Here is a 115,343-nt window from a genome sequence, read left to right on the forward strand (position 1 = left end):
CCAGGTGTTGTCGACGCGCATGATCGCCGAAGTCGATTTGACGCCGTTACAGCTTGCCGATACGGAGACAGCGCCACTCGAATTGGCGTGAATGTTGATTTTGAAGGGGGCACCGCTGTTCCAGAACACCTTTACCGGAGGTCGCTCTGACCCTTCACATGAATCTGGCCGATCACAACTTTCTGCAGCGAGTTGACCTTCGTCAGCCGCATTTCTTGTCGGTTCCAGTGGTCCGCTGCGCTGGAGAACAGCCAGTAACCTGGCTCCTTCCACTCGCAGCGAGTCCGTTGCGTGCTCTTGCTCGAAGCTCCAAGTGTCGGTGCCGTCATCTGCAGCGAACCGTCGTCAAGCATCTTGACGACGTCGGGGCATTCGATGAGCGCACGCCAACCGATGAGCTCAAGCGCGATCGGGTTGGTGTCGGAGATTGGAAGCGAGGTAGCGATGGTGAAGTTGCTGATGGGATATTTCACCCAACCCCAGAAACGACAAAGCCCTGAATAATCAGGGCTTTGTCGTATAAAGATGGCGGAGGCGATGGGATTCGAACTCATGGACCTGTTACAGTCGACGGTTTTCAAGACCGTTGCCTTAAACCACTCGGCCACACCTCCGTTTGCGTTGCGGGCGCCATAATACCTGAATGAAACACACTGTCAAACTCTCTGCGTAGCTTGTTACAGAACGTCTGTTATGATCTTTGCGACTGAACGTTTCAAACCAACAGGAGTGTCGCCATGCGCGAACAGGATTACGCAGTTAATAACAGCGTGCAGGCTGAGCAGCTAGAGGTTAGCCGCGTCCTGCGCAACACTTACGGCTTACTCGCTCTCACCCTCGCATTCAGCGGCGTGATGGCGTTTGTCGCTCAGCAGATGCGTGTTGGCTACCCGAACATTTTCGTGGTGCTGATCGGTTTCTACGGCCTTTTCTTCCTCACCAACAAACTCCGCGATTCGGCCTGGGGTCTGGTGTCGGCATTTGCCCTGACCGGTTTCATGGGGTTCTTGCTCGGCCCGATCCTCAACCGCTACCTGGGTATGCAGGGCGGTGCTGAAGTCGTAAGCTCGGCCTTCGCGATGACTGCGCTGGTGTTCGGTGGTCTGTCGGCCTATGTGCTGATCTCCCGCAAGGACATGAGTTTCCTCAGTGGCTTCATCACTGCGGGTTTCTTCGTGTTGCTGGGTGCAGTAGTTGCCAGCTTCTTCTTCCAGATCAGCGGTCTGCAACTGGCGATCAGCGCAGGTTTCGTGCTGTTCTCCTCGGTCTGCATTTTGTTCCAGACCAGCGCCATCATTCACGGCGGCGAGCGCAACTACATCATGGCGACCATCAGCCTGTATGTATCGATCTACAACCTGTTCGTCAGCTTGTTGCAACTGTTTGGCATCATGAGCCGCGATGATTAATCGTCAGCCTTGAGGAAAAAACCCGCTTCGGCGGGTTTTTTCTTGCCTGCGATTTGACTAACGGCTCACGCCATCGGTGGCAGTCGGCGCTTGACCGGGGTTTTCTTGACGATCGCCGTGTTGGTTTCGGCGTGGGTGTTGAGGCGGTCGAGCAGGGTGTCCAGTTGTTCCATCGAGCGTACATGCAGACGGGCGATGAAACAGTCTTCGCCGGTGACCTTGTCGCACTCGGTGAATTCAGCGATGGCCTGGATCTGCCGCTCCACTTCCTGCAACTGGCCCGGCAGCGGGCGAATGCGGACGATGGCTTGAAGCTGATAGCCGAAGCATTTTGGGTCGATCTCGACGGTATAGCCTTTAAGCACGCCACGCTCTTCGAGGCGGCGCAGGCGCTCGGCGACGCTGGGCGAGGACAGGCCGCTGATTTGCGCCAGGGCCTTGAGCGAGCGGCGTGAATCTTCCATCAGTGCCGTGATCAGCACTTGGTCGATATCATCGGTCATGACGAAACCCCTATTAGGCAATTAATTCAAACCACCTTGATAAAAAAGGCAGATGTCGAGTTTAGCCTGCTTTTTGCGCTGGAGAAGCTCCCCGGCGGATTGGCATACTTTGGGCTCAAACACTGGAGTCTGATGATGGACAAAACAATACGTCACGGGTCATTCGAAATGACCGCCGCCATGCTGATTTCCGGGACCATCGGCTGGTTCGTGCTGGTGTCCGGGCAACCGGTGTTGGACGTGGTGTTCTGGCGCTGTGTGTTCGGCGCCGCCACGCTGTTGCTGATCTGCGCGGCGTTCGGCTTTCTCCGTCCTGGCATTCTGACCCGCACTACGTTCTTGCTGGCCGTGCTCAGTGGCGTGGCGATTGTCGGCAACTGGGTGCTGTTGTTTGCTTCTTACTCCCGTGCCTCGATTGCCATCGGCACGGCGGTGTACAACGTTCAGCCGTTCATGTTGGTGGGGCTGGCCGCAGTGTTCCTCAACGAGAAAATTACTCTGCAGAAACTCTTCTGGCTGGGCATCTCGTTTCTCGGAATGCTGGCGATTGTCAGCGCTCATGGCGGGCAGGGCGAGAGCGGCAATGATTATCTGGTGGGCATCGCTCTGGCGCTGGGGGCGGCATTCCTTTACGCGATTGCCGCGTTGATCATCAAACGCCTGACCGGTACACCGCCGCATCTGATCGCGTTGATTCAGGTTCTCACCGGCGTGCTGTTACTCGCGCCATTCGCGCACTTTTCGGCACTGCCGCAAGCGCCGAGTGCGTGGGCCAGTCTCGTGACCTTGGGCATCGTCCACACTGGCGTGATGTACGTGCTGCTCTACGGCGCGATTCAAAAACTACCGACGGCGCTGACCGGTGCGCTGTCATTCATCTACCCGATTGCGGCGATTTTCGTCGACTGGTTCGCTTTCGGCCATCGCCTGGAGCCGCTGCAATGGATCGGTGTCGCCGCGATTCTGTTCGCCGCTGCCGGCATGCAACAAGGCTGGAGCCTGAAGTTTCGTCGAGCGGCAACGCAATAAACCGGCGTCAGATGTTCCATCGCGGCGCGGTCTTGGCCAGTCGCTGGCGCATCTCGCCGATGTTGCTGGCCAATTGTTGGACCAATAACCGGTAACCATCCAGAGGACTGTAAACCGGAGCAGCCAGGCTTGAATCCGACGGCTGTTCGACAGGCCGATTAATCCGCTGGGACGCACCGGATTTCAGCGCCCAGGCCATACCGATCAGTTGCACCCGGATCAACCGATGTTCGGCTTTCAAAGCCGATTGCAAATGGGCCATGGCGTCCGCGTCACTGGCATCCGGTCGGATGTTGCCGAGGATTTCCAGGGTGCTGACACACATTCGCAAGTGGCGCTGAATGGCATCGAGTTCAGTCATGGAGATCCGCACTTCCTTGGACACCGACGGCATCAATGAGCGCAGTTGCACCATCACCGTGTTGAGGCGGCCCACGAGTTTATGGTGTTCGTCATCGGTGACCGACTGGCCATTGATGATGCGCCCGTAGATCGTTGCACAGTCGCGCAAGGCGTCGGCCAGGTTATATCGCCAGGAATAAACCGCGTAGAGCGGCAGGGCGAAAGAAAATGCCAGGGCCAGGGCGATGCCGATCAGGATGTCCACCCCACGCCACAACCCGTCGGTGATCGGATTGTCGCCATGCCCCGCGACGATAAACACGGTAATCGCCGAGAGCAACGCGGTGTAACCGCCCTTGCCAATGGCGTGGTATGAGAAGAACCCACAGACCACCGCCATCGCGAAATAGGTCAGCCACGGCATCCCGAGCCAGGCCTGTTGCGCCACCAGTAGCAAGCCGACGCCGGCTCCGATCAAGGTGCCGATGGCGCGCTCGGCGGCTTTTTTGCCAATGTTGCCGTGGTGCTGCAATCCGCCAATCACCACCAGCATCGTCACCGACGCCCACTCACCGTGGGGCAGGTTGATGCCGGTGGTCAGCAGGATTGTTGCCAGCAACCCCAGCGACACGCGCACCGCGTGGATCACTCTGGCGTGGCGATAGCGCCGATACGGGTCCAGCAACGGACGCAGCTGTCGACGCAACAGCGGTGGCAGTCGATTGGCTTTGAATGTGCTCAGGCTCGGTCTCCTCAGAAGATGTAATCGGTGGTCAGGAAACTCGAACTGCGTCCGCTGATGATCTCGCTGATGAGTTCTTTGTTGGTTTCCTGGAACTTGGTCGCCACCAGTGTGCGGATCGAAAACACCCGCAGCGCATCATGCACCGACAGCGTGCCTTCGGCGGAGTTTTTGCGGCCGTTGAACGGGAAGGTATCCGGGCCGCGCTGGCACTGGGCGTTGAGGTTAATCCGGCCGACCTGGTTGGCGAACGTGTCCACCAGTCGGCCGACCGCCACCGGGTTGGTGCCGAAGATACTCAGCTGCTGGCCGAAGTCCGATTCCAGGACGTAATCGATCACCGTGTCCAAATGCCGGTAAGGCACGATCGGGACGACCGGGCCGAACTGTTCTTCCTGATAGACGCGCATCTGCGGCGTCACCGGGTACAGCACGGCGGGGTAGAAGAACGAAGCGCGGGCTTGACCGCCGTTGGGGTTGACTACGGTGGCGCCTTTGCCGACGGCATCCGCGACCAGCGAGTGCAGGTAATCGACCTTGCTAGCTTCCGGTAACGGCGTCAGCGCCACGCCGCTGTCCCACGGCATACCGGGTTTGAGACTGGCGAGTTTGGCGTTGAATTTCTCGATGAAAGCGTCGACCACGTCTTCATGGACGAAGAGGATTTTCAGCGCGGTGCAGCGCTGACCATTGAACGACAGCGAGCCGGTGAGCGCTTCGCTGACCGCGTTGTCCAGATCCACCTCAGGCAGCACGATGCCGGGGTTTTTCGCATCCAGGCCCAACGCCGCGCGCAAGCGGTGCGGTTTTGGATGAAGTTTTTTCAGGTCGCTGGCCGCCTTGTTGGTGCCAATGAACGCAAAGATATCAATCTTGCCGCTGGCCATCAGCGCGCTGACGGTCTCGCGGCCGCTGCCGTAGATCACGTTGATCACCCCGGCCGGGAAGCTGTCGCGGAATGCTTCCAGCAGAGGACGAATCAACAGCACGCCCAGCTTGGCCGGTTTGAACACCACGGTGTTGCCCATGATCAGTGCCGGGATCAGCGTGGTGAAGGTTTCGTTCAGCGGGTAGTTGTAAGGTCCCATGCACAACGCCACACCCAGCGGTACGCGGCGGATCTGGCCGAGGGTGTCCTGTTCCAGTTCGAAGCGGCTGGAGCGGCGGTCGAGTTCCTTGAGTGCGTTGATGGTGTCGACGATGTAATCGCAGGTGCGGTCGAACTCCTTCTCCGAGTCCTTGAGGTTCTTGCCGATTTCCCACATCAGCAACTTGACCACGGCTTCGCGCTGTTCACGCATGCGCCCCAGGAAAGCTTCGACGTGCTGGATGCGCTCGGCCACGCGCATCGTCGGCCACAGACCCTGGCCCCGGTCATAGGCACGGACGGCGGCGTCGAGGGCGGTCAATGCAGTGTCGGCATCGAGCAGTGGCGTGCTGCCAAGAATCACTTGTTCATCGCCATTTTCACCCGTCAGGTACACCGGGCTGCGGACTTGGGCGAGGGGCCCGGGCCAGGTTTTCAGCTCTCCGTCGACCAGGTATTCACGCTGTTCGGTCTGGCCGTCGAGGCGGTATTTTTCCGGTATATCGGTGGAGTCGGGAAACAAGTTGCCAAGGATGTGTGCTGTGGTCATGTCGCTACCCCGTGTGTGGTGTAAGCCATGCGCTAGCGGCGTGCAGTTCGCAATTCACTTGAAAGGTTATACGCCTTAATGACTCGATTTTTTAACTGCAATCAAGCGCAAATGGGCAGAGCAGAGGAGTGATGGTCTGGATAAATCAGGTCGGACCCAGCAGGTGCTCGATCACCTTTTCAAAATGGAGCACCGCTCGTCCACCATCGGCTCTGACTGGAAACATTTCGACATAAAATATACGACTGACGCCCTCCGTACGTCGCTTGCAAAGGCTCTACCTCGTACCTTTACTGTTACCGAGCGTCAGAGTAATACCTCATCAAATAAGTCTTTCATATCAAGGTTTAAGCACGCCTCTTGAAATTCCGCCTGGATCTTTTTCTGATCTACCACCAGAAAATTCAAAGGATGACGAAGAAATGAAAGAGGATTTGGCGGCCGTTATCCGAAAACTCGTATCTCCTTCAATGCGGTATGAGATCAGAAACGCTTCAAACTGGTTTCGAGACATCCTTGGACGTGCGTGTTTCTGGCGCTGGGAAATTGCCAGGTTCAGACTGCAGAGCGAAAGTCCTTACGAATTCCTCTATATCGGTAGGAAAAAGCAGCGGGAGATGGCGAAGCTTCTCATAGGAGGGAAGTCCCAAGGGAATACCCCTATGGCCGACGGCGAACCGGAACCTGCCGCGTCGAATCATGTGGTAGTGGTCAGTGAAATGCCGACTTCGGGGGCCTTGTATGTACCCTTGTATCTGAGTGCCATCGTACCGCTGGGGCGATCCATAGAGGAGATCACCACAAAATACGATAGCGAGTTGCGTCGGAATATACGCAAGAACCGACCGCGCTACCGAATGAGACAGACGCTGCTGGATGAAGACATTGAAAAGGCAGACAGGGAAATGCTTCGACCGTATGCCACGGCAAGGCAAGGCATCCACGCTGCGCAATTTGCCACGCAGGAGGTTTTCAGGATAGCCAAGACTGTGGGCCGGCTCGACTTGATAATGCTGGAGGACGAAGTTGTTGCCTGCCACCTTGGCTGCGTCATAACTCGGGGTGGAAAGCGCTACTGGAGCACACTACGTTTCGGCTATACCGAGGCGATTTTTTCAGATGCCAAAAGACTGCGCGAGGTCAATTCGATCACCACTTTCATGGCGCTTGAATGGGCGATCGATCATGGCTTCGATTATTACGACATCGGTCTTTGCGTGGCACGGCCGGATGACGGTCTTCTGAAATGGAAAAGAAGGCGCGGCGGTGATATTGATTCCTTGGGAAACCACGCTTATATGTTTGTCCGGCTGCCCAAGACCGGTACAGCCAAATTCCTCTGGGACACACCGCTATTCGCCGTCGAAGGGAAGGAATTGACCCTGCACCTTGGCTTACCGGACGGGCCAAGCGATGAGGAGGTCGCCAGCCGCTATCATGAAATGGTCTTTGGCGGGCTGCACAAAATTTATCTCTATTGCGCCCAGAGCTCGGGCGAACAGTTCCTCGAAACCTTGCGCAGTCGCTATGCCAGTCTGCAGACCCCACCCATCCTGCAAAGGATTGCATCCAGCTGAGTCATTTCCAGAACTAAAATTACAGCGCTTCGCGCCTGACTATTGACCCTGTCCCGCAGGGAGGACTTTTCATGGAAAGCGATGTCTCGGAAATAAGCACTGCGACCGCTGGCAATCGAAAAAAATGGACCCTTGCCGCCTACAGGTATATGGCGAGAAAAAGGCTGGCACGCAAGGCGGAGATCAACTTGAAAAGCCGGGCGGTGAAAAGCTGGGATATTGCGCCGGGTGGGATATCGCATTCGCCGCCGGCTATCTTCCTGCCCGGTCAAATGGAACGTGTGACTGGATGGGAGGCGAAGCGCTTTTATCCTTTCGAGCATCCCGCTCGCACCATGGAAGGGCTGGGTGACGTGGTACAGGGCCCGACCCGTGGCTACTTGATCAAGGATGTCTGGCTGATTGATGGCGCGCTTTACAAGGACAATGCAAGTCTGTGGTTGTCTCTCAAACCGGGAATGTTTCCGCGAATTCTTGTGGAAAACGAGATCGAGCGCGGTGCCGCTTACTGCACGCAAAATGGAAATACATGGTTTGGCACATGGTTGATGGAAGACTGCCCGACCTATTCGTTGGCCTGCGACGAAGGCGTCCCGGTGACCACCGCGCCATCCGCCAGGTTTCCCCTATTTACCCAGGCCCCCGCGTATGAGGACTGGTTTGGCATGAAACCGGTTCGCTTGAACGGTGCGTTTTTTCGTGAGCTCGTGCTATTCGACGATGTGAGCAACAATCGAAGCCGGCATTTACGTTTCCGTGCCATGGGTGAAAAGCTACTGTCGCACGTGAGCTACGAGTCTCACCCTGGCGTGTTCATTCTCCGGGGTGGCGACGGTGACTTGCGCTTTTTGCGCAATGAAATTGAGCTCGCTGAACATCTGCGCACGTGTAGGGGGTTTCGCATCATCGATCCTTTGAAAACCGATGTCCCGACCATAGTGGCGACGTGTGCCGGAGCGCGGACCGTGGTGGGGGTCGAAGGGAGCCAGCTCGTACATGGTGTCAATGTACTGCAGCCGGGTGGTTCGTTGCTGGCACTGCAACCACCGAACCGTTTCGTCAGCTACTTCAAGTACCTGACGGATCGCGACCACCAGAACTTTGGCTTTGTGGTCGGAACGCCTGAGGGCGATGGCTTCAAAATCGACATTCAAGAGGTTGAGCGCACACTGGACCTGTTCCCATCATGACCGCCGCCTAGAAAAGTCGGCCCAGGGGCGTGAATAACCGGGCGTGGGGTTCACCCCCGTTGCTCCGCCACCAACAGCAACGACTGCGGCACAGGACTTTGCGGGTGCTGCGGCTCCTGCAGGCTGGCCAGCCGAAAACCGGCCATGTCCAGCGCATTAAGCCAACTGGACAAGGTGCGCAGGTACCACGGCATGGGTTGCCACTGCCCTTTGAACCCAGCGAAGGTCTCTTCCCGCCAACCATCCTGATAGTCGCCCGCCGCCGCGGTCCACGGATGCAGCGTCTGGATCACCAACGCACCGCCAGGGGCGAGCAGGGCGTTCATGGCGGTGAGCAGCGGGATAATGTCCTGGTGCAGCAGGGCGAAGTTGGCGCAGATCAGGTCGTAGTCGCTGCCGATGCCCACCTTCGCCTCCACCAACGCTTCATAGCTCGCCAAGTGCACCTGCGAAGAACCCGCCGCCCGAGCCGCCTCGACTAGCGTCGCATCGCCATCCACACCGACCGCCTCGATGCCCCGTTTAGCCAGCGCACGCAACAGCCAGCCCTCGCCGCAACCCAGGTCGAGCACGCACTCGGGCTGGCGGCTTAGCACCGCCAGCAGAATTGCCTGGTCTGTGACTTTGAGGCGGCTTTCAATGGTGCCGGTGCGAATGGCTTCGATCCAGGATTGGGCGTTGTGGTGCCAACTTTGGAGGAGGGTAGATTCGGAGGCGGGCATTTCGATCTCCGGAGTTGTTGGTTGGATAGAAGGATAGGACAAATGCTGGTGGATCGGACCTTATCTGGGACGCTTTACCTGCGTCATAATCACCGAAATTGGCCTTCTGCAAGGTCACGCCGGCGCGTCACTCGGGAAATCCGGCTTTGCGTTGCAAACATTCCGACCGCTTGATTTTAGAGGAGACGCAGCATGGACCGATTCACAGGCGGTTGCCTGTGCGGCAATGTCCGAATTGAGGCTACGGGACGCCCATACCGGGTCGGCCTTTGTCACTGTCTCGACTGCCGCAAGCATCATGGAGCCCTTTTTCACGCTTCTGCGGTGTTCCCTCAGAATGCGGTGACGATCAATGGCGAGACACGCGACTACGCCGGTCGCTGTTTCTGTCCCCGCTGCGGCTCGCCCGTTTTTGCACGCACCGCCGACGAAATCGAAGTGAACCTGGGATCCCTGGATACCCCTGACCAGCTGATGCCCACCTACGAAAGCTGGATCGTCCGTCGCGAGTCCTGGTTGCCGCCGTTTCCGCTCACGCGACGATACGAGCGCGATCGTGACGCGACGGGTCGCTTTGAGGAGTAGGCCGCACGAACGGTGCGAAGGTGCCTTTACGAGTGAGCGAGATATCGTCCGAACGCGGCCCGAGCCTTCGACAGCATTTACGGTCACCAGCTGCCATAGGGGATTCCGTACGTTTCGACGTAGCGTTTGGATGCCTCGGATTGCTGATAGTACTTGCTACCTGATTTGCCAAGGTAAGGCCCTAACGGCTCCACTTCGGCTTGGGTACGGGCGACTTTGATAGCGTTGTTGCAGCTATCGCGTACCCAAACCTGGACGACACCACCTGGAGCAAGACCCAAGATGATCGAAGCTGTAAAACGAGCGACCTTTTCGGGGGCTTGCGGGCATCGTTGGTTGGTTGAGGTGTGCATGATCTCGCGTGCATTTTCCGGAATATCAACCCAGGCTCGATAGGTCTTTGGTTCCACAGCGGATTGCCAGCGTACGAAAATTCGCTCGGGCAGATCGGCTCCAACCACTGGTTTCACGTTCCCGCTGATCTTGTACCAACCTTTTGCTACTTCTGTTGCATCGTCGGGCGAACCGGTACCGATTTCACCTCCACCGCGCCGCTCAAATGTTTTCCCTTGGAGGTCCACTACGGAGCTGTGTTCGACCAGCCCAGACATATAGCTTGGAGCCATGAAATCGAGGCTCCACCAGTGGTCTTTAGGATCATTCTTTCCTGACAAGGGAGCTGCGGCCTGGCAGCCTACGATCAGAAGTGTGCTGAACAGAGCAACGAATAAGCGCATCAAAACAATGTCCAGTCAGGTACATGAGGATGTTGCACTCTTATCGCATCATTAGTGGGGGCGTTGATATAGACCGCTTTAAGGCCACTACCGTCTCTTTTACCCAGGGGATGATTCCAGTTGGCGGAGGTGTGGATGTAATGCAGCCTGAGTAACCGCTCTTCATCCGACGTGACGGTGTAATTACCTTTTATGAATCTATCGGACATTGATTTGAGCTCCTGCGGCACAGCGAAGTCTGGACCGTACCCTTCAATGTCGTTGAAACGTACGCCTTTCTCCTTGGCTAATTCGTACATCAGACGCAGATAAACCCTCGATAACTTGCCACTTACGGGCCGCTTGAGTTGCAGTCCCGCATAGACGCGCTTTTGACCTGGGGTGAATCGTTCATCGTTCTTTTGAGGCAGTGTGAATGCTGTCGGTGTAACAATCTCAAGAAGCTCTGCCGGCCAGCCTTTGATGATCCATTGGCTTTTTACTTGCGCAGCGTCTCGGTAGATCGGCGTGGTAGTCACATCGCTGTTGATTGGCACATCAAGCGCTTGCATCGGACTGATCAGGACACATTCAATAGCGTCTTCAAGATAACCGCCACCGATATTCGAATGGACGCCCGGGAGGGTGATTTCCGGGTGAGCGGGCTTGACTCGACTCAATGCAAAGTTTGCTCGACACTCATCACGAGCAACCAACTGGACGACATCAGTGAAGTATTTGCGGTCCAGGTAGAGCTTGAGGCCGGGAGCGATGGCACTTTTGATGTTGCCCATGTTAGCCAGTCCCGCAATAGACGGAACGGTGTCGAACAACCCTATGAAACCCATGATAATTCCGCTGCTGAATTGATCACTGAAGCTTGGGCTGAAGGCTTTGGCGTTCCTGCGCAGAAGGTCTCCTAACGGGCCTTGTTTACAGCGAAGGATCTCATTCGAGAAATGTCGAGCGGCCGCAGCCCCTCGGCTGAAACCGAAGGTGTCGAAGGTCAATGATGAAATTTTGCTGTCAGGATTCTCTTTTAGGAAATCGTCAAAAAGTACATTGATACGACTAAAGGCCGTTTCCACGCAACCGGCTATACCTGTTTCACCGCGGCCGGCACTCAATCCAATGAAGCTGTCTTTTTCACCCGACTCAGTGCCGATACCTTCAATGTAGGCCATGCGAAAAGCAATTTTTTGTTGCCCGTCACCTTCCGCTTCAGGAGGGGCGTAATACAGATCGCTCAGCTTCTTCACATTGCTGACGTCATTGCCGTAACTGCTATCCGGGTCGGACATGAACGGCTGACAGCTGGCATCGATATCTTCTGGCGCAATCGGGTGTCGAGCTCCGCAGAGCAAGCCAGCCGATGTGTTGTTAGCGTTGTTGCCGGTGCCATCGAAGAAGACGCCAATTCTCAGAGCAACCGTCAAATTGGCCAGTAGTGGCGCGGGTTCTTTGCCGTGTTTTTCATACTCCGCCCAACGTTGAGCATGAATATCGACGGGTTTCGCCTCGTCGTAACGATAGTTTTTTGGCGGGTTGGGTACGTAGCCACTCATTCCTTGATACCTGAATCGTTATTCATCCGTAAAAATCCCAGCGCATTGGTTGGGGTATGGCGACGCTGCAACTATCTGACGGTTGCGCCTATTGCGTTCCTGAGCCCGGATGATAACCGCTGCCAGCGAGGAGTCGATTGGTGGCGCGTGGCCATATTGTTTTTAAGATCAAAAGAACGCAGGCTTCGCCAGCGCCTACATGTTCGGGGCTGATCCGTATTTCCCTTCGCTATCTGCATCTGTAACGCACGCAGCCGCCAGCTCACAATGACCGCACGCTCCACAGTCGCGGCATCCGCTGCACTGCACACTTATACCGTAGGAGGCCCAATGGGCAAGATGGCAATTTTCCTGGGTGGATTTCTGGTGTTGACCATTTTGATCGGTGCCCTTTCCACGATTTCTCCCGTTTAATCACTACCTTCAATCAGCAAAAAGCACAACGCCTCCACACTGGGAGGCGTTGCAGTTTCAGCACTACCGCTCGCGTTACTTAAGATCGAAGCGATCCAGGTTCATCACCTTGGTCCAGGCAGCCACGAAGTCTTTAACAAACTTTTCCTTCGCATCTGCGGTTGCATAGACTTCAGCCAACGCTCGCAACTGCGCATGTGAGCCGAAGACGAGATCGAGACGGGTGGCTGTCCACTTCACTTCGCCGGTTTTGCGATCGCGCCCTTCAAACTCCTCGTTAGCCTCCGAGACCGGTTTCCATTCCACGCCCATATCCAGCAGGTTCTTGAAGAAGTCGTTGGTCAACGCCTCCGGCTGCTGCGTGAACATACCGTGTTTGGTTTGTCCGACGTTGGTGTTCAGCACGCGCATACCGCCAATAAGCGCGGTCATTTCTGGCGCGGTGAGTGTCAGCAGTTGCGCCTTGTCGATCAACAGCTGCTCGGCCGATACGCGGTATCTGCTTTTGAGATAGTTACGGAAACCATCGGCGATGGGTTCGAGGAAGCCGAAAGACTCCACATCCGTCTGTTCCTGGGAGGCGTCCATCCGCCCCGGTGTGAATGCAACCGTGACGCTGTGACCAGCGTTTTTCGCCGCCTGTTCGACGCCAGCGCAACCGGCCAGCACGATCAGGTCTGCCAGCGAGATCTTCTTGCCGCTGTTGTTGAACTCGCTCTGAATACTCTCGAGTTTCGCCAGCACGTTCGCCAGTTGCTCAGGCTGGTTGGCTTGCCAGAATTTCTGCGGAGCCAGACGCAGACGCGCACCGTTGGCGCCGCCGCGTTTGTCGGAGCCACGAAAGGTCGAGGCCGCCGCCCAGGCAGTTGATACAAGCTGCGAGATTGTCAGGCCCGAGGCCAGGAGTTTGCTCTTGAGTGCGGCGACGTCACTGTCGTTGACCAGGGCATGGTTTACCGCTGGAATCGGGTCTTGCCACAGCAGTTCTTCGCTTGGCATTTCCGGGCCGAGGTAGCGGGAGAGGGGGCCCATGTCGCGGTGGATCAGCTTGAACCAGGCGCGGGCGAACGCGTCGGCCAATTGGTCCGGATTTTCCAGGAAGCGCCGCGAAATCGGTTCATAGATTGGGTCGAATCGCAGCGCCAGGTCGGTGGTCAGCATGGTCGGATTACGACGCTTGGACGGGTCGTGAGCATCCGGAATGATGCCGGCACCGGCGCCGTTTTTTGCGATCCACTGGTTCGCACCGGCCGGGCTTTTGCTCAGTTCCCATTCGAAGCCGAAGAGGTTCTCCAGATAGTTGTTGCTCCACCGGGTGGGCGTTGTGGTCCAGGTGACTTCCAGGCCGCTGGTGATGGTGTCCGGCCCTTTGCCCGTGCCGAAGCTGTTCTTCCAGCCAAAGCCTTGCGCTTCGAGGCCGGCGGCTTCGGGCTCGGCGCCGACGTTGTCGGCAGGTCCAGCGCCGTGGGTCTTGCCGAAGGCGTGGCCGCCGGCAATCAGTGCCACGGTTTCTTCGTCATTCATGGCCATGCGGCCGAAGGTCTCGCGGATGTCCTTCCCGGCAGCGACGGGATCCGGGTTGCCTTCCGGTCCTTCAGGGTTCACGTAAATCAGGCCCATCTGCACGGCCGCGAGCGGGTTCTCCAGGTTGCGCCCCTGTTCGGTACGGCTCTCCTCATTTTCCCCCGGCTCGGCAACGAGTGGGCCTTCGCCGGGTTCTTGCATGGGCTCATTTTCTTTCCCATAGCGCGTGTCGCCGCCCAGCCATTTGTTTTCAGAGCCCCAGTAAACGTCTTCATCCGGTTCCCAGACGTCCGGACGACCACCGGAATAGCCAAAGGTCTTGAAACCCATGGACTCCAGCGCGACGTTGCCGGTGAGGACGATCAGGTCAGCCCAGGAGATGTTGCGGCCATATTTTTGCTTGATCGGCCAGAGCAGCCGGCGCGCCTTGTCGAGGCTGACGTTGTCTGGCCAACTGTTGAGCGGCGCAAAGCGCTGCTGGCCGGAACCGGCGCCACCACGGCCATCGCCGGTGCGGTAGGTACCGGCGGAGTGCCAGGCCATGCGAATGAAGAGCGGCCCGTAGTGACCGAAGTCCGCCGGCCACCAGTCTTGCGAATCGGTCATCAACGCCGTCAGGTCTCTTTTGACCGCTTCAAAGTCCAGGGTTTTGAAAGCTTCGGTGTAGTTGAAATCCTCGTCCATGGGGTCGGACAGGGACGAGTGCTGGTGCAGGATCTTCAGATTCAGTTGGTTCGGCCACCAATCGCGGTTCGTCGTGCCACCGCCAGCGGCGTGATTGAACGGGCATTTCGATTCATTTGCCATGTGTGAGCTACCTTTGGTCGTGTTCATCCGGCTATCCGGCCCAGCGTGGGCGTTTAAATAGCAACGAGCGAAACCAATGACACAGGCTGCAGGGCCAGCAGTTTGATCAACTGATTGTTTTGATCACGGGAATTCTGAACAGTGGCAATCGAGTTGCCTGCACGGTGGCCTACGGCAGGTTTAGTCAGGTTTCTGACCCATTCCTATCTCCTTATCAGCTCTTGACCGGCCGGCTAGGGTGCCAGCACTCGAGTAAGGTTAGACCCCGGTTGGGAAGTCAGCTAATAGGTGGAGTATTGGGTCGCGATAGGCAGAGTCTTTTACCGGCATTCAGCGGTGGGCCCGCGTCTATTTGCAGCATAGACGCGGGGAAGCCGTTACTTTCGCACGTTCTGGTACAGCATCAACCTTGAGGTTTCATGCATGGCGCGAGTCAACTGTGACAGGCGTTTGAACTCTTCCGGATTTTTCTCGGCGACGTTGTCCAGTGGCGTCGGTGAGGCCAGGTCATGGAGACTTGGCGAGCTGCCGTCGTGCTCCATCTGCACCATGTAGTGTTGAGTCACGCCGGCAATCAGCGGGAATGTGCCTTCACGTAATACCAGTGGCACCACACGCTCACCCTCGGGCGCTGGCTGCTGGATATCACGGCCCATGCCGCTGTTGCGAAACTCAAGACCGGCCATGCCCGCCACGGTGGGCAGCAAGTCCACCAGGCCGACCGCTTCTTTGACCTTGCGCGTCCCGAGCAAGCCCGGCGCGTGGATGATCATCGGCACCGCGTTGCTTTCCAGGCCTAGTTGCTCGTAGGCGGGTGCCAGGAAAGGGATCTGGGCGATTCGGGTGTTATGGTCGCCAAACAACACGAAAATGGTGTTTTCGTAGTAGCCGCCTGCTTTGGCTATTTCCATCAAGCGTCCGATGTTGAAGTCCAGCAAACGCACGGCGTTGTACTGCTCGACACTGCGCGATCCTGCGGCCTGGACTTCCGCCAGGGTAGGGTGCTTGACTTCGAATCCATCGTTGCTCTTGGGAATCGTGAAGGGACGGTGATTGCCCGCCGTCTGTACATACGCAAAGAACGGTTTGTCCTTGGGCAGCGCTTGCAAGATCTGGTCGGTTTCCTTGAACAGATCCAGGTCTGAAATCCCCCAGACATCCACCACCGGGGATTTCCAGTCCCGCTCTTCAAACAAGCGAACGCCGTCGATGCTTTGCCGAATCAAGGCATTCATGTTGGCCCAACCGGAGTTGCCGCCGATGGTGTAGATCTTCTCGTAATCGGTGAAGGCGTTGATCAGTGTGTTTTGCTTGGTGATCAGCGGATTACGCGTCGCGGTTTCCTGGCGGGTGACGTCAGGCACCCCGCTAATGCTCGCCCAGACGGTTTTTGCGGTCCCCGTCACCGGCACATAAAAGTGCTCGAAGAACCAGCTCTGAGTGGCCAGGCGATCAATATTGGGCGTCGGATTGATCGGGTTGCCATAAGCCCCGACGGCGCTGGTGCCCAGCGATTCAAGCATGACGAACATTACGTTCGGCGGCCGGGAACCCGGTACTTTGTAAGGTTGTGGCGCCTGTTGACGTACGAAATCAAGGGTTTGCGGGTCGGGCTTGTCCACCCCCAGGTAGTTGGCCATCACCGGGTAGTGTTCGCGCACCTGCGCTTCGTCATAGCGCGACTGGCCGACTTTGACCGTGTCGTAGAGGAACAACACCGGGTTCAGGCCCAACGCGGCCACCTGGTTATTGCCCGAGAAGAACGCATCGCTCCAGCGTAACGGGACCGGATTTTCAAGGTTCATGTTTTCGACACGACCTAAAATGCCCAGCAGCACCAACACCACCATCAGCGCGCCGCCCCATGTCGCAGAGAGCGGGTGAATGGCTTTGCGCGGGCGGTCCAGCGTTACGCGTTCCAGACGCACCAAGGCCAGTATCGCCAGCGTGACCGTTACCAGCCAACCCAGTGAAATCCAGATAACCGGGTAAGTTTGCCAGACCATGTCACGGGATATTTGCGCATCCTCGATGAAGCGCAGCACGGTGGCGTTGATTCGCACGCCCAGGTAGGCGTAATGGCCGAAGTCGATGATGTAAATCAGCAGCAGGACGCTCAGGGCTGCAACCAGATAAACGCGTGCGATCCGGCGAAGCAGATGGCTGCCGACCAGATTCCAACGAGGAATCCAGGCGAGCAACGCCAACGGCAACACGACCAGGATGGCCAGGCGTAGATCAAAGCGAAAGCCGATGCCGAGGGTTTCCACGACAGCATTTTGGTCGATCAGGGCGCTGGCGTCGAAACCGGAAAAGCCGAAGAAAAACACGACCCTGAGCAGTGCAAACAGCGTAAACGTAATCGCCGTCGCGCCCAACCAGTAATGCAAACGTCTCGATTGCAGCCAACCCATCCATGTTCCCCTGTTATTAAAGTCGTTGAATCTCAAACGGATTTGGGCATGTCGCCCACGGCACCGCGCCGATTGCGTACCCTGCGAAACGTCCAGCGCATGGCAAGCATCAGCAGTGCCACGCAGCAATACAGACCCAGCAGCGGATCAATCAGGTAATCCCAATAGTTTTGCGAAGGTTTCACCCCGGCGATGAACGCCAGGGTCGCGCTGGCCAGCATTACGACGGCCAGGCCATTGCGCAGGTAAAACAGACCCAGTGTGAGCACTGCGAGGAAAATCAACATGGGGCGCGGGCTGTAGCCAAACCGATAGGGGTCCAGATCACTCATGCCCAGGGTTGCCGGGTACAGCACCAGGGCCATTGCGGCGAAGAGGATCAATACGCTGGTTTTACCCCGCGCAGGTGGCAGGACGTCCAGCCGACGCAAGCAGCCCCACGCCATGAACACCAGGGTGGTGATCGCCAGGTCATCAATGTAGCTACGCAAGTAGGCGGCCAACGACAACCCGTCCAGCGGTATGAAACTGGCGGCCAACAACGCGGCCAACAGGGCGATCCGCCAGGTCCTGGCCAGGCCGAAAGCAGGCAGCACCAGGAAAAGGATCATTGCGAAGCTGGCATGGGCTTGCCACAGGCTGATCATTTGAGACGCTCGTTGAGCCACGCATCGTTAAAGGTGACGTGCTTGATGAAGGTGTTGTTCCAGGAATAAACCAAGTGATACATACCGTCGGGACTGCGGATGAAGTACGGGTATTCATATTCGAATTCACACCCTTGGCTTTTACAGACACGGTTGTCGAGGTTGTCCAGGAACTGCGCCTCCAGCGGTTGACGCAGAGCGCCACTGGAACCGCGGAACTCTCTGCCGATGATTTCCTTGTAGGCCTCGGGTGAAAACGGCGCGCCCGCTGGATCGGGTGACTTATCGAGGTCGCGCAACGAGCGCCAATCGTCCATTTTTGCATCGGTCCCGTAAAGACTCAGCTTGAAGCGCCCCTCCTGCAGGTCGTTGAGCGCCACCAGCAACCCGTGTTCGGGCGTCGCGACGGCCGCCAGCGAGGAATTCGGATTTGAGGGATCGAGCGGATAAGGCTCACTCCAGGTTTGTCCGGCGTCTTCGGTGCGGGTCGCCAGAACACGGTGGTGGGTGTTGCCGGCATAGCGCAGCAAGGCGATGCCGCGCTGCCCGTCCAGCGGAACCACCGTGGGTTGCAATGAGTTCTTGCCGTGGCTGATGCGGAATTTGTCGATCACATCGCCGTCTGCGCCCAGGTAGAGGTACTCGGCAAACTTGCCCAGAAATTCGTGGTAGACCGGTAAACCGATGGAGCCGTCGGCATGAAACACCGGTGCCGACCGGACCAGGGTGCTGATGTTCAGAAAGGGTGAAGTGATCAGCTGGCGCGGCGCGGACCAATGCACACCGAAGTCGTCTGAAACCATCACATTGACCGCGCTACCGGCCCAGCCACCCATGGACACAGACACGTAGAACAACCACAGGCGATTATCCGGCGCGAGGGCAACCACAGGGTTGCCCAGTTTGCGAATGTATTTTCGAGTGCCCTGTTGGGTCGAATTCCGAGTCGCCAATACCTGTTCAGCCCCCCATTCGCCGGTTTTCGAGTCGAAACGGGCGGAGCGCACCTGCACATCGGCCGCGCCTTCGCGCGAGCCAGCGAACCAGACCGTCATCAGGCTACCGTCGGGCAACGCGGTGACCGCCGAGGAATGCACGAAGTCAACCAGCCCTGAGGAGGCGAAACGGCTGGTATAAATGGGCTTGGCCACTTGGCCGGCCACTGCCATCACGGGACTTATCAGGGCAAAGGAAGAGTGCGTATTGGCAGGGTTGACGAACCACGCGGCTGCAAACAGGCAAGAAAGTGCAAGGTATGCACCGAAGGCAGGAAGGCTGGGAAATTTGATGCGCATAATTAAGACTTTGGCATCTCATGGGCCTGATCAGGCGCTCAAATTAACACTCGATAGTACAAGATCGGATTTTATGAATTTTTGTTTTGTAAGAAATTGTTTGTAGTGCGCTGCCATGTCGATCAGCAACACTCAATTGACAGGCTGAAACTGGCGGATTAGAGGGATGCCGATTCGAGCCAGCGGAATTGACGGGCCCGTCTCGCCGTTGGTCGTAATAGCCTGACATGAACTGTGACGAGACTGAAAAGGAAGCTGATTTCACGCTTCTCTCCATCATCCGCAAAAAGTAATCTGCCACACCGACCCTTGGAGTGGATCCAAACCATGCACCTGACCCACCGCCCCGTCAGCGCTGAAGATATTCCGACACTTTGCGCCTTTCCTCTCAAAATCCCCAAGAGCTGTTCTTTATGTTCCCGAAGGCGCAATACCCGCTGACGGAAGATCAACTGCAGGCATCGATTGCTCAACGTTCTGACTCAACGGTGGTTGAGAGCGACGATTCTGTTATGGGCTTTGCGAACTTTTATACGTTTGATCGCGATGGCGTCTGCGCGATCGGCAATAAAGCTTGCCCCGTCGTGCTGCGAAACGAGAGTTGCGAGCGCTTCTGGAAAAGCCTGGTGGAGGATCGTGAATTAGACTCAACACCGAACATCCGACGGTGGGAGTGACAACTGTGGCGGGATTCATATGGATTCTCTGATTACAGCCGCAGCACAGGCGCTGGCAGCGGGTGATCCGCTTGGCGCGCTGAACCGGGTCGCGTTGCGCGACGATGCGCCAGCGCTGGCGTTGCGCGGTATTGCGATGGCGCAACTCGGCGATCTGGTGCGGGCCAAGGCGCTGGTGCAGGAAGCAGCGCGGGCCTTCGGTCCGAAGGAGGCCTTGGCTCGGGCGCGGTGTGTGGTCGCTGAAGCCGAGATCGCCTTGGCCTCCCGGGAATTGGGCTGGCCGGTGAAGGTACTCGACTCGGCGCGGGTGACGCTTGAGGCGCACGGTGATCGAGTGAACGCCGCTCATGCGCGGTACCTGCAGATTCGGCGTTTGCTGCTGATCGGGCATCTCGATGAGGCCGACGTGCTGCTCGCCCAGCTTGACCCCGCACCCTTACCGCCGGCATTGCGCGCCGCCCACGAACTGGTCGTGGCGGGGATCGCGATGCGGCGAATCGAGACGCAGAAGGCGCGATCAGCACTCACCAGGGCCGAACACGCCGCACGCGATGCCGGTATTCCTGCGCTGACGGCGGAGGTGGAAAACGCTGTCCTTGCCCTGAACACGCCTGTCGCACGGCTGATTGCCCGTGGCGAAGAACGGCCTCTGTTGCTGGATGAGGTTGAAGCGCTGCTCGGCTCAACGTCGCTGGTCGTGGACGCGTGTCGCTACGTCGTGCGTGGCGCCGGCATGTCGATTTCCCTCGCCACACGCCCGGTCTTGTTCGCTCTCGCACGGGCACTGGCCGAAGCCTGGCCGGCTGACGTGTCGAGGGAAACGCTGATTGCCCAGGCCTTTCGTTTGAAGCTCGCCGATGAGTCCCTGCGCGTACGTTTGAGAGTCGAAGTCGGGCGACTGCGTGCGGCGCTTAAACCCTGGGCCGGCGTCACCGCCACTAAACGTGGTTTTGCGCTGGTGTCGCTGAGTGCCTGCGACGTTGTGGTGCTGGCGCAACCCGTCGAAGAGAAACACGCGGGGGTGTTCGCCTTCCTCGTCGACGGTGAATCGTGGTCGAGCTCGGCGCTGGCACTGGCCCTTGGCGTCAGCCAGCGGACGGTGCAACGGGCACTCGACGAGCTGGCCTGCGCGGGCAAGGTGCAGTCGTTCGGTCGCGGCCGGGCGCGTCGCTGGATGACCCCACCGGTGCCGGGTTTCGCGACGACCTTGTTACTCCCGGTGCCACTGCCGGGTGACTAGGATGAACGCCACCCACCCGTGATGAGGAAACCAACATGAAACAGTCAGAAGCTCAAATCCTTCGTGAATATGGACCCTTTGCCGGTGTCGACACGGTGCATGGCGTCACCTGGAACGGTCGGCACGTCTGGTTTGCAACCGGCGACACACTCAACGCCCTGGACCCAACGAGTGGCAAAACACTGCGCTCAATCGACGTCGCCGCCCATGCCGGCACCGCCTTCGACGGCCAGCACCTGTTCCAGATCGCCGAGGATCGCATCCAGAAAATTGACCCACAGACTGGCCGCGTACTCGCGACTATCCCGGCGCCTGGCGGCAGTGACTCAGGGCTGACGTGGGCGGAAGGGACGTTGTGGGTCGGTGAGTATCAGGATCGCAAGATTCATCAGATCGATCCCGAGACCGGCGCGATTCTTCGCACTATCGAATCCAACCGCTTCGTCACCGGGGTGACCTGGGTCGATGGGCAACTGTGGCATGGCACGTGGGAAGGCGATGAGAGTGAGTTACGCCATGTTGATGCGAAGACCGGCGAGGTGCTGGAGAGCGTGAAGCTGCCGGCCGGCGTTGGGGTGTCGGGGCTTGAATCGGACGGTGGCGATCAGTTTTTCTGCGGCGGCGGTGGCAGTGGAAAGGTGAGGGCGGTGCGGCGCCCCAAATAAGGCGCCGCTCAATCACTCAAGGCGCCCCAAACAACATCGTCCAGTAAACCCCCTCATCGCTGCGTGCGTCCGCTGCATAGGCCGCACCCATCTGGGTAAACATCGGGTTCATCAAGTTGGCGCAATGCCCTGGACTGGCCAGCCAACCCGACATTGCCTTGCCGGGTGAACCCTGACCAGCAGCGATGTTCTCGCCGATCTGCCGGCCACGGAAACCAGCAGCTCGCGCTCGGTCCGCGGGCATCTCACCGTCGGGGTCTTGGTGTGCAAAGTAGTTGCCGTAGGCCATCGCTTTGCTGTGCCCTTGCGCCGCAGCGCCCAAGGCTGCGTTCCAGGCCAATGGCCGTGCGGCGGCGAAGCGTTGACGACCGCAGAGGCGTGGCGTTGAACGTGCCGCATTGACCTGTGCCAGCAACGCCTTGCTGACCGCTCGCGTATCGCCCACCTGATTGTCGAGCACCGGCCGCGCCAGCACGATCTGCCACTCGCTCCGGGCGCGACTGACGCCAATGTCGGCGAACTGGGTATCGAGCAACGCCGCGCAGTGATCGCTCTGAAGCATGTCGAAGGCCTCATCGGCATCCCGCGCACCGACCACACGTAGGGTGCGCACCGTCACCGCCTGATAGCCGGACGCTTTCAATCTATCGCGCAATCCGCCGCCATAGCCGATCGGCAAGGCCAGGTTCGACTTCAACGCCAGCGGCGATAACGCTCGACCCGCGCGCCCCGAGCAGCGATCGGGGTGAGCGCGGTAATCGTTGATGGCTTCCACCAGTTGCCTTTCGGCACCGGCGTGGGCGGGGTTGGCGAACAGGGAAAACAGAGGAATGAAACAGAGCGAGGCAACGCGAAAGGACAGGAGGGTTTGGCGCATGGATGGACAGCTCTGAGCGGGCAAGTGGATTTCACGGCTCGGCTATGACTGGCGCTTCAACACAAGGTTCACTAACGCAAGAGACCTATTTGTCGCGCCCGTTCACTTCGAAAACTTTCGCGCCCCGGCAACGCAAAGGATCACCGCGACGGTAACCCCCAGCATGCCAATGCTGACCTGCTCGTGAAGCAGCGTGGCCGCCAGCGCCAAGCCAAAAAACGGCTGTAGCAGCTGAAGCTGGCCGACGGCAGCAATCCCCCCTTGGGCAAGCCCGCGGTACCAGAAGACGAAACCGATCAGCATGCTGAAGATCGATACGTAAGCCAGGCTAATCCACGCGGGTGTCGTAATTCCCGAGAACGAAGCAGGCGCCATGAACCCGGTCAGCGGAATCATGACGGGCAGCGACAGCACCAAGGCCCAAGAGATCACCTGCCAGCCACCCAGTGTTCTGGAAAGCTTCGCACCTTCGGCATAACCCAGCCCGCAGGCGAGAATGGCCAGCAGCATGAGAATGTCGCCTGTCGCAGAAGCGGTCAGGCCTTGAGAGACCGCAAACCCTACGACCAACGCGCTTCCCAGGACCGAGAAGAACCAGAACACCGGCCGTGGACGCTCCCCTGCGCGCAATACGCCGAACACCGCCGTGGCGAGCGGCAACAGGCCAACGAAGACGATGGAATGCGCCGACGTCACGTACTGAAGCGCCAGCGCCGTCAGCAGCGGAAACCCGACTACAACGCCCATCGCCACGATCACCAGGGGCAGAAGTTGACGCTTGGCGGGACGATTTTCTTTAAACAGCACAAGCATGCAAAGCGCCAGAACCCCGGCAATCGACGCTCGGGCAACCGTCAGGAAAACCGGGTCGAATTCCAGCACGGCCAACCGTGTGGCCGGCAGCGAGCCGCTGAAAATCAGCACGCCGATGAACCCGTTGAGCCATCCGCTCGCGGTCTTTTCCGTCGTTGAGTTTTGCAGGGTCCGTTCCATTTCAGGGCACTCTCAATTTGCAGATATCCATCGTATGATCGACGGTCACTACAATCAAAAAATTGTCATGGATACATCTCGGCATGCCTCGCTCACGGTACAAGTCATTAGTGGATGCTTTTGCGGCTGACATCCGGTCCGGACGATTGTTGCCGGGTACGCGATTGCCGACGCATCGTCAGCTCGCAGCGACAGAAGGGCTGGCGCTGGTGACCGCCTCTCGGGTCTATGCAGAGCTTGAGGCCATGGGCCTGGTCAGTGGCGAGACGGGGCGAGGCACGTTCGTGCGGGAAACTTCGTTGCCGCCTGGCTTGGGTATCGACCAGAAAAACGTGGCAGTCGGAATGACCGACCTCAACTTCAACTACCCCTCGCTGCCAGGGCAGGCGGAACTCTTGCGCAATGCGCTACGCCAGCTCGCATCGGCCGGTGATCTGGAGTCCCTGTTGCGCTACCAGCCACACGCCGGGCGTGCGCATGAGCGCGCCTCTGTGGCGCGCCATTTGCTCGCCCGAGGGCTGACGGTGGATGCCGAGCAGGTGTTAGTGGTCAGTGGTGCCCAGCATGGGCTGGCCGTGACAATGATGGCGCTGCTGCAACCCGGTGATGTGATTGCGGCGGATGCGCTGACCTATTCAGGATTCATCGTGCTGGCCGAAGCCTTGCACCTTGAAATCGTGCCCATTCCCGTGACCGAGCATGGGCCTGATCTGGAGGCGCTGGACAGCCTGTGCCTTCGTCGCCGCGTGCGGGCGGTGTACTCAATGCCGACGCTGCACAATCCGCTGGGATGGGTGATGAGTGCGGATCAGCGTGAGTCGCTGGTGACGATTGCGCGCAGGCATGACTTGCTCATCATCGAGGATGCCGCTTATGCCTTCCTTGCTGAGGACCCGCCTGCACCGTTAGCGCAACTCGCTCCTGAAAGGACCGTTTACGTTTCAGGGCTCTCCAAAAGTGTGGCCACCGGATTGCGCGTAGGTTTCGTCGCCGCCCCGGCTGAAAAAGTGCCTGCGTTGGAGCGAACGATCAGGGCAACCACCTGGAATACCCCAGGCGTACTGACGGCGATCGCGAGCACGTGGCTTGACGATGGCACGGTCATGCAACTGGAAGCTGAAAAACGCCGGGATGCGCAGGCCAGACAAGCCATGGCCCGTGAAGTGTTGGCAGGACTTCCGTGCGTAAGTCACCCTTCGTCCTATTTTCTTTGGCTGCCCTTGTCTGAAGATGCAAGAGCTGACCAGATCGCCATGGCGCTGATGCGTGAAAATGTGGCGGTTTCAACCGCTGAGCCTTTCGCCACTTCTGCTCATGTACCCCATGCGATCCGCTTGGCGCTGGGCTCAGCAGAGAGGGGGGCGCTGCGCGAAGCGCTTGAAAAAGTTAAATGGGTAATTGGAGCTTATTCATAGCCGGAAGAAGGTCGCTTTTGAATCATTGCAGGCGTTCGGCCTATATTCACTGTAAGCACTAATCAGTGGGCGATCGTTTTTAGATCTCTATGTTGTTGAAGAGGCGGATTAATATCGCCGTAGACTCTTCTGAAGTTGTCAGAAATAATACGGATCGAGCGGATGGGTGATTGTTTTTGTGCAAGACATTGCTGCGTCTCTATTAAATTTATATTGAACTATTTGAGATGTCTTATATTGAAGTTTTTCGCGGACGAGTGATGGAATATGGTTGCTATGTTGGTGACGAAGGAGGAGTGTTGAAAAAATAAACTCCAATAAAAGAGGCGTCGGAGCGTCAACATTCCCTGCTGTCATCCAGTAGAGATCAACAGCTCGGCGAACCCATGAATAGTCCTGCGTGTTCAAATTCCAGTGTCCTGCGCCCATTCAAATATGGGCAAATACTTCTGTTAGTCATGTTGTTTTGTGGTTGCTTTGGATTACAAGCGAAGGAATACGGCGGACTGGAGCAGCAGCGGATAGAAAAAATCTTTCCCGGCAGCGATAACCTTTCCGAGCCTACGGGCGAGTTCAAGGTTCGCACCATCAGCACCGGAAAAACGCTGCTCGGTTATGTGTTCCAGAGTCAGGACGTGGTGGATATTCCGGCCTATTCGGGCAAGCCGATTAACATGCAGGTCATCCTCGATACCCAGGGTGTCATCCAGGATGCCTACGTGCTGGAACACCATGAGCCGATTCTGCTGATCGGCATTCCCGTGGAAAAGCTTCATGCCTTCGATGCCAAATACAAAGGGATCAAGGCCGACCGAAGGGTGGTCGTCGGTCACTCCAGTGATCCAGAAACGGTGACAGTCGATGGGATCGCCGGAGCGACGGTCACCGTCATGGTGGTCAATGAGATCATCATGCACGCTGCGCATAAGGTGGCCGTATCGCTGAAGCTGATTGAGGACAAGGGTGGCGCAACACAGAAGCCCGCCACCGTGCGACAGGACTTTTACGAACCCGCCACCTGGGAGCAACTGACCGGCAATGGCGCCATCCGCCGGTTGAATCTGACCCGCGGCCAGGTCGACGCCGCCTTCAAAGGTACGGAGGCCGAGGGTCTCGACAATGCCGCTGCCGACCAAGTTGATGACACCTTTATCGAGCTCTACACCGCCGATTTGAACCCGCCAGCCATCGGTCGCAACGTGCTGGGTGACAATCAGTACCGTTTCCTTATGCAGGATCTCAAACCCGGCGAGCAGGCCATCGCAGTACTGGGGCGTGGCCTGTATTCCTATAAAGGTTCGGGGTATGTGCGCGGTGGGATTTTCGATCGGGTGCAATTGCGCCAGTTCGGCAACGTCATCAGCTTTCGCGACATGGACCATCAACGGCTCTCCGACGTGTTTGCCAAGGGCATGCCGGAATTCACTGAAATGTCGATTTTCATTGTGCGCGAACCCGCCCGGTTTGACCCGGGATCGCCTTGGTCCCTGGAGCTGCTGGTGCGTCGCCAGACCGGTGCGGTCAACGGCGTGTTCAGTAGCTTCGAGCTGTCTTATCAACTGCCCGAGCAATACCTCTTGCGTCCACCGCCCAGTGCCGAAGAACTGGCCGCCATCGAGGTTGCCAACAGACCGACATGGGTCAATATCTGGTACCAGAAAGCGTTTCAGATCGGGATCCTTTGCACGGCCCTTGCTGTGTTGACGGTGATTTTGTTCCTGCAGGACACTTTCACCAAATACCCGCGCTTCCTCCACTGGCTGCGTCGCGTCTATTTGGTCTTTACCGTGGTGTTTATCGGCTGGTATGCCCTGGGACAGATTTCGGTGGTCAATGTCCTGACCTTCGCCCATGCCCTGTTTGAGAACTTCCGCTGGGAACTGTTTCTGACGGACCCGATTGTTTTCATCATCTGGACATTCACTGCCGCCAGCATTCTGCTCTGGGGCCGGGGCGTGTTCTGTGGCTGGTTGTGCCCCTTCGGCGCCTTGCAGGAGCTGATCAACGAAGCCTCGCGCAAACTCAAGATTCCACAATTTGAATTGCCCTTCGCGTTGCATGAACGGTTGTGGGCCGTGAAGTACATCATTCTGCTGGTGTTATTCGGCATCTCCCTGGAGTCGATGACCACCGCCGAGCAATTTGCCGAGGTAGAACCGTTCAAGACCGCTATCACCCTCAAATTCGATCGCCAGTGGTGGTTCGTGGCCTACGCGGTGGCGCTGTTGGTCATCAACATCTTTACGCGCAAAGTCTTTTGCCGCTACGTCTGCCCGTTGGGCGCCGCGCTGGCTATCCCCAGCAAGCTGCGTCTGTTCGACTGGCTCAAGCGCCGCAAGGAATGCGGCACGCCCTGCCAGCTGTGCGCCAAGGAATGCGAGATCCAGGCGATCCACCCGGATGGCCACATCAACGGCAACGAGTGCCACTACTGCCTCGATTGCCAGATGACCTACCACAACGAAAACAAATGCCCGCCACTGGTGCTCAAGAACAAGCGAAAGACGCGGGACAAGCCTGCACCCGTGCCAGAGCACGCCGAGTTAATTCCGGTGGTGCAAGTGTTTGAGCCCTGACCCCTTGCGGCGAGCGAGGGAACAAGAATCGATTAACCGAGCTTACTTATAGCTGCCCGATGGAGCAAAACCCATGAGCGATAAAAAGTCGAAAAACGATGATGAACCAGTGATTGGCGCAGGCCTTAACCGCCGCGGTTTTCTTGGCGTCTCAGCCCTGACGGGTGTCGCGCTGGCGGGTGGCACGGCGTTGGGTAGCGCGGTATTCACTCGTGAGTCCTGGGCCGCGGCGGCGAAGGACGCGCAGTCGAAAATTCAAGTGGGGCCGGGCGAGCTGGACCAGTACTACGGTTTCTGGAGCGGCGGTCATCAGGGTGAAGTGCGGATCATGGGCGTTCCATCCATGCGTGAGTTGTTGCGCATCCCGGTGTTCAACGTCGATTCCGCCACCGGCTGGGGCCTGACCAACGAAAGCAAACGGGTCATGGGCGACAGCGCCCACTTCCAGAATGGCGACTGCCACCACCCGCATTTGTCCATGACCGACGGCAAGTACGACGGCAAGTACCTGTTCATCAATGACAAGGCCAACAGCCGCGTTGCGCGTATCCGTCTGGATATCATGAAGTGCGACAAGATGCTCACCGTGCCCAATGTTCAGGCCGTTCACGGGCTGCGTCTGCAAAAAGTGCCGCACACCCAGTACGTGTTCGCCAATGCCGAATTCGTCATTCCGCACCCCAATGACGGCAGCACCTTCGACCTGCAGGACAAAAACAGCTACACCCTGTTCAACGCCATTGATGCCGAGAAGATGGAGATGGCCTTCCAGGTCATCGTCGACGGTAACCTCGATAACACCGACGCCGACTACACCGGCAAGTACGCAGCTTCGACCTGCTACAACGCGGAGAAGGCCTACGACCTGGGCGGCATGATGCGCAATGAGCGCGACTGGGTGGTGGTGTTCAACATCCAGCGCATCGAAGCGGCGATCAAGGCCGGCAAGTTCATCACGTTGGGTGACGCCAAGTCACCGGTTGTCGATGGTCGCAAAAGCGAGGGCAAGGACAGTGAGTTCACGCGCTATATCCCCGTGCCGAAGAACCCTCACGGGATCAATATGACGCCCGATGGCAAGTACTTCATTGCCGCTGGCAAACTCTCACCGACCTGCACGATCATCGCCACCGCCAAGCTCGATGATCTGTTCGACGACAAATTCAAGGACCCGCGTGACGTGGTGGTCGGCGAGCCTGAACTGGGACTCGGGCCGCTCCACACCACCTACGATGGCCGCGGTAACGCCTACACCACCTTGTTCATCGACAGTCAGGTGGTGAAGTGGAACGTCGATGAAGCCGTTCGCGCCTACACCGGCGAGAAGGTCAACTACATCAAGCAGAAACTTGATGTGCAGTATCAGCCGGGCCACAACCATGCTTCGCTGACCGAAACCCGTGAGGCTGACGGCCAGTGGCTGGTGGTGCTCAGCAAGTTTTCCAAGGACCGTTTCCTGTCGACCGGTCCGCTGCACCCGGAGAACGACCAGTTGTTCGATATTTCCGGTGAGGAAATGAAACTGGTGCACGACGGCCCGGCCTTTGCCGAACCTCACGATTGCGTCATGGCCCGTCGTGACCAGATTCGGACCAAAAAGATCTGGGACCGCGACGATCCGTTTTTCGCCGAGACCGTGGCGATCGCCGCCAAAGACGGGATCAAGCTGGAGACCGACAACAAGGTCATCCACGACGGCAAGAAAGTGCGCGTCTATATGACCTCAATGGCCCCGGTCTACGGTGTCACGGAGTTTACTGTCAAGCAGGGTGATGAGGTCACCGTGACCATCACCAACATCGATAAGGTGGAGGACGTGAGCCACGGGTTCGTCATGACTAACCACGGCGTGAGCATGGAAATCAGCCCGCAGCAGACGTCCTCAATCACCTTTGTCGCCGACAAACCGGGGTTGCACTGGTATTACTGCAGCTGGTTCTGTCATGCGTTGCACATGGAAATGGTCGGCCGAATGCTCGTCGAGAAGGCTTGAGCGGCTGGGCGTATCAGGGCCGCGAAAAGGTGAACGCAGTGTTCAGACCCCTGGCAAATGACTCACTACACGGCACGGCACTTTTGGTATTGGTGTTTCTATCGGCATTCGCCCAGGCGTCGCCACGGCCCATCACCGAGCTGCCCCTGCAACCCGATGGCGATCACCACTGGAAGCTGCCGGCCGGAGAGTACCAAGGGCAGTTCAGTGTCGATCAGCCGATGCAGATCGATTGCGAGAAAGGTGCGGTCATCAATGCGCAGGGGCAGGGCAACGCTCTGTTCATCAGCGCCCCCGACGTGCGGATCGAGGGCTGCACATTGCTCGACTGGGGGCGGGACATGACGGCCATGAACGCAGCGATTTTCATCGGTCCCAAAGCCCAGGGGGCGGTGATACGCGACAACCGCATGAAAGGGCCAGGCTTTGGCATCTGGGTGGACAGCACCCACGACGTCAGCCTGATTGACAATGACATCGAAGGCGACCCGAGCATTCGCTCCCAGGATCGCGGCAATGGGATTCATCTGTTTGCCGTGCACGGTGCTCAGGTGATCGGTAATCACGTGCGACAGACCCGCGACGGGATCTACATCGACACCTCGAACGGCAACTTGCTGCAGGGCAATACCCTGGAAGACCTGCGCTACGGCGTGCATTACATGTACGCCAACGACAACCAGTTGCTCGGCAACATCACCCGCCGTACACGCACCGGCTATGCCTTGATGCAGAGCCGCAAGCTGACGGTGATTGGCAACCGTTCCGAGCAGGACGAGAGCTATGGCATCCTGATGAACTACATCACCTATTCCGAGCTTCGCGACAATTTCGTCAGCGACGTGCGCAGCGGTTCCGCCGATGGCGGTATGGTCAGCGGTGCCGAGGGTAAGGCGCTGTTCATCTACAACTCGCTGTTCAATGTCATTGAACACAATCACTTCGAGCGCAGCGCCGTGGGTATTCACCTTACCGCTGGTTCCGAGGACAACCGGATCGCCGACAACGCCTTCGTCGACAATCAGCAGCAAGTCAAATATGTCGCCACCCGCTTGCAGGAATGGTCAGCCGAGGGGCGGGGCAATTACTGGAGCGATTACTTGGGCTGGGATCGCAATAACGATGCGGTGGGCGACGTGATTTACGAACCCAACGACAACGTCGACCGTCTGCTGTGGCTGTATCCACAGGTCCGTCTGTTGATGAATAGCCCGAGCATTCAATTACTGCGTTGGGTGCAGAGCAGTTTCCCCGTGACGAAATCGCCGGGGGTCAAAGACAGTTACCCGTTGATGAACCTTCCGACGATGCCTCAGACACAGCGGCCGACCTTATGAACGCCGTCGAGATCGAAGGGGTAAGCCAGCGTTACGGCAGCATGACCGTGTTGCACGATCTGACCCTGAGTCTGGGAGAAGGCGAGGTGTTGGGACTGTTTGGCCACAATGGTGCGGGCAAGACCACGGTGATGAAACTGATCCTTGGCCTGCTCAAGGCCAGCGCTGGTCAGGTGCGCGTACTCGGTTGCCGACCCGCACAAGCCGACGTGCGTCGACAACTCGGTTACCTGCCGGAAAACGTGACGTTTTACCCACAACTCAGTGGCCGCGAAACCCTGCGGTACTTCGCCCGACTCAAGGGAGCCGCACTGACGCAAGTCGACCAATTGCTCGACCAGGTCGGGCTTATGGGCGCTGCGGACCGTCGGGTGAAAACCTATTCCAAGGGCATGCGCCAGCGTCTGGGCCTGGCTCAGGCGGTGCTCGGCGAGCCGCGTCTGCTGCTGTTGGACGAACCCACTGTCGGGCTGGACCCGATCGCTACCCAGGATCTTTACCAGTTGATCGACCGTCTGCGCCAACAGGGCGCGAGTATCATCCTTTGCTCCCATGTGCTGGCAGGCGTCGAAGCGCATATCAACCGTGCGGCAATCCTGGCCAATGGCTGCTTACAGGCGATCGGGAGTCTGTCCAAACTGCGTGAAGAGGCCGACTTGCCGGCGCGGATCCGTGCCAGTGGTCTTCGCCGACGCGAGCAGTGGCTGCAGCGCTGGAACGCCGCCGGGCACACCGCCACGGCCATGGGCGGCAACGGGGTCGAGGTGATGGCCGTCAATGGCCACAAAGTTGATCTGCTACGCCAGTTGTTCCACGAGGATCAACCGCAGGATATCGAGATACTGCAACCGTCCCTCGAAGACCTCTACGGCTATTACATGAGTCGTGCGACCACCGGCACAGAAGGTACTTATCCATGATGCAAATCTGGAATATCGCCGGTAAGGAATTCAGTGACGGGCTGCGCAATCGCTGGCTGCTGGCAATCAGCCTGTTGTTCGCCATGCTGGCGGTGGGTATCGCCTGGCTCGGCGCGGCGGCGTCCGGGCAAGTGGGCTTCACTTCCATTCCGGCAACCATCGCCAGCCTGGCCAGCCTGGCGACGTTTCTGATGCCGCTGATTGCGTTGCTGCTGGCCTACGATGCCATCGTTGGCGAGGACGAGGGAGGCACGCTGATGCTATTGCTGACCTATCCGCTGGGCCGCGGACAAATCCTGCTGGGCAAGTTTGTCGGTCACGGTCTGATCCTGGCCCTGGCCACACTGATCGGGTTTGGCTGTGCCGCCGCGGCCATTGCCTTGCTGGTCGATGATGTCGATGTGGGAATGCTGCTCTGGGCGTTCGGCCGCTTCATGGTGTCTTCCACGCTGCTGGGCTGGGTGTTCCTGGCCCTGGCCTACGTGCTGAGCAGCAAGGCCAGCGAAAAATCCAGCGCAGCCGGTATGGCCTTGGGCGTGTGGTTTCTCTTCGTGCTGGTATTCGATCTGGCGCTGCTGGCGTTGCTTGTGCTCAGTAAAGGCACGTTCAACCCGGATCTATTGCCGTGGTTGCTGCTGCTCAACCCGACCGACATTTATCGCTTGATCAACCTCTCCGGTTTCGAAGGCAGCGGTAATGCCGTCGGCCTTATGGCATTGAGCAGCGATTTACCGGTGCCGGCTTCGTTGCTATGGCTCTGTCTGCTGCTCTGGGTAGGGGTTTCGCTGCTGTTGGCTTATTGGGTGTTTCGCCGTCGGCTGACTTGATTTTTTTACGCTCGGGACAATTGATATGAACACTCTGTATCTGGCCGGGGCCCGTGTCCTGGTCGTCATCATTACTTGTTTGGGGTTAGCGGCGTGCAACGATCGCGCAGAGGAAAAGCCAACCCTTGGTCCCGTGGCCTTCCATCAAAGTGACGAATGTCATGTCTGCGGGATGGTCATCGCCGACTTTCCGGGCCCCAAAGGTCAGGTCGTGGAAAAAGGCACGGTCAAGAAATTCTGCTCCACCGCGGAAATGCTCGGATGGTGGCTTCAGCCAGAGAATCACCGCACCGATGCGAAGTTGTATGTGCACGACATGGGGAAAAGTGCCTGGGAGAAACCCGACGACCATTATCTGATTGACGCAACCAAAGCCTACTATGTCGTCGGCACTCGGCTTAAAGGTTCCATGGGTGTTGTTCTGGCGTCATTTTCCGAGGAGGCCACCGCACGCAAATTGGCCAGTGAGCAGGGCGGCAGGGTGTTGCGTTTTGAGGAAATCGATCTGACGCTTTTACAGCAAACCCAAACGATGTAGCCGAGCGACCCATTTCGCAGAAGAGAGCGGGCTCGCTTCTGCGGTGTGGGTGTTTTTTATTTGGGCAATCTTACTTCAGCGTCAGGATCCAGTCGGCCAAGGTCTTCGCTTCTTCGTCGGTCACCTGGTTGGCCGGCATTGCTATTGGCCCCCATTTGCCTGTACTGCCTTCTTTGATGCTCTTGGTCAGCGTGGCGGATGCATCGGGTTGGCCGGCGTACTTGGCGGCAACTTCCTTGTAGCTTGGACCGACCATTTTGGCGTCGATCATATGGCAGCCCACGCAGGGTTTGCTCTTGAAGAGCGCCTCGCCATCAACGGCTTGAGCTGACTGCAAAGTCAGCGCGGCACCCAAGGCCAGCAGTGGAACAAGAATACTTTTCATCAGTGTCTCCTCAGACAAAGAAGCAGATTCGAATGACCCGCCCCGGTTTATCCAACAGGAATCGTGTTGAATATTATGAAGTTTGAATTTGTCGTTCACGCAAACTCATCACTGCACAGTTGATTATTATTAGTCGGTGATCGGTTTTGTTGAAAAACAGGTGTGCTGCTTTTGTTGGAGGATTGATTTTCAGTAAACGTTCACTTTATTAGCATGTAGCGGGAGGCCCGAGGCTAATGATCGAGCGTTAAACGTTATTGGCTCTTTATTGATTGGGTCGCATTCAGGGAGTTTGTCGCTATCGTCATCAGTGTCTGTCAGCTTTTCGCGCTGGACTACTGTCTGAATTGATCAGATATTAAAAATATAAAAGCGGCCACTTACAAACCATCACCCAAGACCTTGAGATACTCGGGGCTCTCGGATATTGAGTTGTGCCCCGTTCCCGGTATGACCTTCAGTGACGCCACCCCGTTGGCGAAATGCGTGAAGAGCCGCTCCGTGCTGGAGCGTGGTATCACTTCGTCGTGCTCAGCGGCGATCAAGAGCGTCGGCACCGTGATGTGGGCGGCGTATTTCCAGGATTCAAAGGTGTCCTTGAGCAACCACTTCACCGGGAAGATGGGAAACTGCCGGGCGGCGAGTTCTTCAAGACTGTTGTAGGGCGTAATCAGCACCAGACGCGCCGCCGGGCGTTGGCTGGCGAGGCGCACGGCGACGCCCGAGCCCAGGCTGCGACCGACCACCGTAATGTGCGGATGGGCGGCGTAGACCTGGTCAAACAAGGTCAGGGTGTCGCGCGAAATCATCTCCTCGGAAGGCGATCCGGAACTGCCACCGTAACCTCTGTAGTGCAGCAAGTAGAGGGCGTGATCGGCAAAGGCTTCGGAAAACGAAGGCAGGCTCCGGGAGACGTCCTCGGCATTTCCACCGAAGTAGATCAACGCATTGGGCCCCTCGTGCGGTCTGATGGACACCAGCACCTGCGCGTCGTCGACTGACAGTGTGAGCAACGTTGCCGATGTGCCGACCGCGCGAGGTTGCGGGTAGTAGATGAGGGCGCGTTGGAAGATGAACAGCGCAGCGCACAGCACCAGATACGCGACGGCAACGATGACGACGAGAGACACCAGGGTGCGTGACATTCGGCTAACTTTAGTGGGCGGCATTGACGGCTCTGGCCGGAACACGGCTATCGCTTGATCGCTGTCAGAGTGTAGTAGACCGATTGCGCGACGCACCGGGAGGGCACCCATGCCCATCGTTGTTAAATGGCTCAACGTTCTGCCCGCCGAACGAGCGGCGCTGAGGCTGGGCTTCGCCTTCCATTTCTGCGTGCTGGCCAGCTATTACCTGGTACGACCGCTGCGCGATGCCTTGGGCCTTGAAGGCGGAGCCGACAAGTTGCAGTGGCTGTTCACGGCCACCTTCGTGGTGATGCTGCTGACGGTGCCATTGTTTGGTGCGCTGGTTTCGCGGCTGCCGGCCACCCGATTCGTGCCGTTGATCTATCGCTTGATCGCCTTGTCGATGCTGGTGTTTGGTGTATTGATCGCCAATCACGTTGCGCCGATAGCGGTAGGTCGCGTGTTTTTCGTCTGGATCAGTATCTACAACCTGTTCATCGTCTCCATCTTCTGGAGCGTGCTGGTGGACCGCTTTTCCAGCGAACAAGGGCGGCGGCTGTTCGGCTTCATCGCAGCCGGTGGAACCCTGGGCACGTTCATCGGGCCGTTGCTGGCCGCGACCATGGCCACCCGGTTTGGCCCGGTGGCGTTGACTGTCGCGGCGGCGCTGCTGCTGGAAGGCGCGGTGCGCTGCTATCGGGCACTGTTGTCTCGTACTGCGTCGCAGTCTGGCAGCCGGTCGCTGGATGATCGGCGCATGGGCGGTAGCCCGCTCGCCGGCATCACGCTGATCCTGCGCTCGCCTTATCTGCTGGGGCTGGTGTTGTTCATGGTGTTGCACACCAGCGCGGCGACCTTGTTGTATTTTGAGCAGGGGCGAATTGTCGCCGGTAGCTATGCTGATGTGGCCAGCCGGACGCAATTCTTCGCCGTCGTCGATTTGATCGTGTCGGCACTGACCTTGATATTTCAGCTAGTGCTGACGGCGCCGTTGATCCGTCTGATGGGTATCGGCGGAGCGCTTGCAGCCTTGCCGTTGGTGACGATCGTGGCGTTCGCCGCCATGGCTCTGGCGCCCGTGCCTGCAACCGTGGCGCTGGCCCAGGGGCTGCGCCGTGCGGTCGAGTTCGCCATCGTGCGTCCGGCGCGAGAAGTGCTGTGGACGGTGGTCAGCCGCGAAGAAAAATACAAGGCCAAGAATGTGATCGAGACTTTGGTGTATCGCGGCGCAGATGCCGCCAGTGGCTGGCTGTCCGCCGGGTTGACGGCGCTGGGAGCGGGTTTCGGTCTGGTGGCACTGGTGATCGTGCCGTTTGCCGGGCTGTGGGGCGGGTTATGCCTGTGGCTGGCCAGGCAGCATGAGCAAAGGGCTGACAGCAAAAATGTGGAAGGGCAATTCCATGAGCCACACTGATGGCTACACGCGTCGAAAAATACTTACGTTGGCTGCCGGTGTTTCGGCGGTTTTCACCTTCGATCCGGCCTTTGCAGCATCCACGCCGTCGACGGAAACAGGAGGCAAGAACATGCTGACCCGGGCCATTCCATCCAGCGCCGAGCCATTGCCGATCGTCGGGCTGGGCACGTATCGCGGCTTTGATGTCGCGCCTTCAAGTCCCGCCTACAAGCAGCTGCCCGCCGTTCTCCATGCGTTGTTCGAGAAGGGCGGGACAGTGATCGACAGTTCGCCCATGTACGGTCGCGCCGAACAGGCGACCGGTGAACTGCTGTCGATTCACGAGCCGCGTTCGCCGGCCTTCCTGGCCACCAAAGTGTGGACCCGTGGCCGCGAAGAAGGCATCGCGCAGATGGAACAGTCTTTCAAACTGCTGCAGACCGACCGGATCGACCTGATGCAGATTCACAACCTGCTGGACTGGAAAACCCATTTGCCGACTTTGCGCAAATGGAAGGAAGAAGGGCGCATTCGCTACATCGGCATCACTCATTACACAGCCTCGGCGTATGACGAGGTGGAAGCGGTACTCAAGGCCGAACCGATGGACTTTTTGCAGATCAACTATGCCCTGGACGATCGCGGCGTCGAGAAGCGCATCCTGCCGCTGTGTCGTGAGCGGGGCGTGGCGGTAATCTGCAATCGGCCATTCGGCGGCGGTGATTTGCTCGCCCGATTGAAGGACAAACCGTTACCGCGCTGGGCCGCGGATGTGAGGGTCAATAGCTGGCCGCAACTGGCGTTAAAGTTCCTGCTGTCTCATTCGGCGGTGACCTGCGTCATCCCCGGTACCGGCAACCCGCGTTACATGGCGGAAAATGCCGGTGCCGGTTTTGGTCCGATGTTGACAGGGGCGCAGCGCGAGCAGTTGATTGACGTGGTGGCGTAGGCGCGTTTGCGAAAGCCGTCAGGTGTTGTCCGGTGCCAGAAGGAAGCGCTTCGGGATGGCCTCTGCAAACGGATAAAGCGAAAACCAGGGCCTGGCTTCGTCGATGACCCGTTGGACGGACGGTCTGTTCATCAGCCTGTCGAAATAGGCTTTCAAATGGTCATGGTTGTCGGGGAACGGCTCGAGCGTGCTGGCATAGAAAAGTGCCGGGGCGGCGGCACAATCGGCCAGGCTGAAATCGTCACTGGCCACCCAGGTTCTGCACGCTATCTGACGATCGAACATGCCGTACGCCGTCTGTAGCGTGGAACGTTCTCTGGTCAAATCGCCGTTAGCAGCGCACATGCGATCAAAGACAATCTGTTGGAGTGGCCCCTGCAGATAGTGGTCGCAGATACGGTCCCACAGACGAACCTCCAGTGCGGTGTCCCAATCGTTGGGAACGAGTGGATGTTCACCTGGATAAAATCGGTCCAGGTATTCGATGATGATTGTGGTTTCCGCCACGTTGCGCTGGCGAGCGTGGTCGCGGAGGACCGGGAATTTTCCGATCGGCCATAGCGCTTGCAGCTCTGCTCTGTCTGCATCGTTCGCGAGATCGATGATGCGCTTTTCGAATTCGACAGCATTTTCGTAGAGCGCGATGAGCACTTTGTGGCAGAACGATGACAGCGGATGGTAGTAAAGAGTCAGCGACATCTTCAGCTCCTCGAAAGGCAGGTGACCCCATCATCATAGTCGCCGTCCAGGACAGTTAAGCGCGCGCCCCATCATTGGCCATTACGAAGGGAGCCAAAGGCTCCCAGCATCGTGGTTCGCTTAGCGCCGATCCAGCCACACCGTCTGGGCATTGCAGAATTCGCGCACACCGAAATGCGACAGCTCACGGCCAAAACCGCTTTTCTTCACGCCGCCGAAGGTGACACGCGGGTCGGATGCGCAATAACCATTGATGAACACGCCACCGGTTTCCAGTTCACCGGCCATCTGTTGGGCAAGCTCGACGTTGCGTGTGTAAAGGGTTGAGGCGAGGCCGAATTCACTGTCATTCGCCAGTTCCAGTGCATGCGCTGCATCTCGCGCCGTGATGATCGACGCTACCGGGCCAAACAGTTCCTGTTTGAACGAAGTCATCTGGTTGGTGACATCACCGAAGACCGTGGGCTCGTAAAAGTTGCCGGGGCCTTCAGCCTTCTTCCCGCCCATCAACAACGTCGCGCCTTCTTCCAAGGTGTCGCGCACTTGTTGATCGAGTTCATCACGCAGATCGAAGCGGGCCATAGGGCCGATGTAGGTGTCGGCGGACAGTGGATCGCCGACCACCAGTTTGCGCGTGGCATCGACGAACTTGCGCGTGAACGCCTCGACAACGCCTTGCTCGACAATCAGACGTTTGGCGGCCGCGCAGACTTGCCCGGTGTTTTGGTAACGGCCAATCACGGCGGCTTTGACCGCTTCGTCGAGGTCGGCGTCGTTGAGCACAATGAAGGGATCGGAGCCGCCCAGTTCCAGTACGCACTTCTTCAACGCCGCACCGGCTTGAGCGCCGATAGCCATGCCGGCTCGCACGCTGCCGGTGAGGGTCACCGCAGCGATGCGTGGATCAGCAATCGCGGTGGAGACGCCGTCCGGCGTGACATTGATGACCTCGAACACACCGTCGGGAACGTCGGCGCGCTTGAAGGCCTCCTGCAGCAGATAAGCGCTGCCCATCACATTCGGCGCATGTTTGAGCACGTAGGTGTTGCCGGCGATCAACGCTGGAACGGCGCCGCGCAGGACCTGCCAGATCGGAAAGTTCCACGGCATGACGGCGAGTATCGGACCGAGCGGGCGATATTCAATGCGCGCTTTGCCACCTTCAACCAGCGTCGGTTCAGCGCTCAGCATCGCGGGGCCGTGCTGGGCATACCATTCGCAGAGCTGCGCACACTTTTCGATTTCGCCGCGCGCCTGAGTGATCGGCTTGCCCATTTCCAGGGTGATCATATTCGCCATTGCTGCGGCGTTGTCGCGCAATGCCTGAGCCAGGGCGATCAACCACTGCGAGCGTTGATCAACGGGTTTGCTGCGCCAGACGCGGAACCCGGCAGCGGCCCGGGAAAGGGCGGCGTCCAGTGCCGATGCGGATTCAAAAGGGTAGTGGCCGATCTGCTCGCCGTTGGCGGGGTTGACCGAAATGGCATGGGTGAGGCTGGAAGCTTGGGTCATGGCACCGTCCTGCGAGGTGGGGATGCGCTCAGGTTACGGTGGCGTTTGTTTTCTGAAAACTGAATAATACTGAGCATATTGTTCACGTTTGGAGAATGACTTGGATTTGGTTCAGCTGGAAATTTTCAAAGCCGTCGCCGAGCACGGCAGCATCAGCGCGGCCGCTCAGCACATCCACCGGGTGCCCTCGAACCTGACGACGCGGATAAAGCAGCTGGAGCTGGATCTGGGCGTGGACCTGTTTATCCGCGAGAAAAGCCGCCTGCGCCTGTCGCCGGCCGGTTGGAGTTTCCTGGACTACGCCCGGCGCATCCTCGACCTGGTTCAGGAGGCCCGAGCCACTGTAGCGGGCGAAGAACCGCAGGGATCGTTTCCTTTGGGATCACTGGAGAGCACCGCTGCGGTGCGTATCCCTGAGCTGCTGGCCGCGTATAACCAGAAGCACGCCAAGGTCGAGCTGGATCTGTCCACCGGCCCCTCGGGGACCATGATCGACGGAGTGTTGTCTGGCCGGCTGGCGGCAGCGTTTGTCGATGGACCGGTTCTGCACCCGGCACTGGAAGGCGTGCCGGCGTTTGAGGAAGAGATGGTGTTGATTGCACCGCTCAATCATTCCCCGATCCATCGCGCGCGGGATGTTAACGGTGAAAACATTTATGCCTTCCGCTCCAATTGCTCCTACCGCCATCACTTCGAAAGCTGGTTTGCCAAGGATGCCGCGGTGCCGGGCAAGATTTTCGAAATGGAGTCCTATCACGGCATGCTGGCGTGCGTCAGCGCCGGTGCAGGTCTGGCACTGATGCCCCGCAGCATGCTCGACAGCATGCCCGGATGCACCACGGTGAGCGTCTGGCCGTTGTCGGAATCGTTCCGTTATTTGCACACCTGGCTGGTGTGGCGTCGGGGGACGGTGTCACAAAGTCTGACCATGTTTGTTCGCTTGCTCGAGGAGCGCGGGGTGGTGCGGGATGAGGCGTTGCGCTAGTTCGCGCATGCGAATGTCCAGATCGGCTTGCTGGCTTGCGACCGGTTCGACGGCAACGTCGAACCGGTCGTGCGGTGCATCATGCCGTCAGAGCCTTGATTTCCACGTCGATATTGCCTCGCGTGTAGCTGCTCTGCGGGCAGCTATTCCCTGGAGGGCAGCGTGCGGGTGGAACCGTTGCGTGTCCGGACCTCGGTACGCTTGATTGATGTCGCTCAGGGGCGAATCCGTTGGTCAGCGCAGTTTGATCGCAACCGACCCTACGGCATTGCCACTCAGAAAGATCTGGCCGAGTTAGTCTTCGGTCCCCACCGGCTTCACTGTAGGCAGGAGGTAGAGGGCGGCAAAGTGTCTTGCGTTACAGTCGGGGGAGGCGCGGATACTGTAGTGGTCAGGAAGGTAACAACCTGCGTAACGGCGTTGTATCACTGAGTCAGCGGTATCAACGTTCGGGAAGGTTCCAGCGCTCGCGAAGGTGCTCGTATTCCACCTCAGGCATTTGAACCAGCAGAGGGGACTGGCGAGGATCCAGCCAATTAAACAAGCGAGAAATATCGGCTTGATCCATGGCTGTGCAGCCAAGCGTCGGGGAAGTGGCACCACGCCAGATGTGGAAGAAAATGCACGAGCCCGAGGCGGCGGACGCAGGCGTGTTGTTCTCGATGAAAATGCCTTTTCGATACATGTCGTCATCGCGACGCATACGTTCGGAGCTGTTCCAGTCTTTCGATACAGTCGCTCCGTCAACAAGCTCGTTATAGCGAGCGGAGTCGCTGTCATCCACGCACTCGATGGTCGATGTCAGTGCAAGGTAAGGCAGTTGGGTGTCGGCCGTGCTGTCGTAGCCAAAAGCCGTTCCCAGTTTGAATAACCCGGCAGGTGCTTTGCCATCGCCTTCACGTTTGACCGGACCTTCGCGTTGTTCAACGCTGCCAAGACCCTTGCCCCACGCCAGCCCGCTCTTGCCGACCACCACCGGAAACGGCGCTTTGTATTTTCGAAAGGTGTTTCCCTGCCGTTCATAGCGCTGGGCAGTGCCCTGGATGTCAGTCCAGTTTTTTGTGGTGACCACAATCAGCTGATGGCTGGTGTCGAGAGCATCGCTTGCACCCAGCGGCGTAATGGGGAAGTCCATGACGTTCTTCGACGAACCTTCTCCACTGTATGTGAAGTGCCACCATTCCTTCGAGTACCCGGAAAACCCTTCTTTCTCCATGGCCCTGCTGAGCGTCTGGCGGTTGTCCCTGGCGCCTGCGTTGATCATCGTGTTGTCGGTATGCGCTCGCTCATCGAAGCAATCGAAACCCGTACCCATATCGAGTGCGCCATCGCGCCAACGCTGGCTATAGGGGGCCGTGCAATCGACTTGCTCGGCTGACGGCGCCCATTTATCGGCGGGCAGGGCATCCGGACCGGTCAGTGTCAAATCCACGGTTGAGCCTTTGGAGTGGTTCGACACCCGTGCCACGTAACCCAGACGCCAGAAGTCCTGCTTGTCCACGCGCGGATAGAACTCGGCCTTGCGTGGGTCACCCGGCTCCGTCGCGAAACGCCCCATATCGGCAACGGCACGGCTGGGTCGATAACAGTCAAACACTTTCAAACCGTAGCCCTGCGCCTGCAATGCCATTTGTACCCGAGCGAGGGCCTTGGCAGCGTCCAGCGATAACAGGCACTCCCCAGCGATGTAACCGTCGAGTGAGTGCCCGGTGAAATTGTGCGCGCTGGCATAGCGAATGTCTTGCGCAATGCCCGGATCAATCGTGCGCAAATAAACCATGTTCTCGGGTCGTGGCTCTGCACCGGCCATGCAGGGCACGACAATGCTCAGGCACAGGGCCAATTGCAACCAGGGCCGCACGAGCAGTCTGAACGAACGAAGCGAAAGCAGTGATGAGGAGGGCAGGAAGTTGCAGAGAGGGCGCATGCGATGCTCCAAAGTGGCCGGTTCTCAAGCCAGATCAGGCAATGGGTCGAGTCGGTGACAGTAGCAACGCACGACCCGTTGCACCAGCCGCGCCTATTTAGCGCCGTATTGGCTGAATGGGCCGTTAGGAATCAAGCGACCACCCGTTGGGGCAGTGTGACGACCGCGCGCCGCGCCAGCTCCACGGCCGAGGTCAACCCGGGCAACGGCCTGGTGACATTTAATTAACTTTACGACGTTGGTGACAGTTGGCATCACAGTATCAAGGTCGAAAAAATGCTACCCGCTATTGCCTGTCCTCAGGTGCCGTACTGTATCGAGGGCGCCAATGCTTGCCCCCCGGAAGACGTGGGTGGCGGGCCTTGTTACGAGGACTTTCTGGCGGCGATGGCCAACCCCGATCATCCAGAGCATGACGCAATGGTTGAATGGCATGGAGATGCTTTTGGTCCAGCGGTATTTGAGTGCGAGCGCGTGAATCAGTGGAAACGGATTAAGGTTTGAGTTGCAAGGCGGTGTAGCTCGGGCGCTTACTTTAAGTCCGTGCTTGTCCAGGCACCTAGGTGGTACCTGTTGGAGGTCGCTTCATTCATTCCATTTTCAGGGCGAGGATGAATCATGCAGGCATGGATAGGGGCGGCGGCTCGGTCCATCAGCCGATTGCTGATTGCCGCTGGTATTAGCCTTATCGCATTCGTAACCAATGCGCAGGCTCAAGCCACACCTCAAGTCACTCAAGAGATAAAGGACTTGCTGGATTTTGTCGAGCACAGTGAGTGTCAGTTTGTGCGTAACGGGAGCGAATTCCCAGGTCCCCGGGCTCGGGTGCATCTGGAGAAGAAGCTGAATTATCTCGAAGGCAAAAACAGGGTGAGCAGCGCAGAAGATTTCATCGATCTTGCTGCCACTAAAAGCAGTATGAGTGGCCGCGCCTATGAAGTGCGATGTCCAGAAGGCGTACAACCGGCAAGCACTTGGCTGAAGAAGGAACTACAGAGGCAACGGCAGCTTCATTGAGTTTGTCTCAAGTCGAACAACGCTCTGGATGGCGTTGGGCTTTTTCAGTCTCTCCTTGATGCCGATGAGTTCAGGATGAAAATATGAGTAGCGAAAGTTCAAACACCAAAGCTGAGCCTTTTCGTATCCCGCGCACGATTTGGGCTCTTGGCTTTGTCAGCCTATTCATGGATCTATCGTCCGAGCTAGTACACAGCTTACTGCCTGTGTTTTTGGTCACTACATTGGGGGCGAGTGCATTGGCCGTCGGAGTGATCGAGGGTATTGCCGAGTCGACCGCCATGCTCGTCAAGGTTTTTTCTGGCGCTATCAGCGACTTTATTGGTCGGCGCAAAGGATTGCTGTTGCTTGGGTATGGTTTAGCCGCGCTGAGCAAACCACTTTTTCCTTTAGCTCATTCGGTGGAAGTGGTCTTTACAGCACGATTGCTGGATCGCATTGGCAAAGGCATTCGTGGGGCGCCACGAGACGCTCTGGTCGCAGATGTGTCGCCACCAGAAATCCGTGGCGCCTGCTTTGGACTGCGGCAGTCGATGGATACCGTAGGAGCAGTTCTTGGCCCTGCTCTGGCCATCTTGCTTATGTTATGGCTTGCAGATATACAGCTTGTCCTGTGGTTTGCAGTGATTCCGGCAGCAGTGGCGGTGGCGCTCATTGTCACAGGAGTAAAAGAGCCCATACACCTCGCCAGCGAACACAAATTTAGATCTCCAATTCATTGGAGAGTCCTTCACGACTTCTCCTCTGAGTATTGGCGGGTCGTCATAATTGGGGGGGTGTTTACGCTTGCTCGTTTCAGCGAGGCGTTTCTGGTATTACGAGCGCAACAGCTAGGCCTGTCGATCACCTGGATTCCACTGGTGATGGTGGTAATGGCACTTTTTTATACGCTGTCTGCTTATCCTGCCGGCTGGCTATCTGATCGCATCCCTCGCACGAAATTACTCTGCGTAGGGATGGGGATACTCGTTCTGGCGGATCTGGTGCTCGCTCAATCCAGTTCTGTCATCACGATGATGCTGGGCGTTGCCCTGTGGGGGCTTCATATGGGATTTAGCCAAGGCATTCTTGCCTCGCTGGTAGCTGATAAAGCTCCCATAGAACTCAAGGGCACGGCCTTCGGCATTTTCAATCTTGTCAGTGGTATATGCATGCTGATCGCCAGCGTTCTTGCGGGCTGGCTTTGGCAAAGCTTTGGGTCAGATAGCACTTTCCTCGCGGGTGCACTGCTTGCCACAACAGCTCTGTTGTTACTGTTATTCAAGAAGCAGTAAGCGCAACCAAAAGCAAAATAAATGGTTCTGAACGAACAGTTCACCGCTTTAGGCGCCACTCGTTGTTCCGGATCTATGCGCTTTAGACCTTAGCAGTGAAAGGCCGCTTTTGGCCGTTTTCTGTCTAATGCAACAGGTAACTATGGGTCGATTTCAGTCGGCCGTAACAGACGGTCATAAGGGCACGCAGGAAGCCGTGGCCGAAATCACTTATGAGTGCCGCGACAAAGCTAACGCCGCCGGCCAGACTGAACGGTTTGTTGGCGGGCCCAAAGCGGAACTCAATGATCGCAGCAGCAAACAGGTCGGCACCTACTTGCCTATATACCAATTCATAAGATCAAGCCCCGAATCAGTTGGGGCTTGATGTGGCTCACAAGGCGTCAGGATTTGCGTCCGCCGCCGGGGCTTTGAGCACCTCCTTTACGGTCAGCCTCAGAGGTTTTTTCCATGTCCTCGGCATTGTTACCGCCGCGACTGCTTCCTTGCCCACCGCCGGTCGATTGATCAGCGTCGTGAGACTGGCGTCCGCCCGAAGCTTGGCCTCCTTTTTGGCCTGCCTCAGAAGCTTTTTCTTTGTCATCAGCAAAGTTGCCTGCGCGACCAGCTCCTTGTCCACCGCCAGTTGAACGATTCGCATCATTCGACTGCTGCCCGCCCGAAGCCTGGCCGCCTTTCTTACCAGCTTCTGAAGCACGTTGTGGGTCGTTGGCAAAATTGCCACCTGAGGTCTCTCCGCCTTTCTTGCCGGCTTCTGAGGCCTTGTCCCGGTCATTGGAAAAATTGCCGGGGTTATCTTTTCCGGTATTAGCCATCTCTAGCCACCTCTTCTCAGTTACGAGCCCAGTGGCTCGTCTAATTCGGAGGTCTCAAAAAGTCAAAAGTTTGAACAGATATGCGCCTCTCACGACAAGCGGAATCAGGCTATTAGTTCCGCGATAATACATTCGAATCGACTGGCGGCAGAGGCGACGCAGGGTGTCATACCGCTTGGATTTTCCCTAAAAGAGGTCAATTCTTTACTAAGGTTAAAAGGTGCTCTTGCCGTCCCGTTAAAAAGGGTAAGCCGATGACCGAACACATCGTCCACTTTCATTGCCAAATCGATCAGGGAACGACTGAGCGCTTCCGGGACTGTTGCCTCGAAGCCATCGATCAAGGCGCCACCTCCTTGCTCCTCAATCTTTCTACAAGCGGGGGTAGCACTAACTTTGGCTTCACTCTTTACACGTTCCTGAAGTCATTGCCGGTACCGCTATGCGCAATCAACGCGGGCAACATCGAATCAATGGGCATCATTATGTTTTTGGCGGCAGGCCGACGCATCACCTCGCCCCACTCACGCTTCCTAATTCACCCGATGAATTGGTACTTCAGCCAAAAATCAGTCGACCATCAGCGCCTGCGTGAATACCTGTTGAGCCTCGACAACGACCTCGCGCGTTACGTGAAAATTTTCACACTCGAAACTGCTGACGCAGAGACCAAGCTCGATATTTTTCATTGCCTTTCAGCGGAAGAAAAAGTCATCGCAGCGCACGAATCCCTGGCCTACGGCATTGCTCATGAGATGCAACAGATGGTATTCGCCGATGATGTCAAACACTGGAAAGTAAGTGGTGGATGAGGTCGGAGCGGTCCTCATGAGTAGGCAGCTTAAAAATGCCGAAACGCATCAGCATACTGTACCCCGCTGGCATTTCCGAGGAGCTGCGGTACGAGGGAATGTCTTCTCTTCTAGTCCCGACCTCTTTATGTATTATGAGCGACGCTGTTTTGCCCTGGAGCAACTCGCTAGCCAGCGCGGTGATTTTTGCCTTAGTAGAGGCGGGTGGGAAGACGACAAAGGCGCCAATCCCCCCCATGCCACGGACGTCGGAATGTTTGTCGTGGCAGGCCTTTCCGCGAGTTTCTGCCGATAACAGAGAGAGGGACGCTGGTTCGGTTCGAGCCGAGTCGCTTTTTTCAGTAGTTGCTACTTCCCTAGGTCAGCCTTAAGGCGTTCGCCGGCATACGTCTGTGATTCTTGGGCCTTCTGCACTACAGCGGCAGTGCCAAAGAACTCGTGGGTCACCCCAGGATAGAGTCGACGCTCGACGCTCACACCCGCGCTTCGCAGTGCCTGTTCCAGTTGGGCACCGTCATCTCGCAAAGGATCAATCTCTGCGTTGATTAAAGTGACCGGAGGCAGTCCTTGCAAATTAGCGTGTACCAAGTCGATACGCGGATCCTTGCTGTCCGCAGCGCTGGTAGTGACTTGTGAAATGAACCACAGCATTGTCGGACGGTTGAGCGGAATCGCATCTGCGTACTTCAGGTACGACTCGGTGCCTATGCTCGACTGGGCTACGGGATAAACAGACAGCACGTGCTTCGGAGCAGTCAGTCCAGCCTTAAGAGCTGCTATTGCCGTCGCCACGGCAAGGTTACCGCCCGCGCTCTCGCCTGCCAGCGCCAGACGCTTCGGATCACCATTAATCGAAGACGCTTTCGTTGTCAGCCAACGGTAAGCTGCAAGGGCATCGTCATGTGCAGCGGGGAATTTGTTTTCCGGGGCGAGTCGATAGTCCACAGAAACAACGACAGCATTAGCCTGCTTTGCTAGGCCTCGCGCGCCGCCGTCATAGACCTTGCGGTCGGCGAAGACCCAGCCTCCACCGTGAAAATACAAGACCACTGGAAACGGCCCTGCGCCTTCCGGTGTATAAACGGTCGCGGGCATTGAGCCTACGGCACCAGGTACTTGTATCTCACGGGTGGTGACGCCTGGTACAAGTGCTGTGGGCGCACTGTCGCGTTTCTGGTCTGCCAGTACCCCTTTGACGGCGTCGGCCATTGTCGGTTGCTTGCGAGCTTCGGCAGGCGTGATTTTCTCAATTGCTTTGCCATCGAAGCTGGCAAATTTATTCAGGACTTTCTGCATGTCCGAATCAGTGCGCAGCATGCTTTTGGTACCACTGGCAGCAACCTGAGAAACTGAAGGTTTGTCAGGGTCGCGAGCACACCCGCTTAGCAAAGTGATGACGCCAATGGCGGACAGTGCAATGGCCAGTTTGCGATGGTTCGTAGTCATTGTATTTCCCCTCACACCGACAGCCCGACTTAGACGCACGCAACGCCATAAGTCGGGTTTTTCGGTTGCTTAGCTTTCACGATAGAGAGTACCGGCGATCTTACTGAGCCGGCAAAAGCATCAATGCTCAGCGACTTAAGCAGCCGGTTTGAGCACAACCTTTGTCCAGCCATTGTCACGCGCATCGAAGTGCTTATAGGCGTCAGGCCCTTCAGCGAGTTTCAGCCGATGAGAAATGATTTGAGCCGGGTTGGCACGACCATGATGAATGAGCTCAGCCAGGCGACGGTTGTATACTTTGACGTTGGCTTGACCTGTTCGGATCTGCTGCCCCTTGAACCAGAAAGCACCGAAGTCGAAGGCCATCTTGCCTTCCTTCGCGAGCTCATTATTGGCACCTGGGTCTTGCGGGACAAACACGCCGACGACACCGATCCCGCCGGTAGCCTTCGTCGAAGCGACGAGGTTGTTCATGGTGAGGTGATTGGCTTCTTGCCCATGACGGTCGCAGCATTGGTAACCCACACACTCGCAACCGCGATCAGTACCTTTGCCAACGGTCAGATTGAGAATCTGATCCACGGCTTCCTTCTCAAGCGAATTGATTGGAGTAGCGCCCATCTGAGCAGCCAGCTTCAAACGGTCGGGTTGATTGTCGACCACGAACACTTGGGAGGCACCTTTGATCATGGCTGAGTGAGCGGCCATCAGACCGACCGGGCCGGCGCCATAAATGGCGATGCTTTCGCCAGGTAACAGGCCTGCCAACTCAGTGGCGTGCCATCCCGTTGGAAAGATGTCAGACAGCATGACGTAGTCGTCTTCACGCTCTTGCGCATCCTCCGGCAGCACCAAACAATTGAAGTCCGCGTAAGGCACGCGGAGCAGCTCAGCCTGCCCTCCTTGATAAGGCCCCATTTCTGCGAATCCATAAGCGGCGCCGGCATTACCTGGGTTGGCAGTCAGACAAAAACCGGTCAGGCCTTTCTCACAGTTTTCGCAGAACCCGCAGCCGATGTTGAAAGGCAGGCAAACGCGGTCACCGACCTTTACCCGGTCAACGCCGGCTCCCACCTCAATTACCTCACCAAGATTCTCGTGTCCAAATACTCGGCCTGTCTCCATCGATGTACGGCCTTCGTACATGTGCAGATCTGAGCCACAGATGTTGGTCGTGGTAATTCGAACCAGAACATCTGTAGGTTTTTCGATTTTGGCGTCCGGAACATTTTGCACGCTCACGTCGCGTGGGCCGTTGTAAACGATTGCTTTCATGTTGCTCTCCCATTAGCGAAACGAAGGGAAATTTCGTCTGCTCATCATTTATCTGTCAGGGGAAAATCAACTGATGTTCAAATAATTCATTCGAGAGGCTGACGAGCGGTAAATCGATTGACTTTGCGTCGACAAATATGAATTTTTTGCTCTCGCTGGCATCTATTTTCGAGCGCAGACGAGGAACAAACTGTCCATTTGAAATGAGGGATGGAGTTTGAAAAGAATTGCCAGTACGAGCTAACCAATTTTGTATGCATCATCTTGTTTGCATCGACTGAATTCTCAATTGTCACGACTACCGGCGAGGCGAATTTTTAGAGTAAGCCAAAGAACCGCTTGGTTTTAAACTACCTGTGCGCCAGGGCCGTTGGGGCACGAACCGCCGATGCGACCAGGGCTTCGCCTAGAAGCCAGATCGAGATGCCAAGCAGTCCCGCGTCCTTGAGAAGAAATTGCCCAATATGGACTGAGATCGCGGGGAATCCCATCGGCGCGGCAACGCCTGGCGTCGTAAGGAAAAAAGTCAGCGTGATCAAGAAGGTGACTACCGCCATGGCGCCGCCCAATACGGACGCGCGCGGCGTGATCTGGTAGAGCGTCAACAGAATGCCGGTGGTGATTTCGATTATCCCGAGCATATAGCTGGTGCCTTGAATACCGAGCAGCGAATGCCACCAATTGACTAGCGGGCTGTTCATGATGAACGGCGCAATTCCCGTTGCCTCATAGCTTGTGAACTTCATGCCGCCAAACCACAGGAAGATCAACGCTAATCCGTAGCGGATCACGATTACCCCGAACCGGAGGATTTGTGCGCCAGTTTCGCTCCGTCGGTCGATAGATGCATCGATACTCGCAACGCCGCTCACCGCGCCGGATCGCATCCTCAAAAGCGACTCGCCAACGATAAACAGCGAAATGCCAAGCAGGCCCACATCCTTTAACAAAAACTGACCCGGAGCCGCCGACAATGCCGGAAAGCCGCCGGCCAGCGGTTCCGCCACCCCGGGGGTCGAGAAGAGGAACGAAAGCGTGATGAGAAAGGTGATAACACCCATCGCACCACCGATCACCGACAGGAGGGGTTTGACAAAGCCGGCCAACAGTAACGCGCCCGCGACTACTTCGAATACGCCTAGGATATGAGAGGTGCCTTGTATGCCGAACACCCCATGCCACCAGCCGACCAACAGGCTGTTCATCACGAAGGGTGAGATGCTTGTTGCTTCATAGCTAGTGAACTTCATTGCGCCGAACCAAAGGAAGATCACGCCAAGGGCACAGCGCATGAGGATCGAGCCAAAGGCTTTAGCACGCTCGCCATTGCGCGTGAGTGGGGCAACGGAATAAGCGGGGTAAAGTTTCGCGTCAGTCATGAAAAGTTACTCCGTTGGAAAAGTGCACTCGACTTCACGTTTTTGGCTGAACGGGCTTGGCCGGCATCAACACCTTGTCGATCACCTGGATGACGCCATTGTCGGTCGGAATGTCGGGTTGAATGATCTTGGCGTCATTCACCATCACCGCGCCATTCTTCTTTTCCAGAATTACAGGTTGCCCGTTCGTTGTCGAAGCGGCAGATTTCTCGTCCTTGAGATCCTTGGTCGTCAAACGACCGAACAGGGTGTGATAACCCAGCACCTGTTTCAGCAAATCCTTATTCTCCGGCTGCATCAGCCTCTCGAGCGCTCCCGGCGGCAGAGCATTAAAGGCGGCATCCGTCGGCGCAAATACGGTATAGGGGCCAGGCTCTGCTAGCGTCTTGTCCAAGCCAGCTGCAGTCGCGGCTTTGAGTAGGATTGAGAACTGACCAGCCGACCTGGCCGTCTCGACTATATCTTTCGCCGACACAATGCTGCTAACGATGAGCAGCATCGCCAATGCGAGGGGCGACCATAGTTTCACTGTCAAACTCCTTGTTTGTTGGCTGGATCAATTCTCAGCGATGCATTTTTTCACACGTTAGACATCCTTTCTCCCTCAGCCTAGCCCAATGCAGGGACTCTGCGCGCTACGCTCAGAATCCCTGCTACAACGGTCGTTCAGAAGTTGATGTGACCCGCCCCTCATTAACTGCCGCAGATTTCGGGCAGGTCGCCAAAATACGGTGTTCGATTCCATCGTCCAGCAGTCCTAACGTCGCATCGGTGAGTCGCTTGCCATCCAGACTGAGTGTGTGTGTTGCGTCTTCGTTTTGGCGCACCTCGATGTGGTAGAGGGTTGCACCGAACCAATAGTGGAGGGTGAAACCCGGCCAATCGGCTGGCAGCACCGGTTCAATGCGCAGCGAGTTGGCGCAGCGTGTCAATCCCAGCAGTGATTCGACGATCAGGCGATACATCCAGCCCGCCGATCCGGTGTACCAGGTCCATCCACCGCGTCCTGTGTGGGGCGCAACCCCGTAGACGTCGGCGGCCATCACGTAAGGCTCAACCTTGTACGTTTCGATTTGTGCAGCGCTGCGACGGCTGACGGGATTGATCATGCGCAGCAGCTCCCACGCCTTGTCGCTGTCGCCGAGACGGGCGAAGGCCATACTTGCCCAGATAGCAGCGTGCGTGTACTGGCCACCGTTTTCGCGTACGCCGGGTACGTAGCCTTTGATGTAACCGGGATCCAGTGCACCTTTGTCGAACGGCGGGTCCAGTAATAACACCACGCCGGTATCGCGCCGGACCAAGTGCAGATCCAGTGAATCCATGGCCGTTCGGCGCCGTACCTGCGATGCAGCCCCGCTGAGCACCGACCAGCTTTGCGCTATGGAGTCGATACGACATTCCTCGTTACTCGCAGAGCCCAATACCTGGCCGTCGTCGAAGTAAGCGCGGCGGTACCAAGCGCCATCCCAACCGTGATTTTCCAGGCTCACACGCAAGGTTGCCGCCTGGTCGTTACAACGCTGGGCGAAGACCCTATCGCCTTCCAGCTGCGCAGTACTGGAGAATTGCAGCAGCACCTCGTAGCCGAAGAAGCCAAGCCAGATGCTCTCACCAAGGCCTTGCTCGCCCACTCGATTCATTCCGTCATTCCAGTCTCCGCCCCCCATCAACGGCAGCCCATGGGATCCGCGCTTGAGGCCATGCTCAATGGCGCGCACGCAATGTTGGTAGAGGCTTTCCTGGAGTTGCGAAGTGCCGGGCAGATCGTAGTAGGAGTCTTCGCCAGCATTCAGTGCGCGTCCCTCGATATAACCCACCACTTCGCTCAGTACACTACGATCACCGGTGATGGACACGTAGCGGCTGGTTGCCAGGGGCAGCCAGAGGAAGTCGTCGGAACAGCCCGTTCGCACACCCCGACTTTGCGGTGGATGCCACCAGTGTTGTACGTCGCCTTCGGGGTACTGATGCGCGGCGCAGAGCAGCAGGTGTCGGCGCGCGGCAGCCGGGTCGGCATGGATCATTGCCATGCTGTCCTGCAATTGATCACGAAAGCCAATGGCTCCGCCGGATTGGTAATAGCCGCTACGCGCCCAGAAGCGGCACGCGATGACCTGATACATCAGCCAGCCGTTGACGAGCACATCGATGGCTGGATCGGGCGTCTGAATTTGTATGGCCCCCAAGGTCGTGCGCCAATGCAGACGCACAGCGTCCAGTTCACCCTCCGTGGCCTTGGTGCCGCGGTATTTTTGCACCAGGTGGGTGGCTGATTTGGCGTCCTGCCCGGCGCCGAGACGGAACACCACGTCCTGACTTTCGCCGTCCGCCAGTTCCAGTGCGACCTGCATCGCTGCGCACGGGTCGAAACCCCCACCACACCGTCCGGACAGTCGGGCACGAGACAGTGCTGCAGGCGTTTGCAGGGTTCCGTTGCGACCCATAAATTCGGCACGATCACCGCTAAAACTGCGCCCCGTCGAGTCCGTGTCGAGAAAGGCGACGCGCCCGGAGAACTCGATCGAAAAGGCGTTGCGCGCGAATAGCGCGCCACTGAATGGGTCCACCTCCGTGACCACATGCATGGCCGACTTGCTGCGCAAATCCCCCAGTACCCACTCCACATAGCACGTTGTCGACAAACGCCGCGGCCGGCCGCTGGTATTGCGAATTTTCAGGCGCGAGAATTTGATCGGTGCATCCAGCGCCACATAGACCCACAACTCGGTATGGATGCCGTCCTCTTCATACTCGAATACGCTGTAGCCGAAACCATGGCGAGTACGGTAAAGGCCACTACCTGGGCAGGGTTGCGGGGTCGGCGACCAGAAGTGGCCGGTATCTTCGTCGCGCAGGTACAACGCCTCACCGCTGGGGTCAGAGATCGGGTCGTTATGCCAAGGGGTGAGACGATATTCGTGAGCATTCTCGCTCCAGGTGTAAGCGGCGCCGCTTTCGGAAATCACCGTGCCGAAGTGCGCATTGGCCAGCACATTGGCCCAAGGCGCGGGTGTGGGTTGGCCTGGTTGCAGGGTCACGACGTATTCGTTACCGTCCGGGCTGAAGCCACCGTAGGGATTGCTCAATATCAAGGCAGGGTCGGTTTGTGCGGCAAAAACCACAGGGGGTTGCTCCACTCGCACAAGACTCGGTTCGAGCCTGGGGAGCAAAGGATCCGCGCGGCGCCGATGGACCTGATCGGCCAGGCTGCCGTGGCCGTCATTGAGTACCAGGCGGGCCACCGATAGCATCAGTGTCCGGTCCTCGCCCGACAACTGTTGTGCCTGGCGCACAAAAATCCCGCCAGGACGGTCGACCAGGCTCGCTTCACTGCCCGAGGTCACCAGTCCCATAATCAGGTCTTGCAGTTGCTGGCGATAGCCGGCCTGATCCTCGTTCCAGATCACCAGATCGACCGACAGGCCCTTCTGACGCCAATAGGCATGAGCTTTGACCACCTGCTGCACAAACTCGATGTTAGCCAGATCGCTGATTTGCAGCAGCACGATGGGTAAGTCGCCCGATATCGCCTGTCCCCAGAGGTTGGACTGGTTACGCCGGTTGGCCACTAGCACGCTGCTCTCGGCCCGTAATGCAGCACTGGCGTAGATGATCGACGCGGCCATCTGCTCGAACAGACGTGCGTCGCTCAATGAAGCGTTGAGCTGGCGCAGCAGCACCTGGCTATGGGTCCAGGCCAAGTCAAAGACGCGATCGGCCAGATGACGGTCGCGGTACTTGTCGATCAGGTGCAGGCAGTTGTCACGGCTGTCGGCAAGGCCGGTCACCAGGTCGATGGTCGCGGTCTGACCGGGGTCCAGGGTGATGCGACAACGTATCGCTACAATCGGATCAAGTACCGGGCCGGCGGTTCCTGATAAATGTTCGACCTCATCGTCCAGTGCCGCCGGGGTCACGACACTGCGCCCGCGACCGATAAAGCGCGCACGGTCGGTCTCGTAGGAGAGCGCATCGACATCTACACCATGCGCTGCCAGCAAATGACACATCCAGGGCACTGTTTCCTGGCTGGAACGTGGCCGACGCGTGCAGATGATTGCCTGCAGCGGGTGCAACAGCTCGGTCTGCACGAACAGATTGCTAAAGGCTGGGTGCATCGCATCGCTGATGGCCGAAGCCAGCACTACCTCGGCGTAGCTGGTGAGTTCAATACTGCGGCGCGCTTGCGCGCGGTTGGTGATGTGCAAGCGGCGCAACTCGATGTCGTCCTCCGGTGATACGACGATTTCGGTATGCGTGTCGAAGTCTTGCTCACGTACACGGAATTCGGCACGGGCATCAGTGAAGATGGCTTCGTAGCTTTCCGGATGGCGCAACGTCGGTTGGTGCGCAGCGGACCAGAACGTGCCGCTTGCAACATCGCGCAGGTAACAAAACATACCCCAGTTGTCGCAGGTGAAATCTTCATGCCAACGGGTGACAGCAATCTCGTTGCTGCGGCTGTAACCTGCGCCGGCACTGCTGACCATCACATGGTAGCGGCCATTGGAGAGCAACTGCACCGCAGGGCGTTTGCGGTCAGGATCGGAAAAGACTCGCAGCTTGGTTTCATGTATTCGTGATGCCCGGTCCGCAGCCGGCGCGCTTGCGGCATGCAGGTACTGTGCGGCGGTCTTCGGCACACGCTCCTGCAACAGCAGGGTGGTCGCCTGGAATTGCGGGTCGGATTCGAAACGTCGCTGCATCGGACGGTCAAGTAGCAGGAACGTCAGCGCGAGCAGGCTCATGCCCTGGTGATGCGCCATGAAGGAATAGACGACTGCGCAACGCTGCCCGCGTTGCAAGCGCGCCTCGGTGAAATCCACGGCTTCATACAGACCGTAGCGCCCGGCCAGGCCCAGCGCGGCAAGTCGCTGCAGGTTCCGGCACGAGGCCTCGGGGGCCACCATCAGCGCCAGGGCGCTGGCATAGGGGGCGACAACGGTGTCTTCGCCAAGGCCTCGCTTGAGACCCAGGCCTGGTACACCGAATGCGCGATACTGGTAGCTGGAGTGAGCATCCTGAACGTTGTAACCCGACTCGGAAACCCCCCAGGGAATGCCCAACTGATTGCCGTACTCTATCTGCAAGGCGACCGCTGCGCGGCAGGTCTGGTCGAGCAGGGTACCTTCGTAGTTGGGCATTACCAGCATGGGCATCAGGTACTCGAACATCGAGCCTGTCCATGACAGCAGCACGGGTATGCCGCCGCTGCTGGTGAGCAGCCTTCCAAGGCTAAACCAGCCTTCTTGTGGTAACTGGCCTTGAGCGATAACCACATAGTTGGTCAGTCGCGCCTCCGAGGCCAGCAAGTCGTAATAACCCGTATCCAGCTTATGGTCGCTGGCGTTATAGCCAATAGCGAAAAGATTGCGCCGGGCATCATAGAGAAAGGAGAAGTCCATGTTCGCCAGGGTGTCGGCCAGATTGGCCAGGCGGGTGACCGAGGCAATGCGCTGCACAGCCAGGCGCTGCACGGACGTCACTTGAGCCTGCTGAGCCGGCAACCAGCGAGCGACATCGAGTTGCGCCAATTGGCGCCAGCTGAGTGCCAACGGCTCTGCCCTGTCGATGGCGGGCGGCAGTCTAAAGCGCAGCAACTCGGCCTGCAGATCCTGACATTGCGCGCACAATGCCTTGAGCCAGAAAGCGGCCTCACCGACCGTCGCCAAGTCGCTGAGGGCAGTGGGTGCATTCATGCGCTCCAGCAAGGTCAGGAGCGTCTCGGGGGCGTCGTCAGGGTTCGAAACAATCCGCGCCTGCGCCACGAGCGCTTCGTCTTGCAGGGTTCGTACCTCGGCGTCGTCCAGGCCCGCGGTGAGCAGCGTGTCTTGCAGCACATTCAGGGTGTCGATCAGCCCATTGACCACCCGCAGATCCAACAGTGGCGCATCAATAAGGTCCAACAGCCCTGGGCGCAAGGTCAATAGCAGCCCTGCCAGATTCCCGCTATCTACCGTCGATACGTAGAGCGGTGGCAAGGGCTTGAGCGTCAAGGTGTCATACCAGTTGTAGAAGTGCCGGCGGTAGCTCTCAAGGCCAGCCATGCTGGACAAGGACTGATCGAGACGCTCCAGCAGCCGCTCGCCACTCAGATAGCCAAAATCGTGCGCGGCCAGATGGGACAGCAGCGCCATGCCCATATTGGTCGGCGATGTACGGTGTGCAATGGCAAGGTGGGGCTGCTCCTGGATGTTGTCAGGGGGTAACCAGTTGTCGGCCGGACCAACGTATTGATCGAAGAACGCCCAGGTTTTGCGCGCCAGGGAGCGCAGGAAGCGCAGCTCCTGCACTGAAGGATTGAACTTCGCCCGGGGGGAAGGCCGGCTGAGCCACCAAGCGACAGCCGGGCTCGTCAGCCACAGCACCAAAAAGGGTCCGGCCAAGGCGAGCACGTTCGGAGTGGGTAGTAACAGGACAAAAAGGGCCGTCGTCAGCAATGGGGCTATCCACATTGTGCGGTACAGCTCAGATAGCGTGTTGCTGTCGCTGCGTTCCACTTCCCGTGAAGGGTTCCACTGCAACAGACGACGCTTGCTGATCAGCATGCGCCACAGCGTACGGCCGATTGCATCCAGGCTGTATAACGCTTCGAACGGCAGCCAGACCAGAGGAAGGACCGCCCGCATAAAGTGTTGGCTGGAGGTGCCCAGGGCAGCGGTCAAATGCTGTTCGATCGGAACGTCGACGGTTTTGTGCATTAGCTCGTGCAAGGCGCTCGACAGCGGTGGGATCAGTACCAGGATAAGCACCGCGAATGTCCACGAACCAGGCTCCATTGCTCCAAGCCAGCCCCACAGCAACATTATCAGGAAAGCGCTCGGCTCCAGACTGCGCCGAAGATTGTCAAAAATTTTCCAGCGCGCCACGGCGCAAAGACGATTGCGCTCTAGCCCTCCACCTGCCTTGGGCGTCCAGGGCATGACCCAAGGCAGCAACTGCCAGTCCCCGCGAATCCAGCGATGCCGGCGCTTGACGTCGGAGCTGTAACGGGTGGGGTATTCTTCGAACAGTTGCACGTCGCTGAGTAACCCCGAGCGGGCATAACACCCCTCGATCAGGTCGTGGCTCAGGATGCGGTTCTCCGGGAAACAGCCTTCCAGGGCGTGCTCGAAAGCATCCACGGCATAGATTCCTTTGCCAATGAATGAACCCTGCTGGAAAAGATCCTGATAAACGTCTGAAACAGCGCGGGTGTAAGGATCGACGCCTGCATCGTTTCCGAACAGTCGGGCATAGGAAGAGCGCGCAGTGCTCGGCAGGCTGATGCCCACTCGCGGTTGCAAAATCGCATAACCGCTGCTGATATGGCCCTGATGCGGATCGAACACGGGGTGGTTGAGCGGGTGCTCCATCGCGCCGATGCATCGCTGTGCAACATCACGCGGTAATTGAGTATCAGTGTCGAGGGAGATCACGTAACGAACGGCAGTCAGCGCCTGGATATTGCCCACAATCAGTGAAAAGTACTCCTGGCCCCGGCCTCGCAGCAGGGCATTGAGCTCGGCGAGTTTGCCGCGTTTGCGCTCATAGCCCATCCAGGTGTGCTCGGCCTCGTTCCAGCGTCTTGGTCGGTGAAACAGGAAAAAGCGGTCGTTGTGTGGGTCGGGGTATTTCTGATTTAACCCTTCAATCAACCGCCGTGCCAGCAACATCAGGCTCGCATCCTGCTCCAGCTCCTGGGTGGGGGCATCCATGAAATCGGTGAGCAGGGCGAAGTGCAGATTGGCATCCCGATTGGCCAGGAAGCGTACTTCCAGGCCTTCGACCAACTCTTCGACATCCACGCAATGGGCTATCAGGGTGGGAATGACCACCAACGTGCGCGCTTGCTGCGGGATACCCTGGCTGTAGTCCAGTCGGGGAACAGTGCAGGGGGGCATGGTGATAGTGATCAGCCAATTGACCAGCCCGATGGCCAAGCGGCTGGACATCAGCAGCGTGGGTATCGCGAGCAATATCAGCAGGTATCCAGGCCTTGCGTCAAGATAAACGGCCTCAAGGAAAGGCCAGGCGAACAGCATTGACAAGATCAACACCAGACCCAAGTAGAAGGTCAGCGGTGCGCGAAGCAGCAGGCGTGGCCATTGCTCGCCCAAGGGCACTCGAGCGGCGATTTGATGCTCGAGTTCATTGAGTCCAGGGCCCACCAGGTAGTAACCCACATGTGCAGCCACATCACCCTCGGGCGGGGGCCTCACCCGGGCATCGGCCAGGGCGATGGCCGCTTGTGCGACGCTTTTTTCAGCCTGGTCACAGTTCCTGGCCAAGCGTTCGACCACATGCCGATAGTGATCACGGGTCGCGAAATCCATACGCGCGTAGACCCCTGCCGGGTCTGTGCGCAACACATGCTCGACGTGGCTCAGCTGTTCGACGAACTCCTGCCAGTCGATGGCCGACAGCAGACGCAAGCTGGCGATGCTGTTGCTGATGGACACCTGATCGGCGGCTTGCTGCTGGGCATCCACCTGTACCAGGCGCTCAATGTTGAGTCCTGACTCGCTGAGCATCTGCTCGATCCAAGCCAATGGCAGTATCAGCGCGGCACTTTGCCCTTGTAACCGTCGCGCCAGTTCAGCGACGAATGATGAGGTCATCGGCGGCTCCGAGCGCGCCATGTCAGCTACCGTCAGAACCACGCTTTTGGCATCGCGCTCGGCGGTTTCGATCAAGTGATCGGCCCAGTCATTGGCCAGGTTGCGGTCATCCCAGTTAGCCATGACTCGCGAAGCTACTCGCCGCAGATTCTCGATCAGAGCCAGGCGTAACATGATCGGAATCGCCCACAATTCGCCGAGTGTGAGTGGTGTTATCGTCTGATAGAACACTACAAAACGGCTCAGACTCTCCTCATCGACCCTGCCGTCGCCATGTGAAATGGTCTCCAGAGCGATGTCGTAGACCCGTGGCAATCCTGCCGACGGGCCATCGGCCAATTGCGGCAACTCACGGCTGTAGCCTCGGGGCAGGTGAGACTTGGTGGTGCGGATTTGTTCTTCGACCAGATAATAGTTGTCCAACAACCATTCCGCTGCCGGTGTTGCACGCCGGGCGGACAACGGTGCCGCAGTGAGCGCCTTGCAGCTACTGGCTAGCGTCGTCTCGTTGTCGGCCAGGCGCGCCAGCAGCGAGTCTTTCGCCGTGCGGCCGCTTATACGGTGCTGTTGAGCCAGTAGTGTTCCATGGCTGGCCATCTGTTCGGCGCTGAACAACTCCGAGCGCAGCAGTGATTCGTACTTGAATTTACGACGTGATTCGCTCCACTGGCGATAGTAAATGGCAGGCAGACGCCAGAACCGGAAGAAGACGTGGGTCCAATGACTGTCCATGTTTCCTTGCATGACATGCCCTCGACGAATGGAGTGATGAGGGTGGGAGTTGCTCCCGACGCAGCTCATGACCTGATGGCTGCATCACGAGCACCTTGCAGCACACAACTACGGCAGGCTTGGAGCCTGCCAAAGGCGCTGCTCGATGTTTGTATGCCTAGCGAGCATAGCCGCGTCAGCGGCTGTATGCCTGGCAGCAGAGTGCCTACCCGATGGTCATGGCCGACTGGAATCTACCGGATGCCAGCGGAGTAAGCCTGTTGCAAACGATTCGTGCACAGGAACTGAAAATACCGCTGGTTATGATCACCGGACGTTCCGATCGTGAAAGTGTCTTGGCAGTCAAGGCTTTGGGGGGCAGCGCTCTTTTTACAAGCCGTTTCAAGTGTCGCGTGTCGTTGAATGCCTCAAAGCGCTCCTTCCTGCCGATACGTTTGTGCCTCCATCGAAAGACTTCAACGATTGGCGGGCCTGGTCTGAGCGCATTCGGGGACACCGACAGGGCATCTCACCGCAGAAAAGCCGGACGAGGATTTTTTGTTATTAAATACAAGGGATTTGCGAGGGCCAAAGGAATGTGCGACAAGACGTTTATCTATATTTGCGTTCTGTTCCCTTTGCTCAAATCTGCACATTTTTATCCACGGGGTTCATGGTTAATGTGATGCATGCAAACTAAGTTACAGACGCTCTCAACAGGGTTCTAACTTTAATATTGAAGGCTTGAAGGTCTTCTGCAATGGGACAATGCGGGTGAGAAAACATAAGTTTTTTGCATTGAGTTGGGGCGTAGCTATCACTCTGGTGGTGGGGTTAGGGGCAAGCATTCTGGGTGGATGGATCCTCGATCGCATCAACGAGCAGCAGGCTCAAGAGGCGATCGCCGCGGCTACCGAGGAAGCGGCAGAGTTGGTTTTAACTCGCCTCGATCTTTACCAATACGGATTGCGTGGCGCTCGTGGAGCGGTGCTGACAGCGGGTGAGCATGGCATCAGTCGCGAAGTTTTTGGCCAATATCACCAAACGCGCGACCTCGCCGCCGAGTTCCCCGGCGCAAGTGCTTTGGGCTTTATCAGGCGAGTACCGGAGCGCGATGAACGCGAGTTTCTCAAATACGCTCGGGCCGATGGCAAAGCCGATTTCTCCATTCGTCAATTCTCACCCCATTCAGGCGAGCGTTACGTTGTCCAGTATGTCGAACCGGCTGAGGGCAACCAGCCTGCAATTGGCTTGGACATAGCGTCGGAAACAGCGCGGCGAGAGGCTGCCCAATCCTCGATACAAAGCGGTATGGCACGGATTACCGGCCCCATCACTCTGCTGCAGAGCACCGCGAAACCGCAGCAGTCTTTCCTGGTGTTGATGCCCATCTTTCGCGGCGGAGTGACTCCGATGACCGTTGCTGAACGAGAGGCCGCCGCCTTTGGGTGGAGCTATGTCGTGTTGCGGACAGAGGAGGTACTCAGAGGCCTGCGCATAGAAAATGAGACGGTGCATCTGCGATTAAGGGATATCACTGTCCCTGGGCATGAGAAGCTGTTTTATGAAAGTACCAACGACTCGACTAGCCATGAAACGCTAATGACACACCAGGTGGAGCGCGAGGTATACGGGAGGCGATGGCAAGTTGAACTCAGCGCGCACCCGTTGTTCATCCAGCGCCTGCATCAGGTTTCACCAAAGGTCGTCCTGTTGGTGGGTGGTTTGCTTACTCTACTTCTGGCTACGCTGGCGGGTGTAGCGAGTGTCAGCCGGCAACGCCGGCGGCAGATATTCGCCGGACAGGCAAGGCTGGCCGCCATCGTCGAAAGCTCGGCCGATGGCATTATTGGAAAAACACTCGATGGCATCGTCACCAACTGGAACAAGGGGGCCGAACACCTTTTTGGCTATACCGCCGAGGAGGCTGTGGGGCAGACGCTGGTCAGTCTGGTTGTTCCTGAGGAGTTTGTAGCTGAAGAAGCCCATATCCTTGCGCGCATAAGGGCCGGGGAGAGTATCACTGGCTTTGAAACCCAGCGCCGCCGTAAAGATGGCCGGCTGATCGATATCTCCGCCAGCATCTCACCCATTAATGGCGAGGGTGGTCGCGTGGTTGGAGTCTCCAAGACGTTAAGGGATATCTCGGCGAAAAAAGTAGCTGAAGCCCGCATTCTTGAACTCAATTCAAACCTGGAAGAGCAAGTTGCTCAGCGAACTTCCGAGTTGCGGCATCTCAATCTATTGTTAGGCACCGTGCTGCGCTCGGCCACTGAGGTCTCGATCATTGCGACGGATCTCGACGGCGTTATCCGTGTGTTCAACAAAGGCGCCGAGCAGTTGTTGGGCTATCACGCCGATGAGTTGCTGGGGCAGCGCACACCTGAATCGATACATGTGCCAGAGGAAATCGCTGTTCGTAGCGTTGAACTGAGCGAGGAGTACGCTCAGGCAATCGATGGTTTCCGTGTGTTTACCCATAAACCTGAGCTTGAAGGTGCAGAAACCCGAGAGTGGACTTACATACGTAAGGACGGCTCGCGGTTTCCTGTCACGCTGGTGGTCACCTCCATGCGTGATGACGACGGGAAATTGAGCGGCTACCTGGGCATCGCGGTGGACATCACCGAACGTAAAGCGGCGGAAAGGGAGCTGGCTGCGAGCCTGCAGACAACACAGCAACAACGTAGTGAACTGATGGCGATTCATGATCAGTTGCTGATGGCTGCTGAAGTAGCCGAACTGGGCATCTGGTCATGGACGTTGGCGGACAATGCCTTGCAGTGGAATGACCGCATGTTCGAGTTCTATGGTCAGCCACTGACGTTGCGCAATAATGGTCTGGATTATGAGCACTGGTATTCGCGAGTTCACCCCGACGATGCGGTGGCAGCGGCTGAAAAGTTGAGTGTCGCAGTCGAGGGGAGTGGTGTGTACGACACCACTTTTCGTGTCGTTCGCCCGGACGGCCAGATCCGTTTCATACAGGCAGGCGCGCAGGTCGAACGCAGTCCGAACGGTGCGGCTTTGCGTGTGACGGGTATCAATCGGGATATAACCTCCCAGCGCGAGCTGGAGTCAAATCTGCTGTATGCCAAGGAACAGGCCGACACCGCGAGTGCAGCCAAATCGTCGTTCCTGGCCAACATGAGCCACGAAATACGCACGCCGATGAACGCCGTGCTGGGCATGTTGCAGTTGGTGCAGAACACTGACCTCAATGGTCGTCAACTCGACTATGTGACCAAAGCACAGTCCGCTGCGAAATCACTGCTGGGCTTGCTCAATGACATCCTTGATTACTCCAAGATTGAGGCTGGCAAGCTGCAACTCGACGTGCACCCATTCGAACTCGAGTCGCTCATGCGTGACCTCTCCGTTGTGCTGGCCGGCAACCAGGGCGAAAAAGAAGTCGAGGTCATGTTCGACCTGGACTCCAATCTACCCAACGACCTGATAGGCGATAGCCTGCGGCTGCAACAGGTGCTGATCAACCTGGCGGGTAACGCCCTCAAGTTCACGTTGGAAGGCCAGATCGTGGTCAGCGTCGAGCAACTGAAGCGCACAGAAAACACTGTGAGCTTGCGCATCGCCATTTCTGATACAGGTATCGGTATCAGCCCGGAGCAACTTCAGCGCATTTTTGAAGGATTCACTCAGGCCGAGGCTTCAACCACCCGTCGCTTTGGCGGCACCGGTCTGGGCTTGGTGATCTGTAAGCGGTTGGTCAGCTTGATGGGCGGTGAACTTCAGGTGGAGAGCCAGCAGGGGATGGGAAGTCGCTTCTGGTTCGATATCACTCTGGATGTAGCGCCGAAATCGCTGCTGAGTTCTGACTGTCCTGGAGTCGATGTGTCCATACGGATACTGGTCGTCGACGACAACGCCATGGCGGGTGAATTGCTGTTGCGAACCGTTCATGCATTAGGGTGGGAGGCCGACCACGTGAGTGGTGGCACGCAAGCAGTGGAATGGGTGAAAACCGCCCAGGCGAGAGGCGAAGCCTACGACGTGGTACTGATGGACTGGCGGATGTCCGATATGGATGGGCTGAGCGCTGCGCAACTGATCCATCAGCAGGGCAACGGCGTACCGCCTCCAATGATCATTATGATTACCGCTTACGGCCGTGAAGTGTTGGCCGACGCAAGCGAGATGGGAGACGCTCCCTTCGTGGGGTTTCTCACCAAGCCTGTCACGCCCAAGCAGTTAGCCGACGCTGTTCAGCGAGCACTCAACAGTAATGGCCTTGCGCAGTCACTCCCGTCCAAGTCAACTGTTGACAGGCCGCAGCGTCTGGCCGGGCTGCGGCTATTGGTGGTGGAAGACAACGTGCTTAATCGGCAGGTTGCCGATGAGTTACTGACAGGAGAAGGTGCTCAAGTGACGCTGGCTGAAGGTGGTCTGGAAGGGGTGAGCAGGGTGATGGCTGAGAAGGTGCCCTTCGACGCCGTGTTGATGGATATCCAGATGCCGGATATTGATGGCTTGGAGGCGACCCGTCGCATTCGATCGACTCCACGTTTTGCAGCGCTGCCGATCGTGGCGATGACCGCAAATGCCTCCAATACCGACCGTGAGGCCTGTCTTGCTGCGGGGATGAATGAGCATGTCGGCAAGCCCATAGATCTGGAACAACTCGTCGCAACATTGCTTTTTCAAGTGAGTCTTGAGAATCGCCAGGCATCTCCAGGCTCGGGCCAAGCCAATACAGGAGAAGGCGTGATCGAGTCGCGTGCATCGATCATTAGCCGCTTTGGTGGCGACCTCGATTTGATCCGCAACGTGCTGCGTAACTTTGGCCCCGAGCTAGAAAAACTGCTTGGCCGGTTGCACGATCAGATCCAGCGGCGAGACGCATCGGGGGCAGCTTTCGTGCTCCATTCCATTAAAGGCAGTAGCGGGACCATGGGGGCCAAGGCGGTGTCGCTACTGGCCGGCGACCTGGAGCACAAACTGAAGTGCGCAGATGCAGAGTCTGTAGCGCGCATCTTTGCTGACGCAACATGGTTTGATGAATTGAGCAGGGTACTGCAACAAAGTCTGGAGCAGATGAATGTCGACTTTGGTCAGAGCCCGAGCTTACAGGTCTGTGTTGACTCCGAATTGATGGCGCTCGCGCAATGGCGAGAATCCCTTGAGGAGATTTTGCTGTTGCTGGAAGCGGGCAACCTTCAAGCCATAGAGCTGGCAGACGCATTGGCGTCAAAAACGCCGCAATCCCTGCGCCCACAGTTCGACGAACTGGTTGTCATGGTGCAGTCGCTAGACTTTTCTGCTGCGATGCCGATTGGTCGTGAACTGTTGAGATCTGCCTGATGGAAAAATCGATGGAAACCTGGTTACCACATCCCCATAACCGTCCAAAGCTCCTCATTGTCGACGACCAACCGATTAATATCCGGGTACTCCATGAGTTGTTTCGTGAGGACTGTGATGTGTTCATGGCCACCAGCGGTGAGCAGGCGATCACGGTATGCCAAACCCAACTACCCGATCTGATTCTGCTGGACGTGGTTATGGAGGGAGTGGACGGGCATGAAGTATGCCGTCGACTCAAGGCTGACCCTGCGACCCAGGACATCCCCATCATCTTCATTACCGCACAGCAGCAGGAGTCGGATGAGGTACTAGGTCTGGAACTTGGCGCGGTCGACTTCATCAGCAAACCCATCAATCCAATCATTGTTAGAGCCCGTGTGCGAACACACCTGACCCTGAAACTACAGAACGATCTGCTGCGTTCCATGGCATTAATGGATGGCCTTACTGGAGTGGCTAATCGACGCAAATTCGATGAGGATATTTTGGCGGATTGGCGCCAGTGCTTTCGAGAGCAAAAGCCGCTGTCGCTCATCATGGTGGATGTTGACTTTTTCAAGCGCTACAACGACCAATATGGGCACCAGGCTGGAGATGGGTGCTTGAAATCTGTTGCCCAAGCGTTATCTGAAACGGTTAGACGCCCCTACGACCTGGTCGCTCGGTATGGTGGCGAAGAGTTTGCCTGCATCCTGCCCAATACAGATCTTTGCGGAGCGGTCCAACTTGCAGAAAAAATGCAAGAGCATATCCGGGCGCTAGGTATCGAGCATTCTGCTTCTGATGTAGCTCGTGTGGTGACTCTTTCTATAGGCGTCGCAACATTGACGCCCACTGACGACTTTGAATTCCAGGCGTTGATAGAAGCTGCGGACAAGCAACTCTATGAAGCGAAGAACGCTGGTAGGGCTCGGGTATGTTCATCTGCAATGTCGTCCAGTTAAGGGTTTTTCCCTTTGCAGACTGCATTTTCGAATGGATCTCATGGGCAAGCATTGAATCAAGAACTTGCGCCAATCGAAAACGCCAGTAACTATCCGCCGTTTGCCGAAAGCCCCCTAGGGACACGCGACTGCCTAGCTCCGTGCTGACTTTCCCTCCTCGGGGGGCTAGCGATTTAAATGTGAGTTTTTGCCCGACGGGGGACCGGATGGTTACTGTCCAGTGACCGCTTTTGGCTTCGGCTCGTCATGACTGATGGAAATCCACGACCCATAGCGGTCAAGCGTTTGCTGTCGATTGCTAGATTACACGCAGCCACGTCCCGGGTTTTATATGCTAGCTCAAGCTTCACTCGAATCGCCCAGGTATCCCTGAGTCGGAGTGGCGCTTTTTACCCCACGAGCTTTCCTTTGTTCCAGGGCGCCCGGCTCGAATCTTGGTTACGGTCATGGTTCGTCCTCTGTCTGAATGAAGGACTAGAGTGCATGTCCAACGGAACTGACCGCTGATCGCCCTAAGTGAGCATCACCGGGATCTGGCCCAATATTTAAGCCAATATCATTCAAGAACTTACAAGCCGAGTAGAAAAATATGAATCGTCGTAAAAAAATAAATCAGTTATTAAAGGCTCACGCCAAAAAGGCTAGTGCCAAATTGGCACCGCCAAGCAAGTCTAAATACATTAGTAAAGCTGACCGATTGAAGCTGGCTGCTGAATCCAGTCACGACTCAATCATTTCCTCTGAGAGCTGATCTATGTAGCTTAAGCACCACCGGAATTTAAGATTTGATTGGGCTATTCATTCCGATGGCACGTACCGCGAGGACGCGGCCTAACAATTCATTCAAGCCGAAACCCATTCGCGGCTCTGAATCGAACCAGATTCCCTCGGTACATTCGACTGCCTGCTTTTGGCCGATTACTGCGTGTCGGGAAGGGCTGCAAACGACCCATAGCTGCCGGTCGGACTCGCTATTTCGGAGCGTGCAGGCATTTATCAGGCGCTATTGGTATCTGTTGTTGACGTCTATTCGGCGAATTGACGCGTGCATAGATATGCACATATAGTCATCCGCATGACGAACCGAACCTCTACACGTTCCCGGGCAATTGATGCCGCAATCGACTCTCTCGATGGAGCCTTCTTCAAAGCTCTTTGCGAGCCGTCGCGGGTAGCTGTGCTCAAGCGAGTCATGCAACTGGGGCGTGCGGATATCGCCGAGATTGCCGAAGGGGTGCCTCAAGAGCGTTCTGTGGTGTCTCGTCATCTGCAAGTGCTATCAGAGGCGGGCATCGTCCGAGCTACCAAGGTCAGCCGGCAGATGTTCTACGAAGTGGATGGGGCGGCGGTGATGACACGGCTCGAAGCCATTCTCCAACACATGAAGAGTCTGGCCCCGTTTTGCTGCCCTGGTGTGCCAGAGTAGTTTTTTTATTATCTCTATATATGCATGAGTGCGCATACATGAATGTAATTAATGAGCCCATGGATGCCATCGTTATTGGTGCGGGCCAAGCTGGGCTCGCGTGCGGTTGGCATCTGCGGCAGCAGAACCTCAGGTTTCTCATCCTGGATGCCGAGAGCCAGCCAGGTGGAAACTGGCGCAATTACTACGACAGCCTGAGACTTTTTTCCCCTGCTGCTTACTCATCGTTACCTGGGATGCCCTTTCCAGCTGAAGCCAAGCATTATCCGCTACGCGATGAAGTCGTACGTTATTTGGAGCAGTACGCGGACGCTTTCCAGCTACCCATTCGGCAGAACATACGAGTCCAGAAAGTGCGTAGGGAGGATGGACTATTTTTGCTTCAGGCATCTGATGGTCAGCGTTTCTGCTCAAAAGCATTGATCGTTTGCACTGGCGGATTCAATCAGCCGTTCATCCCTGACATTCAGGGGCTGGAGAGTTTTCGCGGGCAACGTTTACACAGTGCTGATTACCGAAATGTCGACGGCTTCAGTGATCAACGAGTAGTGGTCATAGGTGCGGCCAACTCAGCTGTACAAATTGCCCATGAGTTGGCCCAAGTCAGCAGCGTCGTATTGGCGACAAGGGAATCGATTCGATTTTTTCCGCAAAAGATCCTCGGTGTGGATTTTCATGCTTGGCTCAAGTGGACAGGGGTGGAGAAGACTCGTTGGCTGAATGATCAAAGTACCCCCGTATTGGATGATGGCACCTATCGTCGAGCCATGAAGCAGGGACTTTTTGAGCGTAAGCCGATGTTCACGGAGGTAGCGTCAACGGGCGTAATCTGGGCCGATGGGCAGCACACCGAAGTGGACAGTTTGGTTTTCGCGACCGGATTTCGTCCGAACCTTGGTTTTTTGGCAGGTCTACACATGGGGGCCATTGGAAGCCTGGCTCAGCGCAATGGGCAGGCGGAGCGCGTACCGGGTTTGTATTTTGTGGGATTGCCGAAACAGCGCAACTTTGCTTCGGCCACCCTCAGAGGCGTTGGGCCAGATGCTTCTCACATCATCCCCAGCTTGATGCGCTTCATTCACGATGCATCGCATCCAGTGTTCGCTTAATACCGGGTATCGACGATTTTTCAAATCGCCGCTGCGTCTACCGGAACATATGGCGCACGAAAGGGACGGCTCGCAAGGCCCGTTCTTATCGCCCAAGCCTGCGGCCCCATCGCCGCAGCTTCGTTTTGGAAAGCTTCGAAGCATCGGTACTACTTGGCGTCATGTGTGGGTTTCTGTTGCTGTGCTTCATCGCCACTTGGCGTCCTGCCGATTACGCAAAAAGGCAAATAACAGCCCACCGCCCGGCTACCGGCCCGAGGCTAAGTTGTAGGGGCAACTCCCACGCATTAGTGCGGGCATTATCCATGGAGTCGGTAAGCTCAATGCAACTGTCCGTGTAAGACGGTGATCTTTCTGATTGGCGCGTTACAGATGCCATTCCAGATTCAGAAACGGCGTGTTGGCTTCGGTGCCAGGTGTGTTGGCAGAGTTGTTACCGAACTTGTTCTTCCAGTATTCGTAACCCACCCCGGCAAAGAAGGTGTCTTTCTTGCCGACAGTGAGCTCGCCCACGTCCACCAGCAAGGTGAGGTGCACGAGCGTTTCACTGACGCTGTCGTTGCCGAAGCCGTCCTTGCCCTTGGGCGGGACGAAGTTGGCAAAACCCTTGAACTTGAGCGGTACCGAATCGAGCTGGAATGGAATCTCCCAGGCGGTTTCCAGGTAGTACGTGTCGTTGAAGCGGATATCGTGCTCCTGGGCGAACGGCAAGCCATTGTGGTTGCGCTCGGAGCGGTACATCACACTGAAGTCCCAAAAACCTGTCACGTTGAAATTGATCGTCGGGCCGATGACGAGCATGCGTTTTGCCGGCGCGAAGGCCGTGTTTTTGGTGTTCCAGTCGACGCCACCCGACAGTGACCAGTCCCGAACGGGTCCCCACTTGAAATCCTGGCCGGATATTTTATTCAGTGAAAGTTGATGGCGATATATCGCATACACCTCGGTAGCACCGTTGTCGCCGCCGTTGGCTGGATCGTCTTTATCGGAAAACAACACCTGCACGTCGAGGAAGTTGCTGCCGTATTTGTATCCGTCAACGTGAGTGAACTCAACGATGTGCTTGGCGATCGGGCCATCGATGCCCGGCTCGGCGAAGTGGGTGCCATACCAGTAACTGATTGAGTTATCGCTCCAGTCGGCAGCTTGCAATGAAGTGGCCGTCGTCAATAACACAGTACTGATGGCAAAGGTCTGCCGAACGAGAAACGTGCGGTTTTGCATCTTTCATTTCCTTGAGTAGTCGTCCACTTCGGCTTGAGGGACTTTTTTATAGGTGCCGAAAAACTGTCGCCGTTTGAAGCCCGCTCACTCGACCGCTGCCACTGCCTCCAACTTTTCACAGACCAGCAAATCCACGTAATGGATCGGTTTGCTCCGATGCTTGAGCATCCCGCCGTTACGCAGATTCAACGCCGCCGTCATCTCCGCCAGAATCGAGAGCGCGACGCTCTCGGGCGCGTCGCCGCCAAGGTCCAGGCCCATTGGGTAGTGCAGCTGTAGCAATGCATTCAGGGCAGGATTATGTTGGCGAATGTCGGTCAACAAGCGCTCGGTCCGTTCGCGGGGGCCGAGTTGGCCGATGTAGGCCGGTGCGCCTTGCAGCAATTGGCCGAGCCAGTGTCGGTCCTGGCGGTAGCTGTGTGTCATGACGGCCACCGCGGCCCCCTCGATCAACGGTCCGAGGACGATGGGGGCGTCGAGGTTCGCGACGATGACCGCATCGGCCTGCGGAAAGCGTTCAGGGCGGGCAAAGTGGCTGCGGCTGTCGATCACGCTGACGTGCCAGCCCAGCAATTTGCTCATGCGCACCAGTGGCTGGGCGTCGTGGCCGGCGCCGAAGATCACCAGGCGCGGGGGCGGAGCCACGTACTCGAAGAACACTTCGACTTCTCCACGGGCATCGGTGTAGAGCCGCAGAGAGGTTTTTTTCTCGGTGAGTGTTTTGCGCAGGTCTTTGCGGATGCTGCTGTCGAGTGCGCGATTGCGCAGCGCGGGGCTTGCGTGCGACACCCGATCACCGACCCGCACCGACGTGTGGCGAGACGTGGCAATGATGGTCGCCATGGCCGCGGGTTGCAGGCTGTCACGCACCTGTCGCAACAGTTCGATGGCCAATGACGGGGTTTTCGCGCGCAGGCGTTCGAGCATGACGAAAACCGTGCCGTTGCAGCCGAGGCCGAAGGTCAGGGCGCTTTGGTCGTCGTCTTCATCTTCGGTGGCGCCGGTGCTGTAGCGGCGCACCACCGGCTCGCCGGAATCGGTCAGCCACCAGGCTTTTTTGGCCAGGTCCTGTTCCAGGCATCCGCCGCTGACGGTGCCGATGGTTCGGCCGTGGAGGGGGATGAGCATGCGTGCGCCAGGGCGGCGGTAGGCGGAACCTTCGACCTTGACCACGGTGGCGAGGACGGTTTCTTCGCCTTGCCGGGCGCAGGTTTCAATGGCTTGGAGGAGGTCGTTGAGGCCGGACATGGTGTGTTATTCCAAAGGTTAGTGCGCAACCTGTTGGAGCCGGCCTGGTGAGGCGCCTGTGAACCTGGCACTGACCTTCAGGCCGTCATCGCTGGCAAGCCAGCTCCAACAGGGGGTTGTGTTGGCGGTTGGATCAGTCGACGACATGCATCAGCTGCTCCACCCCCTCCCACGCTTCAGCACGCATGCGCTCCAGGTCCAGACCTGGAATCACGCCGTCGTCGACCACCAGTCGCCCCCCGACCATGCTGTACCGCACGGCAATCGGCTCACCCGCGACCACCGGCGCCAGCGCGATATCGTGGAAGCCGAAGAACCGTGGATGATCGAGGCCATAGATCACCAGATCCGCAGCCTGTCCGACTTCCAATGTTCCCACCGCACCGAGCCCTAACACCTGAGCGCCACCGGCCGTACCCCAATGGATCACGTCTTCGGCGGTAGTGGCCGATGCGCCTTGCTCGGCGCGATGGATCAGCCATGCGGTGTGCGCTTCACCCACCATGCTCCCGGACTCGTTGGACGCCACGCCGTCCACCCCGAGGGAAATTGGCACGCCAGCCTCATACATTTGCGGCACCGGAGCGATACCACTGCCCAGACGCGCATTGCTCACCGGGCAGTGCGAAATCCCGGTGCCGGTCTGCGCAAGCATGCGGATTTCCCCCGGTTGCAGGTGCACGGCATGGGCGAACCAGACGTCGGGTCCGAGCCATTCGTGTTCGGCAACGAACTCCACCGGGAGGCAGTTGTATTTCTCGCGACAAAAGTTGACGTAGTTCTGCGTCTCCGAAAGGTGCGTGTGCAAACGCAATCCGAGGCCGCGAGCGGTATGCGCAAGCTCGCGCAGCAAGGTGGGCGGCAGCGAGAACGTCGGCGTCGTCGGCGCCACCACCACTCGACGCATCGCGTCCGGCGTGTCCTGGTGGTACCGCGATTTGAGCCGTTCAATGTCACCGACCATCTGCTCCAGCGTCTCCGGTTGCAGCGCTGTTTTCGAGAATCCCGGATGGGCGCTGGCGGACTCCAGGGCGCCGCCCCGGCACAGCACAAAACGCATCCCGAACGCGTCAGCCGTGTCGAACAGCAGGTCGCCGGTCTCGGTTGTGCCGTTGGCGTGATAGAGGTAATGGTGATCGGCGCAGGTCGTTACCCCCGACAACAGCAACTCGGCCATGCCTAATCGCGCGGCGATTTGCGCCAGTTGTGGGGTAAAACGGTTGAGGCGCGGGTAGGGCACGCTGGCCAGCCAGCCTTGTAGGTCTTGATTCAAACCTTCGGGCACGGCTTTGAGCAGGTTCTGAAACAGGTGATGGTGCGTGTTGATCCAGCCTGGGTAGACCACCGAGTTGCGGGCATCGATCACTCGTTCGCCAGGTTGCGCAACCAGGCCCGCAGCCATTTCGGCAATGCGCCCGTTCACCACTCGAATGTCTACAGCACTGGCCCGGGCTCGCGGGCCACGTAGGCCGGTCATCACCGCCACCGGGTTTTTGATCAGGATGTTTTGAAGTTGAGTCATGTGCTTCTCCAGTCAGAGGCTGTGGGGCGCAGGCTTGGTGGCTGCGCTGTCGGGAACGCTGACGCCGTTGAGCGCCGCGTTGAGCAGCACCGACACCAGGCAGGCAATCACCACGCTGCTGTGCAGGAACGGCTGGGACCACTCGGGCATTTGCTTGAACAGGGCAGGCGTCAGCACTGGCACCAGGGCGGCGGCGATGGTGAAACCGACGATCAACACGTTAAAGCGGTTGCGCTCGTAATCGACTTTGGCCAGGGTCTGAATGCCCGCTGCGGCGACCACCCCGAACATGGCAATCCCGGCACCCCCGAGGGCGGCGGTCGGCATCGACGCGATGATCGCCCCGGCCTTTGGCACCAGCGCCACGGAACACATCAGCAAACCGCTGATCGCCACTACCCAGCGACTGCGCACGCCGGTCAAAATCACCAGCCCGACGTTCTCCATGAAGGCAATGAACGGAAACGCGGCGAACATCCCGGCGATGGTGCTCGCCAGGCCATTGGCGCGCAGGCCATTGATCACCTGTTTTTCTTCTACCGGTTTGTCGACGATGTCGCCGATGGCCACGAACAGCCCCATGGACTCGACCATCTGCACGATCATCACCACCACGATGGTCGCAATCGGGATCAGGCTGAAGGTCGGCAGGCCGAAGTAGAACGGGTAGGGCACGGTGAGCCAGGGCGCTTCCTGCACGCTGTGAAAACTGCCCATGCCCAGGCCGTAAGCCAGTCCCGCACCCACCAGCATCCCGATCAGCACCGCCATGTTGCGCATCATCGGCCCACCATAGCGGTTGACCAACAAAATGCTCGAGAGCACCACGGCGGCGACGGCAAGGTACGCCGGCGCCCCGAAATCACTGGCGTTGCGGCCACCACCGATCCACTCATAGGCAATCGGGAACAGCTGCAAACCGATCACCGTGACAATGCAACCGGTGACCACCGGCGGAAAGTACCGACGCAATCGGCCCACGAACGGCGCGACGAGCATCGTAAAGATCCCCGCGCCGATCACCGCCCCGCAGACCCCGGCGAACCCCACCTCCGGGTTGGTGCCGATGGCGATGACCGGGCCGACACTGCTGAACGCCACGCCCTGCAAGATCGGCAAACGCACACCGAATTTCCAGAAGCCGACGGTTTGTAAAAGCGTGGCGATGCCGGAGCAGAACAGCGTGGTGCTGATCAGCACCACGGTGTCGGCCTGGGACATTTTCAGGGCGCTGGCGACAATCAACGGCACGGCGATGGCGCCGATGTACGAGACGGCCATGTGTTGCAGGCCAAGGGTGAGCATTTGGCGGACCGGCAGAATCTGGTCGACCGGGTGGACGGTGGAAGGGGTTTTCGATGGGGATGTGGCTGACGACATGGGGAATCACCTCTTGCTGTTTTTATGCTGTAGAGAGGGGTATTCGTTCTGTGTGCCCGGAGCCGCCATCCACCGGCTCCGATGCCGTTTTTTCAGCTTGCCAGGCAGGCGGCAAAGCCCTGGTTCAACGCCGCGCGGTCCAGGTCGCGGCCGATGAATACAATCTTGCTGGAGCGTGGTTCCGTGCCCCATGAGGTGGAGGCACGGAACTCGACCAGGCTGTGAACGCCCTGCAGCACGTAACGCTGATCCTGATCCGCGACGGCCAGCACGCCTTTCATTCGGTAGAGGTTGTCGGCCTGCTCATCGCGCAACTTGCTGATCCATTGGTGGAAGGCGAGCAGATTCACGGCGCCGTCCACGGCGATGCCGACTGACGACACGCTCGAATCGTGGTCATGATCCAAATCATGGTGGTGCTCGTCGGCGTGGTGGTCGTGCTCAGAGCCGATTTCCATCAGCTTTTGCGTTGACTCGAACGCACCGATGCCGAGAATCTTCGACAGGTCGATCTCGGCGTAGCTGGAGGTCACCAGGTCCGCCGTGGCGTTTAATCCACGAATCTTGCCGCGCAGCGCTGCCACGTCGTCCTCGCTCACCAGATCGACCTTATTGATCACAATGCGGTCCGCGCAGACGATCTGATCTACCGCCTGGTTGTCCAAGCCATCTAGCTGCAAATCCTCCAGATGCTGGACGATGTGCTTGGCGTCGACCATGGTCACGATGGCGTCCAGTTCGACTTCATCTGCAATCGGGTCGTTGATAAAGAAGCTCTGCGCCACCGGGTACGGATCGGCCAAACCACTGGTCTCGATCAAAATGTGATCCAGCCGCACCGGGCGCGCCACCAGTTCGCGGACGATGCGCACCAGGTCCTCTCGAACCTCGGCGGTGCAGCACACGCAGCCGTTGACCATCTCGTAGATTTCTTCGGTCTCAGAGCTGAGCACCAGGTCGCCGTCGATGCCGACTTCGCCGAATTCGTTTTCGATCACGGCAATCTTGCGGCCGTGGTTTTCCCTGAGGATGTAGTTCAGCAGGGTTGTTTTGCCGGCGCCGAGGAAACCGGTAAGGATGGTCACCGGAATTTTGCGGTTCGGGGTAGGGGCGTTGAATGGGCTGTTCATGCGAGCTCCTTGGTTGTTGCAAAATGGCCGGTGGCCGATGGGCCGGGTTCACCCCAGCGCAGCGCGGTCCCGGCGTCGAGGCCGAACAGGTCGAGGACACGGCCGAGGCTGTGATCGACCATTTGCGAAAGGTTTTGCGGACGGGCGTAGAAGGCCGGCACCGGTGGGGCGATGATCCCGCCCATTTCGGTGACGGCGGTCATGTTGCGCAGGTGGGCGAGGGTCAGCGGCGTTTCCCGGGCCATCAACACCAAGGTCCGGCGTTCTTTCAATGTGACGTCGGCAGCGCGGCCGATCAGCCCCGAGGAAGAGCCGGTAGCAATCTCCGCCAACGTGCGCATGGAGCACGGCGCGACCACCATGCCCAGGCAGCGAAACGAACCGCTGGCGATTCCGGCAGCCACGTCGTCGGCCCGGTGGTAGTAGCTGGCGAGCGCGGTGACGTCCGCCAGTTTGTAGTCGGTTTCATGGGCCATGGTCAGCAGCGCGGCCCGGCTGATGATCAGGTGGCTTTCGATGTTCAGTTCAGCCAGCAACTCCAGCAAGCGCACGCCGTAAATGAAGCCGGACGCGCCGCTGATGCCGACCACCATCCGCTGGCGGTTCACGATTGATAGCTCTTGAGCAGATTGCGCGCGCGTTCGACGACGTCTTGATCCAGCTGCGCCTTGATCCCGTCGAACCCCGAACCGCGAGTAGCATCCAGCCCCATGCGCGAAGTCGTGCCGTTGACCGAGGACGATGGGTCCAGTGGACTGCCGGGCAAACCGTCGATGACAAAGATGTCCTGATGCGGCTGAAAGTGTGTGGCCAATGCCCACAGCACCTGGCTGTCGTCGCTGATGTCAATGTCGCTGTCCACCGCGATCACGGTTTTCAGGTACGGGTCCCAGCCGAGCAGGGCGAGCATGATCTGCCGCGCCTCGCCGTCGCGGCTTTGATCCAGCGCCACGTAGCAATGAAAGTGCGTGCCGGAGTTGGGGTAGTGCACGGCGGTGACGGCGGGGAAGCGTGCCTTGAGTTTCTCGCTCATTTCCGCTTCCCGTGGCAGGCGCGCCAAGGTCAGGTGTTCGGCGTACCGGCCGCCGACCACGTCCACCAGCCAAGCGTCCTTGCGCCGCATGAGGGTGTCGACCCGCAGCACGTTATTGGTTGACCGGTCTGAGGAATAGCCGCTGAACTCGCCGAACGGACCTTCCTCGGCATAGGCCGCCGGATCGATGGCGCCTTCCAGTACAAACTCGGCATAGGCCGGTACGCCGATGCCGTAAAGCGGGGTCTTGACCAGTTCTAACGGGGCACCAAACAGGCCGCCTGCCACTGCGCGTTCATCGCTGCCGAACGGCAAACGTGCTGCTGCGGCAAGCATAAAGAGCGGATGGGCACCGACCACCATGGCCACGCGCAATTCTTCACCGCGCTCGCGAGCGGTTTGCAGCATGCGCCACAAGTGACCGCGCGAATGCAGGCTGGTGGCGAGGGTCTGCCGGGCATGGCGCATCGAGCGGTGATAGCTCATGTTGGCAATTCCCGTGACCGGGTCTTCGGCGATGATGATCGCGTTGGTAATGTACGGGCCACGGTCACTGTCGAAGTGCTTGAGCATCGGCAACAGCGCCAGGTCCACGGCTTCGCCTTCGAAGATCTCGTCCAGTACCGGACCGGTTTCGACGTAACGGGGCGCGATCGGATGATTGGCGCGGGCCTGGAAGGTTTCGTGGAGTTGCGCCGGGGTGACACCGAAGATCCGTGCGATGCGGGTCCGGGAGGCGAACACGTTGGTGGCCACTGGCACGCCAAGCTGGCCGACTTTTTCGCAGATCAGCAGCGGGTCGCGGCCTTCTGTGGCCAGGGCATCGACCAGGGCGGTGACGTCCTGATCGGCCGAAAGAGATTCGTGGACGGTGAGCACATCGTCCGGGTACTGCCGGCGATAGGCGTCGATGAAATCGTGAAAGTCCTGGGTATCGCCGAGCGTAGAGAGGGTCATGGTTTCACCTCGTAAAAAGCAGGCGTGCAGGGCTGAGGGTGACGTTCGATCGACAAGCCGTTGGCCTGCCGGTCGATCGAACGCCGGGCTCATCTGTACGCCTGGAAAGCCGCTTTGCTCTGGTTTTAAAACGCTTAGAGGTAGGTCGTGGTCAGACGAATGTCCGCCTCGATCAGATCCTTGGGTGGCGGTGTCGGTTCGATGCCGCACAACCGGGCAATGTTGTTGCCCAGGTAATCCTCAAGGTGATCCTCATCAATCCCCAGGCCTTGCGGCGCTGGCGAACACAGGACCTCGAGTTCGCGCAACCACATGCCCGGTTCGTTCGGCGGCGAGTCGGTGCCGAAGACGATCTTGTTGCGCGGCAGCTCCTTGGCGAACTCGACGATCCGCGACTGGAAGCACCAGCCGGATTCGCAGTACACGTTCGGCGTGTCCATGGCCATCCAGAACGCTTCGAACGAGTAGTTGCCGCCGGTCTGGATGCCGAAGTGACCGATGATGAAGTTGACCATCGGGAATTCGCGGATTATCGGGTAGAACATCGTCGGGATGGTGTACGGACCGTCACCCGTGTGGATCAGCACCACGATGTTGTACTTGGCGCAGACTTTCATCGCCGGCCGCAGCCAGTCCAGTGCCCGGTCGGGACGATAGCCGTGCATGTTGGCGTGCAGCTTGAGCATCTTGAAACCGTATTCCTTGATATGAAACTCCAGCTCTGCCGCACCGTTTTCCGGTCCCCAGCGCGGGTTGAAGTTGAAGTTGCCAATGAACCGATCCGGGTACTTCATGCACAGCTCGGCGATGTACGACATGTAGTCGCGCACGCCTTCGCGGCCCCGCCGGTTGCCGTCGCGATAACCGGTGTTGCCCGGTGGCGGCTGGATGAAACCCATGTCGATGCGGCGTGGTTTACCGTTGATCATGTACGGGCCGTCCATCAGCTTGAGCATGCGCTCGCCGGTGAACGGTTCGCCGGTGTGGCGCCAGGCCTCGTCGACCAGGTTGGTGGGGTGCAGATGGGTATCGATAATCATCGGTTCAACTCCTGGCCAGTTGGGTAGTGACAGGGCGCTTCAACTGCGCCTCGGCTTCGGACACGGAACGTGGCGGCGGGGTCGGTTCGAGGCCGATCATCCGCGCGGTGTTGTTGCCGAGGTATTCTTCGAGGGTGTCCTCGTCGAGATTCAGACCTTGCGGCGGCTCATGACAGAGCACTTCCAGCAGGCGCAGCCACATGCCCGGCTCGTTCGGAGGGGTGTCGGTGCCGAAAAGGATTTTGTGGGTCGGCAGGACCTTGGCGAACTCGACGATCCGCGATTGCAGGCACCAGCCCGATTCGCAGTAGACGTTGGGCAGTTCCATCGCCCATTGCATCGGTTCGAACACGTAGACGCCGCCGGTCTGCACCCCGAAGTGCGCCATGATGAAATCGACGTTGGGGAACTCCTTGATCATCGGCACCCATTCCGACGGGATGCTGTACGGCCCGTCGCCGGTGTGCAGTTTGACCGGGATGCCCAGCTCGGCGCATTTCTCGAAGGCCGGACGGACCCAGTCCAGCGCACGGTCCGGGCGATAGGCGTGCATGTTGGCCTGCATCTGGACCATCTTGAAGCCGTGTTCCTTGACGTAACGCTCGATCGCCTCGACACCGTTTTCCACGCCGCAGCGCGGGTTGTAGACGAAGCAGCCAATGAAGCGATCCGGGTAGGTCTGGACCATCTTCAGCGTGTAAGCCATGTAGGCATCGATGGATTCGCGTCCGCTGAGGTCGCCGTCGGTCCAGGTGTAAATGGTGTTGCCTTGTGGCGGCTGGATGAAGGCTTTGTCGATACGGCGAGGTTTGCCGTTGACCATGTACGGGCCATCCATCATCTCCAGCAGACGCTCGCCGGTGAACGGGTCACCGTCATGCCTCCAGGCGAGGTCCACCAGGTCGGTGGGATAGCAACTGATATCGATGATCATTGAAGTCGATCTCCTGATAGCGGGGAAGGGAACCTTGCGGTTCGCAGCAGCCACGTCCCGGGCAATCGGCCATTTCTATGCGCACTGCTGCGCATTCCCTCACCTGGTCGCATCCGGCTCGGGACGCTGGCTGCTTGGGAGGAAGTATTGGAAGGGGGGGAGGGGTTCGTACAATATTAATTGGGCGGGGTGTTGATATGTGTTCGATATGGGGCAGGGTTTTATGGTGGATGTGCCGGCGCCATCGCGAGCAAGCTCGCTCCCACAGGGGTTTTTGTTGCGGCACAGATCGGAGTCACTCCCGAGAACCCTGTGGGAGCGGGCTTGCTCGCGAAGTCGTCAGATCAGCGTTTGCTGAGCCAAAGTCTTGATCACTTCAACCACCGGCGCCACCCGCTCGGCCTGCCCTGATGGCCACACCGCATACAGGTTGTAATGCGCCGGAATCTGCGCGTCGTTCAGCTCCACCAAACGCCCCGCGCGCAACGCATCCGCCGCTAGCAGCCCGCGCACCAACCCCGCGCCAACCCCGGCTTCGGCCGCTGCAATCAGGTTGGCCGCATTGTCGAAAACCACCCGCGCATTCGGCTCGGTCGGCGCCATTGCTGCTGCATCCAGCCAGGGAATCCACGAGCGCCGCGTATACCCCAGCAGTGGCAATTCCAGCACCTGCGCCGGCGTAATTGGCACCTGCAAGCCATGGCGCTCAAGCAGCGCCGGGGAGGCCACCGCAGTCACTCGATCACCGCAGATCTGGGTCATCTCGCAGTCTTCCCAATCGCCATACCCGTAGCGCAACGCCAGGTCCACCCGCTCGAACGAGCTGCGATCCGAGCGCGGCATCGACAGCAATACCACTTGATGGTCAGGCAATAAATCGAGCAGTTCCGGTAGCCGTGGATTGAGCCAGCTTTGGGCCAATTCACTGTCGACATCAAGGGTCAGCCGCTGCGCGACGCTGCGGTTTTTCACCGAGGACAGCGCCCGGTCGATCTGCGCCAGGCCGTCGGACAGCACGCTGGCAAACAATTGCCCGGCATCGGTCAGGTTACTGCCGCCACCTTCGCGTACGAACAGCGGCTGGCCGATGAAGTCTTCCAGGCTGCGGATCTGCTGGCTGATAGCGCTGTGAGTCAGGTCGAGTTTGCGCGCGGCACTGGAGAAGCTTCCGCTGCGCGCGGCCTGGATGAATGCACTCATGGACTGCACCGACGGGTATCGCTTGTACATGCTGTTAGTCCTACTTACACAGGATGGCAGAAATCGTCGCTGGCCCGATTTTCCACAGACTCTCAATAATCGGCGACCAGGCCTGCACAAAGACGGGCCGCTCTCTTGGAGCCTGACAATGATCGAATTCACGATAAACGGCGAACGACACGAGCTGGTAGAGACATCGCCCTCCATGCCCTTGTTATGGGTGTTGCGTGATCACTTGAAACTCACCGGCACCAAGTTCGGTTGCGGCATGGGCCTGTGCGGTGCCTGTACCGTGCACCTGGACGGTGTCGCAGTACGTTCCTGCCAACTGCCGGTCGCCGCCGTGGCGGGGCACAGCATCACCACCATCGAGGGTTTGTCGCCCACCGAACAGCATCCGCTGCAACTGGCCTGGGTTGCCGAAGATGTCCCGCAATGTGGTTACTGTCAATCCGGGCAGATCATGTCCGCGGCCGCGTTGCTCAACACCGGTGCGACAATCACCGATGACTCGATCCGCAACGCCATGTCCGGCAACGTGTGCCGCTGCGGCACTTACGGGCGAATCAATAAAGCCATCAAGCGCGCAGCTGCTGCGCCGAAGGAGGCGTGATGACGTTTATCGACGACACACAGATCGAACTGCCGCGCCGTCTCTTTCTCAAGCAGGCCGGCACTGTTGCCTGCGGCCTGGCAATTGGTTTCTATCTGCCCTCAGGCATCGCCGCGACGGACCTGAAAGGACCTGCGCCTGCAGGTGAATTCGAGCCCAACGCCTGGGTTCGGGTATTGCCCGACGGCACGGTGAAACTGGTGGTGCACAAACACGATTCCGGCACAGGCACCCACACCGCATTGGCCGCTTGCGTGGCCGAGGAACTGGACGTCAACCCGATGACCGTGCAGGTGATATCGCCGGAAAATCCGTTCTTTGAAACCTACATTCACCCGATATGGAAAGTCTTCTCGACGGGTGGTAGCACCAGTGTTTCGCTGGAATACGATCGCCTGCGGATGGCCGGTGCCACGGCGCGCGCACTGCTGATCACTGCGGCGGCCAAGCAATGGAAAGTCAGTCCCGACAGTTGCACAACCGAAGAGGGCCGGGTGGTGCATTCCGCCAGCAAACGCAGCCTGGGTTACGGTGAGCTGGTGAGTGTTGCCGCGAAATTGCCAGCACCGGCCAAGGTCACTCTTAAGGACCCCGCGCAGTTCAAATACATTGGCAAACTGCGGCACAAGCGCGATGCGGCGGCCAAGGTGTGCGGGCGCTTCAAGTACAGCATCGACGTGGAATTGCCAGAGATGCTGGTGGCGGTGATTCAGCGCACACCAGTGGTCGGCGCCAAGGTTGTCTCGGTGGATTCCAGTACGGCGTTGCAAGTACCGGGCGTGCGTAAGGTGATCGCGATTCCCGGCCGGCCTGATGTGCTGGGCGGCAATCAGGAAGGCGTCGCAGTGCTCGCGGACAATTACTGGGCCGCCCAACAGGGTCGTGAGTTGCTCAAGGTGCAATGGAGCGATTCACCCCTGGCCGGTTTCGACAGCGATCAACTGGCGACGGCGCAAGCGGCGGCCATCCACGACAAAAATGCGCAACGGGTGTCCGCCATGGTTGCAGGTGACGTGAGCGCTCAGTGGCCGAAAGCCGCGAAGCTGCTCGAAGCCGATTACCTCATGCCGTACAAGGTGCAGAACCCGCTGGAACCGATCTGCATCACCGCCGAGGTGAAGAATAACGCCATCACCTACTGGGGCGGCGTTCAGGTGCCATCCTCGGCGCTGGAGGCTGCGCAAAAGGTGTGCAAGATCGCCAAGGATAAGGTCACCATCAATGAGTTGGTGTCCGGCGGCAGCTTCGGGGCGCGGGAGGCCAAGTACTGGTTGTTCGAAGTGGCCTACCTGGCGCAGGAGGCCAAGGTGCCAGTCAAGTTGATGAACAGCCGTGAAGACGAAATGCGTTCGCTGTTCATGCACCCGGCGACTCTGCATCGAGTCAAAGGTGCGCTGGACGCTCAGGGCAAACTCACGGCGTTGAAACTTGACGCGGTCTCACCGGCTTCACCGGAACAGTGGGAACCAGGCTATTTCGAACGCCCCGACCACATGGACTACAGCACGACCGAAGCCATCACCGCGTGGGACTTTGCTTATCGTCCTGCGAGTCTGGACCTGGTCTGGGTCAAGCACGAAAGCAACGTGCCCAGCGGTTGGTATCGCTCCGTGAGTTTCATTCCCAATGTGTTTGCCGTCGAAAGTTTCATGGACGAATTGGCACACGGCGCGGGACAGGATCCGTTGGCCTTTCGCCTGGCCCATATGCACGAACGGCCCCGGCACGTCGCGGTGCTGAAGAACGCCGCCGAACGCGCCGGTTGGGGCCAGCCATTGCCGGAAGGGACAGCCTTGGGGATCGCCACCAATCAGGGTTACACCAGCTTCATCGCGGTGGTCGCCAGACTTTCGAAAAAAGACGGTGTGATCAAGGTCGATAAGCTCACCTGCGTGGTCGATTGCGGCCTGGCGGTGTCGCCAGGCGGTGTCGAAGAGCAGATCTATGGCGGCTTGATGTGGGGCCTTGGTCACGCGCTGTTCGACCGCATGGACATCAAACAAGGCAGGGTGGTGCAGAGCAACTTCCATGATTACCGGGTGCCCCGCATGTCGGACATGCCGGCGATAGATATTCTGGTACTGGACGGCGAGCCGAGCAAACCTGGAGGTGTCGGTGAACTGGGCAGCACGTCGGTGGTCCCGGCCATCGCCAATGCGCTGTTCAGCTTGACCGGTGTGCGCCAGCGCTCGACGCCACTGACCCTGGGATAGCCGTCATGGACTTGCGATTGCTGCGGTATTTCATGGCCCTTGCTGAAGAGCTGCACTTTGGCCGGGCTGCCACGCGTTTGCACATTTGCCAACCGCCGCTGAGCCAGCAGATTCGTCTGCTGGAAGAGGAACTGGGTACACCGCTGTTCGAGCGCAGTCATCACCGGGTCGAGCTGACGGCGGCCGGACAGATGCTCAAGGAACAGGCGCCGCTGGTGTTCGAACAACTGAACCGCGCGCTGGACCTGACTCGTCAGACCGGTCGTGGTCAGTTGGGCGAGCTGGAAATCGGCATGATCAGTTCGGTGATGGTTGGCGTGCTGCCGCGGGCCTTACACCTCTTCCGCGAGCGCTATCCTCAGGTGTCCTGGCGGCTGCATGAAATGACGCCGGCGGCACAGGTCATGGCGTTGAAGGAGAAACGCATCGATGCCTGTGTGTTCCGGGTCGGCTATGACGATCCGCAGTTGCGCAATGAACTGCTGATCTACGAGCCGATTCGCGTGGTCATGCCTGTCGATCATCCTTTGGCTCGATGCGAAAGCCTGGCGCCGGCGGACTTGGCACAGGAGCCTTTTGTGGCGCTGGAACTCAAGCAGTCGCGGTTTGCTGATTTTCTCTATCAGTGCTGCATCAAGGCCGGTTTTACCCCACAAATCCGCCAACAGGTGATCGAGGTTCAAACCCTGCTCAGCCTGGTGCAGGCCGGTTTCGGTGTGGCGTTGTTGCCAGCGTCCATCGAGCAGATGGCGCCAGCCGGGCTGGTGTTCCGCCGCCTGACCCCCGCGTTGCCGGAAGTGCCGCTGTACGCCACTTACCGCGCAGACGATGACTCGCCGGTACTCAAACTGTTTCTCGATACGTTGCGCGAACGAGTTCTCGAAGAACGCCAGCAACCCCTCGTCAATTCCATAACGCGGATTTGATTTCACCCTCGAACCGGCGAATTTACGATTCGCCATTCTGGACTTGGACTAGATACTCCATATTAAGACCCAACGCACATCAGTAACGGCCAAACTTCTGTCGATATTCCGCTGGCGTTAAGGCAGTCAATTCTTTGAACATTCGCCGCATGTTGGAATCACTGCTGAAACCAAGCTCTATGCTAATTGTGCTGACGGTTGATGACGTCAAGGTGAGGCGTTCGCTGACCTGGTTTAACTTGATAAGACGGGCATAGGCAGCAACCGCTAGGCCTGTTTCTTTTTTGACCTTGCGCGCGAGAGTGCGCGAGGACATTCCGAGTTTATCCGCTAACTTTTCCACTGTAAGTTGTTCAGCCGGCAGTTGCTCAACTAGGACAATTAGCTTGCGTAGTAACCTTTCGGACTGCTCCATTAGGCTTATTGTCTGAAACGCGGTGTGAACGACAGCAGGGCGTGGTAGCACCATCAATTTGATGAGGTCTCGAAAAATTTCAGAGCTGACGTTCTTTTCGATCAGCGCCTGGGCGATGGGCAGATATCCGTTTACGCCTGAAGCTGTGGCCGTTCTCTGGTTAATGATGCAGATCTGCTCGCTTTGCCAGCGCACCTTTTTGTAGCGCTGAGCCATTGTCTCCACTAGCCACCATGTGATCGTTGCCGCCTGATCATTTAACTGACCACTCGCGGCAAGTAGACAAACGCCCGTGCAATAACTCAAAAGCTTGCATGTTTTGGCACGATTCGATAGGGCTGCCACCAGGGGCGTATGAACGACCAACTCCGTTTCAACCTCCTGCGCCGACTCCGCCCAGAAGCCTGGCACCAAGATAGCGTCCAGCTCGTCGCTATCAAGGGAGGCTGTCGCCTGCAACGTCACGCCATGCGCACACTCAACTGGCCCGATCTGCCCCGCGACATAGACAGTTTCGAAGAGATCATGACCTGTGCGCCGATTCGCTGCGTACAGAAGATCAGCGAATGCGAACAAGCCCGCAGGCATGCAATTGGAGAACAGGAGGAGACCAACTCTTAACGTTTTGGGCATGGCTTAAATTGAATCAATTATGACTAATCTTGCCATTATGGACTCAGTATCGGATTGGCACCATAAGATCTCTTTCCAAAGGATTTTATGATGAAAATTCAACACATTCGAAATGCCACAATCATTATTGAAATCGGCCTCCATCGCATCCTTGTCGATCCAATGATGGCGCGAAAAGATGCGCTCCCGCCCTTACGATTATTCGGCGCCAGGCAGCGCAACCCAATCGTCGAATTGCCGGATTCAACCTCGACTGTTCTCGATGCGGTAACCCACTGTCTGATCACCCACTGCCAAAAGGGGCACTTCGACCATTTGGATCGAGCAGCCAAAAGATGGCTTCGCGAGAGACAAATTCCAGTGATCTGTTCACCGCACGACGCGCCCCATCTTGCAGAGCAAGGTTTAAACATCCAGCCGCTTCCGGAAAATCATGAGCAGCCTAATCTCTTTTTGGGCGGCACGATTCGTACAGTCAAATGCACCCATGGAAAAGGCCTGATTGGCAAGTTGATGGAGCACGGTGTCGGTTACTTAATCGAAATGCCAGGCGAACCCAGCCTCTATCTGGCTGGCGATACAATTCTCACGCCGACCATACGGGATTTCGTGCTACATCACCGGCCACACGTCAGCGTTGTACCTGCTGGGGGCGCACGATTTGATTTTGGTGACGACATTATCATGGGGATTGACGAAGTCGTTGAATTTACTCGGCTGAGTCGCGGAACGGTGGTGGCCAATCACATGGAAGCGGTCAGCCATTGCCCGGTAACTAGATCCGCACTCGCTAAAGCAGGAAAACTAGCCGGTATTGACCAGCGTTTGCGGATCCCAGCAGATGGCGAAAATATGGAATTCACTTTTTAACTAATAGCCATCGAGTCGTGGTGTCCACCAGCATGTATGCCTGCACGAATTTAGAACTTCTTGCGGATACTACGAACACTGGACACTGATAGGGTCGGAGTCAAAATGAAAGGCATCCTCGAACACTTGCGGAGCTGGGCCAAGAATCTCAAGCGCCAAACCGTGGTTACCAATCTGTTTATATTATGAGGAGCATGCACATGCTTTCTGAATACAAAATGACGCTGCCAGCTATTGAACTGGAGGCCTCCGAAGGCCGAGCCAAGGACGTTTTGACCAAAGGCAAAGCACAAGCAGGCGTTCTCCCAAACATGTACTCCCACATGGCGAATTCGCCTGGCCTGCTGGAGACATACCTGGAAGGCTATTCAGCATTCCGTAACGAGTCAGGTTTTACATCGGCGGAGCAGGAGCTGATTTTTTTGGTTATCAGTCGCGAAAACGGATGCGAATACTGTGTCTCGGCTCATAGCGCCATTGCCGATATGAAGTCAGGGCTCGCCCCGCAAGCCACCAATGCGATTCGTGACAACACAGAGATCGAAGATGAAAAACTCTCGGCATTGGCCGCGTTTACACGTGTGATGTTCCATACCCGGGGGTTGCCGTCTAAGTCCGCCGTTCAAGCATTCCAAGGGGGCGGCTATGGCGAACGGGAGATCCTGGAGGTCGTTCTGGCAATTGCGATAAAGACGTTGAGTAATTATGCCAATCACCTCTTTCATACCCCTCTAGATAAGATCTTCGAAGGCAGGGCTTGGCAGCAGGAATAACCGCTTCCGGAAATTTGAGCTCGCTCTGCTTCTTGGCAATCACCCCAAGAGCGATGGATGTAAGCACTTCTAAGCGACCGCAGCGCCACCATCCAGGCTTTCGCCCCAGAGCAGCATGCGCGCCGCGCGTTCAGTTCGGGAGTACTCAATCCTGATAGCCCCCCATTTGGGTTATGGCGTCATTGACCGAATCCCTTAATAGTGAGTCCAACCGGTCATCCAGAACCGGCTTCGCTTGATAAGGTGATTTTGCTATGCGCAAGGCATTCAAGTTGATTTTCAGTACGCTCCTGGTACTCATAGCGGTCGGTGTACAGGCTGGCGAGGAGCATGAGGCCAATACGCTGCGGCTGTACAACTGGGCGGATTACATTGGCGAAAAAACCATCGCCAACTTCGAAAAGGCGTCCGGCATCCACGTGATCTATGACACGTTCGACGCCTATGAAACGGTTCAGGCGAAGCTCATGACCGGTCATTCCGGCTACGATCTGGTCGTGTTGAATGCGTCCCTCGCACCGCCATTGATCCATGCCAAGGTTTTCCAGCCGCTGGATAAGAGTTTATTGCCCCAATGGACCAACCTTGACCCCAAGGTTCTGGAGGGGCAACAGGGATTCGATGCCGGCACGAAGTACTCGGCGCCCTATACCTGGGGCAGTAATGGCATCACCTACAACGTCGACAAGATCAAGGAGCGCATGCCGGACGCGCCGATCGGTTCGTTGGCGATGATCTTCGATCCAAAAATCGTCTCGCGCTTCGCCGACTGCGGAGTAACGCTGGTAGATGCGCCAACGGAAGTGATCCCGTTAGCCCTGGTATATCTGGGACGCGATCCTGAGAGCGCTACGCCGGAAGATTTGAAAGCCGCCCAGGATTTGTTGTTGTCGGTGCGGCCCTATATTCGCAAATTCGATTCGGTCAACTACCTGACCAGCCTGCCCAATGGTGACGTGTGCATGGCCATGACCTGGTCAGGTGATTATGCGACGGCGATGGCGCGTGCCGAAGAAGCGAAACTGGATATCAATCTTGCCTACTTTATTCCCAAGGAAGGCTCGTTGATCTGGTTCGACAATATGTACATTCCGGTGGACGCACCCCATGTCGCGAATGCCCACAAGTTCCTCGACTATCTGATGCAGCCTCAGGTGATGGCTGAGGTGAGTGATTACATTCATTACGCCAATAGCAACGCGGCCGCCACTGCGTTGCTGAGTGCCGATGTACGAAACAATCCCGCTATCTACCCCGATGAGCAGACGCGTCAACGGCTGTTTCCACAGAAGAGCCAAAACGCGAAAGACACGCGTGCCATCACTCGGGTCTGGAGCACCGTAAAGAGCGGAATTTAATTCTTCAATTATTTGGTTTGAGGTTTTTTGTATGGTTACTGCAGCCAATAAACAACTGTCAGCTGTTGTAGATGACACCAGGTTGGTCAGCGCCGATAAAGCTCACTACATGCACGGCTACCACATGTTCGACGATCACAGCGAACAGGGTTCCTTGAACATTGTGGCGGGTGACGGTGCCTATATCATCGACGCCCATGGCAACCGCTTTCTCGATGCCGTTGGTGGAATGTGGTGCACCAATATCGGATTGGGGCGCGAGGAAATGGCGCTGGCGATTGCCGATCAGGTGCGGCAACTGGCGTATTCGAATCCGTTTTCCGACATGTCCAACAATGTCGCGATCCAGCTGTGCGAAAAGCTCGCCAGCCTGGCGCCAGGGGATCTGGATCACGTGTTTCTGACCACGGGTGGCTCTACTGCAGTTGACACCGCGTACCGACTGATTCAGTACTATCAGAACTGCCGTGGCAAACCGGACAAGAAGCATGTCATCGCGCGTTATAACGCCTATCACGGCTCCACGACTCTAACGATGTCAATCGGCAACAAGGCCGCCGACCGGGTGCCTGAATTCGATTACGCCAACGACAGAATTCACCACATCTCCAACCCCAACCCATATCGCGCGCCGAGCGGTATGGACGAGGCGCAGTTCCTTGAGTTTCTGGTCAAGGAATTTGAAGACAAGATCCTGTCTATCGGTGCGGATAAAGTGGCGGGTTTTTTTGCCGAGCCGATCATGGGATCCGGCGGAGTGATCATCCCGCCCAAGGGCTACCTCAAACGCATGTGGGAAGTATGCCAACGCTACGACATTCTTTTTGTCGCTGACGAGGTGGTGACATCGTTTGGCCGGCTGGGCAAGTTCTTCGCTTCTTATGAATTGTTCGATGTGCAACCGGACATTATCACCACCGCCAAAGGTCTGACGTCCGCTTATCTGCCGCTGGGAGCGTGCATTTTTTCCGACCGCATCTGGAAGGTGATTGCCGAACCCGGCAAGGGGCGCTGCTTTACTCACGGTTTTACCTACGGCGGCCATCCTGTGTGCTGTACGGCGGCATTGAAGAACATTGAGATTATCGAAAGAGAAAACCTGCTGGCGCATGTCGACGACGTCGGCGGCTATCTGGAAGAGCGGCTCGCGACACTCTGTAATCTGCCGCTGGTTGGCGAGGTGCGTTGCCAGAAGCTCATGGCATGCGTCGAGTTCGTGGCCGACAAGCGCACTAAAGCGTTGTTTGCCGACGAGATCAACATCGGCGAAATGATTCATTCCCGCGCCCAGGCTCGAGGTTTGCTGGTGCGTCCGATCATGCATCTCAACGTGATGTCACCGCCGCTGATTCTGACGCGCGCTCAGGTCGATGAAATCGTCGAGATCCTGCGGGTGTGCATACTTGAGGTGGCCGCTGAGCTTGAGCAAAGCGGCCAGTATTTCGGCCGATGAATTCAAGTCTGCGATTAACAGGTGCCGGTTCACCCGCTAGACTGCGGGGCATGAACAAACCTGACGAAGAGACGTTGATTGCCTTGCGTTTTGGCGCATTGCATAACTGGCATCGCGACATGCGCGAGGCATTTGCCCATGTCGAGACGCTCGACGCGCTGCAGTATCTGGCGTCGGCGTTCGGGCATCTGGTGTCCGTCGAATCGGTGATGATCAGCCTGGAACACAAGGACCGTGCACCGCAGTTGCTGTATCAGCGCGGCATTCCGGAAAAATATCGGGAGTCGATCATCGACCGCTATTTTTCCGGTGGCTACTTGCTTGATCCGTTTTGCCTGGCAGTGGAGCAGGGCTTGGCTGAAGGTTTTTATCATCTTGAGGAAATTGCCCCTGACAACTTCTTTGAAAGTGAGTATTACAACACTTACTACTTGAAAGCAGGGAGCTCCGAAGACAGTTTTTATATTGTCGACACGGTGAATGAATCGCAAATATCATTGAGCTTGTTTCAAGGCTTCGGTGGTGAGGCGCTCAAGGCGGAACAACTCAATCTGCTGCGGGCGGTCGAGCCGCTAGTACGGGAGTTCATCCATGAGTTTGGCCAACGCGGTTTGCAGAACATTGTAGCAACGCGTGCCGATGGCGAAGCCACTACCGCGCATGACGATTTCAAACAGCGATTGCAGGCCGCTTTTGAGAATTTCGGTCGCGATCTGCTGACGCAGCGCGAGCGCGAGGTCGCGCACATGGTACTCCGCGGGCACTCCGTGAAATCCACGGCCAGGCAGTTCGGTATTTCGCCCGAGACTGTCCGCATGCACCGCAAAGGTCTTTATTTAAAGCTGAACGTCAATTCGCAGTCGGAATTATTTGCACTGTTTTTCGTGTGGTTACGGACGAATTAAGTTATTGCCCATTAGCGAATCCTAATAACAATAAGGTTGCCTTGTTCAGGCAAGCGGCCTCTCTGCGCGAGTGATAAAAAGATGGCAGTTGCCTCCGGCGCCTATAAGAAAGCCCTCGAGGGCGGCCAGTCACCTAAACAGGTGCTGGTCAAAATCGACCGGGTCACGAAGAAGTTCGACGAGACGATTGCCGTGGACGATGTGTCCCTGGAAATCAGGAAAGGCGAGATTTTCGCCCTGCTCGGCGGTTCGGGATCGGGCAAATCCACCTTGCTGCGCATGCTCGCAGGTTTCGAACGGCCCACGGAGGGGCGCATTTTCCTCGATGGTGTCGACATCACGGACATGCCGCCGTACGAGCGGCCGATCAACATGATGTTCCAGTCCTACGCCTTGTTCCCGCACATGACCGTGGCGCAGAACATCGCCTTCGGCCTCAAGCAGGACAAGCTTTCCGGCGCGGAAATCGATGCTCGCGTGGCCGACATGCTCAAACTGGTGCAGATGAGCCAGTACGCCAAGCGCAAGCCGCATCAATTGTCCGGCGGTCAGCGTCAGCGTGTGGCCCTGGCGCGTTCGTTGGCCAAGCGACCGAAGCTGCTGCTGCTCGATGAACCGATGGGTGCGCTGGACAAGAAGCTGCGTTCGCAAATGCAGCTGGAGCTGGTCGAGATCATCGAGCGGGTCGGGGTGACCTGCGTCATGGTGACCCACGACCAGGAAGAGGCCATGACCATGGCCGAGCGCATCGCGATCATGCACCTGGGCTGGATCGCCCAGATCGGCAGCCCGATCGACATCTACGAAACCCCGACCAGCCGTCTGGTCTGCGAGTTCATCGGCAACGTCAATATCTTCGACGGTGAAGTGGTGGACGACGCCGAAGGCCATGCGCTGATCACCTGCAAGGATCTGGACCGCAACATCTACGTCGGTCACGGCATCAGCACCTCGGTGCAGGACAAATCCGTGACCTACGCGATCCGTCCGGAAAAGCTGCTGGTGACCCCGGACATGCCGACTTGCGAGTACAACTGGTCCAGTGGCAAGGTGCATGACATCGCCTACCTCGGCGGTCACTCGGTATTCCACGTCGAGCTGCCGAGCGGCAAGATCGTCCAGTCTTTCGTCGCCAACGCCGAGCGCCGTGGCGCGCGTCCGACCTGGGGTGACCAGGTTTACGTGTGGTGGGAAGACGACAGCGGCGTGGTACTTCGCTCATGAACATGCGCAAATTCAAACGCCGCCTCAACCGACTAATTCCCGGTGGTCGCCAGCTGGTCATCGGCGTTCCGTTCATCTGGCTGTTCCTGTTTTTCATGCTGCCGTTCTTCATCGTCCTGAAGATCAGCTTCGCCGAAGCCGACGTGGCCATTCCGCCGTACACCGAGATCTATACCTTCGCCGAACAGAAACTGCAGTTGCTGCTGAACCTCGGCAACTACGCGATGCTGGCCGGCGACGAACTGTACATTGCCGCTTACCTCGGCTCGTTGAAGATGGCGCTGATCAGCACCATCCTTTGTCTCGCAATCGGTTACCCGATGGCCTACGCCATCGCCAGCGCCCGCAAAGAGATGCAAACGGTGCTGGTGCTGCTGATCATGATGCCGACCTGGACCGCGATCCTGATCCGTGTGTATGCGTGGATGGGCATCCTCAGCAACAACGGCCTGCTCAACGGTTTCCTGATGACCATGGGCTGGATTGACGAGCCGCTGCAGATTCTCAACACCAACCTCGCGGTCTATATCGGCGTGGTGTATTCGTACCTGCCGTTCATGATCCTGCCGCTCTACGCCAACCTGGTGAAGCACGACAACAGCCTGCTGGAAGCTGCATCGGACCTGGGTTCGAGCACCTTCAACAGCTTCTGGAAGATCACCATTCCGCTGTCCAAGAACGGCATCATCGCCGGCTGCATGCTGGTGTTCATCCCGGTGGTGGGCGAGTTTGTGATCCCGGAACTGCTCGGCGGCCCGGAAACCCTGATGATCGGTAAAGTGCTCTGGCAAGAATTCTTCAACAACCGCGACTGGCCGGTGGCGTCTGCCCTGGCAGTGGTTATGTTGCTGATCCTGATTGTGCCAATCATCCTGTTCAACCGTAGCCAGGCCAAAGAAATGGAGGGCAGATAATGAAGCGCTTCCGTTTCTCGAGTTTCATGCTGATAGCGGGCTTGCTGTTCATCTACGCGCCGATGCTGATCCTGGTGATTTACTCGTTCAACGCCTCGAAACTGGTGACGGTGTGGGGTGGTTGGTCGATCAAGTGGTACGTCGGGTTGATGGACAACACGCAACTGATGGGCTCGGTGGTGCGCTCGCTGGAAATCGCCTGCTACACGGCGATTGCGGCGGTGGCGCTGGGTACATTGGCGGCCTTCGTGCTGACGAGGATCACTCACTTCAAGGGTCGCACGCTGTTCGGTGGCCTAGTTACCGCACCGCTGGTGATGCCCGAAGTGATCACCGGTCTGTCGCTGTTGCTGCTGTTCGTGGCGATGGCGCAGATGATCGGTTGGCCACAGGAACGCGGCCTCGTCACCATCTGGATCGCCCACACGACCTTCTGTTCGGCCTATGTGGCGGTGGTGGTGTCGGCGCGCTTGCGTGAGCTGGACCTGTCCATCGAAGAAGCGGCCATGGACCTCGGTGCGCGGCCGTGGAAGGTGTTTTTCCTGATCACCATTCCGATGATCGCGCCCTCGCTGGGTGCCGGCGGCATGATGTCCTTCGCCCTGTCGCTGGACGACCTGGTGTTGGCCAGCTTCGTCTCGGGGCCGGGTTCCACGACCCTGCCGATGGAAGTGTTCTCGGCGGTGCGTCTGGGCGTGAAACCCGAGATCAATGCCGTGGCCAGCCTGATTCTGCTGGCGGTATCGCTGATGACGTTCCTGGTCTGGTTCTTCAGCCGCCGTGCCGAAGAAGCGCGCAAGCGTGCGATTCAGCAGGCGATCGAAGAAGGTGCCGCTGCTTCGGCCAAGCCACAACCTATTGCCCCCCTTAAAAAACGCACCGAGGGCTCCGAAGCTGCTCCAGTCACCTGACCCTCACCGTAGCCGCGGGCGCCGTTAGAACGTTGGCGGGGTAATCACCCAGATCACCACCGCATCCACCTCGCCAGGGTTGCCGTAGCGGTGCGGTTCCTGGCTGGAAAAGCTGAAGCTGTCGCCTTCGTTGAGCTGAAAGTAGCGCTCGCCAACCCACAATTCGAAACTGCCGGACAGCAAGTAACCGGCTTCTTCGCCTTCGTGGCTGTAGCTTTGCTGGCTGTAGGTGCCGGGCGGAAAGCGCGAGTGGAGCATTTCCAGTTGCCGGTTGGGTGGTGGGGTCAGGAGTTGGTCGACGATGCCGTCTTCGTAATGCACGCTCAGACGACTGTTTTTGCGCACCACCACGCCATCGTCCTCGGGGGCGGTGTTGGCTTCGCTGGCGAAGAACCACTGGATGGTCACACCGAGGCTACGGGCAATGTTGAACAGCGCCGGAATTGACGGATAGGCGAGGTTGCGTTCCAGTTGACTGATGTAGCCCGCTGTCAGCTTACTCAATTGCGCCAGTTCCGCCAGGGTCATGCCCCGGCGTTTGCGCAGGCCGCGAATCCGCGTGCCGAGAAAGTGTGGTTCGGCAGTGCCGGTTGCGGGCGGGGTATTGCTGTTGTTGCTCATGGTGAGTTCCGAACCGGGTCGAACGTGAACCCCGTAGGAGCGAGCGTGCTCGCGATGGACTCACAGACGCCGCTTCCAACCAGTAAGCACGCATCAAGGAGCCTCTCGAGCAAGCTCGCTCCAACAGGGTAAAAGCCCGGAGTATAAACGGGCTTAAAGCGCCCAGGCGACTTTCAAACCTTCATAAATCGCTTCTTCGGCGGTGCGCGGCGCCAGGCAATCGCCGATGCGTCGAAATTCCACCAGGCCTTGCAGTTCAGCGCCAAGCGTATCCACGGGTTGATGACCCTGACACAACACAAGCGTGTCGATATTTTCCAGCAACATGGGTTCGCCACTGGCGGTGTGTTGCAAGTAAACGGTGTTGTCGTCACAACCGTACAGCCGCGCGTAAGGGGTGATGGGAATGCCCAGTCTGTGCAGCTCACCGGCCAGTTGGTCACGCACGTACAGCGGCAGGTTTTCCCCGCAATGGGTGCCATTGACCGCCAGTTGCACTTGATGGCCGGCACGGGTCAGACGCTCGGCGATGCCGGGGCCGATCCAGTCGCAACGCCAATCGACCACCACCACCGAACGGCCGATTTGCACTTCGTCGCGCAGCACCTGCCAGGCATCCACCACCTGCAATTCACCCCCGCGTTCGAACGCCGGCCAGTAGGGCTCGGCACCCGTGGCAACAATCACCATCTCCGGTTTTTCCCGTTCCACCAGTGCCCGGTCGACCCGGGTGTTGCGCACTACTCGTACCCCGGCCAATTCCATTTCCCGTTGCAGATTGGTGCTCGCGCCACCGAATTCGCTGCGCCGTGGCAGCAATTGCGCCAACAGCACTTGGCCGCCAAGTTGTGAACTGGCTTCGTACAGCGTCACATCATGCCCGCATTGCGCCGCCACCGCAGCGGCTTTCATCCCGGCCGGACCCCCGCCGGCAATCATGATGCGCTTGCGTGTTGGCGCCGGTTGCCGCGCTCCGAAGATCAACTCGCGACCGGTTTCAGGGTGCTGGATGCAGGAAATTGGCAAACCTTTGTGAAAGTGCCCGATGCACGCCTGATTGCAGGCGATGCAGGCGCGCACGTCTTCGGCGCGGCCGGCATTGGTCTTGTTGGGCATTTGCGGGTCGCAGATCAACGCCCGGGTCATGCCGCACACATCGGCCTGACCCCGGGCCAGAATCAGTTCGGCTTCCTGCGGTTGGTTGATGCGCCCGGTGACGAACAGTGGAATGCTCAATCCGGCCTTGAAGGTGCCAGCCTCTTTGGCCAGGTACGCCGCTTCAATCGCCATCGGCGGCACGATGTGCACCGCGCCACCCAGGGACGCTGAGGTGCCGGCGACGATGTGCACGTAATCCAGTTGTGGTTGCAGCGATTGCACGGCAGCCAGGGATTCGTTTTCGGTCAGGCCTTCAGGGTCGCGCTCGTCGGCGGAGATGCGCAGGCCGATGATGAACTGCTCGTCGGTGCTGGCCCGTATCGCCGCGATGACTTCGCGCAGGAAGCGCAGACGCTGTTCCAGTTCACCGTTGTAGCCGTCGGTTCGGCGGTTGACCCGGGGGTTGATGAATTGCGCTGGCAGGTAGCCGTGACTGGCGACCACTTCGACGCCATCGATCCCGGCCTGATGCAGACGCCGGGCGGCAGCGGCATAACCGGCGACAATCTCGTCGATCATCGCCTGATCCAGTGCGCGCGGCATCACCCTGAAACGTTCATTGGGCACCGCCGAAGCGGAGTAGGCCACGGCCAGCAGGCCATCGCTGGACTCCATGATTTCCCGCCCCGGATGGAACACCTGCGACAGCACCAAGGTGCCGTGAGCGTGGCAGTTTTGCGCGATTTTCCGGTAGCCATCGATGCAGGTATCGTCGGTGGCCATCAGCACGTGAGAGGTGTACCGCGCGCTGTCATGCACACCGGCCACTTGCAGCACGATCAGCCCAACCCCACCTTCGGCACGCACCCGGTGATAGGCGATCAGCTGTTCGTTGACCAGGTTGTCGGTGGGCATCGAGGTGTCATGACCGCTGGACATGATGCGGTTTTTCAGGCGTTTGCCACGGATCTGCAAGGGTTCGAACAGGTGCGCATAAGCTGGGGTCGGGCTCGGCATGGTACGGGTACTCCGGGCAGGCTGAAGCCGAAAGGCCGGGTTTCGGCGTTGTTATTATTGACCTATAGAAATTTACCTTCAGTAAAAAATCAACTTGTTTTTTTACTGTGACGTGCAGTAGTTTCGTTGCGAGCCCGCTCCTGGGTCGAACCTCACCAACAATAAAAAGGGCGAAGCCGACCGATATTCGACTTGCACCTGTACGAGGAACCACTGATGAAATCGAATACGCTCATGCACGGTTTTTATCCCTTGGTGTTGACCCTGGCCATCGGCCTCGGCAGCGCTCAGGCAGCTTCGGACATGGTGGTGGTCGGATACGGCGGGGCCGGACAAAAAGCCCAGGACGTGGCGTTCTTCCAACCGTTTAGCGCAGTGGATCAAAGCAAGGTCATCCAGAGCGAATACAACGGCGAAATGGCCAAGATCAAAGTCATGGTCGACACCGGCAATGTCGATTGGGACGTGGTGCAGATCGAAGGCCCGGACCTGATGCGCGGCTGCGAAGAAGGCATGTATGAACGTCTGGACTGGACCCGCCTGGGCCACGCCGGGCAGTTGATCCCCGAGGCCGCGCAGGAGTGCGGTTCAGCGGCGCTGGTGTGGAGCGTTGCGATTGCCTACGACACCGACAAACTGGCCAAGGCTCCGACCTCATGGGTCGATTTTTGGGACGTGCAGAAAATCCCCGGCAAACGTGGCCTGCGCAAACGCGCGGTGTACAACCTGGAGTTCGCCTTGCTCGCTGACGGGGTGAAGGTCGAGGATGTCTACAAGGTGCTCAATACCCCACAGGGCGTAGACCGAGCGTTTGCCAAACTCAATCAGATCAAGCCGTACATCCAGTGGTGGGAAGCGGGCGCACAACCGGCGCAATGGCTGACCGCCGGCGATGTGGTGATGACTTCAACCTACAGCGGACGCATCGCCGCCGCTGCGCAAAGCGGCAGTCATCTGGGGCTGGTCTGGCCCGGCAGCCTGTACGGCATGGACTACTGGGCGATCATTAAGGGCTCCAAACACGTCGAACAGGCCCAGCGCTTCATCGCCTTTGCCAATCAGCCGGACGCCCAGGTCAAGTACGTGCAGCAGATCCCCTATGGCCCGACCAACACCGAGGCCGTTGCGCGACTGGACGACAAACTCGCGCAATGGGTGCCGACTGCGCCGCAGAACCTCAAGGGCGCGCTGTCGATGGACGTCGGTTTCTGGGTCGACCATGGCGAGGAGCTTGAAGAGCGCTTCAACGCCTGGGCGAGCAAATAGCTGACTGCGGCTGAACGTCCATGCACGTCCAGCCGTACTGTCCGCCCGAGCCGATCAGCCTGGAGAACCACAACAATGAATGAGATCGCGACCCACCTGACTGCGCGCAGCGTTACCGAACAGCGCCTGCGCGAAGAACTGGCGGCCTGTTATCGCTTGATTGCACATTTGCGCATGACCGACCTGATTTTCACCCACATCTCGGTGCGCCTGCCGGGGCGGAACATCACTTTCTGATCAACCGCTATGGGCTGATGTTTGATGAAATCACTGCATCCAGTCTGGTGAAAATCGACCTCGAAGGTCGGGCCGTTGAACGGTCACCGGGACCCTGTGTGAATGGGCTGACGTCATCGCGGGCAAGCCTCGCTCCAGGCTTTGCTTCGTGTCGATAATGGTGGAACAACCCAAATCTGTAGGAGCGAGGCTTGCCCGCGATTGGGGCGCTATGGTCTCCCGGACGCGCAACTGACTGGAGACATGCCACGCTCTTGCTGTACAGTCGTTCAGCTTGCAATGATAGCGCGAGCCCCAGTGATTGAATCCAGGAGCGTGTCGCCCATGAATCAGGAAGCCCGTTTTTCCCGCATGGAACCGGAGTTGCGCAAGGCCAATCTGATCGAGGCGACGCTGGAATGCCTCAGGCGCCACGGCTTTCAGGGTGCGTCGATCCGCAAGATATCCGCCGAGGCGGGTGTTTCGGTAGGCCTGATCAGCCATCACTATTCAGGCAAGGATGAGCTGGTGGCCGAGGCCTATATGGCGATCACCGGGCGGGTCATGAGCCTGCTGCGCGACGCCATGGAGCAGGCCGCACCCACTGCCCGCGAGCGCTTATCGGCGTTTTTTCGCGGCTCGTTCTCCGCCGAATTGCTCGACCCGCAGTTGATCGATGCCTGGCTGGCGTTCTGGGGTGCGGTGAAAACCGCCGAGGCGATCAATAAGGCGCACGATCATTCCTACGGCGAGTATCGCGGCATCTTGCGCAAGGTGCTGCTGGAACTGGCGCAGGAAGAGGGTTGGGAAAACTTCGACGGCGATCTCGCCGCGATTAGTCTGAGTGCTTTGCTCGATGGCCTGTGGCTGGAGTCCGGGCTCAATCCCGGCACCTTTACCCCGGAGCAGGGCATCCAGATTTGCGAAGCCTGGGTCGACGGATTGCAGGCCGGTGGCCGCCAGCGTTTTTGCGTGCAGACGAGCAGCTGTTGATCACCTGTTCAGTAGTGACTACTCTCTACCGCTGATGCAGAAAAACACTCTAATAAGAAATACGCCTTCGGGCCTGTGCAGGACACCAAGCAATGACGCCTCGTGTACTGATTGTCGATGACGATCCGCTGATTCGTGAACTGTTGCACGCCTACTTGTCCCAGGAGGGCTACGACGTTCATTGCGCCGCCACGGCGGAACTGGCCGAAACCTTCCTGGCCAGCCAGACCGTGGACCTGGTCATGCTCGATATCCGCCTGCCGGGCAAGGACGGCCTGACCCTGACCCGAGAGTTGCGGGTGCGTTCGGAAGTCGGGATCATCCTGATCACCGGGCGCAACGATGAAATTGATCGTATCGTCGGCCTTGAATGCGGTGCCGATGACTATGTGATCAAGCCCCTCAATCCACGCGAGCTGGTGTCCCGGGCGAAAAACCTGATTCGCCGGGTTCGTCACGCGCAGATTCCTCAACCGGTGGCCACAGTCCCCAGACCCGTCAAACAGTTCGCCGATTGGGCGCTGGACACCGACCGCCGACGCCTGATCGATCTGGCCGGCAGTGAAACCCTGCTCACCCACGGCGAATACCAGCTGCTCAGCGTGTTCCTGCGCAACAGCGGTCACACCCTGAGCCGCGACCAGTTGATGGACCAGATCCGCAACCGCGAATGGGTGCCCAACGACCGCTCAATCGATGTGCTGGTGGGCCGCTTGCGCCGCAAGCTGCACGACGACCCGGCAGAACCGCAGTTGATCATCACCATCCACGGCGCCGGTTACCTGTTCACTGCCAGCCTCGCTGCGTGAGGGCCGTGGCGCGGCTGTTTTGCCTGCTGTTGGTGCTGGTGACAGGCAACACGCTGGCGGCGGAGAAGGTGCGCTATTGCGACTATCCGGTGTACCCGCCGATTTCCTGGAGCGACGGCAAACAGGTCCGGGGCCTGGCGCCGAGCGTAGTGAAAATCCTGTTCGGTCAATTGGGCTACGAAGTCGAAATCGTGGTGCTGGGCAACTGGAAGCGTTGCCTGCTCGACGCCGCCGAAGGCCGGGTCGACGTGGTGCTGGCCTACACCACCGCGCAACGGGAACAGAGCATGTTGTTTTCCACGGTGCCGGTGCTGCGCGAAGAGGTGGCGGTGTTCGTCAATCGCCAGCACCCGGTGAAATTCGAACGGCTGGAAGACCTGGCCCGCTACCGTGGCGGACTGCTGTTTGGCGAAAGTTATGGTGTGGAATTCGATCGCATGGTCGCGCAAAACAACAACATTGAATGGGTCTCCGACAGCCGCCAGAACTTCGGCAAACTGATTCGCGGGCGCATCGACTTCATCACCCAGGAGCGCCGCACCGGGCAGTTGTACGTGGAAAAAATGCCCGGCGCGCAAGACATCATTGCGTTACCCAATGCCCTCAGCGTGGACTACCTGCGAGTCGCCGTTTCACGCCGCTCGCCACAGGCCGCGCGCATGCCAGACATCAATGCGCAATTGCAGAGCATGGTCGATGGCGGCGATATCGAGCGTCTGCTCAATGAAAGCGAAGTCACCTACCGCGACATGATCAACCTGCCGGCGAACGCGCCATGATCCACGCCCGCCCTGGTGGGCTATTGCGGCGTCTGCTGCTGTTCATTCTGTTGTTCAGTCTGTGCTTCACGGTGCTGGCTAGCAGCGTGCAGCTGTACATCGAGTACCGCCGGGAAATGCGCGAGATCGACTCGCGAATGGAGTTGATCCGCGCCGGTTATCTGGCGAGCCTGGAGCGCAGTCTGTGGGATCTGAACCAGGAGCAGTTGAACGTGCAATTGCGCGGCCTGGTGGGTTTTTCCGACGTGGCGCGGGTGCACCTGACCAGTCCGGACTACGACTTGCTACAAGGCAACCCCAACCCGGTGGGGCCGTTGCGCATCGAGCGTTTTACCCTGCGCTATCTACCGCCATCCGGCCCGTTGCGCCAGCTCGGCGAACTGCAAGTCAGCACTGATCTGGGCGCGGTGTATGAGCGCCTGTACGCCACCGGGTTGACCAGTTTGTTGTGGATGGGCGTATTTCTCTGCGGTTTGGCGGTGGCGCTGTCCGGCTTGTTCTATCGATTGGTCACCCGCCACCTGCGAGTCATGGCCGAATTTGCCCGGCGCATCGCCGCCGGTAAATGGCACGAGCCGTTACGCCTGGACAAGCGGCGCAACGCTCAAGAAGATGAAATCGACACCGTGGCCAACGCCCTGGATGACATGCGCCGGGCGATCCTCATTGATATCGACCGCCGGGAAACCGACCGCCTGGCGTTGCAGGACAATCGCGATGAATTGCTGCGCAGGGTCGAGCGGCGCACCGCCAGCTTGATGCGCGCCAAGGACGAAGCCGAAGCGGCCAACCAGGCCAAGTCGCGCTTTCTGGCGACCATGAGCCACGAGCTGCGCACGCCGCTCAACGGCATCCTCGGCATGGCCGAATTGTTGCGCGGTGCCAGCCTGGACGAGCGCGACAGCCAACGTCTGGATGCACTGCGCAAGGCTGGCGAGGGTTTGCTGACGATCCTCAATGAAGTGCTGTATTTTGCCAAGCTGGAGGAGGGCACAAGCCTGCCCGAACCGGTGGGTTTCTCGATTCGACAACTGCTCGACGACGTGTTGACTCTGCTGGAACCCAAGGCGTTGAGTAACGACACGATCCTGCATTGCCGAGTCGATCAACGGCTGGCTGAACATCACCATGGCGCCGAGCAATTCCTGCGACAGGTGTTGAGTAACCTGTTGGCCAACGCGATCAAGTTCACCGAAGGCGGGGAAGTCAGCGTCGAGGTAGCGTTGCTCACCCAGCCTGAAGGGCACAGCGGGCAACGTATGCGGGTGAGTGTAACGGACGACGGGATCGGCATCGCACCGGCGATGCAGGCGAAAATCTTCGAGCGCTTCACTCAGGCCAGCGAGGAAGTGGCGCAGCGCTTTGGCGGCACCGGGCTGGGGCTGGCAATCTGCAAGCATCTTGTGGAGCACATGGGCGGATGTATCGGCGTTGACAGTGAAGTCGGGCGCGGTAGTTGTTTCTGGTTCGAGCTGATGTTGCAGCCCGCCATCGGTGCAGTAGCCGTTACGCCGGTGGCTGTCATGGAATCATCACTCAAGGTTCTGGTGGTTGAGGACGTGGCCCTGAACCGCGAAGTGGTCCAGGGCCTGCTGCAACGGGACGGTCATCAAGTGTGGTTGGCCGAAGAGGGCGAACAGGCGTTAGTGCAGTGCGCTGTCCAGACTTTCGATTTGATTCTGCTGGACGTGCATCTGCCGGGTATCAGTGGTGTCGAGTTGTGCAATCAGATCCGCCGTAACGACGGACCGAACCGCCAGACCCGCATCTTCGCCCTGACGGCCAGCGTGCAACCTTCGCTGGTGCGCGGGTATCTGGATGCGGGCATGGACGGCGTACTGGCCAAACCGTTGAAACTGGACAACCTGCGTCAGGCCTTGGCCGGGCAGACGCCGGGCCGGGAACCTGCGCCGGATGACAACGTCATGGACTGGCCGTTGCTGCAAACCCATCGCAGCTTGCTCGGTGAGCAAAAGGTGCAGGGTCTGCTATCGATGTTGCGCGACTCGATCCTGCAGCACCGGGAGGCGCTGCGCGAAGCCACCGAGGCCGAGGATTGCACCGAAGTCGCGCACCTGGCGCATCGCTTGGCCGGCAGCGGTGACTCGCTAGGCTTTCGAGCGTTGGCCGCTGTATTGCGGACACTGGAAGAAGTGGCGAAAATCAACGACGAGTCGGCCATTCGTGAGCTGGCGCCACAGGTTAATGAGCAATTGCAACGCTCACTTCAAACCCTGGAACACCTGTTGCAGAGCTGACGTACAAGCCCGCCGTACAATATCGTTACGATTTTCTACAACTTCGATCACTGCGTACAACACGACCTTACATCGCTTTCCAATACTCGACGCAGCCGCCGCAGCGGTCTTCGAAGCTTATTGGAGATAATAATAATGAATGGCCGTAAAGCTGATCCCATCCTGCGCAATGACCTCCTGTCATGCGCTGCGCACCTCACTGACTGCTGAGGTGCCGACATGAGCGAAAACATCGAACGCAGTGGCATCCAATTGACCCGTGCCCTGAAAAGCCGGCACATTTTCATGCTGTCGCTGGGCGGCGTGATCGGCACCGGGCTGTTCATGGGCTCCGGGGTGATCATCAACCAGGGCGGTCCGGTGGGGGCGATTCTGGCGTACCTGGTCGCCGGTTTCCTGATGTACCTGGTGATGGTCTGCCTGGGCGAACTGTCGGTGCACATGCCGGTATCCGGTTCGTTCCAGACCCACGCCACCCAATACATCGGCCCGGCCACCGGGTTCATGATCGGCTGGGTGTACTGGATGAGCTGGGCCACCACGGTCGGCCTGGAATTCACCGCAGCCGGGATGCTGATGACCCGCTGGTTCCCGCAGGTGCCGATCTGGTACTGGTCGGCGCTGTTCGTGGTGGTGCTGTTCGGCCTCAACGCCCTGGCGACCCGCGCTTTCGGTGAGGCGGAATACTGGTTTTCCGGGATCAAGGTCGCGGCGATTCTCGGGTTCATCGTGGTCGGCGTGCTGGTGATCTTCGGCGCGATCCCGCTGAGCAGTGGCGCACCCGCGCCGATGATGAGCAACCTGATCGGCGACTCGTTGTTCCCTCACGGCCTGTCGGCGGTGTTCGCGGTGATGATGACAGTGGTCTACGCCTTCCAGGGCTGCGAGATCATGGGCGTGGCTGCCGGTGAAACCGACCAACCGGAAAAAAGCATCCCGCGTGCCGTGCGCAACGTGGTGTTCCGCGTGCTGATCTTCTACGTGCTGGCGATTGTGGTGCTCTCAGCCATCGTGCCGTGGCAGCAGGCGGGCCTGATGGAAAGCCCCTTCGTACAGGTGTTCGACATGGTCGGCATCCCCTTTGCCGCTGACTTGATGAACTTTGTGATCCTCACGGCGATTCTATCTGTTGGCAACTCCGGCTTGTACGCCTCGACCCGCATCCTGTGGGCAATGTCGAAAACCGGCATGGCGCCGAAAAGTCTTTCGCTGTTGAGCAAACATGGTGTGCCGTTGCGCGCCTTGAGCATCACCTTGTGCTTTGCCCTGGTGTCGCTGCTGACTAGCTTCATCGCCGCCGACACCTTGTTCATGGTGCTGATGGCGGTGAGTGGTATGGCCGGCACTGTGACCTGGATTGTCATCGCGTTGGCGCAGTACAAGTTCCGCAAAGCCTACCTGCGCGACGGCGGAAAACTCAGCGATCTGAAATACCGCGCCCCGTGGTTCCCGGTGCTGCCCTTGATGTGCATCACGCTGTGCTGCTCTTTGTTCGTATTCCTGGCCCTGGATGAAACCCAGCGTCCGTCGTTGTATTGGGGGTTTGGATTCATTGTTCTGTGTTATGGCGCGTATTTCTTGCTCCATCGTAAACGCAAGGCGGTGTTGGCCCCGACGTTGCCGGCGGCGTAATTCCCATCGACTGACAAAAAACGCGGCAGGCGATTGTCGCGTTTTTTTGTGCATTCAGGGGAAATCACCTTTCGCGGGAGTTTGTGCACACGGTGTAGGTTGTTCGAAGTTGTAACAGCGTCATCCATCAAGAATTTCGTATCGATACATAACCTATATAAAACAGTTAGTTATAGAGCTTTTAGGTCTGTTACAGCTTTTATCATCATCAATTGCCGTCTTACTGAACACTCGTTTAGTATGGCCTCAAGTCGCATCACCTCAGACCAAACACAATAATTCGAGGACTCGCATGACTACTCACGATTCACTGCTCAGTCAGGTCGAAGCAGGCGTTGCCTGGATCACCCTCAATCGCACTGCTCAGCGCAACGCGCTGGACATTCCGACTTTGAAGAACCTGCACACCTTGCTCGACGATTTCAACGCCGACCCTGCGGTACGCGTGGTGGTGCTGACCGGCAGCGGTCGCAGTTTCTGCGCGGGTGCCGACCTCGACGAATGGGCCGCCGCAGAAGCCCGTGGCGCATTGGAAAGCTACGGCTGGACCGAAACTGCCCATGCCTTGATGACCCGCCTGTACAGCTTGGAAAAACCGACAATCGCCGCCATCAACGGTACGGCCGTCGGCGCGGGGATGGACCTGACCTTGTGCTGCGACCTGCGCATCGCCGGGCAATCGGCGCGTTTCAAGGCCGGCTACACCAGCATGGCCTACTCGCCGGACGCCGGCGCCAGTTGGCACCTGCCGCGGCTGATCGGCGCCGAGCAGGCCAAGCGCCTGCTGTTCCTTGACGAATTGTGGGGGGCCGACCGCGCCCTCGACGCCGGTCTGGTCAGCGATGTCTGCGCCGACGACCAACTGCAGACCGCCGCCAGCGAACTCGCCGCACGCCTGGCCGCCGGGCCGACCTTTGCCTTCGCCCAGACCAAAAAACTCATGCGCGAAGGTGCCGACCGTAGCTTGCCCGAGCAACTGCAAGCGGAACTGGCCGCCGGCCTTTTGTGCGGTCGCAGCGAAGACGGCAACGAAGCCCTGCACGCGGCCATGGAAAAACGCCCGGCGCGCTTTATCGGTCGTTGAGCCTCGGTACACCTCTATCAGCACACGAACAACAGGTAGCACCATGAATTTCCAACTGACCCAAGAACAAGAAATGTTGGTGGACGCACTACGCAGTTTCGTCGCCAAGGAACTGCTGCCTTACGAGGATGAAGTCGATCGCGCCGATGAAGTCTCCCCGGAGCTGGCGGCGCAGATTCGCGGCAAGGCGATCGCCGCCGGTTTCTACGCCTTCAACATGCCGGAAGAGGTCGGCGGTGGCGGTCTGGATTACCTGTCCCAGGCGCTGATCGAGCGTGAGCTTTCCAAGGTGTCCTGGGCGCTGCACGTCTTCGTTGCGCGGCCGTCGAAAATCCTCATGGCCTGCACCGGCGATCAGATCGACGACTATCTGTTGCCGTGCATCCAGGGCGAGAAGATCGACTGCTTCGCGTTGACCGAACCGGGCGCCGGTTCCGATGCCAATGCGATCCAGACCCGCGCCGTGCGTGACGGTGACGACTTTGTTCTCAACGGCAGCAAACACTTCATCAGCCACGCCGGCCACGCTGACTTCGCCATTGTCTTCGCGGTGACCGACACCTACGAGCACAACGGCCGCAAGCGCAACGCCGTGACTTCGTTCCTGGTGGACCGCAACACCCCCGGCATGACCATTCGCCGTGGCCCGAAATGCGTGAGCAACCGTGGTTACCACACCTTCGAAATGTTCTTCGACGACTGCCGTGTGCCGGTCTCCAAGGTGCTGGGCGAAGTCGGAAAGGGTTGGGACGTGGCCAACGCCTGGCTAACCGCTGGCCGGGTGATGGTCGCGGCCAACTGCGTCGGTCAGGCGCAACGGGCGCTGGACGTGTCGCTGCAATGGGCGGCCGATCGCAAGCAATTTGGCCAGCCGATCGGCAGCTATCAGGGCGTCTCTTTCAAATTGGCGGACATGGCCACGCAAATCCGCGCAGCGGAACTGCTGACCCTGCACACCGCATGGAAAATGGACCAGGGCACCATGACCGACGGCGAGGCCGGCATGGCCAAGCTGTTTGCCAGCGAAGTGCTGGGTCGCGCAGCCGACGAGGCGGTGCAGATTTTTGGTGGCATGGGCCTGATGGATGAAGGGCCGGTGGAACGCATCTGGCGTAACGCGCGTATCGAGCGGATCTGGGAAGGCACCTCGGAAATCCAGCGCCACATCATTTCCCGCGAGCTGCTGCGGCCGCTGCTGCGCTGATTGGCCCGGAGAATTTCAATGTCGCAAACGATTCGTGACAACCTCAAACGCATGCTCGCCCCGCGCCACGTGGCGTTTGTCGGTGGCCGCAGCATGGCCCGTGCGCTCAAGCGCTGTGCCGACGGCGGTTACCTTGGGCATATGTGGCTGGTCAATCCGCAGCACGACAGCCTCGAAGGCGTGCCCTGTGTGCGCAGCATTGCCGAACTGCCGTGCGGCCCGGACGCGGTGTTCATCGCGACCAACCGTGAACTGACCCTGACCTGCGTCGCCGAACTCGCCGCCGTCGGTACCGGCGGCGCGATCTGCTACGCCTCGGGTTTTGCCGAGACCGGCGCCGAAGGCCAGGCCCTGCAACAGCAACTGCTCGAAGCCGCTGGCGACATGGCGTTGCTCGGCCCCAACTGCTACGGCCTGCTCGACTACCTGCACAGCGCAGCGTTGTGGCCAGTGGCCCATGGCGGCAAAGCGGTGGAGAAGGGTGTGGCGGTGCTGACTCAGAGCGGCAACTTCGCCTACAACCTGTCCATGAGCGACCGCTCGCTGCCGGTGGCTTACATGGCCTCGGTCGGCAATCAGGCGCAACTGGGCGTGGCCGAATTGATGGACGTGTTGCTCGATGAGCCACGGGTCACCGCCATCGGCCTGCATCTGGAAGGCCTTAAAAACGTACCGGGTTTCGCCCGCGCCGCGCACAAGGCACTGGAGAAGGGCATTCCGATCATTGCCCTGAAAACCGGCGTGTCGCAGATCGGCGCCGAACTGGCCCTGAGTCACACCAGTTCGTTGTCCGGTTCCGATGCGCTGTATGACGCTTTGTTCGCAAGGCTCGGAGTGATTCGCGTCAGTGGTCCGGTGAGTTTTGTCGAAACTCTGAAAGCCGCGGCCTGCGGCAACTTGCCAGCGGGCAACAGCCTGATCGCGCTGGCCTGCTCGGGTGGCGACGCCGGGCTGATCGCTGATTATGCCGAGCGCAATGACCTTAGTTTGCCGAAGCTCGACGCTTGCCAATCCGGTGAACTGGCACAGGTACTGCCGAGCTACGCCAACCTGGTCAACCCGCTGGACTTCACCACGGCGATCTGGGGCGACGGCGAGGCCTTGAATGCCATGCTCGACAGCGCCCTGCGCACACAGGCCGATGCAGCGATGCTGGTGCTCGACTATCCCGCGGAGTTTACCGGCGAGCGCAAGGAATGTGACCTGCTGCTGGATCTGTACTGCGAGGCGCTGGTGCGTCACGGCAAGACCGGTTTTGTCACCTCGGCCTTCCCCGAGTTGCTGCCAGCTCATGCCCGCGAGCGTTTGCACGGGCAAGGTGTGGCGGCGTTGCAGGGTGTCGAAGACGGTTTGGCGGCCTGGGGCCGTATCGCCGGTTATCAGCGCAATCGTCAGGCGTTGTTGGCGTTGGGCGAATCGGCTCTGGTGCCACTCTGTCCGCAGGCGCTGGAAGGCGAAGGGCAGTTGCTCAATGAATGGGATTCCAAGCAGGCCCTGCGCGAGTTTGGCCTGCCGACGCCCAACGGTGTACTGAGCACGCCAGACAAAGCACTGAAGGACGCCGAAGCGTTGGGCTATCCATTGGTGCTCAAAGCGGTCAGCGCGCAGTTGCCGCACAAGACCGAAGCCGGTGCCGTGGCACTGAACCTCAAGGATGGTGCCGCGTTAAGCGCTGCCCTGGAAAAAATGCGTGCCAGCATCGCTGCTTACGCGCCGGGCGTGCCTTTCGATCAGTTGCTGCTGGAACCGATGGCCAAGCTGCCGCTGGCGGAGCTGATTGTCGGCATCAAACGCGAAAACGATTTCGGCCTGGCTTTGGTGATTGGCGCCGGCGGCATTCTGGTGGAGTTGCTCAAGGACAGTCGCAGCCTGTTGCTGCCGACCACCGACGGGGCGATTCGCCAGGCCTTGCTGAGCCTGCGCAGCGCCGCATTGCTGCAAGGTTTTCGTGGTCGCGAAGCGGCGGATCTGGACGCCTTGGTGGCGGCGATCGGTGCGGTAGCCGAATACGCCTGCGAGAACGCCGGACAATTGCTGGAACTTGATGTGAACCCATTGTTGGTCGGCGCCGATGGCACGACTGCGGTCGATGCGTTGATTCGCATCGCACATGCGTGAGGACCTGAACATGCAAAGCAAAACCTTGACGGGTGGCCAGGCGCTGGTGCGTCTGCTGGCCAACTACGGCGTCGACACTGTGTTCGGCATTCCCGGCGTACACACTCTGGAGCTGTATCGCGGCTTGCCCGGCAGCGGCATTCGCCACGTATTGACCCGCCATGAGCAGGGCGCCAGTTTCATGGCCGACGGCTATGCGCGGGTGAGCGGCAAACCCGGCGTGTGCTTCATCATTACCGGCCCTGGCGTGACCAACGCCGCCACCGGCATCGGCCAGGCCTACGCCGATTCGATTCCGATGCTGGTGATTTCCAGCGTCAACCACAGCGCCAGCCTCGGCAAGGGCTGGGGTTGCCTGCACGAAACCCAGGATCAGCGTGCGATGACCGCGCCAATCACCGCGTTCTCGGCGGTGGCGTTGACCGCCGAAGACTTGCCGGAACTGATCGCCCGCGCTTATGCGGTGTTCGACAGTGAGCGTCCGCGCCCGGTGCACATTTCGGTGCCGCTGGATGTGCTGTCGGCACCGATTGCCCGCGACTGGAGCAACGACGTCGTGCGTCGTCCGGGGCGCGGCACGCCAGCTGCCACTGTGCTGGACGAAGCGGTAGCCAAGCTGCATGGCGCGAAACGGCCGATGATCATCGCGGGCGGCGGCGCATTGGATGCCGCATCGCAGTTGCAAGAACTCAGCACCCGCCTGGCCGCGCCGCTGTTCACCAGTGTCGCCGGTAAAGGCCTGCTGCCACCGGACGCACCGCTCAATGCCGGTTCGTCGCTGTGCGTGGAACCGGGCTGGAACCTGATCGCCGAGGCCGATGTGGTGCTGGCGGTCGGCACCGAAATGGCCGGCACCGATTTCTGGCGCGAACGCCTGCCGCTCAATGCCCAATTGCTGCGGGTGGACATCGATCCGCGCAAGTTCAACGACTTCTATCCGAGCGCCGTGGCGTTGCACGGTGATTCGCAACAGACGCTGGCGGCGCTGCTGGAGCGCCTGTCGCCTGACGTGCGTGATGCCAGCGCGGCGATTGCCTCGGTAGCGGCGCTGCGTGAGGCCGTGAAAAACGGTCACGGTCCGTTGCAGTCGATCCATCAGGCGATTCTGCAGCGCATTGCTGCCGAACTGCCGGCCGACGCTTTCATCAGCACCGACATGACCCAACTGGCCTACACCGGCAACTACGCCTTCGATTCACTGGCACCCCGCAGTTGGTTGCACCCGACCGGTTACGGCACCTTGGGTTACGGCTTGCCCGCCGGCATCGGCGCCAAGTTTGGCGCGCCGCAACGTCCGGGGTTGGTGCTGGTGGGTGACGGCGGTTTCCTCTACACCGCGCAGGAACTGGCGACGGCGGTCGAGGAGCTGGACAGCCCGCTGGTGGTGTTGCTGTGGAATAACGACGCCTTGGGGCAGATCCGCGACGACATGCTCGGCCTGGACATCGAACCGATCGGCGTGCTGCCGCGCAACCCGGACTTCGCCGCCCTCGGTCGCGCTTTCGGTTGCACCGTGAACCAGCCGCAAAGCCTGGCCGAGTTGCAAACTGATCTGCGCCACGGTTTCAAACGCAACGGTGTGACCCTGATCGAACTCAAGCATGCCTGTGCGAACTGATTTTCACCTTTGTTTAGCGGGGCTTTTTTAAAGGGGCTTCTTTTAAGGGACTTCTTTTGAGGAAACAGGACCATGCGCTTTTCCGATCTGACTCAACGTATCGCCGGTGACGGCGCTGCCGCCTGGGATATTCATTACCGCGCATTGGCAATGCGCGAGCAGGGTGAAGACATCTTGCTGCTGTCGGTGGGCGACCCGGACTTCGATACGCCGCTGCCCATCGTGCAGGGTGCCATCGACAGTTTGTTGTCCGGCAATACTCACTACGCCGAGGTGCGCGGCAAGCGCGCCTTGCGTGAAGCCATCGCCAAACGCCACAGGCAACGCAGTGGGCAACGAGTGACGGCGGACGAGGTCACGGTGCTGGCCGGCGCGCAGTGCGCACTGTTTAGCGTGGCCCAGTGCGTGCTCAATCCGGGCGATGAGGTGATCGTCGCCGAGCCGATGTACGTCACCTACGAAGCGGTGTTCGGTGCGTGCGGCGCGGTGGTGGTGCCAGTGCCGGTGCGTTCGGAAAACGGTTTTCGCGTGCTGCCCGAAGACGTTGCCACGCGCATCACCCCGCGCACCCGTGCGCTGGCGCTGAACAGCCCGCACAACCCATCGGGGGCGAGCCTGTCGCGCAGCACCTGGCAGGCCCTGGCCGAATTGTGCATCGCCCACGACCTGTGGCTGATTTCCGATGAGGTTTACAGCGAGCTGCTGTTTGAAGGCGAACACGTCAGCCCGGCGAGTTTGCCGGGCATGGCCGAACGCACCGCGACGCTCAACAGCCTGTCGAAATCCCACGCCATGACCGGCTGGCGCGTCGGCTGGGTGGTGGCGCCATCCTCGTTGTCCGCGCATCTGGAAAACCTGGCGCTGTGCATGCTCTACGGCTCGCCCGATTTCATCCAGGACGCCGCCGTCGTGGCGCTGGAAAGCCAGCTGCCGGAACTGGACGCCATGCGCGAAGCCTATCGCCAACGCCGCGATCTGGTCTGCGAAAGCCTGGGCGATTGCCCCGGCGTGCGCGCCTTGAAACCCGACGGCGGGATGTTCGTAATGGTCGATATCCGCGAAACCGGGCTTAGCGCCCAAGCGTTCGCTGATCGTTTGCTCGATCGCCATGGCGTCTCGGTCCTGGCCGGCGAAGCCTTCGGTCCGAGCGCTGCCGGTCACATCCGAATCGGGTTGGTGGTGGGGGCCGCGCCATTGCGTGATGCCTGCCAGCGCATCGCCCGTTGTGCTCACGAATTGATGGAGGTTCAGGTCCATGCTTAATCACCAATCACTGTTCATTGACGGACGCTGGCAAACCCCGTCCGGGCAAGGCGTCGCCGAGGTGATCAACCCGGCCACCGAGGAAGTCGCCGGCAGCGTGCCGCTCGGTGATGAACGCGATGTCGACCTCGCCGTGGCGGCGGCGCGCAAGGCCTTCGGACCTTGGTCACGGATGCCGTCGAACGTGCGCGCCGGGTACATCCGTGCTCTTGCCGAACAACTGCAAACCCGTGCCGACGAAATGGCGGCGGTGATCACCACCGAACTGGGCATGCCGGTGCAATGGAGCCGTTCGGTACAAGTGGACGGGCCGATCATCGGCCTGGAGCAGTACGTCGAACTCGCCGGTTTGATGGACGAAGTGCGCGAGGTCGGCAACTCGCTGGTGATCCGCGAAGCGGTAGGGGTCTGCGCGTTCATCAACCCATGGAACTATCCGCTGCACCAGCTGATCGGCAAGCTCGGCCCGGCACTGGCCGCCGGTTGCACGGTGGTGGTGAAGCCAAGTCAGGAAACCCCGCTGCATGCGTTCTTGCTGGCGCAGATGATCGAGGATATCGGCTTGCCCGCCGGTGTATTCAACTTGGTCAGCGGGCCAGGCGCGAAGGTCGGCGAAGCGCTGGCCAAACACCCAGACGTGGACATGGTGTCGTTCACCGGTTCCACCGGCGCGGGTGTGCGCGTTGCGCAAGCGGCGGCGCCTTCGGTGAAACGGGTATGCCTGGAACTCGGTGGCAAGTCGGCGCTGCTGATCGCCGAGGATGCGGATCTGGACGCCGCCGTGCGCTACGGCGTGCAGGACGTGATGATCAACTCAGGGCAAACCTGCACCGCGTTGACCCGCATGCTGCTGCCCGCCAGTCGTTATGCCGAAGCGGTTGAAATTGCGTTGGAGGAAACCCTGAGCCTGCGCATGGGCGATCCGCTCGATCCGCAGAGTTTCCTTGGCCCGATGTGTTCGGCGGGGCAACGGCGCACCGTGCTCGATTACATCAAGGTCGGTCAGGAGGAAGGCGCGCGTCTGTTGTGCGGGGGCGATACGACGCAGGCGTTTGAGCGTGGCTATTACGTCAGCCCGACACTGTTCGCCGACGTCGACAACAGCATGCGCATCGCCCAGGAAGAGATCTTCGGCCCGGTGCTGTGCCTGATCCCCTATACCGATGAGGCGCAGGCGATCCAGATCGCCAACGACTCGCCGTTCGGCCTGTCCAGCGGCGTCTGGGCCGGCAGCACCGAGCGTGCCTTGCAACTGGGGCGGCAATTGCGGGCGGGCCAGTGTTTTCTTAATGGTGCGGCGTTCAACTATCAGGCGCCGTTCGGGGGCTACAAACAATCCGGCAATGGACGTGAATGGGGGGAAGAGGGGCTCAACGAATTCGTCGAAGTGAAGGCGATCCAGGTGTGACCGTTGGGGATTCAAACGTTTTTTGCACCGGGCCTTGCGTGGTTTTGAACGGGTGTGCTGCCGAACGCGGTAGCGCCACCGGCGAGTCGGGGGCGGGCAAGTCGATCTTGGCCTGTCGGCCATGGACTACGCCCGCGACGGCTGCCGGATCACCGTACTACTCCGGACTGTTGTTTCCTCGGCACCGCAAATGGACCCCAACTGGCTCGACCGCTTGCTGGCCAGCCGCGCCGCCCCGAATTCAAACCCTACGCTGGAAAAAGTCTAAGGAATCACCATGAAAGTACTGATCGTCCACGCTCATCCCGAGCCTAAATCCTTCACCGCTGCCCTGCGTGACCAGGCGGTGGCCACCCTTGAAGCCCAGGGCCATGAGGTGCAGGTCAGTGACCTGTACAAAATGAACTGGAACCCAGTGGCCAGCGCCGATGACTTTTCCTCGCGGGAGAACTCCGAGTACCTGGTCTATGCGCTGGAGCAACGCCTGGGCGTGAAAAGCCAGTCGCTGGCAGCCGATATCCAGGCGGAACTGGACAAACTGGTGTGGGCCGACCTGTTGATTCTCAACTTCCCGATCTTCTGGTTCTCCGCCCCGGCCATGCTCAAGGGCTGGATCGACCGGGTGCTGGTGTCGGGCATCTGCTACGGCGGCAAGCGCTTCTACGATCAGGGCGGCCTGAGCGGCAAGAAGGCGTTGGTGACGGTGACTCTGGGCGGCCGTGAGCACATGTTCGGTGAAGACGCGATTCATGGCCCGTTGCAGGACATGCTGCGGCCGATCCTGCGCGGTACCCTGGCCTATGTTGGGTTCGAGGTGCTCGAACCTTTCGTCGCCTGGCATGTGCCGTACATCAGCGACGAGGCGCGGCAACGATTCCTGGTTGACTATGACCAGCGTCTGCAACACCTGGCGGACGAGCAACCGTTGGAATTTCCGAGGCTGTCGCAGTTCGATGAGCAGTTGTATCCGCTGAGCCGGCCAGTTGCCGTAGATGCCTATTAACGGCACAAACCCTGAAGAAGCGTGGCTTGCCCGCGATTGCGGTGGGCCAGGCAACATTGATTTTGCCTGAGCCAACGCTTTCGCGGGCAAGCCTCGCTAACGAGCAGAAGGCGCCGCGATGGAGTTTGCGTTCAGCGACGAACAGGAAATGATCCGCGCATCGGCCGAGGGCTTTCTCGCCGATGTCTCGGATTCTACCGCCGTGCGAGCGGCGATGATCAGCGAGCGAGGTTTTGACGAGGCACTCTGGCAGCGCTTGTGCCGCGAAATGTACTGGCCGGCGATTCATATTCCCGAAGCGTACGGCGGGCGAACCGCAGGTGGCCGCCGAGCTGCCACTAGCGGCGGCGCTGGCCAAGGCGCATTGCTCTGAAACCTATTTCCATTGCACGTCCGAGTCGATCCAGTTGCACGGCAGCGTCGGTTTCACTTGGGAATACGAACCGCACCTCTACTTCAAGCGCGCCCGTGCCAGCGAAAGCTTTCTCGGGCTGCCTGCCTGGCACCGCGAGCGGATTGTCGCAGTGATTCTTGGAGAGCAGCCATGAAAATCAGTTTCAGTGAGCAGGTGCCCATAGCTTCGGCCTGGAGTATCAAAAGGTCGATGGCGACACGCCCTTCGATTACGTGACCCGTGGCGCCTGCGCCATGCGGTTCATCGTGGGAATGCGGCGCAAGCGGAGCTGGACGCCAATCAGATTCGCCTAGAGATCGAATATCCGCTGGGTGGTAAATTCTGATCCGGATCGGGATAGCCTTCGTGCACTTTTATAAGGCCGCGGGACACTGCGCTGCACTATGCGAAGGCAAATATCGGACTGTAATGGGCCGCCGTGGTCCATGTTTACCTGCGCAAGTACTGCCAATCGCCGACTGGCACAAAGTCTGCAAGACACTGTTCAGGCCCGCTGTGAATGCAGTCGAGTGGGCAGCCCCCTCGGTCAACGACGATCGATTGGCCGAACAGGTCGTGGGCAACATCGGTGGATCCGGCATAGATGCCTGACTTAGCACCGTAAATGAACAGGCAAAGACGCCTGGAACCGCAAGGTTTCAGGCGTTTTTTTTGCTTTTTGAACAGCTATAGACGGGTGTCTCTTATGAATTCCAATGTTGCCTCTTTGAACAAGCTGCAAACGCTGATCGTGATCGGCAATGGCATGGTCGGACATCATTGCGTCGAACAGCTGATCGAACGCGGTGCCCTCGATCACTATCGCCTGCACGTCTTCAGCGAGGAACCGATGCGTGCCTACGACCGTGTGCACCTTTCCGAATATTTTTCCGGCCGTGATGCCGAGTCGCTGGCCCTCGGTGAAGCCTCGCTGTACCAGACCCCGGGCGTCACCCTGCATCTGGGGGTGCCGGTATTGGAAATCGACCGCGTCCGTCGCCAGGTGATCACCGCGCAAGGCTGCGTCACCTACGACAAATTGGTGCTGGCCACCGGGTCCTATCCATTTGTGCCGCCGATCGAAGGCGCCGAGGGCGATTCGCGGCTGGTGTATCGCACCCTTGAAGACCTCGACGCCATCCGTGCCGCGGCGACCAACGCCCGACGCGGTGTGGTGGTCGGCGGCGGCTTGCTGGGCCTGGAAGCGGCCAATGCCCTGAAAACTCTGGGGCTGGAAGCTCATGTGGTGGAGTTCGCCCCGCGCCTGATGCCGGTGCAGCTGGACGAGTACGGTGGCCTGGCGCTCAAGGCGCAGATCGAACGGCTCGGCGTTGGTGTACACCTGTCGCGCGGAACGCAATCGATCAGCGCAGGCGAGGACTACCGCTACCGGATGA

At 58.5% G+C, this 115,343-nt stretch carries 88 protein-coding genes, 1 tRNA gene and 8 pseudogenes (2 of these 97 running past the window's edge); 57 read left to right on the forward strand and 40 right to left on the reverse strand.

The window, feature by feature from the left end; translation table 11 throughout:
• Positions 1–473, reverse strand: a pseudogene (locus ACYZTR_RS12330) (polysaccharide lyase family 7 protein); it reaches 118 nt to the left of the window's first position.
• A gap of 53 nt (positions 474–526) precedes the next feature.
• Positions 527–614: transfer RNA gene (locus ACYZTR_RS12335), tRNA-Ser, on the reverse strand.
• Positions 615–737: 123 nt separating this feature from the next.
• On the opposite strand from ACYZTR_RS12335, the gene ACYZTR_RS12340 reads away from it, so the two are divergent.
• Positions 738–1,409: a Bax inhibitor-1/YccA family protein gene (locus ACYZTR_RS12340; RefSeq protein WP_042609827.1), complete on the forward strand. Its 672-nt coding sequence runs from the start codon at positions 738–740 to the stop codon at positions 1,407–1,409.
• Between the two features lie 65 nt (positions 1,410–1,474).
• Here ACYZTR_RS12340 and ACYZTR_RS12345 read toward each other — a convergent pair whose 3' ends face one another.
• On the reverse strand, positions 1,475–1,912 hold the full coding sequence (locus ACYZTR_RS12345; RefSeq protein WP_461979141.1) for an Lrp/AsnC family transcriptional regulator: 438 nt from the start codon (positions 1,910–1,912) through the stop codon (positions 1,475–1,477).
• 135 nt (positions 1,913–2,047) lie between these two features.
• Between ACYZTR_RS12345 and ACYZTR_RS12350 the strand changes: the two genes are divergently transcribed.
• Entirely contained in the window at positions 2,048–2,941 is an 894-nt protein-coding gene (locus ACYZTR_RS12350; protein ID WP_461979686.1) for a DMT family transporter, read from the forward strand.
• Between the two features lie 7 nt (positions 2,942–2,948).
• Here ACYZTR_RS12350 and ACYZTR_RS12355 read toward each other — a convergent pair whose 3' ends face one another.
• Positions 2,949–3,968 (reverse strand): FUSC family protein, encoded by a 1,020-nt coding sequence (locus ACYZTR_RS12355; RefSeq protein WP_461979688.1) that lies wholly within the window; start codon positions 3,966–3,968, stop codon positions 2,949–2,951.
• 68 nt (positions 3,969–4,036) lie between these two features.
• Positions 4,037–5,662 (reverse strand): NADP-dependent glyceraldehyde-3-phosphate dehydrogenase, encoded by a 1,626-nt coding sequence (locus tag ACYZTR_RS12360; RefSeq protein ID WP_461979143.1) that lies wholly within the window; start codon positions 5,660–5,662, stop codon positions 4,037–4,039.
• 422 nt (positions 5,663–6,084) lie between these two features.
• On the opposite strand from ACYZTR_RS12360, the gene ACYZTR_RS12365 reads away from it, so the two are divergent.
• Both ACYZTR_RS12365 and ACYZTR_RS12370 read left to right on the forward strand, forming a co-directional pair.
• Positions 6,085–7,239: a hypothetical protein gene (locus tag ACYZTR_RS12365; RefSeq protein WP_461979144.1), complete on the forward strand. Its 1,155-nt coding sequence runs from the start codon at positions 6,085–6,087 to the stop codon at positions 7,237–7,239.
• A gap of 71 nt (positions 7,240–7,310) precedes the next feature.
• Positions 7,311–8,429 (forward strand): glycosyltransferase 61 family protein, encoded by a 1,119-nt coding sequence (locus tag ACYZTR_RS12370; RefSeq protein WP_461979146.1) that lies wholly within the window; start codon positions 7,311–7,313, stop codon positions 8,427–8,429.
• Positions 8,430–8,479: 50 nt separating this feature from the next.
• Here the strand turns inward: ACYZTR_RS12370 and ACYZTR_RS12375 are convergent, their stop codons facing one another.
• The gene (locus ACYZTR_RS12375) at positions 8,480–9,151 is read right to left on the reverse strand and encodes a class I SAM-dependent methyltransferase (RefSeq protein WP_461979148.1); all 672 of its coding nucleotides are present in this window, start codon (positions 9,149–9,151) and stop codon (positions 8,480–8,482) included.
• A gap of 192 nt (positions 9,152–9,343) precedes the next feature.
• Here ACYZTR_RS12375 and ACYZTR_RS12380 point away from each other — a divergent pair, with 192 nt between their 5' ends.
• Positions 9,344–9,736: a GFA family protein gene (locus ACYZTR_RS12380; RefSeq protein ID WP_461979150.1), complete on the forward strand. Its 393-nt coding sequence runs from the start codon at positions 9,344–9,346 to the stop codon at positions 9,734–9,736.
• A gap of 83 nt (positions 9,737–9,819) precedes the next feature.
• Here ACYZTR_RS12380 and ACYZTR_RS12385 read toward each other — a convergent pair whose 3' ends face one another.
• The 6 genes from ACYZTR_RS12385 to ACYZTR_RS12410 all read right to left on the reverse strand — a co-directional run bounded on the left by ACYZTR_RS12385 (position 9,820) and on the right by ACYZTR_RS12410 (position 19,118).
• Positions 9,820–10,473 (reverse strand): DUF2931 family protein, encoded by a 654-nt coding sequence (locus ACYZTR_RS12385; protein WP_461979152.1) that lies wholly within the window; start codon positions 10,471–10,473, stop codon positions 9,820–9,822.
• A complete protein-coding gene (locus ACYZTR_RS12390; RefSeq protein ID WP_461979154.1) occupies positions 10,473–12,017 on the reverse strand; it encodes a T6SS phospholipase effector Tle1-like catalytic domain-containing protein in 1,545 nt (514 codons plus the stop codon). The genes ACYZTR_RS12385 and ACYZTR_RS12390 overlap by 1 nt, the downstream gene beginning before the upstream one ends.
• 489 nt (positions 12,018–12,506) lie before the next feature.
• Positions 12,507–14,762 (reverse strand): catalase/peroxidase HPI, encoded by a 2,256-nt coding sequence (katG, locus tag ACYZTR_RS12395; RefSeq protein ID WP_461979156.1) that lies wholly within the window; start codon positions 14,760–14,762, stop codon positions 12,507–12,509.
• A gap of 377 nt (positions 14,763–15,139) precedes the next feature.
• A complete protein-coding gene (locus tag ACYZTR_RS12400) occupies positions 15,140–17,176 on the reverse strand; it encodes an LTA synthase family protein (protein WP_461979158.1) in 2,037 nt (678 codons plus the stop codon).
• A gap of 32 nt (positions 17,177–17,208) precedes the next feature.
• The gene (locus tag ACYZTR_RS12405) at positions 17,209–17,823 is read right to left on the reverse strand and encodes a hypothetical protein (protein WP_461979160.1); all 615 of its coding nucleotides are present in this window, start codon (positions 17,821–17,823) and stop codon (positions 17,209–17,211) included.
• On the reverse strand, positions 17,820–19,118 hold the full coding sequence (locus ACYZTR_RS12410) for a sialidase family protein (RefSeq protein ID WP_461979162.1): 1,299 nt from the start codon (positions 19,116–19,118) through the stop codon (positions 17,820–17,822). Before ACYZTR_RS12410 ends, ACYZTR_RS12405 begins: the two co-directional genes overlap by 4 nt.
• A gap of 327 nt (positions 19,119–19,445) precedes the next feature.
• On the opposite strand from ACYZTR_RS12410, the pseudogene ACYZTR_RS12415 reads away from it, so the two are divergent.
• The 3 genes and pseudogenes from ACYZTR_RS12415 to ACYZTR_RS12425 form a co-directional block, all read left to right on the forward strand.
• Positions 19,446–19,687: pseudogene (locus ACYZTR_RS12415) on the forward strand (GNAT family protein); the annotation flags it as partial.
• A 127-nt stretch (positions 19,688–19,814) separates the two neighbouring features.
• Positions 19,815–21,035, forward strand: coding sequence for a helix-turn-helix domain-containing protein (locus ACYZTR_RS12420; RefSeq protein ID WP_461979164.1), 1,221 nt, complete (start codon positions 19,815–19,817; stop codon positions 21,033–21,035).
• Positions 21,036–21,070: 35 nt separating this feature from the next.
• Positions 21,071–21,700: a Vgb family protein gene (locus tag ACYZTR_RS12425; RefSeq protein WP_461979166.1), complete on the forward strand. Its 630-nt coding sequence runs from the start codon at positions 21,071–21,073 to the stop codon at positions 21,698–21,700.
• Between the two features lie 16 nt (positions 21,701–21,716).
• Here ACYZTR_RS12425 and ACYZTR_RS12430 read toward each other — a convergent pair whose 3' ends face one another.
• Both ACYZTR_RS12430 and ACYZTR_RS12435 read right to left on the reverse strand, forming a co-directional pair.
• Positions 21,717–22,577, reverse strand: a complete 861-nt coding sequence (locus ACYZTR_RS12430; protein WP_461979167.1) for a CAP domain-containing protein — start codon at positions 22,575–22,577, stop codon at positions 21,717–21,719.
• Positions 22,578–22,679: 102 nt separating this feature from the next.
• Positions 22,680–23,570: a DMT family transporter gene (locus ACYZTR_RS12435; protein ID WP_461979169.1), complete on the reverse strand. Its 891-nt coding sequence runs from the start codon at positions 23,568–23,570 to the stop codon at positions 22,680–22,682.
• A gap of 83 nt (positions 23,571–23,653) precedes the next feature.
• Here ACYZTR_RS12435 and ACYZTR_RS12440 point away from each other — a divergent pair, with 83 nt between their 5' ends.
• From ACYZTR_RS12440 to ACYZTR_RS12470, 7 genes are all read left to right on the forward strand, one after another.
• Positions 23,654–24,985 carry an aminotransferase-like domain-containing protein gene (locus ACYZTR_RS12440; RefSeq protein ID WP_461979690.1) on the forward strand — a complete coding sequence of 444 codons (1,332 nt, stop codon included), beginning with the start codon at positions 23,654–23,656 and terminating at the stop codon, positions 24,983–24,985.
• A gap of 458 nt (positions 24,986–25,443) precedes the next feature.
• Positions 25,444–27,561, forward strand: a complete 2,118-nt coding sequence (nosR, locus tag ACYZTR_RS12445) for a transcriptional regulator NosR (protein ID WP_461979692.1) — start codon at positions 25,444–25,446, stop codon at positions 27,559–27,561.
• Positions 27,562–27,634: 73 nt separating this feature from the next.
• Positions 27,635–29,554 carry a TAT-dependent nitrous-oxide reductase gene (gene nosZ / locus ACYZTR_RS12450; protein ID WP_461979171.1) on the forward strand — a complete coding sequence of 640 codons (1,920 nt, stop codon included), beginning with the start codon at positions 27,635–27,637 and terminating at the stop codon, positions 29,552–29,554.
• A gap of 38 nt (positions 29,555–29,592) precedes the next feature.
• Positions 29,593–30,891: a nitrous oxide reductase family maturation protein NosD gene (locus ACYZTR_RS12455; protein WP_461979173.1), complete on the forward strand. Its 1,299-nt coding sequence runs from the start codon at positions 29,593–29,595 to the stop codon at positions 30,889–30,891.
• Positions 30,888–31,811, forward strand: coding sequence for an ABC transporter ATP-binding protein (locus ACYZTR_RS12460; protein WP_461979175.1), 924 nt, complete (start codon positions 30,888–30,890; stop codon positions 31,809–31,811). The genes ACYZTR_RS12455 and ACYZTR_RS12460 overlap by 4 nt, the downstream gene beginning before the upstream one ends.
• A complete protein-coding gene (locus ACYZTR_RS12465; RefSeq protein ID WP_461979177.1) occupies positions 31,808–32,638 on the forward strand; it encodes an ABC transporter permease in 831 nt (276 codons plus the stop codon). Before ACYZTR_RS12460 ends, ACYZTR_RS12465 begins: the two co-directional genes overlap by 4 nt.
• 25 nt (positions 32,639–32,663) lie before the next feature.
• Complete coding sequence (locus ACYZTR_RS12470) at positions 32,664–33,176, forward strand: nitrous oxide reductase accessory protein NosL (RefSeq protein ID WP_461979179.1); 513 nt, start codon at positions 32,664–32,666, stop codon at positions 33,174–33,176.
• Between the two features lie 70 nt (positions 33,177–33,246).
• Here the strand turns inward: ACYZTR_RS12470 and ACYZTR_RS12475 are convergent, their stop codons facing one another.
• Positions 33,247–33,561 (reverse strand): c-type cytochrome, encoded by a 315-nt coding sequence (locus ACYZTR_RS12475; protein WP_461979181.1) that lies wholly within the window; start codon positions 33,559–33,561, stop codon positions 33,247–33,249.
• Between the two features lie 380 nt (positions 33,562–33,941).
• The gene (locus tag ACYZTR_RS12480) at positions 33,942–34,730 is read right to left on the reverse strand and encodes an alpha/beta hydrolase (protein ID WP_461979183.1); all 789 of its coding nucleotides are present in this window, start codon (positions 34,728–34,730) and stop codon (positions 33,942–33,944) included.
• A gap of 85 nt (positions 34,731–34,815) precedes the next feature.
• Between ACYZTR_RS12480 and ACYZTR_RS12485 the strand changes: the two genes are divergently transcribed.
• Both ACYZTR_RS12485 and ACYZTR_RS12490 read left to right on the forward strand, forming a co-directional pair.
• Positions 34,816–36,102, forward strand: a complete 1,287-nt coding sequence (locus ACYZTR_RS12485; RefSeq protein WP_461979185.1) for an NTP/NDP exchange transporter — start codon at positions 34,816–34,818, stop codon at positions 36,100–36,102.
• The gene (locus ACYZTR_RS12490) at positions 36,089–37,033 is read left to right on the forward strand and encodes an aldo/keto reductase (RefSeq protein ID WP_461979187.1); all 945 of its coding nucleotides are present in this window, start codon (positions 36,089–36,091) and stop codon (positions 37,031–37,033) included. Before ACYZTR_RS12485 ends, ACYZTR_RS12490 begins: the two co-directional genes overlap by 14 nt.
• 18 nt (positions 37,034–37,051) lie before the next feature.
• Here the strand turns inward: ACYZTR_RS12490 and ACYZTR_RS12495 are convergent, their stop codons facing one another.
• Positions 37,052–37,732, reverse strand: coding sequence for a glutathione S-transferase family protein (locus ACYZTR_RS12495; RefSeq protein WP_461979189.1), 681 nt, complete (start codon positions 37,730–37,732; stop codon positions 37,052–37,054).
• A 120-nt stretch (positions 37,733–37,852) separates the two neighbouring features.
• Positions 37,853–39,244 (reverse strand): aldehyde dehydrogenase family protein, encoded by a 1,392-nt coding sequence (locus ACYZTR_RS12500; protein WP_461979191.1) that lies wholly within the window; start codon positions 39,242–39,244, stop codon positions 37,853–37,855.
• Between the two features lie 100 nt (positions 39,245–39,344).
• Here ACYZTR_RS12500 and ptrR point away from each other — a divergent pair, with 100 nt between their 5' ends.
• Positions 39,345–40,229: a putrescine utilization regulator PtrR gene (gene ptrR, locus ACYZTR_RS12505; protein WP_461979193.1), complete on the forward strand. Its 885-nt coding sequence runs from the start codon at positions 39,345–39,347 to the stop codon at positions 40,227–40,229.
• 442 nt (positions 40,230–40,671) lie between these two features.
• On the opposite strand, the gene ACYZTR_RS12510 is transcribed toward ptrR, so the two are convergent.
• Positions 40,672–42,156 (reverse strand): M15 family metallopeptidase, encoded by a 1,485-nt coding sequence (locus tag ACYZTR_RS12510; RefSeq protein WP_461979195.1) that lies wholly within the window; start codon positions 42,154–42,156, stop codon positions 40,672–40,674.
• Positions 42,157–42,384: 228 nt separating this feature from the next.
• Here ACYZTR_RS12510 and ACYZTR_RS12515 point away from each other — a divergent pair.
• The 4 genes and pseudogenes from ACYZTR_RS12515 to ACYZTR_RS12530 form a co-directional block, all read left to right on the forward strand.
• Positions 42,385–42,660: pseudogene (locus tag ACYZTR_RS12515) on the forward strand (plasmid pRiA4b ORF-3 family protein); the annotation flags it as partial.
• A gap of 114 nt (positions 42,661–42,774) precedes the next feature.
• Complete coding sequence (locus ACYZTR_RS12520) at positions 42,775–43,173, forward strand: YfeK family protein (protein WP_461979197.1); 399 nt, start codon at positions 42,775–42,777, stop codon at positions 43,171–43,173.
• 83 nt (positions 43,174–43,256) lie between these two features.
• Positions 43,257–44,447, forward strand: a complete 1,191-nt coding sequence (locus ACYZTR_RS12525) for an MFS transporter (RefSeq protein ID WP_461979199.1) — start codon at positions 43,257–43,259, stop codon at positions 44,445–44,447.
• Positions 44,448–44,574: 127 nt separating this feature from the next.
• Positions 44,575–44,763, forward strand: a pseudogene (locus ACYZTR_RS12530) (hypothetical protein); the annotation flags it as partial.
• A 67-nt stretch (positions 44,764–44,830) separates the two neighbouring features.
• On the opposite strand, the pseudogene ACYZTR_RS12535 reads toward ACYZTR_RS12530, so the two are convergent.
• Positions 44,831–45,037: pseudogene (locus ACYZTR_RS12535) on the reverse strand (KGG domain-containing protein); the annotation flags it as partial.
• A gap of 63 nt (positions 45,038–45,100) precedes the next feature.
• A pseudogene (locus ACYZTR_RS12540) lies at positions 45,101–45,262 on the reverse strand (con-10 family general stress protein); the annotation flags it as partial.
• Positions 45,263–45,516: 254 nt separating this feature from the next.
• Here ACYZTR_RS12540 and ACYZTR_RS12545 point away from each other — a divergent pair.
• Positions 45,517–46,074 carry an ATP-dependent Clp protease proteolytic subunit gene (locus ACYZTR_RS12545; protein ID WP_461979201.1) on the forward strand — a complete coding sequence of 186 codons (558 nt, stop codon included), beginning with the start codon at positions 45,517–45,519 and terminating at the stop codon, positions 46,072–46,074.
• Positions 46,075–46,422: 348 nt separating this feature from the next.
• Here ACYZTR_RS12545 and ACYZTR_RS12550 read toward each other — a convergent pair whose 3' ends face one another.
• The 5 genes from ACYZTR_RS12550 to ACYZTR_RS12570 form a co-directional block, all read right to left on the reverse strand.
• Entirely contained in the window at positions 46,423–47,520 is a 1,098-nt protein-coding gene (locus ACYZTR_RS12550) for an alpha/beta hydrolase (protein WP_461979203.1), read from the reverse strand.
• Positions 47,521–47,655: 135 nt separating this feature from the next.
• A complete protein-coding gene (locus ACYZTR_RS12555; RefSeq protein ID WP_461979205.1) occupies positions 47,656–48,795 on the reverse strand; it encodes a glutathione-independent formaldehyde dehydrogenase in 1,140 nt (379 codons plus the stop codon).
• A 350-nt stretch (positions 48,796–49,145) separates the two neighbouring features.
• Complete coding sequence (locus ACYZTR_RS12560) at positions 49,146–50,174, reverse strand: YkgB family protein (RefSeq protein ID WP_461979207.1); 1,029 nt, start codon at positions 50,172–50,174, stop codon at positions 49,146–49,148.
• Between the two features lie 34 nt (positions 50,175–50,208).
• Positions 50,209–50,703 carry a fasciclin domain-containing protein gene (locus ACYZTR_RS12565; protein ID WP_461979209.1) on the reverse strand — a complete coding sequence of 165 codons (495 nt, stop codon included), beginning with the start codon at positions 50,701–50,703 and terminating at the stop codon, positions 50,209–50,211.
• Positions 50,704–50,827: 124 nt separating this feature from the next.
• Positions 50,828–59,509, reverse strand: a complete 8,682-nt coding sequence (locus ACYZTR_RS12570) for a GH36-type glycosyl hydrolase domain-containing protein (protein ID WP_461979694.1) — start codon at positions 59,507–59,509, stop codon at positions 50,828–50,830.
• Positions 59,510–59,691: 182 nt separating this feature from the next.
• On the opposite strand from ACYZTR_RS12570, the gene ACYZTR_RS12575 reads away from it, so the two are divergent.
• From ACYZTR_RS12575 to ACYZTR_RS12585, 3 genes are all read left to right on the forward strand, one after another.
• Positions 59,692–60,174: a response regulator gene (locus ACYZTR_RS12575; protein ID WP_461979696.1), complete on the forward strand. Its 483-nt coding sequence runs from the start codon at positions 59,692–59,694 to the stop codon at positions 60,172–60,174.
• Between the two features lie 82 nt (positions 60,175–60,256).
• A complete protein-coding gene (locus ACYZTR_RS12580) occupies positions 60,257–64,807 on the forward strand; it encodes a PAS domain S-box protein (RefSeq protein ID WP_461979211.1) in 4,551 nt (1,516 codons plus the stop codon).
• Positions 64,807–65,754, forward strand: coding sequence for a diguanylate cyclase (locus ACYZTR_RS12585; protein ID WP_461979213.1), 948 nt, complete (start codon positions 64,807–64,809; stop codon positions 65,752–65,754). The genes ACYZTR_RS12580 and ACYZTR_RS12585 overlap by 1 nt, the downstream gene beginning before the upstream one ends.
• A 284-nt stretch (positions 65,755–66,038) precedes the next feature.
• Here the strand turns inward: ACYZTR_RS12585 and ACYZTR_RS12590 are convergent.
• Positions 66,039–66,239, reverse strand: a pseudogene (locus ACYZTR_RS12590) (hypothetical protein); the annotation flags it as partial.
• 104 nt (positions 66,240–66,343) lie between these two features.
• On the opposite strand from ACYZTR_RS12590, the gene ACYZTR_RS12595 reads away from it, so the two are divergent.
• The 3 genes from ACYZTR_RS12595 to ACYZTR_RS12605 all read left to right on the forward strand — a co-directional run bounded on the left by ACYZTR_RS12595 (position 66,344) and on the right by ACYZTR_RS12605 (position 68,289).
• A complete protein-coding gene (locus ACYZTR_RS12595; RefSeq protein ID WP_449644761.1) occupies positions 66,344–66,505 on the forward strand; it encodes a DUF2986 domain-containing protein in 162 nt (53 codons plus the stop codon).
• A gap of 324 nt (positions 66,506–66,829) precedes the next feature.
• The gene (locus ACYZTR_RS12600) at positions 66,830–67,180 is read left to right on the forward strand and encodes an ArsR/SmtB family transcription factor (RefSeq protein ID WP_461979215.1); all 351 of its coding nucleotides are present in this window, start codon (positions 66,830–66,832) and stop codon (positions 67,178–67,180) included.
• 38 nt (positions 67,181–67,218) lie between these two features.
• Positions 67,219–68,289 carry a flavin-containing monooxygenase gene (locus tag ACYZTR_RS12605; protein WP_461979217.1) on the forward strand — a complete coding sequence of 357 codons (1,071 nt, stop codon included), beginning with the start codon at positions 67,219–67,221 and terminating at the stop codon, positions 68,287–68,289.
• A gap of 366 nt (positions 68,290–68,655) precedes the next feature.
• Here ACYZTR_RS12605 and ACYZTR_RS12610 read toward each other — a convergent pair whose 3' ends face one another.
• The 10 genes from ACYZTR_RS12610 to ACYZTR_RS12655 all read right to left on the reverse strand — a co-directional run bounded on the left by ACYZTR_RS12610 (position 68,656) and on the right by ACYZTR_RS12655 (position 79,987).
• On the reverse strand, positions 68,656–69,513 hold the full coding sequence (locus tag ACYZTR_RS12610) for a hypothetical protein (RefSeq protein ID WP_461979219.1): 858 nt from the start codon (positions 69,511–69,513) through the stop codon (positions 68,656–68,658).
• Positions 69,514–69,597: 84 nt separating this feature from the next.
• The gene (locus ACYZTR_RS12615; protein ID WP_461979221.1) at positions 69,598–70,761 is read right to left on the reverse strand and encodes an XdhC family protein; all 1,164 of its coding nucleotides are present in this window, start codon (positions 70,759–70,761) and stop codon (positions 69,598–69,600) included.
• Between the two features lie 133 nt (positions 70,762–70,894).
• Positions 70,895–72,283: an amidohydrolase family protein gene (locus ACYZTR_RS12620; RefSeq protein WP_461979223.1), complete on the reverse strand. Its 1,389-nt coding sequence runs from the start codon at positions 72,281–72,283 to the stop codon at positions 70,895–70,897.
• Positions 72,284–72,295: 12 nt separating this feature from the next.
• The gene (locus ACYZTR_RS12625; RefSeq protein WP_461979225.1) at positions 72,296–73,663 is read right to left on the reverse strand and encodes a nucleobase:cation symporter-2 family protein; all 1,368 of its coding nucleotides are present in this window, start codon (positions 73,661–73,663) and stop codon (positions 72,296–72,298) included.
• 92 nt (positions 73,664–73,755) lie between these two features.
• Positions 73,756–74,793, reverse strand: a complete 1,038-nt coding sequence (locus ACYZTR_RS12630) for a CobW family GTP-binding protein (protein ID WP_461979227.1) — start codon at positions 74,791–74,793, stop codon at positions 73,756–73,758.
• Positions 74,790–75,386, reverse strand: coding sequence for a UbiX family flavin prenyltransferase (locus ACYZTR_RS12635; RefSeq protein WP_461979698.1), 597 nt, complete (start codon positions 75,384–75,386; stop codon positions 74,790–74,792). The genes ACYZTR_RS12630 and ACYZTR_RS12635 overlap by 4 nt, the downstream gene beginning before the upstream one ends.
• Before the next feature lie 11 nt (positions 75,387–75,397).
• Positions 75,398–76,783: a UbiD family decarboxylase gene (locus ACYZTR_RS12640; RefSeq protein WP_461979229.1), complete on the reverse strand. Its 1,386-nt coding sequence runs from the start codon at positions 76,781–76,783 to the stop codon at positions 75,398–75,400.
• A gap of 134 nt (positions 76,784–76,917) precedes the next feature.
• Entirely contained in the window at positions 76,918–77,823 is a 906-nt protein-coding gene (locus tag ACYZTR_RS12645) for an amidohydrolase family protein (RefSeq protein WP_134418495.1), read from the reverse strand.
• A 4-nt stretch (positions 77,824–77,827) separates the two neighbouring features.
• On the reverse strand, positions 77,828–78,757 hold the full coding sequence (locus ACYZTR_RS12650; protein WP_150732737.1) for an amidohydrolase family protein: 930 nt from the start codon (positions 78,755–78,757) through the stop codon (positions 77,828–77,830).
• A gap of 339 nt (positions 78,758–79,096) precedes the next feature.
• A complete protein-coding gene (locus ACYZTR_RS12655) occupies positions 79,097–79,987 on the reverse strand; it encodes a LysR substrate-binding domain-containing protein (RefSeq protein ID WP_461979231.1) in 891 nt (296 codons plus the stop codon).
• A gap of 118 nt (positions 79,988–80,105) precedes the next feature.
• Here ACYZTR_RS12655 and ACYZTR_RS12660 point away from each other — a divergent pair, with 118 nt between their 5' ends.
• Genes ACYZTR_RS12660 through ACYZTR_RS12670 form a run of 3 tightly spaced genes read left to right on the forward strand, consistent with a single transcriptional unit; the run spans position 80,106 to position 83,709 of the window.
• Entirely contained in the window at positions 80,106–80,570 is a 465-nt protein-coding gene (locus ACYZTR_RS12660) for a (2Fe-2S)-binding protein (RefSeq protein WP_461979233.1), read from the forward strand.
• A complete protein-coding gene (locus ACYZTR_RS12665) occupies positions 80,570–82,783 on the forward strand; it encodes a xanthine dehydrogenase family protein molybdopterin-binding subunit (RefSeq protein WP_461979235.1) in 2,214 nt (737 codons plus the stop codon). The genes ACYZTR_RS12660 and ACYZTR_RS12665 overlap by 1 nt, the downstream gene beginning before the upstream one ends.
• Positions 82,784–82,788: 5 nt before the next feature.
• Entirely contained in the window at positions 82,789–83,709 is a 921-nt protein-coding gene (locus ACYZTR_RS12670; RefSeq protein ID WP_461979237.1) for a LysR substrate-binding domain-containing protein, read from the forward strand.
• 79 nt (positions 83,710–83,788) lie between these two features.
• On the opposite strand, the gene ACYZTR_RS12675 is transcribed toward ACYZTR_RS12670, so the two are convergent.
• Positions 83,789–84,757: a GlxA family transcriptional regulator gene (locus tag ACYZTR_RS12675; RefSeq protein WP_461979239.1), complete on the reverse strand. Its 969-nt coding sequence runs from the start codon at positions 84,755–84,757 to the stop codon at positions 83,789–83,791.
• A gap of 87 nt (positions 84,758–84,844) precedes the next feature.
• On the opposite strand from ACYZTR_RS12675, the gene ACYZTR_RS12680 reads away from it, so the two are divergent.
• The 8 genes from ACYZTR_RS12680 (at position 84,845) to ACYZTR_RS12715 (ending at position 93,165) form a co-directional block, all read left to right on the forward strand.
• Positions 84,845–85,627: an MBL fold metallo-hydrolase gene (locus ACYZTR_RS12680; RefSeq protein WP_461979241.1), complete on the forward strand. Its 783-nt coding sequence runs from the start codon at positions 84,845–84,847 to the stop codon at positions 85,625–85,627.
• Between the two features lie 200 nt (positions 85,628–85,827).
• A complete protein-coding gene (locus tag ACYZTR_RS12685) occupies positions 85,828–86,400 on the forward strand; it encodes a carboxymuconolactone decarboxylase family protein (protein WP_461979243.1) in 573 nt (190 codons plus the stop codon).
• Positions 86,401–86,654: 254 nt separating this feature from the next.
• Positions 86,655–87,758 carry a polyamine ABC transporter substrate-binding protein gene (locus tag ACYZTR_RS12690; RefSeq protein ID WP_461979245.1) on the forward strand — a complete coding sequence of 368 codons (1,104 nt, stop codon included), beginning with the start codon at positions 86,655–86,657 and terminating at the stop codon, positions 87,756–87,758.
• A 31-nt stretch (positions 87,759–87,789) separates the two neighbouring features.
• Complete coding sequence (locus tag ACYZTR_RS12695; RefSeq protein ID WP_461979246.1) at positions 87,790–89,211, forward strand: aminotransferase; 1,422 nt, start codon at positions 87,790–87,792, stop codon at positions 89,209–89,211.
• On the forward strand, positions 89,208–90,116 hold the full coding sequence (locus ACYZTR_RS12700; protein ID WP_461979248.1) for a helix-turn-helix transcriptional regulator: 909 nt from the start codon (positions 89,208–89,210) through the stop codon (positions 90,114–90,116). The genes ACYZTR_RS12695 and ACYZTR_RS12700 overlap by 4 nt, the downstream gene beginning before the upstream one ends.
• A gap of 81 nt (positions 90,117–90,197) precedes the next feature.
• Complete coding sequence (locus ACYZTR_RS12705) at positions 90,198–91,340, forward strand: ABC transporter ATP-binding protein (protein ID WP_461975238.1); 1,143 nt, start codon at positions 90,198–90,200, stop codon at positions 91,338–91,340.
• On the forward strand, positions 91,337–92,254 hold the full coding sequence (locus ACYZTR_RS12710; RefSeq protein ID WP_461979250.1) for an ABC transporter permease subunit: 918 nt from the start codon (positions 91,337–91,339) through the stop codon (positions 92,252–92,254). The genes ACYZTR_RS12705 and ACYZTR_RS12710 overlap by 4 nt, the downstream gene beginning before the upstream one ends.
• Positions 92,254–93,165, forward strand: a complete 912-nt coding sequence (locus ACYZTR_RS12715; protein ID WP_461979252.1) for an ABC transporter permease subunit — start codon at positions 92,254–92,256, stop codon at positions 93,163–93,165. The genes ACYZTR_RS12710 and ACYZTR_RS12715 overlap by 1 nt, the downstream gene beginning before the upstream one ends.
• Positions 93,166–93,189: 24 nt before the next feature.
• Here the strand turns inward: ACYZTR_RS12715 and ACYZTR_RS12720 are convergent, their stop codons facing one another.
• Positions 93,190–93,786, reverse strand: a complete 597-nt coding sequence (locus ACYZTR_RS12720) for a cupin domain-containing protein (RefSeq protein ID WP_461979254.1) — start codon at positions 93,784–93,786, stop codon at positions 93,190–93,192.
• A gap of 153 nt (positions 93,787–93,939) precedes the next feature.
• Positions 93,940–95,901 (reverse strand): oxidoreductase, encoded by a 1,962-nt coding sequence (locus ACYZTR_RS12725; protein WP_461979256.1) that lies wholly within the window; start codon positions 95,899–95,901, stop codon positions 93,940–93,942.
• A gap of 216 nt (positions 95,902–96,117) precedes the next feature.
• Between ACYZTR_RS12725 and ACYZTR_RS12730 the strand changes: the two genes are divergently transcribed.
• The 17 genes and pseudogenes from ACYZTR_RS12730 to nirB all read left to right on the forward strand — a co-directional run.
• Positions 96,118–97,167: an ABC transporter substrate-binding protein gene (locus ACYZTR_RS12730; protein ID WP_461979258.1), complete on the forward strand. Its 1,050-nt coding sequence runs from the start codon at positions 96,118–96,120 to the stop codon at positions 97,165–97,167.
• Positions 97,168–97,242: 75 nt separating this feature from the next.
• Positions 97,243–97,499, forward strand: a pseudogene (locus ACYZTR_RS12735) (class II aldolase/adducin family protein); the annotation flags it as partial.
• A 229-nt stretch (positions 97,500–97,728) separates the two neighbouring features.
• Positions 97,729–98,376 carry a TetR family transcriptional regulator C-terminal domain-containing protein gene (locus ACYZTR_RS12740; protein ID WP_461979259.1) on the forward strand — a complete coding sequence of 216 codons (648 nt, stop codon included), beginning with the start codon at positions 97,729–97,731 and terminating at the stop codon, positions 98,374–98,376.
• A gap of 92 nt (positions 98,377–98,468) precedes the next feature.
• The gene (locus ACYZTR_RS12745) at positions 98,469–99,185 is read left to right on the forward strand and encodes a response regulator (protein ID WP_415764994.1); all 717 of its coding nucleotides are present in this window, start codon (positions 98,469–98,471) and stop codon (positions 99,183–99,185) included.
• Between the two features lie 5 nt (positions 99,186–99,190).
• Positions 99,191–99,964: a substrate-binding periplasmic protein gene (locus tag ACYZTR_RS12750; RefSeq protein WP_461979261.1), complete on the forward strand. Its 774-nt coding sequence runs from the start codon at positions 99,191–99,193 to the stop codon at positions 99,962–99,964.
• Positions 99,961–102,222 (forward strand): ATP-binding protein, encoded by a 2,262-nt coding sequence (locus ACYZTR_RS12755; RefSeq protein ID WP_461979263.1) that lies wholly within the window; start codon positions 99,961–99,963, stop codon positions 102,220–102,222. The genes ACYZTR_RS12750 and ACYZTR_RS12755 overlap by 4 nt, the downstream gene beginning before the upstream one ends.
• 219 nt (positions 102,223–102,441) lie before the next feature.
• Positions 102,442–103,854 carry an amino acid permease gene (locus tag ACYZTR_RS12760; protein WP_461979265.1) on the forward strand — a complete coding sequence of 471 codons (1,413 nt, stop codon included), beginning with the start codon at positions 102,442–102,444 and terminating at the stop codon, positions 103,852–103,854.
• A gap of 292 nt (positions 103,855–104,146) precedes the next feature.
• Positions 104,147–104,938, forward strand: coding sequence for an enoyl-CoA hydratase/isomerase family protein (locus ACYZTR_RS12765; RefSeq protein WP_461979267.1), 792 nt, complete (start codon positions 104,147–104,149; stop codon positions 104,936–104,938).
• Between the two features lie 43 nt (positions 104,939–104,981).
• Positions 104,982–106,142, forward strand: coding sequence for an acyl-CoA dehydrogenase family protein (locus ACYZTR_RS12770; protein WP_461979269.1), 1,161 nt, complete (start codon positions 104,982–104,984; stop codon positions 106,140–106,142).
• A gap of 18 nt (positions 106,143–106,160) precedes the next feature.
• A complete protein-coding gene (locus ACYZTR_RS12775) occupies positions 106,161–108,260 on the forward strand; it encodes an acetate--CoA ligase family protein (RefSeq protein ID WP_461979271.1) in 2,100 nt (699 codons plus the stop codon).
• 10 nt (positions 108,261–108,270) lie between these two features.
• Complete coding sequence (locus ACYZTR_RS12780; protein ID WP_461979273.1) at positions 108,271–109,878, forward strand: 5-guanidino-2-oxopentanoate decarboxylase; 1,608 nt, start codon at positions 108,271–108,273, stop codon at positions 109,876–109,878.
• Between the two features lie 72 nt (positions 109,879–109,950).
• Positions 109,951–111,141 carry a pyridoxal phosphate-dependent aminotransferase gene (locus ACYZTR_RS12785; RefSeq protein ID WP_461979275.1) on the forward strand — a complete coding sequence of 397 codons (1,191 nt, stop codon included), beginning with the start codon at positions 109,951–109,953 and terminating at the stop codon, positions 111,139–111,141.
• The gene (locus tag ACYZTR_RS12790; protein WP_461979277.1) at positions 111,134–112,549 is read left to right on the forward strand and encodes an aldehyde dehydrogenase family protein; all 1,416 of its coding nucleotides are present in this window, start codon (positions 111,134–111,136) and stop codon (positions 112,547–112,549) included. The genes ACYZTR_RS12785 and ACYZTR_RS12790 overlap by 8 nt, the downstream gene beginning before the upstream one ends.
• A gap of 277 nt (positions 112,550–112,826) precedes the next feature.
• Positions 112,827–113,552 (forward strand): NAD(P)H-dependent oxidoreductase, encoded by a 726-nt coding sequence (locus ACYZTR_RS12795; protein WP_461979279.1) that lies wholly within the window; start codon positions 112,827–112,829, stop codon positions 113,550–113,552.
• A gap of 148 nt (positions 113,553–113,700) precedes the next feature.
• Positions 113,701–113,925, forward strand: a complete 225-nt coding sequence (locus ACYZTR_RS12800) for a hypothetical protein (protein ID WP_461979700.1) — start codon at positions 113,701–113,703, stop codon at positions 113,923–113,925.
• A complete protein-coding gene (locus tag ACYZTR_RS12805; RefSeq protein WP_461979281.1) occupies positions 113,873–114,100 on the forward strand; it encodes an acyl-CoA dehydrogenase family protein in 228 nt (75 codons plus the stop codon). Before ACYZTR_RS12800 ends, ACYZTR_RS12805 begins: the two co-directional genes overlap by 53 nt.
• Positions 114,101–114,652: 552 nt before the next feature.
• On the forward strand, positions 114,653–115,343 hold the beginning of the coding sequence (gene nirB / locus ACYZTR_RS12810) for a nitrite reductase large subunit NirB (protein ID WP_461979283.1). It continues 1,871 nt past the right edge of the window; only the first 691 of its 2,562 coding nucleotides appear in the window; it begins with the start codon at positions 114,653–114,655; its stop codon lies beyond the right edge, outside the window.

This window comes from Pseudomonas sp. Hz4, assembly GCF_054898165.1.

Excerpts from the sequence above, each read along its gene's own strand:
- ACYZTR_RS12620 (WP_461979223.1), bottom strand. The coding sequence starts at position 72,283 with ATGACTCAACTTCAAAACATCCTGATCAAAAACCCGGTGGCGGTGATG.
- ACYZTR_RS12550 (WP_461979203.1), bottom strand. The coding sequence starts at position 47,520 with ATGACTACGAACCATCGCAAACTGGCCATTGCACTGTCCGCCATTGGC.
- ACYZTR_RS12780 (WP_461979273.1), top strand. The coding sequence starts at position 108,271 with ATGCAAAGCAAAACCTTGACGGGTGGCCAGGCGCTGGTGCGTCTGCTG.
- ACYZTR_RS12460 (WP_461979175.1), top strand. The coding sequence starts at position 30,888 with ATGAACGCCGTCGAGATCGAAGGGGTAAGCCAGCGTTACGGCAGCATG.
- ACYZTR_RS12380 (WP_461979150.1), top strand. The coding sequence starts at position 9,344 with ATGGACCGATTCACAGGCGGTTGCCTGTGCGGCAATGTCCGAATTGAG.
- ACYZTR_RS12705 (WP_461975238.1), top strand. The coding sequence starts at position 90,198 with ATGGCAGTTGCCTCCGGCGCCTATAAGAAAGCCCTCGAGGGCGGCCAG.
- ACYZTR_RS12670 (WP_461979237.1), top strand. The coding sequence starts at position 82,789 with ATGGACTTGCGATTGCTGCGGTATTTCATGGCCCTTGCTGAAGAGCTG.
- ACYZTR_RS12410 (WP_461979162.1), bottom strand. The coding sequence starts at position 19,118 with ATGCGCATCAAATTTCCCAGCCTTCCTGCCTTCGGTGCATACCTTGCA.
- ACYZTR_RS12710 (WP_461979250.1), top strand. The coding sequence starts at position 91,337 with ATGAACATGCGCAAATTCAAACGCCGCCTCAACCGACTAATTCCCGGT.
- ACYZTR_RS12770 (WP_461979269.1), top strand. The coding sequence starts at position 104,982 with ATGAATTTCCAACTGACCCAAGAACAAGAAATGTTGGTGGACGCACTA.
- ACYZTR_RS12500 (WP_461979191.1), bottom strand. The coding sequence starts at position 39,244 with ATGACCCAAGCTTCCAGCCTCACCCATGCCATTTCGGTCAACCCCGCC.
- ACYZTR_RS12440 (WP_461979690.1), top strand. The coding sequence starts at position 23,654 with ATGCCTCGCTCACGGTACAAGTCATTAGTGGATGCTTTTGCGGCTGAC.
- ACYZTR_RS12390 (WP_461979154.1), bottom strand. The coding sequence starts at position 12,017 with ATGAGTGGCTACGTACCCAACCCGCCAAAAAACTATCGTTACGACGAG.
- ACYZTR_RS12340 (WP_042609827.1), top strand. The coding sequence starts at position 738 with ATGCGCGAACAGGATTACGCAGTTAATAACAGCGTGCAGGCTGAGCAG.
- ACYZTR_RS12425 (WP_461979166.1), top strand. The coding sequence starts at position 21,071 with ATGAAACAGTCAGAAGCTCAAATCCTTCGTGAATATGGACCCTTTGCC.
- katG (WP_461979156.1), bottom strand. The coding sequence starts at position 14,762 with ATGGCAAATGAATCGAAATGCCCGTTCAATCACGCCGCTGGCGGTGGC.
- ACYZTR_RS12435 (WP_461979169.1), bottom strand. The coding sequence starts at position 23,570 with ATGGAACGGACCCTGCAAAACTCAACGACGGAAAAGACCGCGAGCGGA.
- ACYZTR_RS12745 (WP_415764994.1), top strand. The coding sequence starts at position 98,469 with ATGACGCCTCGTGTACTGATTGTCGATGACGATCCGCTGATTCGTGAA.
- ACYZTR_RS12665 (WP_461979235.1), top strand. The coding sequence starts at position 80,570 with ATGACGTTTATCGACGACACACAGATCGAACTGCCGCGCCGTCTCTTT.
- ACYZTR_RS12560 (WP_461979207.1), bottom strand. The coding sequence starts at position 50,174 with ATGACTGACGCGAAACTTTACCCCGCTTATTCCGTTGCCCCACTCACG.
- ACYZTR_RS12650 (WP_150732737.1), bottom strand. The coding sequence starts at position 78,757 with ATGATCATCGATATCAGTTGCTATCCCACCGACCTGGTGGACCTCGCC.
- ACYZTR_RS12430 (WP_461979167.1), bottom strand. The coding sequence starts at position 22,577 with ATGCGCCAAACCCTCCTGTCCTTTCGCGTTGCCTCGCTCTGTTTCATT.
- ACYZTR_RS12545 (WP_461979201.1), top strand. The coding sequence starts at position 45,517 with ATGACCGAACACATCGTCCACTTTCATTGCCAAATCGATCAGGGAACG.
- ACYZTR_RS12585 (WP_461979213.1), top strand. The coding sequence starts at position 64,807 with ATGGAAAAATCGATGGAAACCTGGTTACCACATCCCCATAACCGTCCA.
- ACYZTR_RS12785 (WP_461979275.1), top strand. The coding sequence starts at position 109,951 with ATGCGCTTTTCCGATCTGACTCAACGTATCGCCGGTGACGGCGCTGCC.
- ACYZTR_RS12775 (WP_461979271.1), top strand. The coding sequence starts at position 106,161 with ATGTCGCAAACGATTCGTGACAACCTCAAACGCATGCTCGCCCCGCGC.
- ACYZTR_RS12695 (WP_461979246.1), top strand. The coding sequence starts at position 87,790 with ATGGTTACTGCAGCCAATAAACAACTGTCAGCTGTTGTAGATGACACC.
- ACYZTR_RS12570 (WP_461979694.1), bottom strand. The coding sequence starts at position 59,509 with ATGGACAGTCATTGGACCCACGTCTTCTTCCGGTTCTGGCGTCTGCCT.
- ACYZTR_RS12635 (WP_461979698.1), bottom strand. The coding sequence starts at position 75,386 with ATGGTGGTCGGCATCAGCGGCGCGTCCGGCTTCATTTACGGCGTGCGC.
- ACYZTR_RS12725 (WP_461979256.1), bottom strand. The coding sequence starts at position 95,901 with ATGCCGAGCCCGACCCCAGCTTATGCGCACCTGTTCGAACCCTTGCAG.
- ACYZTR_RS12700 (WP_461979248.1), top strand. The coding sequence starts at position 89,208 with ATGAATTCAAGTCTGCGATTAACAGGTGCCGGTTCACCCGCTAGACTG.
- ACYZTR_RS12680 (WP_461979241.1), top strand. The coding sequence starts at position 84,845 with ATGATGAAAATTCAACACATTCGAAATGCCACAATCATTATTGAAATC.
- ACYZTR_RS12365 (WP_461979144.1), top strand. The coding sequence starts at position 6,085 with ATGAAAGAGGATTTGGCGGCCGTTATCCGAAAACTCGTATCTCCTTCA.
- nosZ (WP_461979171.1), top strand. The coding sequence starts at position 27,635 with ATGAGCGATAAAAAGTCGAAAAACGATGATGAACCAGTGATTGGCGCA.
- ACYZTR_RS12360 (WP_461979143.1), bottom strand. The coding sequence starts at position 5,662 with ATGACCACAGCACACATCCTTGGCAACTTGTTTCCCGACTCCACCGAT.
- nosR (WP_461979692.1), top strand. The coding sequence starts at position 25,444 with ATGTTGTTTTGTGGTTGCTTTGGATTACAAGCGAAGGAATACGGCGGA.
- ACYZTR_RS12420 (WP_461979164.1), top strand. The coding sequence starts at position 19,815 with ATGGATTCTCTGATTACAGCCGCAGCACAGGCGCTGGCAGCGGGTGAT.
- ACYZTR_RS12715 (WP_461979252.1), top strand. The coding sequence starts at position 92,254 with ATGAAGCGCTTCCGTTTCTCGAGTTTCATGCTGATAGCGGGCTTGCTG.
- ACYZTR_RS12345 (WP_461979141.1), bottom strand. The coding sequence starts at position 1,912 with ATGACCGATGATATCGACCAAGTGCTGATCACGGCACTGATGGAAGAT.
- ACYZTR_RS12630 (WP_461979227.1), bottom strand. The coding sequence starts at position 74,793 with ATGAACAGCCCATTCAACGCCCCTACCCCGAACCGCAAAATTCCGGTG.
- ACYZTR_RS12470 (WP_461979179.1), top strand. The coding sequence starts at position 32,664 with ATGAACACTCTGTATCTGGCCGGGGCCCGTGTCCTGGTCGTCATCATT.
- ACYZTR_RS12475 (WP_461979181.1), bottom strand. The coding sequence starts at position 33,561 with ATGAAAAGTATTCTTGTTCCACTGCTGGCCTTGGGTGCCGCGCTGACT.
- ACYZTR_RS12465 (WP_461979177.1), top strand. The coding sequence starts at position 31,808 with ATGATGCAAATCTGGAATATCGCCGGTAAGGAATTCAGTGACGGGCTG.
- ACYZTR_RS12495 (WP_461979189.1), bottom strand. The coding sequence starts at position 37,732 with ATGTCGCTGACTCTTTACTACCATCCGCTGTCATCGTTCTGCCACAAA.
- ACYZTR_RS12660 (WP_461979233.1), top strand. The coding sequence starts at position 80,106 with ATGATCGAATTCACGATAAACGGCGAACGACACGAGCTGGTAGAGACA.
- ACYZTR_RS12610 (WP_461979219.1), bottom strand. The coding sequence starts at position 69,513 with ATGCAAAACCGCACGTTTCTCGTTCGGCAGACCTTTGCCATCAGTACT.
- ACYZTR_RS12605 (WP_461979217.1), top strand. The coding sequence starts at position 67,219 with ATGAATGTAATTAATGAGCCCATGGATGCCATCGTTATTGGTGCGGGC.
- ACYZTR_RS12510 (WP_461979195.1), bottom strand. The coding sequence starts at position 42,156 with ATGCGCCCTCTCTGCAACTTCCTGCCCTCCTCATCACTGCTTTCGCTT.
- ACYZTR_RS12520 (WP_461979197.1), top strand. The coding sequence starts at position 42,775 with ATGCAGGCATGGATAGGGGCGGCGGCTCGGTCCATCAGCCGATTGCTG.
- ACYZTR_RS12485 (WP_461979185.1), top strand. The coding sequence starts at position 34,816 with ATGCCCATCGTTGTTAAATGGCTCAACGTTCTGCCCGCCGAACGAGCG.
- ACYZTR_RS12625 (WP_461979225.1), bottom strand. The coding sequence starts at position 73,663 with ATGTCGTCAGCCACATCCCCATCGAAAACCCCTTCCACCGTCCACCCG.
- ACYZTR_RS12375 (WP_461979148.1), bottom strand. The coding sequence starts at position 9,151 with ATGCCCGCCTCCGAATCTACCCTCCTCCAAAGTTGGCACCACAACGCC.
- ACYZTR_RS12405 (WP_461979160.1), bottom strand. The coding sequence starts at position 17,823 with ATGATCAGCCTGTGGCAAGCCCATGCCAGCTTCGCAATGATCCTTTTC.
- ACYZTR_RS12730 (WP_461979258.1), top strand. The coding sequence starts at position 96,118 with ATGAAATCGAATACGCTCATGCACGGTTTTTATCCCTTGGTGTTGACC.
- ACYZTR_RS12655 (WP_461979231.1), bottom strand. The coding sequence starts at position 79,987 with ATGTACAAGCGATACCCGTCGGTGCAGTCCATGAGTGCATTCATCCAG.
- ACYZTR_RS12675 (WP_461979239.1), bottom strand. The coding sequence starts at position 84,757 with ATGCCCAAAACGTTAAGAGTTGGTCTCCTCCTGTTCTCCAATTGCATG.
- ACYZTR_RS12720 (WP_461979254.1), bottom strand. The coding sequence starts at position 93,786 with ATGAGCAACAACAGCAATACCCCGCCCGCAACCGGCACTGCCGAACCA.
- ACYZTR_RS12685 (WP_461979243.1), top strand. The coding sequence starts at position 85,828 with ATGCTTTCTGAATACAAAATGACGCTGCCAGCTATTGAACTGGAGGCC.
- ACYZTR_RS12370 (WP_461979146.1), top strand. The coding sequence starts at position 7,311 with ATGGAAAGCGATGTCTCGGAAATAAGCACTGCGACCGCTGGCAATCGA.
- ACYZTR_RS12740 (WP_461979259.1), top strand. The coding sequence starts at position 97,729 with ATGAATCAGGAAGCCCGTTTTTCCCGCATGGAACCGGAGTTGCGCAAG.
- ACYZTR_RS12580 (WP_461979211.1), top strand. The coding sequence starts at position 60,257 with ATGCGGGTGAGAAAACATAAGTTTTTTGCATTGAGTTGGGGCGTAGCT.
- ACYZTR_RS12645 (WP_134418495.1), bottom strand. The coding sequence starts at position 77,823 with ATGATTATCGATACCCATCTGCACCCCACCAACCTGGTCGACGAGGCC.
- ACYZTR_RS12800 (WP_461979700.1), top strand. The coding sequence starts at position 113,701 with ATGATCCGCGCATCGGCCGAGGGCTTTCTCGCCGATGTCTCGGATTCT.
- ACYZTR_RS12795 (WP_461979279.1), top strand. The coding sequence starts at position 112,827 with ATGAAAGTACTGATCGTCCACGCTCATCCCGAGCCTAAATCCTTCACC.
- ACYZTR_RS12350 (WP_461979686.1), top strand. The coding sequence starts at position 2,048 with ATGGACAAAACAATACGTCACGGGTCATTCGAAATGACCGCCGCCATG.
- ACYZTR_RS12525 (WP_461979199.1), top strand. The coding sequence starts at position 43,257 with ATGAGTAGCGAAAGTTCAAACACCAAAGCTGAGCCTTTTCGTATCCCG.
- ACYZTR_RS12615 (WP_461979221.1), bottom strand. The coding sequence starts at position 70,761 with ATGTCCGGCCTCAACGACCTCCTCCAAGCCATTGAAACCTGCGCCCGG.
- ACYZTR_RS12595 (WP_449644761.1), top strand. The coding sequence starts at position 66,344 with ATGAATCGTCGTAAAAAAATAAATCAGTTATTAAAGGCTCACGCCAAA.
- ACYZTR_RS12640 (WP_461979229.1), bottom strand. The coding sequence starts at position 76,783 with ATGACCCTCTCTACGCTCGGCGATACCCAGGACTTTCACGATTTCATC.
- ACYZTR_RS12385 (WP_461979152.1), bottom strand. The coding sequence starts at position 10,473 with ATGCGCTTATTCGTTGCTCTGTTCAGCACACTTCTGATCGTAGGCTGC.
- ACYZTR_RS12555 (WP_461979205.1), bottom strand. The coding sequence starts at position 48,795 with ATGAAAGCAATCGTTTACAACGGCCCACGCGACGTGAGCGTGCAAAAT.
- ACYZTR_RS12600 (WP_461979215.1), top strand. The coding sequence starts at position 66,830 with ATGACGAACCGAACCTCTACACGTTCCCGGGCAATTGATGCCGCAATC.
- ACYZTR_RS12490 (WP_461979187.1), top strand. The coding sequence starts at position 36,089 with ATGAGCCACACTGATGGCTACACGCGTCGAAAAATACTTACGTTGGCT.
- ACYZTR_RS12480 (WP_461979183.1), bottom strand. The coding sequence starts at position 34,730 with ATGCCGCCCACTAAAGTTAGCCGAATGTCACGCACCCTGGTGTCTCTC.
- ACYZTR_RS12760 (WP_461979265.1), top strand. The coding sequence starts at position 102,442 with ATGAGCGAAAACATCGAACGCAGTGGCATCCAATTGACCCGTGCCCTG.
- ACYZTR_RS12400 (WP_461979158.1), bottom strand. The coding sequence starts at position 17,176 with ATGGGTTGGCTGCAATCGAGACGTTTGCATTACTGGTTGGGCGCGACG.
- ACYZTR_RS12690 (WP_461979245.1), top strand. The coding sequence starts at position 86,655 with ATGCGCAAGGCATTCAAGTTGATTTTCAGTACGCTCCTGGTACTCATA.
- ACYZTR_RS12755 (WP_461979263.1), top strand. The coding sequence starts at position 99,961 with ATGATCCACGCCCGCCCTGGTGGGCTATTGCGGCGTCTGCTGCTGTTC.
- ACYZTR_RS12790 (WP_461979277.1), top strand. The coding sequence starts at position 111,134 with ATGCTTAATCACCAATCACTGTTCATTGACGGACGCTGGCAAACCCCG.
- ACYZTR_RS12765 (WP_461979267.1), top strand. The coding sequence starts at position 104,147 with ATGACTACTCACGATTCACTGCTCAGTCAGGTCGAAGCAGGCGTTGCC.